The sequence below is a fragment of the Serratia sp. szju genome, assembly GCF_044594185.1.
Classification (GTDB): Bacteria; Pseudomonadota; Gammaproteobacteria; order Enterobacterales; family Enterobacteriaceae; genus Serratia; species Serratia bockelmannii.
In genome coordinates this window covers 4,228,526-4,341,713 of sequence record NZ_CP172576.1, presented here as the reverse complement: position 1 = coordinate 4,341,713, position 113,188 = coordinate 4,228,526, and the positions used below count along the sequence as shown (strand labels likewise).

Annotated in this window: 109 protein-coding genes and 1 other annotated feature (2 of these 110 cut by a window edge); of the genes, 58 read left to right on the top strand and 51 right to left on the bottom strand. The window is 59.9% G+C overall.

Features of this window, described 5'->3' with window-relative positions:
- The 4 genes from RE418_RS20485 to RE418_RS20470 form a co-directional block, all read left to right on the top strand.
- On the top strand, nt 1-852 hold the 3' portion of the coding sequence (locus RE418_RS20485; protein WP_025302553.1) for a glutamine synthetase family protein. It extends 567 nt beyond the left edge of the window; the window shows 852 of its 1,419 coding nt (coding positions 568-1,419); its start codon lies beyond the left edge, outside the window; the stop codon is at nt 850-852.
- A gap of 308 nt (nt 853-1,160) precedes the next feature.
- Complete coding sequence (locus RE418_RS20480) at nt 1,161-2,531, top strand: APC family permease (RefSeq protein WP_089180816.1); 1,371 nt, start codon at nt 1,161-1,163, stop codon at nt 2,529-2,531.
- 91 nt (nt 2,532-2,622) lie between these two features.
- Nucleotides 2,623-3,516 carry an aromatic amino acid DMT transporter YddG gene (gene yddG, locus RE418_RS20475; RefSeq protein WP_025302555.1) on the top strand — a complete coding sequence of 298 codons (894 nt, stop codon included), beginning with the start codon at nt 2,623-2,625 and terminating at the stop codon, nt 3,514-3,516.
- A 73-nt stretch (nt 3,517-3,589) separates the two neighbouring features.
- Nucleotides 3,590-3,862: a hypothetical protein gene (locus RE418_RS20470; RefSeq protein ID WP_025302556.1), complete on the top strand. Its 273-nt coding sequence runs from the start codon at nt 3,590-3,592 to the stop codon at nt 3,860-3,862.
- Nucleotides 3,863-3,864: 2 nt separating this feature from the next.
- On the opposite strand, the gene RE418_RS20465 is transcribed toward RE418_RS20470, so the two are convergent.
- The gene (locus RE418_RS20465) at nt 3,865-4,845 is read right to left on the bottom strand and encodes a GlxA family transcriptional regulator (protein WP_089180817.1); all 981 of its coding nucleotides are present in this window, start codon (nt 4,843-4,845) and stop codon (nt 3,865-3,867) included.
- A gap of 115 nt (nt 4,846-4,960) precedes the next feature.
- Between RE418_RS20465 and RE418_RS20460 the strand changes: the two genes are divergently transcribed.
- Together RE418_RS20460 and RE418_RS20455 are read left to right on the top strand one after the other, a co-directional pair.
- A complete protein-coding gene (locus RE418_RS20460) occupies nt 4,961-5,602 on the top strand; it encodes an HD domain-containing protein (protein ID WP_089180818.1) in 642 nt (213 codons plus the stop codon).
- Between the two features lie 356 nt (nt 5,603-5,958).
- Nucleotides 5,959-6,840 carry a nucleoside-specific channel-forming protein Tsx gene (locus RE418_RS20455; protein WP_004941293.1) on the top strand — a complete coding sequence of 294 codons (882 nt, stop codon included), beginning with the start codon at nt 5,959-5,961 and terminating at the stop codon, nt 6,838-6,840.
- Nucleotides 6,841-6,892: 52 nt separating this feature from the next.
- On the opposite strand, the gene RE418_RS20450 is transcribed toward RE418_RS20455, so the two are convergent.
- Entirely contained in the window at nt 6,893-7,072 is a 180-nt protein-coding gene (locus RE418_RS20450) for a hypothetical protein (RefSeq protein WP_025160261.1), read from the bottom strand.
- Between the two features lie 442 nt (nt 7,073-7,514).
- On the opposite strand from RE418_RS20450, the gene RE418_RS20445 reads away from it, so the two are divergent.
- Together RE418_RS20445 and RE418_RS20440 are read left to right on the top strand one after the other, a co-directional pair.
- Nucleotides 7,515-8,000 carry an anti-virulence regulator CigR family protein gene (locus RE418_RS20445; RefSeq protein ID WP_025302560.1) on the top strand — a complete coding sequence of 162 codons (486 nt, stop codon included), beginning with the start codon at nt 7,515-7,517 and terminating at the stop codon, nt 7,998-8,000.
- 115 nt (nt 8,001-8,115) lie between these two features.
- On the top strand, nt 8,116-8,646 hold the full coding sequence (locus RE418_RS20440; protein WP_043141419.1) for a chorismate mutase: 531 nt from the start codon (nt 8,116-8,118) through the stop codon (nt 8,644-8,646).
- 3 nt (nt 8,647-8,649) lie between these two features.
- Here the strand turns inward: RE418_RS20440 and RE418_RS20435 are convergent, their stop codons facing one another.
- From RE418_RS20435 to hutC, 4 genes are all read right to left on the bottom strand, one after another.
- Nucleotides 8,650-10,185 carry a serine hydrolase gene (locus RE418_RS20435; RefSeq protein WP_089180819.1) on the bottom strand — a complete coding sequence of 512 codons (1,536 nt, stop codon included), beginning with the start codon at nt 10,183-10,185 and terminating at the stop codon, nt 8,650-8,652.
- 245 nt (nt 10,186-10,430) lie between these two features.
- Nucleotides 10,431-11,234: an N-formylglutamate deformylase gene (gene hutG, locus RE418_RS20430; RefSeq protein ID WP_025302562.1), complete on the bottom strand. Its 804-nt coding sequence runs from the start codon at nt 11,232-11,234 to the stop codon at nt 10,431-10,433.
- Nucleotides 11,231-12,454 carry an imidazolonepropionase gene (gene hutI / locus RE418_RS20425; protein WP_025302563.1) on the bottom strand — a complete coding sequence of 408 codons (1,224 nt, stop codon included), beginning with the start codon at nt 12,452-12,454 and terminating at the stop codon, nt 11,231-11,233. Before hutI ends, hutG begins: the two co-directional genes overlap by 4 nt.
- Before the next feature lie 157 nt (nt 12,455-12,611).
- Complete coding sequence (gene hutC / locus RE418_RS20420) at nt 12,612-13,367, bottom strand: histidine utilization repressor (protein ID WP_025302564.1); 756 nt, start codon at nt 13,365-13,367, stop codon at nt 12,612-12,614.
- Between the two features lie 180 nt (nt 13,368-13,547).
- Here hutC and RE418_RS20415 point away from each other — a divergent pair, with 180 nt between their 5' ends.
- The 3 genes from RE418_RS20415 to RE418_RS20405 all read left to right on the top strand — a co-directional run bounded on the left by RE418_RS20415 (nt 13,548) and on the right by RE418_RS20405 (nt 16,546).
- Complete coding sequence (locus tag RE418_RS20415) at nt 13,548-14,918, top strand: formimidoylglutamate deiminase (protein ID WP_089180820.1); 1,371 nt, start codon at nt 13,548-13,550, stop codon at nt 14,916-14,918.
- Nucleotides 14,918-15,475, top strand: a complete 558-nt coding sequence (locus tag RE418_RS20410) for a HutD family protein (protein ID WP_025302566.1) — start codon at nt 14,918-14,920, stop codon at nt 15,473-15,475. Before RE418_RS20415 ends, RE418_RS20410 begins: the two co-directional genes overlap by 1 nt.
- Before the next feature lie 69 nt (nt 15,476-15,544).
- Complete coding sequence (locus RE418_RS20405) at nt 15,545-16,546, top strand: LacI family DNA-binding transcriptional regulator (protein ID WP_049204079.1); 1,002 nt, start codon at nt 15,545-15,547, stop codon at nt 16,544-16,546.
- A gap of 41 nt (nt 16,547-16,587) precedes the next feature.
- Here RE418_RS20405 and RE418_RS20400 read toward each other — a convergent pair whose 3' ends face one another.
- The 5 genes from RE418_RS20400 to RE418_RS20380 form a co-directional block, all read right to left on the bottom strand.
- A complete protein-coding gene (locus RE418_RS20400) occupies nt 16,588-18,030 on the bottom strand; it encodes a glycoside hydrolase family 32 protein (RefSeq protein ID WP_089180821.1) in 1,443 nt (480 codons plus the stop codon).
- Nucleotides 18,027-19,286, bottom strand: a complete 1,260-nt coding sequence (locus RE418_RS20395; protein WP_025302569.1) for an MFS transporter — start codon at nt 19,284-19,286, stop codon at nt 18,027-18,029. Before RE418_RS20395 ends, RE418_RS20400 begins: the two co-directional genes overlap by 4 nt.
- A gap of 168 nt (nt 19,287-19,454) precedes the next feature.
- Nucleotides 19,455-20,759 (bottom strand): MFS transporter, encoded by a 1,305-nt coding sequence (locus RE418_RS20390; RefSeq protein ID WP_089180822.1) that lies wholly within the window; start codon nt 20,757-20,759, stop codon nt 19,455-19,457.
- Nucleotides 20,760-20,849: 90 nt separating this feature from the next.
- Nucleotides 20,850-21,236, bottom strand: a complete 387-nt coding sequence (locus RE418_RS20385; RefSeq protein WP_025302571.1) for a GFA family protein — start codon at nt 21,234-21,236, stop codon at nt 20,850-20,852.
- A gap of 82 nt (nt 21,237-21,318) precedes the next feature.
- Nucleotides 21,319-22,017, bottom strand: coding sequence for a DAPG hydrolase family protein (locus RE418_RS20380; RefSeq protein WP_046898545.1), 699 nt, complete (start codon nt 22,015-22,017; stop codon nt 21,319-21,321).
- Nucleotides 22,018-22,110: 93 nt separating this feature from the next.
- Between RE418_RS20380 and RE418_RS20375 the strand changes: the two genes are divergently transcribed.
- Nucleotides 22,111-22,755 carry a TetR/AcrR family transcriptional regulator gene (locus RE418_RS20375; protein WP_089180823.1) on the top strand — a complete coding sequence of 215 codons (645 nt, stop codon included), beginning with the start codon at nt 22,111-22,113 and terminating at the stop codon, nt 22,753-22,755.
- 56 nt (nt 22,756-22,811) lie between these two features.
- On the opposite strand, the gene pckA is transcribed toward RE418_RS20375, so the two are convergent.
- Complete coding sequence (pckA, locus tag RE418_RS20370; protein WP_049295451.1) at nt 22,812-24,431, bottom strand: phosphoenolpyruvate carboxykinase (ATP); 1,620 nt, start codon at nt 24,429-24,431, stop codon at nt 22,812-22,814.
- A gap of 431 nt (nt 24,432-24,862) precedes the next feature.
- Here pckA and RE418_RS20365 point away from each other — a divergent pair, with 431 nt between their 5' ends.
- Together RE418_RS20365 and RE418_RS20360 are read left to right on the top strand one after the other, a co-directional pair.
- The gene (locus tag RE418_RS20365; protein WP_016928018.1) at nt 24,863-26,206 is read left to right on the top strand and encodes a 2-hydroxycarboxylate transporter family protein; all 1,344 of its coding nucleotides are present in this window, start codon (nt 24,863-24,865) and stop codon (nt 26,204-26,206) included.
- A gap of 332 nt (nt 26,207-26,538) precedes the next feature.
- Nucleotides 26,539-27,957 carry a serralysin family metalloprotease gene (locus RE418_RS20360; protein ID WP_025302576.1) on the top strand — a complete coding sequence of 473 codons (1,419 nt, stop codon included), beginning with the start codon at nt 26,539-26,541 and terminating at the stop codon, nt 27,955-27,957.
- Nucleotides 27,958-28,103: 146 nt separating this feature from the next.
- Here RE418_RS20360 and RE418_RS20355 read toward each other — a convergent pair whose 3' ends face one another.
- Complete coding sequence (locus RE418_RS20355; protein WP_004931526.1) at nt 28,104-28,313, bottom strand: hypothetical protein; 210 nt, start codon at nt 28,311-28,313, stop codon at nt 28,104-28,106.
- Nucleotides 28,314-28,472: 159 nt separating this feature from the next.
- Between RE418_RS20355 and RE418_RS20350 the strand changes: the two genes are divergently transcribed.
- Nucleotides 28,473-28,625 (top strand): hypothetical protein, encoded by a 153-nt coding sequence (locus tag RE418_RS20350; protein WP_162837925.1) that lies wholly within the window; start codon nt 28,473-28,475, stop codon nt 28,623-28,625.
- A gap of 38 nt (nt 28,626-28,663) precedes the next feature.
- Here the strand turns inward: RE418_RS20350 and yniD are convergent, their stop codons facing one another.
- Entirely contained in the window at nt 28,664-28,756 is a 93-nt protein-coding gene (gene yniD / locus RE418_RS20345; protein WP_016928013.1) for a small membrane protein YniD, read from the bottom strand.
- A gap of 338 nt (nt 28,757-29,094) precedes the next feature.
- On the opposite strand from yniD, the gene RE418_RS20340 reads away from it, so the two are divergent.
- Together RE418_RS20340 and RE418_RS20335 are read left to right on the top strand one after the other, a co-directional pair.
- Nucleotides 29,095-29,487 carry an ASCH domain-containing protein gene (locus RE418_RS20340; protein ID WP_004931522.1) on the top strand — a complete coding sequence of 131 codons (393 nt, stop codon included), beginning with the start codon at nt 29,095-29,097 and terminating at the stop codon, nt 29,485-29,487.
- Nucleotides 29,488-29,491: 4 nt separating this feature from the next.
- A complete protein-coding gene (locus RE418_RS20335) occupies nt 29,492-30,091 on the top strand; it encodes a C39 family peptidase (RefSeq protein ID WP_025302577.1) in 600 nt (199 codons plus the stop codon).
- Nucleotides 30,092-30,146: 55 nt separating this feature from the next.
- Here RE418_RS20335 and RE418_RS20330 read toward each other — a convergent pair whose 3' ends face one another.
- The 10 genes from RE418_RS20330 to yebS all read right to left on the bottom strand — a co-directional run bounded on the left by RE418_RS20330 (nt 30,147) and on the right by yebS (nt 42,011).
- Nucleotides 30,147-30,386, bottom strand: a complete 240-nt coding sequence (locus RE418_RS20330; protein WP_025302578.1) for a DUF1480 family protein — start codon at nt 30,384-30,386, stop codon at nt 30,147-30,149.
- A gap of 135 nt (nt 30,387-30,521) precedes the next feature.
- Nucleotides 30,522-31,454, bottom strand: a complete 933-nt coding sequence (locus tag RE418_RS20325; protein WP_025302579.1) for a spore coat protein U domain-containing protein — start codon at nt 31,452-31,454, stop codon at nt 30,522-30,524.
- A 20-nt stretch (nt 31,455-31,474) separates the two neighbouring features.
- Nucleotides 31,475-33,895: a fimbria/pilus outer membrane usher protein gene (locus RE418_RS20320; RefSeq protein ID WP_227255594.1), complete on the bottom strand. Its 2,421-nt coding sequence runs from the start codon at nt 33,893-33,895 to the stop codon at nt 31,475-31,477.
- 67 nt (nt 33,896-33,962) lie between these two features.
- The gene (locus RE418_RS20315; RefSeq protein WP_025302581.1) at nt 33,963-34,727 is read right to left on the bottom strand and encodes a molecular chaperone; all 765 of its coding nucleotides are present in this window, start codon (nt 34,725-34,727) and stop codon (nt 33,963-33,965) included.
- A gap of 24 nt (nt 34,728-34,751) precedes the next feature.
- Nucleotides 34,752-35,306 (bottom strand): spore coat U domain-containing protein, encoded by a 555-nt coding sequence (locus RE418_RS20310; RefSeq protein WP_016928007.1) that lies wholly within the window; start codon nt 35,304-35,306, stop codon nt 34,752-34,754.
- Nucleotides 35,306-35,809, bottom strand: coding sequence for a spore coat U domain-containing protein (locus RE418_RS20305; RefSeq protein ID WP_025302583.1), 504 nt, complete (start codon nt 35,807-35,809; stop codon nt 35,306-35,308). The genes RE418_RS20310 and RE418_RS20305 overlap by 1 nt, the downstream gene beginning before the upstream one ends.
- Nucleotides 35,810-35,811: 2 nt before the next feature.
- Nucleotides 35,812-36,351, bottom strand: coding sequence for a spore coat U domain-containing protein (locus tag RE418_RS20300; RefSeq protein WP_016928005.1), 540 nt, complete (start codon nt 36,349-36,351; stop codon nt 35,812-35,814).
- 274 nt (nt 36,352-36,625) lie between these two features.
- The gene (rsmF, locus tag RE418_RS20295) at nt 36,626-38,062 is read right to left on the bottom strand and encodes a 16S rRNA (cytosine(1407)-C(5))-methyltransferase RsmF (protein ID WP_025302584.1); all 1,437 of its coding nucleotides are present in this window, start codon (nt 38,060-38,062) and stop codon (nt 36,626-36,628) included.
- 102 nt (nt 38,063-38,164) lie between these two features.
- Nucleotides 38,165-40,795 carry a PqiB family protein gene (locus tag RE418_RS20290; protein WP_025302585.1) on the bottom strand — a complete coding sequence of 877 codons (2,631 nt, stop codon included), beginning with the start codon at nt 40,793-40,795 and terminating at the stop codon, nt 38,165-38,167.
- Nucleotides 40,764-42,011 (bottom strand): membrane integrity lipid transport subunit YebS, encoded by a 1,248-nt coding sequence (gene yebS / locus RE418_RS20285; protein WP_025302586.1) that lies wholly within the window; start codon nt 42,009-42,011, stop codon nt 40,764-40,766. The genes RE418_RS20290 and yebS overlap by 32 nt, the downstream gene beginning before the upstream one ends.
- A 255-nt stretch (nt 42,012-42,266) precedes the next feature.
- Between yebS and RE418_RS20280 the strand changes: the two genes are divergently transcribed.
- The 5 genes from RE418_RS20280 (at nt 42,267) to RE418_RS20260 (ending at nt 47,877) form a co-directional block, all read left to right on the top strand.
- A complete protein-coding gene (locus RE418_RS20280) occupies nt 42,267-42,764 on the top strand; it encodes a GAF domain-containing protein (RefSeq protein ID WP_025302587.1) in 498 nt (165 codons plus the stop codon).
- Nucleotides 42,765-42,860: 96 nt separating this feature from the next.
- A complete protein-coding gene (gene proQ / locus RE418_RS20275; RefSeq protein WP_004931497.1) occupies nt 42,861-43,571 on the top strand; it encodes an RNA chaperone ProQ in 711 nt (236 codons plus the stop codon).
- Nucleotides 43,572-43,590: 19 nt separating this feature from the next.
- A complete protein-coding gene (gene prc, locus RE418_RS20270) occupies nt 43,591-45,639 on the top strand; it encodes a carboxy terminal-processing peptidase (RefSeq protein ID WP_016927999.1) in 2,049 nt (682 codons plus the stop codon).
- A gap of 309 nt (nt 45,640-45,948) precedes the next feature.
- A complete protein-coding gene (gene htpX, locus RE418_RS20265; protein WP_016927998.1) occupies nt 45,949-46,833 on the top strand; it encodes a protease HtpX in 885 nt (294 codons plus the stop codon).
- A 336-nt stretch (nt 46,834-47,169) separates the two neighbouring features.
- On the top strand, nt 47,170-47,877 hold the full coding sequence (locus tag RE418_RS20260) for a hypothetical protein (RefSeq protein ID WP_399675499.1): 708 nt from the start codon (nt 47,170-47,172) through the stop codon (nt 47,875-47,877).
- A gap of 114 nt (nt 47,878-47,991) precedes the next feature.
- On the opposite strand, the gene RE418_RS20255 is transcribed toward RE418_RS20260, so the two are convergent.
- Nucleotides 47,992-49,386 (bottom strand): MFS transporter, encoded by a 1,395-nt coding sequence (locus RE418_RS20255; protein WP_025302590.1) that lies wholly within the window; start codon nt 49,384-49,386, stop codon nt 47,992-47,994.
- A gap of 231 nt (nt 49,387-49,617) precedes the next feature.
- Between RE418_RS20255 and kdgR the strand changes: the two genes are divergently transcribed.
- Complete coding sequence (gene kdgR / locus RE418_RS20250; RefSeq protein WP_060432940.1) at nt 49,618-50,409, top strand: DNA-binding transcriptional regulator KdgR; 792 nt, start codon at nt 49,618-49,620, stop codon at nt 50,407-50,409.
- A gap of 46 nt (nt 50,410-50,455) precedes the next feature.
- Here the strand turns inward: kdgR and RE418_RS20245 are convergent, their stop codons facing one another.
- The 5 genes from RE418_RS20245 to phnR all read right to left on the bottom strand — a co-directional run bounded on the left by RE418_RS20245 (nt 50,456) and on the right by phnR (nt 55,164).
- Complete coding sequence (locus RE418_RS20245; RefSeq protein WP_025302592.1) at nt 50,456-51,259, bottom strand: ABC transporter permease; 804 nt, start codon at nt 51,257-51,259, stop codon at nt 50,456-50,458.
- A gap of 2 nt (nt 51,260-51,261) precedes the next feature.
- Complete coding sequence (phnU, locus tag RE418_RS20240) at nt 51,262-52,125, bottom strand: 2-aminoethylphosphonate ABC transporter permease subunit (protein WP_049205186.1); 864 nt, start codon at nt 52,123-52,125, stop codon at nt 51,262-51,264.
- A gap of 1 nt (nt 52,126) precedes the next feature.
- Entirely contained in the window at nt 52,127-53,257 is a 1,131-nt protein-coding gene (gene phnT / locus RE418_RS20235; RefSeq protein WP_375547451.1) for a 2-aminoethylphosphonate ABC transport system ATP-binding subunit PhnT, read from the bottom strand.
- A gap of 2 nt (nt 53,258-53,259) precedes the next feature.
- Nucleotides 53,260-54,270 carry a 2-aminoethylphosphonate ABC transporter substrate-binding protein gene (locus RE418_RS20230; protein WP_145956979.1) on the bottom strand — a complete coding sequence of 337 codons (1,011 nt, stop codon included), beginning with the start codon at nt 54,268-54,270 and terminating at the stop codon, nt 53,260-53,262.
- A 174-nt stretch (nt 54,271-54,444) separates the two neighbouring features.
- The gene (phnR, locus tag RE418_RS20225) at nt 54,445-55,164 is read right to left on the bottom strand and encodes a phosphonate utilization transcriptional regulator PhnR (protein ID WP_033633223.1); all 720 of its coding nucleotides are present in this window, start codon (nt 55,162-55,164) and stop codon (nt 54,445-54,447) included.
- 155 nt (nt 55,165-55,319) lie between these two features.
- Between phnR and phnW the strand changes: the two genes are divergently transcribed.
- Nucleotides 55,320-56,423, top strand: a complete 1,104-nt coding sequence (gene phnW / locus RE418_RS20220) for a 2-aminoethylphosphonate--pyruvate transaminase (RefSeq protein ID WP_060447254.1) — start codon at nt 55,320-55,322, stop codon at nt 56,421-56,423.
- 9 nt (nt 56,424-56,432) lie between these two features.
- Complete coding sequence (gene phnX / locus RE418_RS20215) at nt 56,433-57,242, top strand: phosphonoacetaldehyde hydrolase (RefSeq protein ID WP_089180826.1); 810 nt, start codon at nt 56,433-56,435, stop codon at nt 57,240-57,242.
- Nucleotides 57,243-57,305: 63 nt separating this feature from the next.
- Here the strand turns inward: phnX and RE418_RS20210 are convergent, their stop codons facing one another.
- The 4 genes from RE418_RS20210 to RE418_RS20195 all read right to left on the bottom strand — a co-directional run bounded on the left by RE418_RS20210 (nt 57,306) and on the right by RE418_RS20195 (nt 61,859).
- On the bottom strand, nt 57,306-58,697 hold the full coding sequence (locus RE418_RS20210; RefSeq protein ID WP_043143361.1) for an L-cystine transporter: 1,392 nt from the start codon (nt 58,695-58,697) through the stop codon (nt 57,306-57,308).
- A gap of 181 nt (nt 58,698-58,878) precedes the next feature.
- Entirely contained in the window at nt 58,879-59,427 is a 549-nt protein-coding gene (locus tag RE418_RS20205; protein WP_004931456.1) for a metal-dependent hydrolase, read from the bottom strand.
- A gap of 421 nt (nt 59,428-59,848) precedes the next feature.
- Nucleotides 59,849-60,514: a hexitol phosphatase HxpB gene (gene hxpB / locus RE418_RS20200; RefSeq protein WP_089180828.1), complete on the bottom strand. Its 666-nt coding sequence runs from the start codon at nt 60,512-60,514 to the stop codon at nt 59,849-59,851.
- A gap of 64 nt (nt 60,515-60,578) precedes the next feature.
- Nucleotides 60,579-61,859 (bottom strand): HdeD family acid-resistance protein, encoded by a 1,281-nt coding sequence (locus RE418_RS20195; RefSeq protein ID WP_025302600.1) that lies wholly within the window; start codon nt 61,857-61,859, stop codon nt 60,579-60,581.
- A gap of 185 nt (nt 61,860-62,044) precedes the next feature.
- On the opposite strand from RE418_RS20195, the gene RE418_RS20190 reads away from it, so the two are divergent.
- Nucleotides 62,045-62,605: a YniB family protein gene (locus tag RE418_RS20190; protein ID WP_025302601.1), complete on the top strand. Its 561-nt coding sequence runs from the start codon at nt 62,045-62,047 to the stop codon at nt 62,603-62,605.
- Nucleotides 62,606-62,640: 35 nt separating this feature from the next.
- On the opposite strand, the gene RE418_RS20185 is transcribed toward RE418_RS20190, so the two are convergent.
- The 6 genes from RE418_RS20185 to ghoS form a co-directional block, all read right to left on the bottom strand.
- Entirely contained in the window at nt 62,641-63,510 is an 870-nt protein-coding gene (locus RE418_RS20185; protein ID WP_089180829.1) for a fructosamine kinase family protein, read from the bottom strand.
- Nucleotides 63,511-63,747: 237 nt separating this feature from the next.
- Complete coding sequence (locus tag RE418_RS20180; protein ID WP_025302603.1) at nt 63,748-64,602, bottom strand: metal ABC transporter permease; 855 nt, start codon at nt 64,600-64,602, stop codon at nt 63,748-63,750.
- On the bottom strand, nt 64,602-65,462 hold the full coding sequence (gene yfeC / locus RE418_RS20175) for an iron/manganese ABC transporter permease subunit YfeC (protein ID WP_015377686.1): 861 nt from the start codon (nt 65,460-65,462) through the stop codon (nt 64,602-64,604). Before yfeC ends, RE418_RS20180 begins: the two co-directional genes overlap by 1 nt.
- Nucleotides 65,462-66,352 carry a manganese/iron ABC transporter ATP-binding protein gene (locus RE418_RS20170; RefSeq protein ID WP_043143367.1) on the bottom strand — a complete coding sequence of 297 codons (891 nt, stop codon included), beginning with the start codon at nt 66,350-66,352 and terminating at the stop codon, nt 65,462-65,464. Before RE418_RS20170 ends, yfeC begins: the two co-directional genes overlap by 1 nt.
- On the bottom strand, nt 66,349-67,293 hold the full coding sequence (locus RE418_RS20165; RefSeq protein ID WP_025302605.1) for a metal ABC transporter substrate-binding protein: 945 nt from the start codon (nt 67,291-67,293) through the stop codon (nt 66,349-66,351). The genes RE418_RS20170 and RE418_RS20165 overlap by 4 nt, the downstream gene beginning before the upstream one ends.
- A 131-nt stretch (nt 67,294-67,424) precedes the next feature.
- On the bottom strand, nt 67,425-67,724 hold the full coding sequence (gene ghoS, locus RE418_RS20160) for a type V toxin-antitoxin system endoribonuclease antitoxin GhoS (protein ID WP_025302606.1): 300 nt from the start codon (nt 67,722-67,724) through the stop codon (nt 67,425-67,427).
- Between the two features lie 109 nt (nt 67,725-67,833).
- Between ghoS and RE418_RS20155 the strand changes: the two genes are divergently transcribed.
- The 6 genes from RE418_RS20155 to RE418_RS20130 all read left to right on the top strand — a co-directional run bounded on the left by RE418_RS20155 (nt 67,834) and on the right by RE418_RS20130 (nt 75,491).
- Nucleotides 67,834-68,499 carry a transglycosylase SLT domain-containing protein gene (locus tag RE418_RS20155; protein ID WP_025302607.1) on the top strand — a complete coding sequence of 222 codons (666 nt, stop codon included), beginning with the start codon at nt 67,834-67,836 and terminating at the stop codon, nt 68,497-68,499.
- Nucleotides 68,500-68,806: 307 nt separating this feature from the next.
- Nucleotides 68,807-69,532, top strand: a complete 726-nt coding sequence (locus RE418_RS20150; protein ID WP_025302608.1) for a gluconate 2-dehydrogenase subunit 3 family protein — start codon at nt 68,807-68,809, stop codon at nt 69,530-69,532.
- Nucleotides 69,533-69,534: 2 nt separating this feature from the next.
- Complete coding sequence (locus RE418_RS20145; protein ID WP_025302609.1) at nt 69,535-71,316, top strand: GMC family oxidoreductase; 1,782 nt, start codon at nt 69,535-69,537, stop codon at nt 71,314-71,316.
- Nucleotides 71,317-71,328: 12 nt separating this feature from the next.
- Nucleotides 71,329-72,666 (top strand): cytochrome c, encoded by a 1,338-nt coding sequence (locus tag RE418_RS20140; RefSeq protein ID WP_043143369.1) that lies wholly within the window; start codon nt 71,329-71,331, stop codon nt 72,664-72,666.
- A gap of 257 nt (nt 72,667-72,923) precedes the next feature.
- Nucleotides 72,924-74,207 (top strand): serine/threonine protein kinase, encoded by a 1,284-nt coding sequence (locus tag RE418_RS20135; protein WP_043143391.1) that lies wholly within the window; start codon nt 72,924-72,926, stop codon nt 74,205-74,207.
- A 150-nt stretch (nt 74,208-74,357) separates the two neighbouring features.
- The gene (locus RE418_RS20130) at nt 74,358-75,491 is read left to right on the top strand and encodes an ABC transporter substrate-binding protein (RefSeq protein WP_060447251.1); all 1,134 of its coding nucleotides are present in this window, start codon (nt 74,358-74,360) and stop codon (nt 75,489-75,491) included.
- A gap of 36 nt (nt 75,492-75,527) precedes the next feature.
- Here RE418_RS20130 and RE418_RS20125 read toward each other — a convergent pair whose 3' ends face one another.
- A complete protein-coding gene (locus RE418_RS20125; protein WP_025302613.1) occupies nt 75,528-76,214 on the bottom strand; it encodes a MarC family NAAT transporter in 687 nt (228 codons plus the stop codon).
- 107 nt (nt 76,215-76,321) lie between these two features.
- Nucleotides 76,322-76,549, bottom strand: a complete 228-nt coding sequence (locus RE418_RS20120) for a hypothetical protein (protein ID WP_025302614.1) — start codon at nt 76,547-76,549, stop codon at nt 76,322-76,324.
- A gap of 223 nt (nt 76,550-76,772) precedes the next feature.
- On the opposite strand from RE418_RS20120, the gene RE418_RS20115 reads away from it, so the two are divergent.
- The 25 genes from RE418_RS20115 to RE418_RS19995 all read left to right on the top strand — a co-directional run bounded on the left by RE418_RS20115 (nt 76,773) and on the right by RE418_RS19995 (nt 102,158).
- The gene (locus RE418_RS20115) at nt 76,773-77,822 is read left to right on the top strand and encodes a YrzE family protein (protein WP_043143370.1); all 1,050 of its coding nucleotides are present in this window, start codon (nt 76,773-76,775) and stop codon (nt 77,820-77,822) included.
- 239 nt (nt 77,823-78,061) lie between these two features.
- Nucleotides 78,062-78,685 (top strand): hypothetical protein, encoded by a 624-nt coding sequence (locus RE418_RS20110; RefSeq protein ID WP_399675491.1) that lies wholly within the window; start codon nt 78,062-78,064, stop codon nt 78,683-78,685.
- 218 nt (nt 78,686-78,903) lie between these two features.
- Nucleotides 78,904-80,832, top strand: coding sequence for a threonine--tRNA ligase (thrS, locus tag RE418_RS20105; RefSeq protein ID WP_025159696.1), 1,929 nt, complete (start codon nt 78,904-78,906; stop codon nt 80,830-80,832).
- Nucleotides 80,833-80,835: 3 nt separating this feature from the next.
- Nucleotides 80,836-81,387, top strand: coding sequence for a translation initiation factor IF-3 (gene infC, locus RE418_RS20100; protein ID WP_048233542.1), 552 nt, complete (start codon nt 80,836-80,838; stop codon nt 81,385-81,387).
- 98 nt (nt 81,388-81,485) lie between these two features.
- Complete coding sequence (gene rpmI / locus RE418_RS20095; protein ID WP_004931418.1) at nt 81,486-81,683, top strand: 50S ribosomal protein L35; 198 nt, start codon at nt 81,486-81,488, stop codon at nt 81,681-81,683.
- 43 nt (nt 81,684-81,726) lie between these two features.
- Nucleotides 81,727-82,083 (top strand): 50S ribosomal protein L20, encoded by a 357-nt coding sequence (gene rplT, locus RE418_RS20090; protein WP_004931417.1) that lies wholly within the window; start codon nt 81,727-81,729, stop codon nt 82,081-82,083.
- A gap of 113 nt (nt 82,084-82,196) precedes the next feature.
- Nucleotides 82,197-82,319, top strand: a sequence feature (Phe leader region).
- Nucleotides 82,201-82,245: a pheST operon leader peptide PheM gene (gene pheM, locus RE418_RS20085; RefSeq protein ID WP_121626058.1), complete on the top strand. Its 45-nt coding sequence runs from the start codon at nt 82,201-82,203 to the stop codon at nt 82,243-82,245. Its footprint overlaps the feature before it by 45 nt.
- 187 nt (nt 82,320-82,506) lie before the next feature.
- Complete coding sequence (gene pheS / locus RE418_RS20080; protein WP_043143373.1) at nt 82,507-83,490, top strand: phenylalanine--tRNA ligase subunit alpha; 984 nt, start codon at nt 82,507-82,509, stop codon at nt 83,488-83,490.
- Nucleotides 83,491-83,504: 14 nt separating this feature from the next.
- Nucleotides 83,505-85,892, top strand: a complete 2,388-nt coding sequence (gene pheT / locus RE418_RS20075; RefSeq protein ID WP_025302618.1) for a phenylalanine--tRNA ligase subunit beta — start codon at nt 83,505-83,507, stop codon at nt 85,890-85,892.
- 4 nt (nt 85,893-85,896) lie between these two features.
- A complete protein-coding gene (ihfA, locus tag RE418_RS20070) occupies nt 85,897-86,193 on the top strand; it encodes an integration host factor subunit alpha (protein WP_004931414.1) in 297 nt (98 codons plus the stop codon).
- 553 nt (nt 86,194-86,746) lie between these two features.
- Nucleotides 86,747-87,163: a DUF2502 domain-containing protein gene (locus RE418_RS20065; protein WP_025302619.1), complete on the top strand. Its 417-nt coding sequence runs from the start codon at nt 86,747-86,749 to the stop codon at nt 87,161-87,163.
- Nucleotides 87,164-87,342: 179 nt separating this feature from the next.
- On the top strand, nt 87,343-88,350 hold the full coding sequence (btuC, locus tag RE418_RS20060) for a vitamin B12 ABC transporter permease BtuC (protein ID WP_025302620.1): 1,008 nt from the start codon (nt 87,343-87,345) through the stop codon (nt 88,348-88,350).
- Nucleotides 88,351-88,395: 45 nt separating this feature from the next.
- Complete coding sequence (locus RE418_RS20055) at nt 88,396-88,947, top strand: glutathione peroxidase (protein ID WP_025302621.1); 552 nt, start codon at nt 88,396-88,398, stop codon at nt 88,945-88,947.
- 5 nt (nt 88,948-88,952) lie between these two features.
- Nucleotides 88,953-89,708 carry a vitamin B12 ABC transporter ATP-binding protein BtuD gene (gene btuD / locus RE418_RS20050; protein ID WP_049205168.1) on the top strand — a complete coding sequence of 252 codons (756 nt, stop codon included), beginning with the start codon at nt 88,953-88,955 and terminating at the stop codon, nt 89,706-89,708.
- A 397-nt stretch (nt 89,709-90,105) separates the two neighbouring features.
- Nucleotides 90,106-91,260, top strand: coding sequence for a UDP-4-amino-4-deoxy-L-arabinose aminotransferase (gene arnB, locus RE418_RS20045; protein WP_025302623.1), 1,155 nt, complete (start codon nt 90,106-90,108; stop codon nt 91,258-91,260).
- Nucleotides 91,247-92,227 carry an undecaprenyl-phosphate 4-deoxy-4-formamido-L-arabinose transferase gene (arnC, locus tag RE418_RS20040; RefSeq protein WP_025302624.1) on the top strand — a complete coding sequence of 327 codons (981 nt, stop codon included), beginning with the start codon at nt 91,247-91,249 and terminating at the stop codon, nt 92,225-92,227. The genes arnB and arnC overlap by 14 nt, the downstream gene beginning before the upstream one ends.
- Entirely contained in the window at nt 92,227-94,209 is a 1,983-nt protein-coding gene (arnA, locus tag RE418_RS20035; protein ID WP_049210229.1) for a bifunctional UDP-4-amino-4-deoxy-L-arabinose formyltransferase/UDP-glucuronic acid oxidase ArnA, read from the top strand. Before arnC ends, arnA begins: the two co-directional genes overlap by 1 nt.
- Nucleotides 94,206-95,111, top strand: a complete 906-nt coding sequence (arnD, locus tag RE418_RS20030) for a 4-deoxy-4-formamido-L-arabinose-phosphoundecaprenol deformylase (RefSeq protein ID WP_043143382.1) — start codon at nt 94,206-94,208, stop codon at nt 95,109-95,111. Before arnA ends, arnD begins: the two co-directional genes overlap by 4 nt.
- Nucleotides 95,108-96,772 (top strand): lipid IV(A) 4-amino-4-deoxy-L-arabinosyltransferase, encoded by a 1,665-nt coding sequence (gene arnT / locus RE418_RS20025; RefSeq protein ID WP_025302627.1) that lies wholly within the window; start codon nt 95,108-95,110, stop codon nt 96,770-96,772. The genes arnD and arnT overlap by 4 nt, the downstream gene beginning before the upstream one ends.
- Nucleotides 96,769-97,113: a 4-amino-4-deoxy-L-arabinose-phosphoundecaprenol flippase subunit ArnE gene (arnE, locus tag RE418_RS20020; protein WP_025302628.1), complete on the top strand. Its 345-nt coding sequence runs from the start codon at nt 96,769-96,771 to the stop codon at nt 97,111-97,113. The genes arnT and arnE overlap by 4 nt, the downstream gene beginning before the upstream one ends.
- Nucleotides 97,110-97,502: a 4-amino-4-deoxy-L-arabinose-phosphoundecaprenol flippase subunit ArnF gene (arnF, locus tag RE418_RS20015; RefSeq protein ID WP_025302629.1), complete on the top strand. Its 393-nt coding sequence runs from the start codon at nt 97,110-97,112 to the stop codon at nt 97,500-97,502. Before arnE ends, arnF begins: the two co-directional genes overlap by 4 nt.
- A gap of 174 nt (nt 97,503-97,676) precedes the next feature.
- Entirely contained in the window at nt 97,677-98,141 is a 465-nt protein-coding gene (locus tag RE418_RS20010; protein ID WP_016927954.1) for an NlpC/P60 family protein, read from the top strand.
- A gap of 59 nt (nt 98,142-98,200) precedes the next feature.
- On the top strand, nt 98,201-99,214 hold the full coding sequence (locus RE418_RS20005) for a lipoate--protein ligase A (RefSeq protein WP_025302630.1): 1,014 nt from the start codon (nt 98,201-98,203) through the stop codon (nt 99,212-99,214).
- Nucleotides 99,215-99,726: 512 nt separating this feature from the next.
- On the top strand, nt 99,727-100,458 hold the full coding sequence (locus tag RE418_RS20000) for an EAL domain-containing protein (RefSeq protein WP_025302631.1): 732 nt from the start codon (nt 99,727-99,729) through the stop codon (nt 100,456-100,458).
- A 257-nt stretch (nt 100,459-100,715) separates the two neighbouring features.
- Nucleotides 100,716-102,158 (top strand): YdiU family protein, encoded by a 1,443-nt coding sequence (locus RE418_RS19995; RefSeq protein WP_025302632.1) that lies wholly within the window; start codon nt 100,716-100,718, stop codon nt 102,156-102,158.
- Between the two features lie 33 nt (nt 102,159-102,191).
- Here the strand turns inward: RE418_RS19995 and RE418_RS19990 are convergent, their stop codons facing one another.
- From RE418_RS19990 to RE418_RS19950, 9 genes are all read right to left on the bottom strand, one after another.
- Nucleotides 102,192-102,977 (bottom strand): heme ABC transporter ATP-binding protein, encoded by a 786-nt coding sequence (locus RE418_RS19990; RefSeq protein WP_025302633.1) that lies wholly within the window; start codon nt 102,975-102,977, stop codon nt 102,192-102,194.
- Nucleotides 102,970-103,974, bottom strand: coding sequence for an iron ABC transporter permease (locus RE418_RS19985; RefSeq protein ID WP_089180832.1), 1,005 nt, complete (start codon nt 103,972-103,974; stop codon nt 102,970-102,972). The genes RE418_RS19990 and RE418_RS19985 overlap by 8 nt, the downstream gene beginning before the upstream one ends.
- Nucleotides 103,974-104,804, bottom strand: a complete 831-nt coding sequence (locus RE418_RS19980; RefSeq protein ID WP_089180833.1) for a hemin ABC transporter substrate-binding protein — start codon at nt 104,802-104,804, stop codon at nt 103,974-103,976. The genes RE418_RS19985 and RE418_RS19980 overlap by 1 nt, the downstream gene beginning before the upstream one ends.
- On the bottom strand, nt 104,801-105,838 hold the full coding sequence (locus tag RE418_RS19975; protein WP_025302636.1) for a hemin-degrading factor: 1,038 nt from the start codon (nt 105,836-105,838) through the stop codon (nt 104,801-104,803). The genes RE418_RS19980 and RE418_RS19975 overlap by 4 nt, the downstream gene beginning before the upstream one ends.
- A gap of 66 nt (nt 105,839-105,904) precedes the next feature.
- The gene (locus tag RE418_RS19970; RefSeq protein WP_089180834.1) at nt 105,905-107,947 is read right to left on the bottom strand and encodes a TonB-dependent hemoglobin/transferrin/lactoferrin family receptor; all 2,043 of its coding nucleotides are present in this window, start codon (nt 107,945-107,947) and stop codon (nt 105,905-105,907) included.
- 94 nt (nt 107,948-108,041) lie between these two features.
- Nucleotides 108,042-108,224, bottom strand: a complete 183-nt coding sequence (hemP, locus tag RE418_RS19965; protein ID WP_043141213.1) for a hemin uptake protein HemP — start codon at nt 108,222-108,224, stop codon at nt 108,042-108,044.
- A gap of 171 nt (nt 108,225-108,395) precedes the next feature.
- Nucleotides 108,396-108,881, bottom strand: coding sequence for a glutathione peroxidase (locus tag RE418_RS19960; protein ID WP_089180835.1), 486 nt, complete (start codon nt 108,879-108,881; stop codon nt 108,396-108,398).
- Nucleotides 108,882-108,987: 106 nt separating this feature from the next.
- Nucleotides 108,988-110,034 carry a 3-deoxy-7-phosphoheptulonate synthase gene (locus tag RE418_RS19955; protein ID WP_004931381.1) on the bottom strand — a complete coding sequence of 349 codons (1,047 nt, stop codon included), beginning with the start codon at nt 110,032-110,034 and terminating at the stop codon, nt 108,988-108,990.
- A gap of 197 nt (nt 110,035-110,231) precedes the next feature.
- Entirely contained in the window at nt 110,232-111,092 is an 861-nt protein-coding gene (locus RE418_RS19950) for a pyruvate, water dikinase regulatory protein (RefSeq protein ID WP_161781785.1), read from the bottom strand.
- A gap of 459 nt (nt 111,093-111,551) precedes the next feature.
- Here RE418_RS19950 and ppsA point away from each other — a divergent pair, with 459 nt between their 5' ends.
- Nucleotides 111,552-113,188, top strand: the 5' portion of a protein-coding gene (gene ppsA, locus RE418_RS19945) for a phosphoenolpyruvate synthase (protein WP_049209411.1). The gene runs 742 nt beyond the window's last position; 1,637 of the gene's 2,379 nt are visible here — the first part of the coding sequence; the start codon lies at nt 111,552-111,554; its stop codon lies beyond the right edge, outside the window.

Here is a 113,188-nt window from a genome sequence, read left to right as displayed (position 1 = left end):
AGCCAGGTGTACTCCGTCGATAACCTGAACCATTTCGCCGATGTGCTGAGCGAGATCGACGAACTGGCGCGTTTGCAGGGCATTCCGGCGGACGGCGCGGTGGCGGAGGCGTCGCCGGGGCAGTTCGAGGTCAACCTGCATCATACTGATGATGTGCTGCAGGCCTGCGATCACGCGCTGGCGCTGAAGCGGCTGGTGCGCATGGTGGCCGAGAACCACAATATGCAGGCGACTTTTATGGCCAAACCGTATGAGGAGCACGCCGGCAGCGGCATGCACGTGCACATCAGCATGCTGAACGCGCAGGGCAACAACGTGTTCGCCGACGATGACGGCGAAGATTCGGCGCTGCTGAAACAGGCGCTGGCGGGCATGATCGCCCTGATGCCGTCTTCGATGGCGCTGCTGGCGCCGAACGTCAACGCCTACCGCCGCTTCCAGCCTGGCATGTATGTGCCGACCCAGGCTTCCTGGGGGCATAACAACCGCACCGTGGCGCTGCGCATTCCCTGCGGCGATCGCGACAACCACCGCGTGGAGTATCGCGTGGCGGGCGCCGACGCCAATCCTTATCTGGTGATGGCGACCATTCTGGCCGGCATCGTTTATGGCCTGGAAACCGCATTGCCGCTGCCTGAGCCGGTGACCGGCAACGGTCTGGAGCAGGACGGGCTGCCGTTCCCGATCCGCCAGAGCGACGCGCTGTACGAGTTCGAACATCAGCCGGTGCTCAATGCATTGTTGGGCGAACGCTTCAGCCACGTCTATCTGGCCTGCAAAACTGATGAGCTGGTGCAGTTCGAGCGCCTGATCACCGAAACCGAAATCGAGTGGATGTTGAAAAACGCCTGATCCCGCTCACCCTGCGACTACCGCGCGCGTCCGGCGCATTTCATCGGCTCTCCTGTGGCCGGCGAGGCTGCGCGCTGCGGTACAGAATTTCTTCTATCACGGCGTACAGGACGCCGACGAGGAAATAACCATGACTCAGTCAGCCCCCTGCGCAGACGTTTGTCTGTGCCGCAGTGCCTACGGGCCGGTCGCCGGCCGCCCGACAGCGATACCAACCCGTTTTTACCGCCGCCTGAGCAGCAGTTTCCCTGCGGCCTCTCTGAATGACGTTGCACGGTTGACAGCAGAGGACCAAGAGGGGAAATGCCATGACGATTAAAGCCATCGACGGCGGCCCGGCGGGCAAACCGCAGCTGCGCAAATCCCTCAAGCTGTGGCAGGTGGTGATGATGGGCCTGGCCTATCTGACGCCGATGACGGTGTTTGACACCTTCGGCATCGTCTCCGGCCTCACCGACGGCCATGTGCCGACCTCCTATCTGCTGGCGCTGGCCGGCGTGCTGTTCACCGCCATCAGCTATGGCAAACTGGTGCGCCAGTTTCCCACCGCCGGCTCTGCCTATACCTATGCGCAGAAGGCGATCAACCCGCACGTCGGTTTTCTGGTGGGGTGGTCATCGCTGCTTGATTATCTGTTCCTGCCGATGATCAATACGCTGCTGGCGAAGATTTACCTGACCGCGCTGTTCCCGGAAGTGCCGCCCTGGGTGTGGGTCGTGGGCTTCGTTATCCTTATCACCGCCATCAACCTGAAAAGCGTCAATCTGGTGGCCAACTTCAATACCCTGTTCGTATTGGCGCAGGTGGCGATCATTCTGGTGTTCATCTATCTGGTGGTGCGCGGCCTGCACAACGGCGAGGGGATAGGCACGGTGTGGAGCCTGCGGCCGTTCCTCAGCGAGAATGCGCATCTGCTGCCGATCATTACCGGCGCGACTATTCTGTGCTTCTCGTTCCTCGGTTTTGACGCGGTCACCACGCTGTGTGAAGAGACGCCCGACGCCGCCAAGGTGATCCCGCGCGCCATCTTCCTGACCGCGCTGTACGGCGGGGTGATCTTTATCAGCGTGTCGTTCTTCATTCAGCTGTTTTTCCCGTCCATTCAACGCTTTCACCAGCCCGACGCCGCGCTGCCGGAGATCGCGCTGTACGTCGGCGGCAAGCTGTTCCAGTCGATCTTCCTGTGCGTGACCTTCATCAACACGCTGGCCTCCGGCCTGGCGTCGCACGCCAGCGTATCGCGCCTGCTGTACGTGATGGGGCGTGACAACGTGTTCCCGGAGAAATTCTTCGGCTATATCCACCCCAAATGGCGCACCCCGGCGCTGAACGTGCTGATGGTCGGGCTGGTGGCGCTGTCAGCGCTGTCGTTCGATCTGGTGACCGCCACGGCGCTGATCAACTTTGGTGCGCTGGTAGCCTTTACCTTCGTTAACCTGTCGGTGATCAGCCACTTCTTCATTCGCGAAGGGCGCAACAAAAGCTGGAAGGATCGGTTCAATTTCCTGTTCCTGCCGTTGGTGGGGGCGCTGACGGTGGGGGTGCTGTGGCTGAACCTGGAGAAAAGCTCGCTGACCATGGGGCTGATCTGGGCGACACTGGGCTTCGGCTATTTGGCCTGGCTGACCCGACGCTTTCGCCAGCCGCCGCCGCAGTTGGAGCGGCAACCGCAGCAATAAATTCACAGGCGGGAGTATCCCGCCTTTCTTTTTGGCACGTGCGGCAGTAGAGTGAAAAACCTGATAAAAAATAACCCATTGGACCTGTCTTATGCCCGCTTTGCCCTCGCGTACCCGCGCCACGTTGTTCGGTTTGTTGGCCATTGTGCTGTGGAGCAGCGTGGTTGGCCTTATTCGCAGCGTCAGCGAAGGGCTGGGGCCGATCGGCGGCGCGGCGATGATCTACAGCGTCAGCGCGGTGTTTTTGCTGGTGGCGCTCGGCGTGCCGAAATGGCGCAGCTTTCCGCGACCTTATCTCATCGTCGGCAGCCTGCTGTTCGTCAGCTACGAGATCTGCCTGTCGCTGTCGCTCGGCTACGCCAATACCCGCCTGCAGGCGATAGAAGTGGGCATGATCAACTACCTGTGGCCCTGTTTCACCGTGCTGATGGCGCTGGCGCTCAACGGCCAAAAGGCGAAATGGTGGCTGCTGCCGGGACTGCTGCTGTCGCTGTTCGGCATCGGCTGGATCATGAGCGGCGAGGGCGGCTGGTCACCGGCGCAGATGCTGGCCAACGTGCGCAGCAATCCGCTCAGCTATACGCTGGCGTTCAGTGGCGCAGTGATCTGGGCGCTGTATTGCAACCTGACCAAGAAGATCGCCCAGGGCAGCAACGGTGTGGTGCTGTTCATCGTGCTGACCGCGCTGGCGCTGTGGTTGAAGTATGCCTTCAGCGCAGAAAGCGGCATGCAGTTCAGCGCTGGCGTGACCGTAACGCTGCTGTGCGCCGGAGTGGCGATGGGGGCGGGGTATGCCGCCTGGAACGTTGGCATTTTGCACGGCAACATGACGCTGCTGGCCACCGTCTCTTATTTCACCCCGGTGCTGTCGGCGGTGTTCGCCGCGCTGGTGTTGCATACCTCGCTGACCGCCAATTTCTGGCAGGGCGTAGCGATGGTCACGCTTGGCTCGCTGATCTGTTGGCGGGCAACTCGCGGAAATTAACGGAAATTATCCGCCGTCGGCGCAATGTTGAACTAGAATTTAACTAGCCATGTTGCCTGAAGGAACGACGACGATGAGAAGCGACATTCAATTTATTCAACAGCCTGAAATCGACGTGCATCACTATGAGCGCGGCGATACCGTGCGCCTGACCACGGCGAATCTGCGGCACGAATATCAGCTCGACGTTTATATTTTGCGCCGCGACGACAAGCTGATTTACGGTTCGGTCGTCGCGGCGGCGCCCAAGACCGACATTCCGGTTGCCAACTGGGAGGTGAAAAACGGCGAAGAGGTGGCGTTCCGCCAGGAAAACATCGCCAAGGCGGTGCCGGCGGTAAACTGATCTCAGCTTTCGCGCCGCAGTTGTTTACCGAGAAACATTTTTCGATAGTCCGCCGGCGTTACCCCCAGCCGGCGGATAAATGCCCGCCGCATCAGCTCTGCACTGGAAAAACCGCAATGCGCCGCCACCTGTTTTGGCGCCAATACGCCGAGCTCCAATAACCTGCGCGCTTCGGCGATGCGGGCTTCCTCGAGCCATTTAGCGGGAGAGGTGCCGACCTCGTTGCCGAACAGCCTGCTGAAATGCCGCGGGGTGACGCCGGCGCGTTCCGCCAGGCTGGCTACGTTGTGCGGTAACCCGATATTGTCTATCGCCCAGCGTTGCACTTCCTGCAGCATTGAGCGCCCGGCCAGGGTCGCCTGTTCCCGATAGCTGAATTGCATCTGCCCGCCGGGACGGCGGAAAAACATCACCAGCTGGGCCGCGACCCGCTGCGCGATCTCACGCCCTAAATCGTCTTCCACCATTATCAGCGCCAGATCCAGCCCTGAGGTCACGCCAGCGGCAGTCTGCAGGCGCCCGTCACGCACATAAATGGCGTCTTTATCCACCGTGACCTGAGGATAGCGGCGACACAATTGATCGGCTACCGCCCAGTGGGTGGTGATTTGCCGCCCATCCAACAGGCCGGCCTCCGCCAGCAGAAAAGCGCCGCTGCACACCGAGCCGTAGCGGCGAGTGCGGGGTACCACTCTGCGTAGCCAGTCCAGCGTGCGTGTTTCGCTTTCGCCGTCGGCGATACCCGGTGCACCGGCGATGAGCAACGTGTCGAGCGCCTGTTCACGCCATTGGGTGATGGCGAGATCCGGCACGAGTTTGACGCCGGATGAGGACACGATCGGCGCCAGCGTCTTTCCGACTACCTGCAGATGATAGGCGGCATAGCCGGCTTGCAGATTGGCCTCGGCGAAAACATCCAGCGGACCGGAAACGTCCAGCAGCTGCACCTGTGGCACGGCGAGAATAGCGATGGTTTTACTCATGGCATGCGATATCCCGATGGATGGGGGATGTCCCTAATCGTTGATTAATGGCAATTGAGGACATTCAGTGTAACGCCTAATCTAACCGGGTTCCAGACAACGGGAGAATCAAGTTATGAGTTTAACCATCAACGGCATCAGCGTGCCGGATAGCGCGATGGCGCGTCAGGCGACCGAGTTAGTGCGCGACACCGAATCAGATCTGCTGTTTCACCACTCCAGCCGGGTGTATTACTGGGCGGCGCTGGCGGGGCAGCAGCGCAAGCTGGCTTACGATCCTGAACTGCTGTACGTCGGCTGCCTGTTTCACGATATGGGACTGACGCACGATCACTGCAGCTGCGACAAACGTTTCGAAGTGGATGGCGCCGATGCGGCGGCCGAGTTTTTACGCGGGCACGGGGTCAGCCGTCAGGATATCGATCGGGTATGGACGGCGATCGCGTTACACACCACGCCGGGGATCCCGGAATACATGCACCCGCTGATTGCGCTGGTGACCGCGGGGGTAGAGATGGATGTGTTAGGGATCAATTACCAGGGCTATGACGCGACGCTGCGAGAGCGGGTAGTGGAGTTGCATCCCCGCGGGGCAAACTTCAAGGAAGCGATTATTCAGGCGTTTTACGACGGGATTCGACATAAGCCGGACAGCACCTTCGGCAACGTCAAAGCGGACGTGCTGGCGGATAAGGAACCGAGCTTTGTTCGCGGTAATTTTTGCAGCCTCATTCGTCGTTCGATGTGGCCAGCGTGATCGGCTGCCGCTTCTCTCTCGCCGGCGAGTTTTCGCCGGCATTTCCCGCTTGAATGCCGTACTCCTCTTCATTGCCGGTTGATGACAGTTGGCTCAAAAACTGCGCTAAAAATCGATGTGCATGACAAAAATCACAGCGAATGTGAATTTGAATGAAACATAATTTGACAAATGTGAACGCAATCGATTACCTATTCGCGAAATGCGTAACTGGATCACAGATTCTTACAGTCAGTGGTTTCTATAATGCGCGCGTCATCCGAGTTTCTGTGTGAAGACAACGCCAGGTGTCGGCAGACTCATTGTCATCTTTTCTAAACGGGCAGGAAATGGCCCTTTAAGCATGTGGTAATAAAATGAAAAAAATAGCTCTCGCAGCAGGTGTACTGCTCGCAGCGTCTTACAGTGCATCATCAATGGCTGATAGCAAAGACAGTCAATATGTCTCCGACTGGTGGCACCAGAGCGTTAACGTGGTGGGCAGCTACCACACCCGTTTCGGACCGCAGCTGAATAACGACGTGTATCTCGAATACGAAGCCTTCGCCAAGAAAGACTGGTTCGACTTCTACGGTTACGTTGACGTGCCGAAGTTCTTCGGCGTGGGCAATACCCCGGATCGCGGCATCTGGGATAAAGGCTCCCCGCTGTTTATGGAGATTGAACCGCGCTTCTCCATCGACAAGCTGACCGGCACCGATCTGAGCTTCGGTCCGTTCAAAGAGTGGTACTTCGCCAACAACTACATCTATGACCTGGGCCACAACGCCGACGGTCGTCAAAACACCTGGTACATGGGTCTGGGCACCGATATCGACACCGGCCTGCCGATGAGCCTGTCGATGAACATCTATGCCAAATACCAGTGGGAAAACTACCAGGCTGCCAACGAGAACAGCTGGGACGGTTACCGCTTCAAGGTGAAATACTTCGTGCCGCTGACCCAGGTGTGGGGCGGCAACCTGAGCTATATCGGCTTCACCAACTTCGATTTCGGTTCCGATTTGGGCAAGGACAGCCATTGGGTTGACGGCACCGGCAAACAGGTGCGCACCAGCAACTCTATCGCCTCCAGCCACATTTTGGCGCTGAACTACGATCACTGGCACTATTCTTTCGTGGCGCGTTATTTCCATAACGGCGGCCAGTGGCAGGATGGCGCGGATATCGGTACCCCGCAGGGCCCGATCAAGTCTACCGGTTGGGGTTATTACCTCGTGGTCGGCTATAACTTCTGATTTTCCGTGCTATCAGAAACAGAAAACCCCGCCTGGCGGGGTTTTTTTGTCATCATTGTGCTTGTTCAACCGGGAGATGCTTCACCGGCATAAACAGCCTGCCTTTGATCACGTGACATTCATTATTTATCCAACTAATGATTTGTTCACGGCTGACGCCTTCCGACTGCGCGTAACGATGAAGATCGCCGTTAAAGTGTCGAGTGATGTATTCCATGAGGGTCATTTGCACGTCTTTTGCTCCTGAACGCCCACCCGTTGCCAGCCTGGCCACCGCGGGAGGTTGAGGTTTCTCAGACAGCGAATGTAAATTATCGGCAACCAAATCTCAACATAAAGCACCAGATTGGGGCGACGGCGGCGGGAAAAAGAATCCCGCACGGAGAGGCGGGAAGTGTTCGCTATTATCATTATGGATGATAAGAATAAGATTTGAGGTGCGACGAAAAAGAGCACGCTAACTCTTTTTTGTTACCTTCCCACGCTAGCGTAAGGCTTATTTTTCTTCAAGAAAAATCTGAGACAAGCATCGGCATTTTCGAGGCGTTTTGCGTTGAGACAAGGTTTGAAAGCGAATGCCGTAAAAGCGCGCCGTTATCTCGGAGTTTTCCTTATACTTTGTCTGGAAAAGGCTAGCTATAGTCAACAGAGTTACCCACGCAGGAATACACAACATGAACAAACGTCGTACGACTCTCACGGTGTTAGCGCTGATTGCATCGCTGGGGTTGTCATCCGCCCCGGCCTTGGCCGACAAAGGCGGCAATGGTAACGGCAACGGGAACGGCCATGGCAACAGCGGCAATAACGGTAACCATGGCAACAACGGTAATCACGGCAACAAAGGCAATAAAGATAAAGGCGGCTATAGGAACGACGATAATCTGGTCTCCGTCAGCCTTTCGCGCGACCGCGCCCGTTCGCTGGCGCACAACTACGGCCTGACAGGCTATAGCTCGCTGCCACCGGGCATCGCCAAGAATCTGGCGCGTGGTAAACCGCTGCCGCCGGGCATCGCCAAAAAAGTGGTGCCTTACTCGATGCTGCGTGAGTTGCCGCAGTACCCGGGTTATGAGTGGCGTATCGCCGGCGACGATCTGGTGCTGGTCGCACTCAGCACCGCGATTGTGGCCTCCGTCATCAACGGCGTGTTCGACTAACGCCGGTTGGGTCTCATCGGGCCTCGCTGCGGCGGGGCCTTTTTTATTTGCCGGCGCGGGGCTGACGTGGTGAACTTGGCGCCTGACCTTTTCACTGCATCATAAGGGAGGCGCCATGTTCAGGGCGTTATTGATAGCCTGCTGTTTGACCAGTTTTCCAGCGTTGGCAGACGGCGCTGCCGCCATCGGCGAACTGGTGAACCAACGGCTGTCGTTGATGAAAGACGTTGCCGGTTACAAGGCGCAGCAGCATTTGCCGATCGAAGACCTGGCGCAGGAGGCGAAGGTGTTGGCCAGCGCGCAGGCGGAGGCGGGGCGTTTGGGGCTGGAGCCGGCGTCGGTGCGGCCTTTTATCGCCGCGCAGATGGACGCCGCCAAGGCGATTCAGTACCGCTATCGCGCCGACTGGCTGGCGAGCCCGGAGCCCGGCTGGCAGCCGCGCCCGTTGGCGCAGGTGCGCCCACAGATCGCGCAGCTGAGCAGCCAGATATTGCAACGGCTGGCGGAGCGACTGCGTACCGGCCCGCTCGGCGAGGCGGATCGGGCGGCGTTTATGGCGTCTGTGGATCAGGTGAATCTCAGCGCCGCCGACAAGCGGCGGCTGGCGGATGCGCTGCTGGCGGTCAGAACCGGCAGCGCACGCTGAGCGTCAGTCGCGGCCGACGGTGCTGCGGCGGAAGGTCAGCATCCGGCTGCGGTTGGCGATGAGATCCACGTTGTAACCGCGGAAATAGAGGCAAAAGCGTTTCAACCATGGGCCGTCCTGGCACTCCACCAGCATGCGGCCCTGGCCGAGCGGGCTGAGCGTGCCGGTCTGCGCCGCCGGGCCGACGCCAATATGCACCCGATTGCCGCGAATTTCAAAGGCGGTGCGATAGTGCGGGTGATACCACAACCCCTGCACATGCTTCAGGCAGTCGCCGTTGGCCGTGACCGGCAGGAAACGGCGCGCCACATGCCCGACTTCGCCCTCGACCGCTTCGCCGGTCCACTTCAATTTGATTGGCATATGGGCGGACAGCGACACCGCGTAGCCGTCTTCGCCCTGATACAGCGGTTCATCGCTGCCCAGATAGGCCAGGTTGCCGTCTTTGACCTCCAGCCAGTGCGGCTCCGCCAGCGTGGCGTAGAGACCGTCGGGGATCGCCGTGCTGCGCTGCGGCAAAGGTTCGCCCAGCAGCGCTGCCATCACCTGCAAAGCCATCCCGAAACTGTCGCAGTCTTCGCGGTTGGCCACCAGCGCAACGCCGACCTGGCGATCGGGCGCCAGCAGGAAATAGGTTTTGTAACCGGCGTGGGAACCACCGTGGCCGAGCAAGCGGCGGCGGCCTAGCGGCGTCTGCGCCAGCCCCAGTCCATAGGCGCTGAGCTGACCCTGATTGAGGCGGCGCGGTGCGCCGAGTTGCGCCAGCACGCCCTGGCCGGGGCCCTGGTCGGCCAGCAGCGTTTGCAGCCAGCGGGTGAGGGCGTTGAGGCTGCCGGTCAGGCTGCCGGAGGCGGAAAGGTGCAGACCGGCGCTGGCGTGTTGCCAGCCCCGCGCCGCACGCCAGTAACCCGGCACCAACCCTGGCACCACGTCGAACCAGCTTTCCGGCGCTTGCATCTGCACCTGCAGCGGCCGGGCGATGTGCTGTTGCACCAGTTGATCGAAATCATACCCTTTGCTGCGCAGCGCGGCCTCCAGCAGCCGATAGCCGGTATTGCTGTAGGCGATCTCGCTGCCGGCTTCATAGTTCAATCTTTCCAGCCCCTCGACAAACTGCATCACCGGCTGCGCCTCGCTGACGGCATGCAGCGATATGCCCAGCAGACCGAGCGTCTCGCGCACGTCAGGCAGACCGCCGGTCATGTCCAGCGCCTGGCCGACGGTAACGTCCGCCAACGCGGGCTGCAGGGTGGGCAGCAGTTCGCCCAGGCGCTGATCGAGCCGAATGGCGCGGCCGGTGGCGTTCAGCGCCAGCGCGGCGAAGATGTGCTTGGTCACTGAGGCGTAGCGCACCACGCTGTCGGCGGTGAAGGGGGTATTCTGCGCCAGATCGGCCAAGCCGGCACTGGCGGTGGCGCGGAGTTGTTCGGCGTCAAACAGGGTGATGGCGCCGCCGGGTTCGCCACGCCGTTGCCAGCCGGCCAGCAATTGTTCGGCGAGGGCGCCGGCAGCGCGCCAGTTTAACGGTGTTACAGACATAGGGCCTCCAGAGTGATGGTTCGAAACGGGCCAGCTCGGCCACACGCCGCCCGGCGCTGACGATGAGCGCGGGCTTTTCGGCTGATTGTGGCGCAGCGCGTTTTTCGTCGGCCGCTGTTTTGTGCGCTGTTTAGACCAGTCAGTAGGGAATCACGCGAAACTTTGATATAGCGCGCAGATTGCGGCTGACGTTACGGTTAAGGACAGGGAGAGGAACAGGCGCCCGGCGGCGCCTGTAAAGGGGATCAGTTCAGTCTGGCGGCGCTGTCCAACAGGCCTTCAATCATCTGCTTGAGCAGGCGCTGCAGCGAGGCGGCGCGCTGCGGTTCGAACGCGAAAGGATACTGTTCGGACATGTAGTTGACCTGCGCCAGCTCGAGCTGGATCGCATGCTGTTGCTGCTGCGGTTGGCCGTAGGCGCGGGTGATGTAACCGCCCTTGAAGCGGCCGTTCAGCACGTGGGTGTACTGCTGTTGCTGCTCGCAGCAGGCGACCAGCCGATCGCTCAGCGCCTGGGCGCAGCTTTCACCGCCGTTGGTGCCGAGGTTGAGATCCGGCAGTTTGCCGTCGAACAGCCGCGGGATCACCGAGGCGATGGAGTGCGCGTCGAACAGCAGCGCATAGCCGTGCCGCGCTTTGAGGCGTGCCAACTCGTCCTGCAGCTGCTGATGATAAGGTTGCCAAATTTGCTGCAGATAGCCGGCGCGTTCTTCGTCCGTCGGCGCTTTGCCCGGCAGGAAGCTTGGGCGGCCGTCGAACAGCACATCGGGATACAGACCGGTGGTGGCGGTGGTGTACAGCGGCTTGTCGTCCGCCGGGCGATTCAGGTCGATGACGAAGCGCGAATAGTTGCCGACCAGTACGCTGGCGCCCATCGCCCGGGCGAAGTCGTACAGCTGTGGAATGTGCCAGTCGGTATCGGGCAGCGGGCGGGCATCGTCGGTCAGCCCGGCCTCGACCGCCGGCGTCAGTTGCGTGCCGGCGTGTGGGATGCTGATCAGCAGCGGCAGGCTGCCGGTCTGGAAGCTAAAAGGATCGCGAATGGTCATTGACGTACTTCTCCTCGGAAAATCACCGTACAGGGCAGCTGGCCGCCCAACCAATAAGCCAGTTCCGCCGGCCGCGACAGCGGCCAGTGAACAAAGTCCGCCACCTTGCCGGTTTCCAGCGTGCCGTGGCTGTGTTGCAGCCCCAGCGCTTTGGCGGCGTGGGTGGTAACGCCCGCCAGCGCTTCTTCCGGCGTCAGGCGGAACAGCGTGCAGGCCATGTTGATCATCAGACGCAGCGACAGCGCCGGCGACGTGCCAGGGTTGGCGTCGCTGGCGATCGCCATCGCCACGTGGTGCTTGCGGAACAGCTCTACCGGCGGGCACTGGGTTTCGCGCAGCAGGTAGTAGGCGCCCGGCAGCAGCACCGCCACGGTGCCGGCGTCGCCCATGGCGCGGGCATCTTGCTCGGTGGCGTATTCGAGATGGTCGGCGGAGAGCGCGTGATGGCGAGCCGCCAGCGTGCTGCCGCCGAGGGCGGAGAGTTGCTCGGCGTGCAGTTTGACCGGCAAACCGGCGGCTTCGGCGGCGGCGAAGACTCGCTCCACCTGCGCCGGTGAGAACGCCAGGTGTTCGCAGAAGGCGTCAACCGCATCCGCCAGGCCGGCGGCGGCGGCCTGAGGGATGATGGTATCGCAGACCAGATTGATGTAGTCGTCGGCGCGGTTTGCGTATTCCGGCGGCAGCGCATGGGCCGCCAGACAGGTGGTTTTCACCTCGACCGGCAGCCGCTCGCCCAACTTGCGCGCCACCCGCAGCATTTTCAGCTCGCTTTCCGGGCTGAGGCCATAGCCGGATTTGATCTCCACGCAGGTGACGCCTTCCGCCAGCAGCGGACGCAGGCGGAACAGCGCCTGCTCCAGCAGCAGCGCTTCGTCGGCCTCGCGGGTGGCTTTCACGGTGGAGATAATGCCGCCGCCCTGCGCGGCGATGTCGGCATAGCTCACGCCGTTCAGCCGCTGTTCGAACTCGCCGCTGCGGTTGCCGCCGAACACCAGGTGAGTGTGGCAGTCAACAAAGCCGGGGGTGATGATGCCGCCGTTGAATTTCACCGTTTCGTCCGCGATCAGGCCGGGCGGCAGCGCCGCATGTTCGCCAATCCAGACGATCTTGCCGTCGCGTACGGCGATCGCGCCGTCGGTCAGGGTGTGATAGTTGCCGTCGCGCATGGTGACGATATCGGCGCCGTGCCACAGGCTGTCACAGTGAATCTCAGACGTCATTGCTTTCCTCCGCCGGAGCCGCAGCTCCCACATGGTTGTATATACAATTAAAAACAACCTAACGCATTCACCGGGATGTCACAAGAGGCGGGAGAGATTTTGTTATCAGGATGTGATCGACAGCGGAGATGCGGGCGCAGGGCGCGCCCGCCGGGGATCAGACTTCGCTGGTGAAGCGGCCGAACAGTTGATAACGGCTGCCGGGGTACAGCAGCCTGGCCGAGGTCACTACGGTTTTGCCGGACCAGGTGCGGCGGTGGATCAGCAGGCCGGGTTCGTGGTCTTCCAGCTGCAGCAGCTCGCTTTCGCGCCGGGTGGGGATCACCGCTTCGACGATGTGTTCGCCGGCGGTCAGCGGCGCGGCCTGCGTCAGATAGGTGTAAGGCGTGACGCGGTCGAAATCCTGCTTCAGGTAATCCGGCGCCACCAGCGGGTTGACGCAGCGGTCTTCCACCTGCACCGGCACGTCATTTTCGTAATGCACGATCTGCGAGTAGAACAGCCGTTGGCCGGGTTGAATGCCCAGCGCCGTCGCCTCTTCCTCGCTGGCCGGGCGGGCCTTCAGCTCGAGGATCTTGCTGCTGTGGCGATGACCGCGCGCGGCGATCTCATCGGCGATGTTGTGCACTTCCAGCAGCGCGGTATGCGCCTTGGCTTCGGCGACGAAGGTGCCGACGCCCTGCATGCGGATCAAAAAACCTTCGCTGGTCAGCTCGCGCAACGCGCGGTTGATGGTCATGCGGCTGACGCCCAGTTCCGCCACCAGTTCACTTTCGGAGGGCACGCGCTGGTGCGGTTGCCAATGTCCCGCACGAATTTGATTCACGATCGCCTGTTTGACCCGTTGGTAGATCGGGGCGGGGGCATCGCTCATTGCAGCCGCCAGTTGTAACACGGTCTGTTGTTCAGCCACGACGTTAACCTCGTCAAATAAAAAAATAATAACACCAGTTTACTGTTGATGTCGGCGTATGTATATGTATATACAACTAGTGGCCGTCGCGCCAGAAACTTGCCGGCGACCGCCAAAAATTCCTGAATGCGCGCCATCGCCGCGCCTCATTCGCCGTTACATCAACCGTGGAATACTGCCATGCCTGCTTATTTTGCCCCACGCGCTTTGCTCCCTGAGGGCTGGGCGCATAACGTCCGGCTGGACGTCGATGCGCAAGGTTATCTGACTCAAGTTACCGCCAACGCTGAGCCGCAAGGCTGCATCCGGCTGCACGGCGACGCGGTGCCGGGCATGCCGAACCTGCACTCCCACGCTTTCCAGCGCGCGATGGCCGGGCTGGCGGAAGTGGCGGGTAATCCGCAGGACAGCTTCTGGACCTGGCGCGATCTGATGTACCGCCTGGTGCAGCGCCTGACGCCGGAGCAGGTGGAGGTAGTCGCCCGTCAACTGTATATCGAAATGCTCAAGGGCGGATACACCCAGGTGGCCGAATTCCACTACCTGCATCACGACGCCGACGGCAAGCCTTACGCCGATCGCGGCGAGATGACCGGCCGCCTCAGCGAGGCCGCGCATCAGGCCGGCATCGGCATGACTATGCTGCCGGTGCTGTACAGCTACGCCGGTTTTGGCGCCCAGCCGGCCCAGCCGGGGCAGAAACGGTTTATCCAGGATGCCGAAAGCTATCTGCATCAGCAGCAGGTGATTGCCCGTCAGCTGGCGGATCGCCCGTTGCAGAACCAGGGGCTGTGCTTCCACTCGCTGCGTGCGGTGGAGCTGGGGCAGATGCAGCAGATTTTGGCCGCGTCGGATCGCACCTTGCCGGTGCATATTCATATCGCCGAGCAGCAAAAAGAGGTGAACGACTGTCTGGCGTGGAGCGGACAGCGCCCGGTGGCCTGGCTGTATGACCACCTGCCGGTAGATCAGCGCTGGTGTCTGGTGCACGCCACCCATCTGGATCGCGACGAGCTGGAAGCGCTGGCGCGCAGCCGCGCGGTGGCCGGCCTGTGCCTGACCACCGAAGCCAACCTCGGCGACGGCATTTTCCCTGGCGACGCTTACCTGCAGCAGCAGGGGCGCTGGGGCATCGGTTCCGACAGCCACGTTTCGCTCAACGTGGTGGAAGAGCTGCGCTGGTTTGAATACGGCCAGCGGCTGCGCGATCAGCGTCGCAATCGCCTGACGACACCGGAACAGTCGGCGGTGGGCGATGTGCTGTACCTGCAGGCGCTGCAGGGTGGCGCGCAGGCGTGCGGCGCGCCGATCGGCCGGTTGCAGAGCGGCTATCGCGCCGACTGGCTGGTGCTGGACGGCGACGATCCGTATTTGGCGGCGGCGCCGGATGCCTCGATCCTCAATCGCTGGCTGTTCGCCGGCGGCAAGGAGCAAATTCGCGACGTGTTCGTCGGTGGCCGGCAGGTGATCGATCAGGGGCGGCACGCGCTGCAACAGCAGAGCAGCGCAGAGTTCCTGCAGGTGCTGAAAACCTTTCAGCAGGAGGCGTAATGAGCCTGACCCGTTTTAACTTCGCCGCGCTGCCGGTCAGCCCGTGGCGCAACGGCGGTGGGGAAACCCGTGAAATCGTCAGCTGGCCGCCGGGCGAGCCGGATTTCGACTGGCGCGCCAGTATCGCCACCATCGCGCAGGACGGGCCGTTTTCCGCCTTTGCGGGCATCGATCGCTCGATAACGTTGCTGGAAGGCGACGGCGTGCGGCTGTTCAGCGCCGGGCATATCGACCATCAGTTGGCGCGTATCGGGGAGCCGTTCGCCTTTTCCGGCGATGTGGCGCTGGAAGCGACGCTGCTGGGCGGCGCCAGTCAGGATTTCAACATCATGACACGCCGCGGCCGGCAGGCGGCCGAGGTGCTGCGCAGCACGGTGCCCGTCACCCTGTCACCCAACCGGGCGGGCGTGCTGTATGTGCTGAGCGGTGTTTGGTCGCTGCCGGAGGGCGGAGAACTGCGGGCGCGCGAGGGTGTCTGGTGGACGGCGGCGGGCGGCGAAGTGGCGCCGCTGACGGCCGACGGCGCGATCCTGTGGGCGAACATCACAGCCTGCTAACGCAGAGTAGAGTCCTGCGCCCGGTTATGGGATTATTCACTTTTCCCCATTAATCATAAAGAAGGGCGCATGGCTTCGCTGAAAGACGTCGCAAAACTTGCCGGAGTCTCGTTGATGACGGTGTCCCGCGCCATCAATGAACCCGGCAAGCTGCGGCCGGAAACTTATCACCGCGTCAAACAGGCGATCGACCAGTTGGACTACGTGCCGGATCTGTCGGCGCGACGTATTCGCGGTGACGGAAATCGTGTACAGACGCTCGGCGTGCTGGCGCTGGACACCGCCACGACGCCGTTCTCGGTGGAAATGATCCTGTCGATTGAGAAAACCGCGCGCGAGCGCGGCTGGAACAGCTTCGTCGTCAACCTGTTTGCCGACGACAACGCCGAACAGACCGTCGATCTGCTGTTGGCGCATCGACCGGATGGGGTGATATTCACCACGATGGGGCTGCGTGAGGTGACGCTACCGGCCAAACTGCTGGACAAAAAGCTGGTGTTGGCCAACTGCGTCAGCCCGGCGCATTCGATCGCCAGCTACATTCCTGATGATGAGCAAGGGCAGTATGACGCCACGCGCACGCTGATCGCCAAAGGCTATCGCGCGCCATTGTGCATTCATTTACCGGCGGATACGCTGGCGGCGGGCCTGCGCCGCCGCGGTCTGGAACGCGCCTGGCGCGAAGCGGGGCGCGATGTTGAACAGCTGCAGCAGTATCATCTCGATCTGAGCGGCGGCGATCAAAGCTATCGCGACTGCGTCGCGTTGCTGGAGCGGCATTTCTCTGCAGGACGGCGCGATTGCGATGTCGTGGTGTGCGGAAACGATCGGATAGCGTTTCTGGTGTATCAGGTATTGCTGGCGCAAGGATGGCGGATACCGCAACAGGTGGCGGTGCTGGGCTACGACAATATGGTCGGCACCGGTGAGCTGTTCCTGCCGGCATTGACGACGGTGCAGCTGCCGCATTACGAGTTGGGCCGTCTTGCGGCGCTGCATGTGATTGAGCGGCGGGAACAGCGTGATACGGTGAAAGTGCCTTGCCCGCTGTTGGAGCGTGGTTCGCTGTAGCCACACCGGGCGCGCCGCTGCGCGCCCGGCGCTCATTCCCATTACCCCCAGATGCTCGCCAACTGCCATCCCGTGATGGGCTCGAACTGGGCCCGGCCGCCTTCGGCGAACAGGCGGAGACGGCGATCGCCCGCCGTCGGATAGAAGCGGCTGGTCAGGCAGGCCTCTCCCTGATTCACGAAGATTTCCAGCGATGAGCGATCGATAAAGATCCGCAGCGACAGGATGTCACCCTCCGGCAGCGGCACACTGCGGCAGGTGCACAGGGCGGGGTTTTCATGAAAACGCTCCAGCACCAGTCGGTGCGCCTGATTGTCGACAAACAGGCGCGCCGCACTCCCGATAGCCAGCCCGTAACGCTCGGCGTCGTTGTCGGCCGGCTTCAACGTCAGGGTGAGTTCCTGCACGTCGTTCGTCAGCGGCAGATGCTGATTGGTCAGCGTCTGCGCCAAAAACGTGTGTGGCTCTCGGCGCAGCGCCGCCAGTTCACGCGCCGGGTTCATGCGGACGCTGCCGTCGGCGGCCAGCGTCAGTTCGCGCGGCAGGGTGAGGGCGCCGGCCCAGCGATGCGCTTTGCTGGGCATTGGGGATTCCCACATATCCATCCAGGCAAACAGCAGCCGACGGCCGTCGGCGGCGGTGAAGGTTTGCGGCGCATAGAAATCGTGGCCGGCATCCAGCTCACAGAAGGGCTGGGTCACCGTAAAGTCGCCGTCCGGCCGCCAGTGGCCGAGCAGATAGCCGCTCTGGAAGCGATTGCGATAGCGGTAGCCCTGCGCCGCCACCCCCTGCGGCGAAAACAGCAGCAGGTGTTGCTCCCCCAGCGGGAAGAAATCCGGGCATTCCCACATATAACCCTGATGCGCCGTTTGCGCGCCGGCCAGCACCCGATCGAAGCGCCAGGCGCGCAGGTCGGCAGAGCGGTACAGGCGCACCTGGCCCAGGCCGTTCTCTTTGGCGCCGACCACCAGCCACCATTCGCCGTTTTCGCACCAGACTTTCGGATCGCGAAAATGCTGAATGCCGTCCGGCGGGGCCAGTACCGGCCCGTGTTTGATGAAGCGTATGCCGTCTTCGCTGGTGGCCAGACATTGCACTTCCCGCACCTGGCTGTCGTCACCGGGTTCGCCCAGCCACACGTGGCCGGTGTAAATCAGCGTCAGCACACCGTTGTCATCTACGGCGCAGCCGGAAAAGCAACCGTCTTTGTCATAGGGCGCATCGGGTGCCAGGGCGATGGGCTGATGCTGCCAGCGTATCAGGTCGCGGCTGGTCGCGTGCCCCCAGTGCATGGGGCCCCAGTGTTCGCTATAGGGGTGATGCTGGAAGAAGGCATGATAGACGCCGTCAATACAGATCAGGCCGTTGGGATCGTTGATCCAGCCGGCGGGCGGCGCGAGATGGAACTGCGGGTAGTAATCGTCTCGGCGCTCTGCACGCAGGGCTTCGACCGCATGGTCGGCTTGAGCTAAGGCAGTGTTCATTGGACAGACTCACTTGATTTAATGGCGGATTGAAAGGGGGCTACGCTGGCGGAACGTTCGCCGCGCAGCAGGAAACAGGAGACAAGCGTCGTGGCGGCGACCGCGCAGCCCATCAGCAGATAGGTGTCGGCAAAGCCGATGCGGTCATAACCGTAGCCCGCCAGCGGCGACAGGAAGCTGGCCATCACCTGGGTGATGAACTGGAAGCCTACCAGGTACAGTGTGGAGGAGAGTCGGCTGTCAAAGCGGCTCGCGATGTATTTGAAGATAGCGATCAGCAGGATTGGCAATTCTACGGCGTGCAGCAGTTTCATGGCGGAGATCATCAGGGCGCCGCTGACTAAGCCGGAACCGAACATGCGCAGCGCCATCACGCCACCGGCCAGCAACAGCCCCTGTTTGGCGCCGATGCGGTTCACCAGCAGCGGCGCCAGGAACATGCCGCCGGCCTCGAGGAAGACCTGCAGCGAGTTGAGAAAACCGTACATCTCGTTGCCCTGTGCGCGAGAAGCGAACTGTGAAGCGAAGTAGACCGAAAATTGCTGATCGAAAACGTTGTATACGCTGATCCCCAGCACAAACACCACCAGTGCCCAGAAGCCGGGCATGCGCAGCAGCGCCAGCGCGTCCTGCAGCCGCAGGTTTTCCGGTTTGCCGAACGCCAGGCCGGCCATGGCGTTCGGCTTCAGCTCGCGTACCTGGCTGAGCAGCACCAGGAACACCACGGCGGCGGCGGAGGCCAGCCAGAAATTGATGTTCGGATTGATATTGAAGATAAAACCGGCCACAAAGGTGGCGCTGGCCCAGCCGAGCGAGCCCCACATGCGGGCGCGGCCGAATTCGAAACCGCTGATGCGGCTGACTCGCTCGGTATAAGATTCCAGCGCGCCGATACCGGCGAAGAAGGTCGCGCCGATGAACACCCCGCCGACCAAAGCGCCGAGCGGCAGGCTGCTCGCCAGCAGCGGGGCGTAAACGTAGATAAAGAACGGGCCGGTCAGCAGCAGCATCACGCCGAGAAACTGCAGCAGGTGTTTGCGCAGCCCAAGTTTATCCTGAATAAACCCGTACAGCGGCTGGGCGCACAGCGCCACCAACGAGATAGCGGAGAAGATCAGGCCGGTCTCGGCGCCTTTCAGGCCGATCTTCTGATTCAGCCACAGCGAGATCAGCGAAAAGCTGGAAGACCAGGTGAAGAAAAAGAAGAACAGCAGGCCGCTGAGCAGCACGTAATATTTTTTAGTTTCGCGGTTCATGGGTAGGGCCCCGGTGAGTGAAGTTAGCTCTATTGTTAACGTTAACTCGCGAAGGGATGAAGCGGCCAGATATCACGCATGAGATGTTAATCACAAAAGTTAACGTTAACATTTTTGCCTTGTGATCGAGGTCACGAGTTGGCAAGGGGGCGATGTGCCCCCGGAGGATTAACGTTCGTTAAGCGAGCGCAGATGATCGTCGCGGCGCAGCGTCATCAGCGCAAACAGGCTGACCACCGAGGTGGCGACCACGTAGTAGGCGGGAATGTCGATATTGCCGGTCTGTTTGATGAGGCCGGTGATAATCAGCCCGGCCGAGCCGGAAAACACCGCATTGGACAGCGAGTAAGCCAGCCCCAAACCGGTATAGCGCACCCGGGTCGGGAACATCTCCGCCAGCATCGCCGGGCCGGGGCCGGCCAGCAGGCCGACTACGGCGCCGGCGATCATCACTACCAGCCCTTTGGCCCACAGTGAACTCTGCGCATCCTGCAACAGGTGCAGCAGCGGGAAGGTGAACAGTATCACCGCCGCCACCGCCGTCAGCATCACCGTTTTACGCCCCAGTTTGTCGCTGATGATGCCCGCCGGCAGAATGGTCAGGGCGAAGCCGACGTTGGCCAGCACCGTCGCCACCAGCGCCTGCTGGAAGGTGGCGTGCAACGAGGTTTGCAAATAGGAAGGCATCACCACCAGGAAGGTATAGCCGGCGGCCGACCAGCCCATCATGCGGCCGATGCCGATCAATATGGTTTTCGCCACGCCGCCCAAGCTCGCCTCCTGCGGTGCGGCGCTGTGTTCCGCGGCCTGTTGCGCCTGGGTAAACGTGGGCGTCTCTTCGAGCTTGAGCCGCAGCCACAGCGCCACAGCGCCCATCGGCAGCGCCAGCAGGAAGGGAATGCGCCAGCCCCAGTCATGCAGCTGCTGCACGCTGAGCAGCGCGGCCAGCAGCGCCACCAGCCCGGCCCCGGCCAGCAGGCCGAGCGCGACGGTCAACGATTGCCAGGCGCCGAACAGCCCGCGTTTGCCCTTCGGGGCGAATTCGGTCATCAGTGATACGGCGCCGCCGAATTCGCCGCCGGCGAACAGCCCCTGAAACATGCGCAGCAGCGTCAGCAGCAGCGGGGCGGCGACGCCGATCGAGGCATAGGTCGGCATGACGCCGATCAGTGCGGTGGCCAGCGTCATCAACAACAGAACCGCAATCAGCGTCGGGCGACGGCCGATGCGATCGCCGATGCGGCCGAAGATCACCGCGCCGATCGGCCGGCAGAAAAACGCCAGCGCGAAGGCGGCGTAGGTGAGGATCAGGCTGGTGACTTCATTTTCACCCTGCAGCGTGAAAAAATTGGCGGCGATGACGGTAGCCAGGAACCCGTACACCCCGAACTCATACCATTCGATAAAGTTGCCAACCGAGCCGGCCAGCAACGCTTGACGCGAACGGCGCGCGTCGAGAGTCTGTTGATTCATCCCCGTTCCCATACATTTGAATTATTGTTCGTCAGTTCTAAATTTATACGACAAAACAATCAATTGATTTCAGCGGGAACTGTGAGGCGCTCAGCGCATGCCGTCGATATGCCACCATTCGGGGCAAACATCGGCGAACGCGTGCGAGACCGGGCGCAGCTCCGGCAGATCGGCCCGATCGAAGCTGCCGGTGCTCAACGCCACCGTCGGCTCGTCGTCGATCGCCCCCAGCGTGCTGCCGCAGCGCGGGCAAAAGGCGCGGCTGGAATAGGGGGAAGAGCGGTAGAGCGTGGGCATGCCGCCCGGGCCGTTCCACTCGACGGCCTGACGCGGAAATTCGACCCAGCAGAGCGTCGGTGCACCGGAGTGGCGCCGGCAAAATTCGCAGGAACAGCTGTGTGGGTTACCGGGCAGGCCGTGCACCTGAAAGCGAATATGTCCGCACAGGCAGCCGCCGCTATAGCCTGGATTTTCCATGAGTTCTCCGTCATAAACGCGGGAATGGCGATGAAAATCACTATAGCGGCATCGCGAAAAAATAACAGGCCCCGCCGGTGGCTTACCAGAGTAACGGCGCCGGCTCGCGGCCGTTTTCGGCGTAGTACAGCGACGGCAGGAACTGTGCTAGATAGCTGAACTCGTTGTAGCAGTGGCGCATCAGGTTAAACCCGATGTCGTCCGAGAGTTCGTCGTGGGCGTTGGCGCAGGCTTTACCCAGCAGGAAACGGCTGCGCAGCACGCACCCGTACGGCGTATCGCGCGCCAGATGCAGCATCTCGCCGTCGCAGGGATCGCCGTTGTCATCCAACGCCACCTGATCGCCGAAGCCGATGCGCGCACACACGGCGGCGGAGAGCGCCTGCGCATCACGCGCCTGGCGCAGCGGCTGCGGCGCGAAGAAGTCCTCGGCGGCGTGAAACTTGAGGCGTGCCGCGATCGGCGGCAGTTCCGCCAGCCATTCGACCGCTTCGATGCTGGCGCCGACGTAGCTTTCCCCTTTTTTCCAATGGCGGTCCCAGCCGCGATGTTCGACGTGATCGTGTGGGTGCCACCAGTTGATGTGCTGCGTGTTCTCAAAGAAGGTGAACCACCAGTCCAGCATGCGCCCCTTGCAGCCGTGCAGATCGGTACGGACCGCGACGGTCAGCAAACCGTCAGCGCTGCGACTCAGCCCCATCTCCAGCCGCAGCGGTTCAGGTTTGAGCAACTCGTTGATATCGTTAACGCCCCAGGGCGCCAGCAAGGAGGGATGTGTCATAATGGGTTCCTGTTTTATTTTGGAAACGAATTGTGTTTCCAAAATAAAACTATGCCGCTATGCTGAGTCTGTCAATGCTTGTGAGGAATAAATATGGCGAACCCGAATGAAGAACCGCCGCGCGCTCGCGGCCGGCCGGCCACGCCGGAAACGGCGCTGCGCGCCGCGCTGGCGCAAGCGACGCTGGCGTTGCTGCTCGACGGCGGCTATGCCGCAGCAACGGTGGACGCGGTGGCGAAACGCGCCGGGGTGGCTAAAAAAACCCTGTATCGCTTTGCGGCCAATCGCGACGAACTGGTCGCGCAGGCGGTGAGCGGCTGGACCGAGGCGTTTCAGCCGGCCTTCGCCCAGGATGCCGGGCGGTGGGAGGCGGTGGCGCCGCTGTTGGAAAAGGGGCTGAAGGCGGTGGCGCAGCAGGTATTGAGCGCCGAAGCGGTGGGGATGTTTCGGCTGCTGCAAAGCGAGTTTCCGGGGCGCGAGGCGCTGCTGGACAGCTATCAGCGCAACGGCATTCAGCGCGGCCGGGCGACGGTGGCGGACTGGCTGCGGCGCCAGCAGCAGTGCGGGTGGCTGCGTGAGCGCGACTGGGCGCAAACCAGCGACCTGCTGTTGGCGATGGCCATCGCCGAACCGCTGCGGCAGATGACGCTGGGGCTGTTGCCGCCGGGCAGCGCGATCGACGAGCGCATCGCGGCGGCGGTAGCGCTGGTGATGCCGGGTTTGCTGGCGGAAGGATGAAAACAAGAAAGGGCCGAAAGTTCGGCCCTTAAACAGCAGGATGCAAAACGTCTGCGTTACAGCTTCGGCCCGGCGTTCACCAGCTTTTCGCCCGCCGGGGTGACGGTATATTTGGCGAAGTTATCGATAAAGCGCTGGGCCAGATCCTGCGCTTTCTCCTGCCACAGCGATTCGTCGGCGTAGGTTTTGCGCGGATCGAGAATCGACGGATCGACGCCCGGCAGCGCGGTCGGCACTGCCAGCCCGAAGATCGGCAGCGTGAAGGTCTCGGCCTGCTCAATGTCGCCATTCAGAATAGCGTCGATAATGCCGCGCGTATCTTTGATAGAAATACGTTTGCCGCTGCCGTTCCAGCCGGTGTTGACCAGGTAAGCCTGGGCGCCGGCGGCCTCCATGCGTTTCACCAGCACTTCGGCGTATTGCGTCGGGTGCAGCGTCAGGAAAGCGGCGCCGAAGCAGGCGGAGAAGGTCGGCGTCGGGGCGGTGATGCCGCGCTCGGTGCCGGCCAGCTTGGCGGTGAAGCCGGACAGGAAGTGGTACTGGGTTTGCTCAGGCGTCAGGCGCGATACCGGCGGCAGTACGCCAAAGGCGTCGGCGGTCAGGAAGATGATCTTGCGCGCATGGCCGGCTTTGGACACCGGTTTGACGATGTTCTCGATGTGATAAATCGGATAGGAGACGCGGGTGTTCTCGGTTTTGCTGGCATCGTCGAAGTCGATGCTGCCGTCGGCCAGCACGGTGACGTTTTCCAGCAGCGCATCGCGGCGGATCGCCTGATAGATTTCCGGCTCCGCCTGCGGCGACAGCTTGATGGTCTTGGCGTAGCAGCCGCCTTCGAAGTTGAACACGCCGTCGTCGTCCCAGCCGTGCTCGTCATCGCCGATAAGCTGGCGTTTCGGATCGGTGGAGAGGGTGGTTTTGCCGGTGCCGGACAGGCCGAAGAACACCGCCACGTCGCCTTTCTCGCCCACGTTGGCCGAGCAGTGCATCGAGGCGATGCCCTTCAGCGGCAGCAGGTAGTTCATGATCGAGAACAGGCCTTTTTTCATTTCGCCGCCGTACCAGGTGCCGCCGATCAGCTGCATGCGTTCCGTCAGGTTGAAGGCGACGAAGTTCTCCGAATGCAGCCCTTGCTGCTGCCAGTCCGGGTTGGTGCATTTGGCGCCGTTCATTACCACGAAGTCCGGCTCGAAGTCCGCCAGTTCGGCGTCGCTCGGGCGAATAAACATGTTTTTCACGAAGTGCGCCTGCCAGGCCACTTCGGTAATGAAGCGCACCTTCAGGCGCGTGTCGGCGTTGGCGCCGCAGAACGCGTCCACCACGAACAAACGCTTGCCGGAGAGCTGGTTGCCCACCAGCGTCTTCAGATGCTGCCAGACTTCCGGCGAGAGCGGCTGGTTGTCGTTCTTGCCGGTGCCGTTGTCCGACCACCAGACGGTATCGCGCGTGGTGTCGTCGCGCACGATGTATTTGTCCTTCGGCGAACGGCCGGTGAACTCACCGGTCGCGACGTTGACCGCACCCAGTTGGGTGAGGGTGCCGCGTTCCAGCGGCGGCAGGTCGGCGCGGGTCTCTTCGGCGAACAGCAATTCATAGCTAGGGTTATAGACGATATCGGCGGCCTGATGGATGCCGTAGCGAGCGAGAGTTTGTGGGGTAACAGCGCGTGAAGACATATTCTACTTCCTTATGAGTCATATTATGCCTCTTTCCCGAGCGGTGCCGCGCGCAGGATTAAGGTTCGGATCAAGCTGACCGGATTCAGCTACTGCGTTTCCGGTTCTTTATTAATAAATCAGGGGGCTTTTTCGCCCTCCTATAGCATAGCAGCGAATTTAAACCTGCTTACTTTAATTACAAAATGCTGACGATAATTAATTAAAACCAACCTTGGCGGAGGGTCACAATATTGAATTCCGTCGGTGTAATTTAGTTTTGCATTTTTATTTTTTATCATATCGTCAGGGCTGTCTACTGTTTTATTTCTTATTAGAAAAAGCGAAATCCACAATAGGATTTTTCGTAATCATTTGTTTTGCTTGGCTATGGCAGGATTGTTGCGCCAGGTGAATCTAACCGTACTGTACGCTTGTCAGCAGGGTGAATAATGAAACAGATAAATGCAGAACTGGCCTGTGATAAAAATACGGCATCGTCCGAATCATCAGGGTTAATTAACCAACTTCGTCAAATAGATATCGGTGCGGTACCGATCGCGTTGTTTATCACGATTTGCGCCATCGTGGCGATTTCCGCCTATGCCAACTTCCTGCCGAAAAATATGATCGGCGGCCTGGCAGTGATAATGACGCTGGGCTTTGCGCTGGCTCAGTTGGGAAAAAGCATTCCCGTGCTGCGCGATATCGGCGGGCCGGCCATTCTGTGTTTGATGGTGCCCTCGGTGCTGGTCTATTTCAATGTCTTCCAGCCCAACGTTATGGGCACCGTCCATCTGCTGATGAAAGACGCCAACCTGCTTTATTTCGTCATCGCCAGTCTGGTGGTCGGCAGCATTCTCGGCATGAACCGGGTGATCCTGATCCAGGGGATGATTCGCATGTTCGTGCCGCTGGTGGTGGGTACGATCACGGCGGTGATCACCGGGCTGCTGGTGGGCAAGCTGTTCGGCTTTACCTTCTATCACACCTTCTTCTTCATCATCGTGCCAATCATCGGTGGCGGCATCGGCGAGGGGATTTTACCGCTGTCGCTGGCCTATTCGGCGATCCTGGGCTCGACGCCGGACGTCTACGTCGCGCAGCTGGCGCCGGCGGCGGTGCTGGGTAACATCTTCGCCATCGTGACCGCCGGGGTGTTGGCGCGTATCGGCATGCAGCGCAAGGCGCTGAGCGGCGACGGCATGCTGATCCGTTCGGCGCAGGAGAACGCGATGTTCGCCATCAAGGAGCAAAGCGGCAACGTCGATTTCCAACTGATGGGCGGCGGGCTGCTGGTGATCTGCGCCTTCTTTATCGTCGGCGGCCTGTTCGAACACATCGTGCATATTCCCGGCCCGGTGCTGATGATCCTGTTCGCGGTGCTGTGCAAGTACTGCCGGGTGATCCCGGCCTCGATGGAAACCGGCGCGCACAGTTTCTACAAGTTCGTCTCCACGGCGCTGGTGTGGCCGCTGATGATCGGTCTGGGTATGCTGTACGTGCCGCTGGAAAGCGTGGTGGCAGTGTTCTCGGTCGGTTATGTGGTGGTCTGCGGCTCGGTGGTGCTGTCGATGGGGCTGGTCAGTTTCCTGATTGCGCCTTACCTGAAGATGTTCCCGGTGGAGGCGGCAATCGTCACCTGTTGTCACAGTGGCCTGGGCGGCACCGGCGATGTGGCGATCCTGTCGGCGTCGAACCGTATGGGGCTGATGCCATTCGCCCAAATCGCCACGCGCATTGGCGGCGCTTCCACGGTCATTGGCGCGACGCTGCTGCTCGGTTGGTTAGTCTGAGTCCAGAGTTTCTTATGGATAACCGGGGTTGGATTGCCCCGGTTTTTTTATGCGTTTTTTCCGCTCATCGTGATAATGCTGATGATTATCTTGAAAATCATTCGTATGGCGCAAATGCATAGTCGGACTTTATCTGAGAAAATTCTGTACTCGACGAAAATGTGTCTATTCTTTTCTCTTAAGGGATTATCGTTCTCATTCAGAGTGCCGAGGGAAGGCGCCACCGCATTACCGATATCCCCGTATTGATTCAACACCGGGCCGCTGCCGTTCAGGCAATCCGCCAGTTGGGGCATCCCCCCGATTGAATTGACGAATATGGAGATAAGGTTATGTCATCAAGCAATGCTTCCGTTAAGGCCGAAGGCGTATTAGCCCTGTTGGGCGCTTATAAACCCGATGAAGACGACACCATTACCGTGCTTCATCCGTCGAAAACGTTCGAAAACGCCGGCCTGGAGCTGGTGCGCGGCGATCGCAGTTGGCACGACAAGGGCGTGACCGACACGCCGGTCTCTCTGACCTACAGCTTCTGGGAAAAGGCGCCGGGCAACATGTCGAGCATGGGCATCAGCGGCTTCAGCAGCTTTAATGCCGAACAGCGCGAGCAGGCTAAACTGTCGCTGCAGTCATGGTCAGACGTGGCTAACATCACCTTCACCGAAACCAGCAACACCGCCGCTGCCAACATCAAATTCGGCCTGTTCGACTACAGCTCGCGCGGCTCCTATGCCTTTGCGTATAACCCGGACACCTCGCCTTCGGTTGCCGGGCAAACCTGGTATAACGCCAAGAACCATACCTTCGTCAACAACCAGATCCATGAGAACGAGTACGGTCGCCAGACCTTCACCCATGAAATCGGCCATGCGCTGGGGTTGCAGCATCCGGGCGACTATAACGCCGCGCCGGGCGTCAGCATCACCTACGCTAAAGACGCGACCTACTTCGAAGACAGCCGTGCCCACAGCCTGATGAGCTATTTCAGCGAAAGCAACACAGGGCAGGACTTTAAAGGCGCGTACTCTTCCGGGCCGTTGCTCAACGACATCACGGCGATCCAGCATTTCTACGGCGCCAACATGAACACCCGCACCGGCGATACGGTTTACGGATTCAATTCCAACACCGATCGCGACTTCCTCACCGCCACCGGCGCGCAGGACAAGATAATTTTCACCGCTTGGGATGCCGGCGGCAACGACACCTTCGACTTCTCCGGCTTCGGTCAAAATCAGCGCATCAACCTGAATGAAAAGGCGTTCTCGGACGTTGGTGGCCTGAAAGGCAATGTGTCTATCGCCGCAGGCGTGACGATTGAAAATGCCATCGGCGGGTCGGGTAACGATGTGCTGGTCGGGAACGCCGCCGATAACGTGCTCAAGGGCGGCGCGGGTGATGACGTGCTGTACGGCGGCAAAGGGGCGGATCAGCTGTGGGGCGGCGCCGGCAAGGACACCTTCGTCTACTTTGCGGCGGATGAGTCGACGGCGGCGGCGCCGGATTGGATCCGCGACTTCGTGCGCGGCGAGGACAAGATCGATCTGACGCTGTTCAACACCGGCAGCGCCGACGGCATCCGCTTCGTCGATCAGTTCAGCGGCAAGGCGGGCGAGGCGAAGCTGAGCTACGATGAGCAAAATCACGTCAGCGATGTGGCGATCAACCTGGGCGGCGCCTTTGACGGCAACGATTTCCTGGTGAAAGTGGTGGGGCAGCCGCTGGATGCCGGCGATTTCGTGTTGGCGTAATGCAGGCAACAAAAATAGGGCGTTTTGGGCAAAAACCCGACAATTCCTATTAATTACGTCATATTAGCGTGACATAGTAGCGCGCAGAAGGCCGGGCTTGCATACCTCGGGCTTCTGTCGAATCGCCAACCTTTTCGGTTGGCGATTCATTTTCCGCCTTTCAGCATGTTGATGGCGGCGCCGAGTAGGATGCGCCGTTCGATATCGTTGCTGTCCGCCAACTGCCGCGCCAGATGTTTTTCCAGCGTTTCCACCGACAGCGCTTCACCGCGATGGCGCAGCTGCATCACGCCGTCGCCGATCAGGCGTGCGACCTCATCCCATACGGGTTTAATCTCCTGTTCCGAGAACGTCATGGTCTACACCTCGGTGGGTTGATTTTTGCCCAATGTAACAGCTGAACTGCGGCTTCGCTACCCGCCGCCTAAAACAGGAAGCATAAAAAACAAGCCATCAGTATTTCTTCTGGTTTTTACGCTCAATACTGACGGTGTCGAAAAGCAGGAGAAAACATCATGAACTGGGTCGAAACCTTGGCGGAGTACTACCGCCTGAGCCGCACGGGTGAAACGCAGCATTGGCTGTGTCGCCGCTGGTTGCTTCAGGGGGAGGCGCGTTTGGCCTATTTGCAGGAGTTGCTGGAGCCGACCGCGCCACGGCGGCGATGAACAGGGCGCCGGCGTTCGGCCGGCGTCGTCTCGCGGCATTAACCGAAGGCGATCGCCGCCCAACGCAACAGCAGCAACGCCAGGCAGATCAGCAGCAGCACCACGACCATTTTACTGAGCTTGTTGCCCATGCGTTTTGTTGCCACGTTGCGCCCCTTTTAGCCGAAATACCACCCGCCGGCGAGGGTGATGAGGACAAGCGTCACTAACGCGACGCCGTTGAGTAAATCGCTGAAGGTATCGTCAGCATCGATGTCATTTTGCTGCATGTTACCGCCTGGCAGTCGCCATTGGGTGAATAATGTTCACAGTATGCGCCCGGCAGCGCGGCAGGCACAGCGAAGAAAGGTAAAAACGCGTAAAAGTGGCGCTGGCAAAACGCGCAGTCGCGCTTGCGACGGATGCAGACGGCCGGCAATACGTTGTACTATCCTGTCTGCATTGATGCATTTTTCCTAAAGGTATAATCATGGCGACGGCAATTCCACAGAAATACGAGCACCTTGAGCGCTGGGCGTTCGGCGATACCGAGCAGCAGGCCGATGAAGTCGTGCAATTGATCCTCAATGGCACCAAAACGGCCACCTGTTCTAACCTGGACGGCGAAGGGATCCCACAGGCCGGCGATCTGTTCCTGGTGGTGGACGGCAAGGGTGAGCCGGTTTGCGCAGTCGAGTTGACCGCGGTGGAAATGAAAACTTACGATCAGGTTGATGAAGCGCACGCCTTTGCCGAAGGCGAGGGCGATCGCTCGCTGGCGCACTGGCGCAAAGAGCTGCAGCGCTTCTTCGAAGAGTATGACCTGTTCTCGCCGGACATGACGCTGGTGCTGATGAATTTCAAAGTCGTCGACAAATTTTAATCTTATGCGCGCCGTTCCCTACGAGTGCCAGTGGGCGAGCCCGGAGCTGGCCGCCGATCTGATCGCCGGCCGCGCGACGCTGGCGCAAGACGAAAATTGGGCGCGCAGCGGCGCCCGCGATCGGGCAGAGTACGTCGAGTGGGCCAACCACGTGTGCGGCATGGCCTGCCTGAAAATGGTGCTGGGCCACCGCGACGGCGAAGCGCCGCCGCTGCTGGAGCTGGCGCGCCGCAGCCTGCCCTACGGCGCCTATGTACGCGAAGGTGAGCGGATAAAGGGGCTGATTTATGCGCCGTTCGTCGAGTATGTGCGCGAGCAGTTCGCGCTGCAAGCGGAGGTGAAGGTGGGGCTAGAGGCCGCCGAGGTGCCGGCGCTGCTTCATGAATGCCGCTACTTTATCGCCTCGGTGCATCCCTCCATTCGCCGGCCGGAGAGTACGCCGCCGCAGCGGGGCGGGCATCTGGTGCTGATCACCGCCGCCGATGCGCAAAGCGTGATCTTCCACAATCCTTCGGGCGACAGCCCGGCGACGCGGGAGCGGGTGCACCTGCCGCTCAGCCGTTTCGCCCCTTTCTTTGCCGGCCGCGGCATCGCCATCGCATAAAAAAACGCGCTGTTTCCGATGAAAACAGCGCGTCGTCAGCAGTTCTGATGCATTTTCATGCCAGCCGCATCACCCAGGCGTCCGCTTGCCGATCGTAGTGTTGCTTGTACAGCAGCGACTGTTTGCCGTCGAGGATGGCCGGGATGCTGGTATGTTCATCCCAGCCGTCCAGCTGCATGCACAGATCCGGATCGGACTTGCAGGGAATGCTCAGGGTGCCGGTGCGGTCGGCGCCGGCGTGAAGATGCGCGTCATCGACCTCGAAGCTGCCAATTTTTACGACGGTTTTGCTCATGGGAACTCCTTGCTCAATGGTGTGGTAGGAGGTTAGACCAGTTTGGCCATTGATAAGAGCATAGCCAAATGAGCAAAAAATGCCACATAAAAATTACATTTTGGAAACAATTTCCACGCCGGCAAAACACAACGCCTAGTACTCCACCACAAAACTGAGCGTGTCCTGATAGCTGCCGACCGCCACTTCCGTCTGCGCCGCATTGACCGCCGCCTTATACGGGATGCTTTGCGCCAGGCCGGTGCCGGCGCCGCTCTGTTTGTTGGTGCTATCCCAAACGGTCGTCGTATTAGGCAAGTAAATCTGGTACTGCATGAAATTACTGGTACCGCTTTTCATGCGTCGCCAACCGGAAACCGGGTTATTGCCGTTGGTGAAATAGGTGTTGTATCCCTCGGTTTTGGTGCAGGTAAGGGTGATGCTCTGATTGACAGGATTGAACTGCCCGACCAACGCCATGCTGCCGAAGTTGACGTTGGGCGCGGTGCCGATCAGGCAGTCTTTGGTGATGGTGACGCTGACGCTGACCGTGCTGGGTTTGTCGACGCCGTCCCACCAAACGCACAGGCCGAGCACGCCCAGGCCGCAAATATGGTAATTCCAGATCAGGTTGATGCTGTCTGTATAGGTGCCTGCGCGCACGTTGGCGCCGGCGGTGGTTTTGATATACAGCGGAAAGTTGACGTTGGAGGAAATCAGGATCAGCGACAGCAGGTTCAGCGAGCTGTAGTCGATGGTTTGGCCGATGCTGTAAGGATATTGGTAGTTGGCGTCGGGGTAGATCAGGTAAGCGATTTTATCGCCGGAACCGTCGGTGTTGGCAACCGCCATATTGTTGGTGGTGGAGGCGATCTTGACCGTGACGGTGTTTTGCGTGAGCAAATTGAGGCCGAGGCCGGTGCAGTTGAGGCCGGCGGTGCCCTGGGCGTTGATCTGCCCATTGTAGACCACGAAAGAGCTGCTCCCCGGTAAGGTGACGGTGCCGTTGGTGGTGGCGCAGTCGGCGAATGCGCGCTGACAGAGCAGCAGCGAAAGGGTTAACAATAAGGCTTTCAATCCCCGAAACATAGTGACTCTCCGTCGTTGAATTAGCGGCAGACAACCGGGCCGACGCGCTGGATGCCCTGAGGCTTCGCCAGACTGAATTCCGCCTGGCACGGCGGGCCGCCGTCGGCCGGGATCACGCTCAGGCGATTGTGTTGTTGCACCGGGTCGATATAGGTCATGCCATCCCAACCGACATAGCTTTGCTGATGGCCGCCAACCACCGCCACCTGGCTGCCGTTGGCCAGCGGTTTGCCTTGCTCGTCAACCAGTTCGACGTCGGCGGCGGAGATGGGTTGGATGGGGAACTCGACCAGAAAACCGCTGTGATCGCGAATGGCGACGGTTTTTTCCACCGTCGGCAGCGCGACGTCGGCGGGCAGGCTGAGCGGATCAATCTGGAATTTCGCATGGTAGTAAGAGGTGACGGTCGGCACCAGTAAATAGCCCTGGGCATCGGTCTTGCCGATCGGCTGGTTCTCATAGCTCACCGGAATGTCGGCGTATCCTTGCGTGGACACCAGCGCAAAGGCATCGTTGATGGTGTTGGTGGCATACACGCCGCCGTTCATCGCGACCAGCGAACCGCTGATTTCTCCCCAGTGGTTGGTTTCATCACGGGTACCGTATACGCCCGCTCGGGCTTCGAGCCTGCGGGTGCGCCAGGTCAGATCCGCCTGGCGGTAATCGCCGCCGCTCGGGTTATTGGCGTAGGCCAGATTCCAACCGAAACCGCCATCAGTCGGCGCGGCGCGGCTGTAGCTGACGCGTTCGCTCCAGCGGTTGTTGTTGTCGCGCGCGGCGCTGAAGCTGGCGGTACCCCAACTGTCGAACGGAATGGAGAGCTGCAGTTGGGCACTGTAACCGCTGCTGCCGATTTCCCGGTTCAGCGAGGCGTACAGGCTGCTGTTGCGCCAAAGCGACACACTGTAGGACAGGTTCATCAGGCGAGTTCGTTGGGCGATGGCGTCGCGTACGTCAAAATAACCGGCGCCGAGGCTGCCGAGCCGGCCCAGGCTGACGCTGCCGGTCAATTGATCGGTGCGGCGGCTCAGACGGTAGTCGCTTTTATACACGGAAATGTCGCCAAAATCGGCGCTGCGCAGGATACGTTGCGCGTTGAGGCTGAAGCGTGAGTTGCTGTAGGTGTAGCCAAAACTGCTCTGATCGCCGTGGTTGCCGGTGTAGCGATAGACGGGCTGGGGATCCGGCTGTTGCAACGGCCTGCCGGTCAGCGGGTCATAATACGTGGGGGATTGTATCGGCCGGCCACCGTTAAACGCTTCGTCGCCGGCCTGGCTGACGCTGTAGGACGCGTTGAAAACCCCCCATTGCCCAACGCGAATGTCGGCGCCGCCGCCGCCGACCGCCAATTCGGCTGCGCCTTCGGCGCGTCCTTCCAGGGTTAACCAATCAGTGACGCCGTAACGTAAACTGGCGCTACCAACCCATTGCCCGTAATCGGCAGAATTCAACCCGTAGTTGCGCCGCAGCAAACCGGTGGAAACGCTGAAATCGCTCATGCCGGTCTGCAGCAGGTTGCTGGCCACGTAGAACGGTACCGTGGTGCTGACCTGACGGCCGAGGGCGTCGGTGGTGACGACCGTGGCCTGACCCGCACCGTTAATGTAGGGCACGCTGTTGAGGGTGAACGGCCCGGGATTGATGTTGGTGGTGCTGTTTTTATAGCTGTTGATGTATAAATCGACGCTGCTGGGCAATGCTGCCTGGCCGGAAAATTGCGGTAGCGGATAGGTGATAAGATCCGGGCGTACCGCGAAATTGCGCGCCAATTGCAAGCCGCCGATGCGCACGGCGCTGCTCCAGGGGAGCGAGCCGGTGGTTAGGTCACCGGCGATCACACTCAGCATCCGCTGGTCATCGTTGAAGCGCCAGTAGCTGTCGTATCGAATATAGCGGCCGCCATCGTCGTTTGGCCCGCCGTTAAACCCGCTGCGGTAGATGCCGGTGTTGGCGATGACGCCGAAACCGTCGAACAGCCGCTGTTCGCTCCACGCCGACAGGTAGCCTGGTCGGCCATTGCCGTTGCTTTGGCTGGCATAGATGTCGTAGTTAAACAGCAAACCCAGGCTGCTTTGCGCCGGCAAGCGTTGCAGCGGTGAATGGGCGCCGATGGTTTGCTGCGGCAACCAGTCGTTGGGCACGTTGATCAGCAACTGCTGGCTCTCGCCGCTGTAGCTGACATCCACCTTCTCCAGCCGATCGACGGCGATGTCTTTCGCCTGTTTATCCGCTACCGGCAGCCCGGCGTCGAGCAGTTGCTGGGGCGTCATGTAGTAATGGCCGCCGCGATAGTTGACTGGCACGACGTTGCCGGTTTGGCGCCCGTTGACGACCGGCTCCAGATACAGCGTGGTGTCCGGCATGCTGACGGCACTGGGCGGTGGGGGCAGATCGTCGCCGAACGCAAACGGCAGCCAGCCGCCGGCCGCCATGCTCAGCATGGCAAACGCCAGCGGCTTGAGGTTGAAACGCCGCGTCGATAGCCTCTCTATCGGCTGCACCTGGGCCTCAATAAGACGGAATGGCTACGGGCTGTTTGTTGTCATTGACCGTGGCCATCAGCTTGCCGCTGCTGAAACCGCCGGCGGGCGGCAAAGCGAAGCGCATCTGTGAACCGGGCAGCACGTATCCCATCAGGCCGGGATTTAGGCTGCGCCCTTGCAGCGTCACTTTCGAGATTCGGGCATGCACTGCGCCTTGATTTCGCACCTCCAGCCAGCGTTCGCTGCTTTGCTGCTGTAAACGATAGCTGAGCTTGGGTTGGCTGGCGGTCGCGTAATCGCGCGGTTTTTCGCTGTCCTGTTTGGTCCAAATCCCCTTGCCGCTGACGAACAGCGGCACCGAGTAGCGCATCTGGAATTTCAGCCCCATCTCTGCACCGCCGGGGGCGGCATCCGATGATTGTTCTTTCACCGGCACTTCATCGACCAAAATGCGATAGGCGCGTTCCTGTCCCGCCGCCGGCGCCGACTGTTTGATCAGGCGTATCAGCTGGCGTTTGCCTGGCGCGATCGACGCCACCGGCGGACTGGCGATCACGTCGCTTTGGTTGCTGTAATCGTCCTTGCCGGCGGTTTGCTTCCAACCCAACACGCGAATTTGCATATAGACCGGTTTGCTGTCGCGATTTTCAAGCCACAGCGCGGTGGCCTGTTGTTGATCTTCAATCACCGGATCGATCGGCCAAATGAGAATGGAAGCCGCGGCCAGGGCGTGCTGCTGGCTTGCCAGGAGCAAGGCTGCCGTTAACGGCAGACGGAAGGGTATGCGCATAACTCAATCCTTATTGCAAAAAACTTAATAAGTGACCGTCAACAAGACCGTATCGCTGTAAACGCCACTGGTGGGCAGGGTACTGGTCGAAAACAGACGGGCGTAAACCTTGATTTCTTGCGTGCTGCCGGTGGCGGCGACGGTCTGCGCCGCGCCGCCGTTAGCGCCATCGCCCCAAAGGGTGGCGTAGTTGCTGTCTTGATAAAGTTGATACAGCAGCGTTTCCGACGTGACGGCGTTTTGTAATTTTCTGCCGCCGGCGATGGATCCGGTCACGTGATTGCCGACGCCGAGGGCCAGCGTGACGCTCAGCCCCGGGTTGCAGCGAAACAGCACCGAACCGGCGCCGCTGCTGGAGACGACGCTGACTGCGTTGCTCAGTGAGGACAACTGGCCGAAGTTCAGGGTGCCGAAGGTGGTCACGTCACTGACGCCGCTGCCCAATACGCAGCCTTTAACCACGGTTGCATTGACGGTGAACGGCTGGCTTTTGGTCAAGTCGTTGACGCCGGTATCGCTTTGGGCCGGGGAAAGCGGCAGGCAGAACAGCAAACCGCAAATTGAAGCGCGCATCGTCATTACCAATTGATCGTGACCTGTACCGTATCGGTGTAGCTGCCTGTCGGAGGTGTGGATTGCGCCGGAATCATGCCATAGACCGGCAGCCAGTTGTCCGAACCGTTGGCGGTTTGTGACACGCCCGTCAGATTATCCCAAATGGTGCTGTGGGCGGCGTTGGTATACAGGTTGTAATTCACCCGTTGGCCGGCCGCGCTTTGCAGGTAGCGGGCAGCGGTATTGCCGCTTTGCCCGCCGCCAAGCAGAACGCTGTAGCTGGTGCCGTTGGTGCATTTCACCCGAATGGCGCCGGCGTTTTGTTGCCCGGCGACGCTGGTTGCGGTGCTGAGAAAATACAGCGTGCCGAAATTCAGCGTGCCGAAGCTGACATTGCCGCCTGAGCTGCTGCCGGCCTCACAGGCGCTGAGCAAGGTCGCGCTGACGCCGAGGGTCGCGGTTTTACTGTCGGCCTGCGCCAACAGGCTGCACGCCCATAATCCGCAGCAGCAAAGCGCGCGCCGCACCGTTACCAGGTGACCGTCATCGTGACGGTGTCGTTATAGGTGTCTGCCGCCGGGGTAGAACCGGCCGCCGGGACGCGGCCATACACGATCAGCGGAACGGCGGCGCCGGTGCCGGTGCCGGTCCGCGCGTTGGCGCCGCTGCCCCAGGCGGTAGTGCGTGCGGCATCCTGGTACAGGTTATAGCTGATGAAGGCGCCTGCCGTGCTGGCCATGCGGCGTTGGGTGCCTGAAGTGACATGGAGCCCGTTGTCCAGCGCCACCGTGTAGTCTGTGCCGGTAGTGCAGGTCAATGACAGCGTACCGGCCCCCCCTGCGCCGGTGGCGCTGGCGTCGATGATGTTGGCCAGTGAAGAGTAAGTACCGAAGCTGATGGAGCCGAAGTCGTTGACGGAACCGCTGCTGCTGCCGCCCCCCACGACGCAACCGGCGCCGATGGTCAGCGTCACGCCTAACGTGCCTTGAATGGTGCCTGCTGCGTTAGCCGCGCCGTTGGCGCACAGCAGGGTTGCTACCGAGGTCAATGCCATCAGAGTTTTTTTCATCTTAATTCCTTGCCGTATGAGAGAAAGCCCGCAAAGACGCCACCCAGAGGTGAGTTGAACGTATTCATTTAGCTGCACTTTAATTAATAGAATAAGAATCGGGAATTGTCTTGATGAAAACGAGAAACTTTTTATTCTCATTCCCCCGGTTGACGGGGCTTGTAGGCGAGGTATACCGATAAAGTGAAATGATTAGAATAATAACGAACGGCGATGGGAATATTATTAGCGTTATTTTATTGCCGGGGAATTTCATTCCCCGGCGCGGTATCGTTTACAGGTGGAAATCCAGCGCGCCGTCGCGCACCAGTTCGCGCGGCAGGTTATTCTTTATGCGGCTGCCGATGCGTTTGGCGATGCCCAGCGGTTGCCCCTGATAGGTGACGATGCACTCGTCGCCCGCCGGCGGCTGCTCAGGGTAGAGATCGCGGCCGTGATACCACTCCTGGGCCAGCGCGGCGTCCAGCTCGAAATGCTGTTTGCCGCCGGCACCCGCGAGGGCGATCGCCGCTTCGTGCTGCCAACGGAAACCTTTCGGGAAGCGCTCCGCCAGCTTGAGGCCGATACGCGAGAAGCGCACTTTGCCAAACAGCGGCTCCAGCTCGGCCGGGAAGAGCCAGATTTCCTTGTCGCGCTCCCACAGCCGGCTGTCATCGCCCCAGGTTAAGCCGGATGCGGCGGCGGCTTGGGCGACCAGCGCCGCCTCTTTGCCGGATAGCGGGCTGAACGGGAATTTACCGACTTTATAGGTCGGCTTCACCAACGGCGCCACGGCGTGTTTTTTACGCAGGCGGGCGACGAAAAACCCTTCGCTGTCGTAAATCTGCGGGAAGACGTGCAGGAATCCTTCGGCGGTCAACGCCTTGTCGGCGCCGGGGAACAGCTCACCCAGCGGCTCGACGCTGACTGCGTCGCCATAGGTATCCAGCAGCCAGCGCACCACCTGCTGATTTTCCTGCGCATTGAGCGTGCAGGTGGAATAAACCATCACGCCGCTCGGTGCCAGCGCATGAAACGCGCTGTCGATCAGCTCGCGCTGGGTGGCGGCGATCTCGGCGACGCTGTCCGGCGACCAGTTGCTCATGGCGTCCGGATCCTTGCGCACCACACCTTCGCCGGAACAGGGGGCGTCGAGCAGAATGGCGTCGAAACTCTCCGGCAATGCAGCGCCGAACACCCGGCCATCGAAGTGGGTCAGCGCGGTGTTCTTCACGCCGCAGCGGCTGATATTGGCGTGCAGCACTTTCACCCGGCTGGCGGAGTATTCGTTGGCGACGATGCCGCCCTGGTTGCCCATCAACGCGGCGATCTGGGTGGTTTTGGAGCCCGGCGCCGCCGCCACGTCCAGCACTCGAGTAGGCGCCGCGTCGCCCGAGAACAGCGCGCTGACCGGCAACATCGAGCTGGCCTCCTGAATATAGAACAGACCGCTCAGGTGTTCGGCGGCGCTGCCTAATCGCAGCTCTTCATCGTCGCGCTCGATCCAGAACCCTTCCGCGCACCAGGGAATGGGCTCCAATCGCCAGTCGTAATCCTGCACCAGCGCCAGGAAGTCGGCGACGCTGATTTTCAGCGTGTTGACGCGCAGACTGCGGCGCAGGGGGCGCTGGCAAGCGGCGATAAAATCGTCCATCGCCAGCTCGGCGGGCATGATGGCGCGGGTGGCGTCGAGGAAAGCGGGGGGCAGAAAAACGGCGGTGGATTTGGCCACGGGGCGAACTCTCAGGGTGCAATAAAGACAAGGGCGAGAGTTTATCACAAAGCGGAAAAAAACAGGGCCCGGCATTGCCGGGCCCTGAGGAAAACGCGAAAGTTAATCGCGCGGAATGGCGGTGCCCCAGGTTTTCCAGTCCTTCGGCTCTTCCGGATTCAGCAGGAAGTGCTTGTTCGGCGTCGCTTTCGGCGCCAGCGGAATAGTCGGCGGGGTGGCGAAGGCGATACCGCCGCGAATGAACTGCTGGAAGGTGCCGCTCTTGATCACGCCGCCGGTCAGGCCGAACTGCAGGTTGTAACCCGACGCCAGCCAGAACACGCTGTTGTTGCGCACCAGATGTTGATACTTCTTGCTGATGCGCAGCGCAACGTGCACCCGGTCGGACATGGCGCCAAGGTAGAAACCGGTGATGGTGCCGACCTCTACGCCGCGGAACAGCACCGGCGTGCCGATCTGCAGCGAGCCGGTTTCGGCGGCGTCGAGCACGACGCTCAGGCCGTCGAGATAGCGCGAGTCGGTGATGCTGGCCTGCTGCAGTTCGAAAGTGCGCAGCTCGCGGCCGCGCCCCGGCTCCACGTTGATATAAGGCTGGAGCAGGGTATCGAGGTTGCTGACGCCGGCGGCGGAGATCTCCGGCGACACGATCGAGAAGCGGCTGCCGAGGCGCGCGAAGGTCTGCACGTATTCCGGATACAGCACCGCTTTAGCCAACACTTCGTTGCGCTCCGGCGCCAGCTGCAGCGACTCCACCTGGCCGACGTCGATGCCGAGGTAACGCAGCGGCATGCCCGCCGACAGCTTGCTGGCGTCGTAGGTTTTCAGCGTGATTTGGCTGCCCACCGCGCGAGCGGCGGTTTCGCTGGCGTAGAGCACGCGGTTGGCGCCTTTGTTCAGCGTCACGCCCTGCAGGTTGTCGAAGCTGATGGCGCCTTTCAGCGCGCGGTTGAGCGGGGAGGCCTGCACCGTCAGGCCGCTGCCGTTGAGCTGCACTTTGGCGCCGCCTTCGGCCCAGAAGATGCTTTCGCGAGTCAGCAACTTGCGGTATTCCGGGCTGATGTAGACGTCCACCTCAAACTCGTTGGCCTTCGGCCGGACGTTGACGATCTCGCCCACCTGGAATTTGCGGTACAGCACCACCGAGCCGGCCTGCACGTCCGGCAGGCTGGTGGCGCTGAGGGTCAGGGTGGTAGAAGGGGCGTTGCCGACGATGCCTTCCTCGGCTTTTTCGCTGTTGGCGTATAGCGGGTACTGGCCGCCTGGTTCCCCTTTGCTGCCGGGGATAATGCGCACGCCGCCGTCCACCCATTCCTGGGCGCTGGCGCCGAGCACTTCCATACCGTCAATGCCCAGCTTGACGTCGAGACGGCTGTTGACCACGAATTTGCTGTCTTTATGCAGCAGGCCGCGGTACTGCGCGTCGATGGCGGCGGTGAACACCACGCCGCCGGCGGTCAAGGTGCGGCTCAGGATTTGGCCGACTTTCACGCCGTGCACCACCAGCGGCTGCCCGACGTCGATGCCGTAGCTTTGCGGCGCATTCAGCGTGACGGTCAGCACACCCGGCTGTTGCAACAGCGTTTCGCTGCTGTCCAGCACGTTGAAGCGCTGCTGCGGTTCGCCTTCACCCGGCACCAGTTCCAGCGTGGTGCCGGTCAGCAGTTGGCTGAGCTTGGCGTCGTTGAGGCTGATGCGCGGGCTGCGCATCACGATGCGGGTGCCGCTGCGCATCAGATCGACCACCGAAGGATCGATGGTCAGTTCACCGATGACTTTGCTGTCCTGTTGCAACGTCAGCTTGGTCAGGGTGCCGACCTGCAGTCCCTGGTACATCAGCGGCGTGCGGTTTTCACTCAGGCTGTTGCCGCTCGGCAGATCCAGCAAAATATTGACGCCGCGCTGGCTGTGGGCCAGATCCGGATACAGGGTATAGCTTTGATCGCCCTTGGCCTGCTGGCCATCGGCCGGCGAATCGAAGGCGATGGCGCCGTTGACCAGCGCCGCCAGGCTCTCCATTTGCACCGTGGCGCCGGACAGGCTGAAATCGCCCTTGAAGCCGGAGACATTCCAGAAGCGGCTGTTGCTCTTCACCAGGTTGGCGAAGCGGCGGTCGATCAGCACGTCGATGGTCACGCCCTTGTTGCCTTCGCTGATGGTGTAGTCATACACCTTGCCGACCGGGATTTTACGGTAATAGACCAGCGAGCCGCTGTTGAGCGAACCCAGGTCGTCGGCATGCAGGTGAATCATCAGTTCGCCGGTGTTTAGGCGGTACTTCGGCTGGGTATCGAGCGCGGTGAAGTGGGTTTGCTCCTTGCCGCTGCCGGGCATCATGCCGATATAGTTACCGCCGACCAGCGCATCGAGCCCGGATACCCCGGCCAGCGAGGCCTTGGGCGTCACTAGCCAGAACTGGGTGCCTTCGCGCAGCGAGTCTTCCAGATCGCTTTTGATGCTGGCTTCCACCACGATGCTGCGTAAATCTTTGCTCAGGCTGATTTTTTGCACCGTGCCGACCTCAACGCCCTGGTAGCGCACCGGCGTGCGGCCGGCGACGATGCCTGCCGCTGATTGGAAATCGATGGTGACGGTGGTGCCGCGCTCCTGGAAATTGTTATAGACCAGCCACCCGGCGATCAGCAGGGCGATGAACGGCAGTAACCAGAACGGTGAAATGCGGCGTTTGTTCTTGACCCGCGCTTCAGTCGGTGTAGTCGGCGTTTCCTGTTGCATGTGCATCCCAAATCAATCGGCTATCGAGCCATTCAACGGCAAGAATAGTCAAAATGACCGCCGAGCCAAAGTAAAACGCGGCCGGTCCCATAGTAAAAGATAACAGTTGATCGCGATTTACCAGCGACATCATCAAGGCGATAACGAACAGATCGAGCATCGACCAACGGCCGATCCAGGTGACCAGGCGCAGCAGACGAATGCGCGTTTTCAGGCTGTGCGAGGTTTTGAAGTGGATGCTCAGCAACAGCATGATCAGCACGATCACCTTGGTGAAGGGCACCAGCACGCTGGCGATGAACACGATAGCGGCGATCGGCACGTTGCCGGAGGTGGCCAATGAGACCACGCCGGAGAAAATGGTGTCTTCCAGCCGCGTGCCGTTGGCGTAAATGATGGAAATCGGCAGCAGGTTGGCCGGTATCAGCAGGATCATCGCGGCGATCAGCGCCGCCCAGGTTTTCTGCAGGCTGTAGGGCTGGCGATGGCACATCGGCACATGGCAACGCGGGCAGCGGCCGCGCGCGTCGGGATAGCCGGTATAGTGGCAGGACAGACAGATGTGCAGCGCCGTCGGCGGGCCTTCCGGCTGTTCCTGCGGATAGTAGCGCTCCCACAGCTGCTCCAGGTTGACGTGGATCAGCGTCAGGATGCTCAGCACCGTGAGCGACAGGTAAGCGATCAGCGCGCTGCCGGGCTGGATGTCGGCGTAATCCTGCACTTTGATCGCCGCCACCGCCATGCCGATCAGATAAATGTCCAGCATTACCCACTCTTTGAGCCGCTCCAGCATCAGCAGCACCGGGCGCAGGTTCATGCCGAGCGCATGGCCGACGCGCAGGTACAGCAGCGACAGCACCAGCGTCAGCGGGGCGCCGAGGGTGCAAAACGCCACCATGCTGGCGGTGAGCGGATCGCCCTGGCGGCTCATCTGCCAGATGCCCTCCAGCAAACTGGCGTCGATGCGCGTGCCGAGCAGACGAATGCTGATCAGCGGTTCGGTGAAGGCGAACGGCATCAGCAGCAGCATGGCGATCGCCATGGCGGTCAGACGCGTCATCGACCAGTCGCGGCCGTTCACCACCTTGGCGTTGCAGCGCGGGCAATAGGCGGCTTGATTGCCGCTGAGCGGCGGCAGCACGAACAGCAGGTCGCACTCGCAGCAGCGCTGGTGACGCGCTTTGGAAAGGGGAGCGGTGATCGCGTGTATTTTCATTTTTGACAAGTAGCTGCCCTTGAGCCCGCCGGAAGTGTCAGCGTAGCTGAAAAATAAACCGGCCGCGTCACCGGCGATCGGGCGCCGGACGGTAAAACGAGGTAAACCGGGATTCTGAGCGGCAAACATACCCCGAGCGACGGGGTTTTGTGAAGCAACAGATGATTAACCTTGTGGCTATACGCATTTAATGCTTATTTTATAGGGCCTAAGCTTTGGGCTTCTGGCCATCTTCACTGTTTCAATGGTTAACACATGACAAAAGAACAATTCTACGCGGAATTAAAACGTGACCTGAGCGCGTTGCTCGGCGGGGAAACCAACTTTATCGCGGCGCTGTCCAACGCCAGCGCGTTGCTCAACGAGCGTCTGGATGACGTGAACTGGGTCGGTTTCTATCTGATGGAGGGCGACCAGCTGGTGCTGGGGCCGTTCCAGGGCAAGATTGCCTGCGTGCGCATTCCGGTGGGCAAGGGCGTGTGCGGCACGGCGGTGGCGGAAAATCGCGTGCAGCGCGTCGGTGACGTGCATGCGTTTCCGGGCCATATCGCCTGCGATGCGGCCAGCAACGCGGAAATCGTGCTGCCGCTGGCGGTTGGCGGCCGAGCGATCGGCGTTTTGGATATCGACAGCACGGTTTATCAACGCTTCGACGAACAGGATGAAGTGGGCCTGAAAGCAGTGGTGGCGGGGCTTTGTGAGCAACTGGAACAGTGTGACAGTGCGAAATATGTGACTGTAGCGGCAAGTTGATCGACGGTTAACGTGGCAATTACCGATGGCGTCATTATAATGACGCCTGTTCATGCCTGTGGCTTGTTGGCAATACCGTTGTAATCAGGAAATTTCATGGAAAATCAACCTAAGTTGAACTCTAGTAAAGAAGTCATTGCTTTTCTTGCCGAGCGTTTTCCGCTCTGCTTTAGCGCCGAAGGCGAAGCTCGTCCGCTGAAAATCGGTATTTTTCAGGATTTGGTAGAGCGCGTGCAGGGGGAAGAAAATCTCAGCAAAACGCAATTGCGTTCTGCCCTGCGCCTATATACCTCAAGCTGGCGTTATCTGTACGGTGTCAAGGTTGGCGCACAGCGCGTCGATCTGGACGGCAATCCGTGCGGTGAACTTGAGCAGCAGCATGTCGATCATGCTCGCCAGCAGCTTGAAGAAGCCAAAGCGCGCGTTCAGGCACAGCGTGCCGAACAAAACGCCAAAAAACGTGAAGCCGCCGGCGAATCCGCCGATGCCGCTCCGCGCCGTCCGCGTCCAGCCGGTAAAAAGCCTGCTGCACGTCGCGAAGGCGGAGCCGCGCCGGAAAACCGCAAGCCGCGCCCACAAACTCGCCCACAGCCCGCTCGCCAACCTCGTGCAGCCAAAGAGGAAAGCCAGCCGCGTTATGCGCCAGTCACGGATATCTCTAAACTGCAAATTGGCCAGGAAATCAAAGTCAGAGCAGGCAAGAGCGCGATGGATGCTACCGTACTCGAAATCGCTAAAGATGGCGTACGTGTGCAGCTCTCTTCCGGTCTGGCGATGATTGTGCGCGCAGAACACTTGCAGTTCTGATACGGAGGCCAACCCAGGCATGAACAAATTCGTCAGATTAACAGCGATTGCAGGGCTGCTGTGGGCGGGTGTCAGTTACGGCGCGGAAACAGCCAACATCCGCATCGGCCAACTGCCCCAACTGCAACAGGAACCCCAGCACGCTACGGTGAGTGAGCGCGTCACCTCGCGCTTCACTCGCTCTCATTACCGCCAGTTCGCCCTCGATGCGGAGTTTTCAGGCAAGATCTTCGATCGCTACCTGAACATGCTGGACTACAACCATAACGTGCTGCTGGCCTCCGACGTGGCGCAGTTCGCCGGCAAACGCAATCAGGTTGGCGAAGAGCTGAAAACCGGCAAGCTGGACACCTTCTACGCGCTGTTCAATCTGGCGCAGAAACGCCGCTTTGAGCGTTACACCTATGCGTTGTCGTTGCTGGACAAGCCGATGAACTTCACCGGCAACGGCACTATCGATCTCGACCGCAGCAAAGCGCCGTGGCCGAAAGACAAGGCCGAGCTGGATAGCCTGTGGGATGCGAAAGTCACGTATGACGAGCTGAACCTCAAGCTGACCGGCAAGACCGACAAAGAAATCCGCGACACGCTGACCAAGCGTTATCAGTTCGCCATCAAGCGCCTGACGCAAAGCAACAGCGAAGACGTCTTCCAACTGGCGATGAATGCCTTTGCGCATGAAATCGACCCGCACACCAACTATCTGTCTCCGCGCAACACCGAGCAGTTCAACACCGAGATGAGCCTGTCGCTGGAAGGCATCGGCGCAGTGCTGCAGATGGATGACGACTACACCCTGATCAACTCGATGGTGCCGGGCGGACCGGCGGCGAAGAGCAAGGCGATCACCGTAGGCGATCGCATCGTCGGCGTCGGCCAGGCCGGCAAACCGATGGTGGACGTGATCGGTTGGCGTCTGGACGACGTGGTGTCGTTGATCAAAGGGCCGAAAGGCAGCAAGGTGCGTCTGGAAGTCCTGCCGGCCGGCAAGGGCACCAAAACCCGCGTGGTCACCTTGACCCGCGAGCGTATTCGCCTGGAAGACCGCGCGGTGAAAATGACCATCAAGACCGTCGGCAAAGAGAAGGTGGCGGTGTTCGACATCCCTGGCTTCTACGTCGGTCTGACCGATGACGTGAAAGTGCAGCTGCAGAAGATGGCCAAGCAGAACGTCAAGAGCGTGATCATCGATCTGCGCACCAACGGCGGCGGCGCGCTGACTGAAGCGGTGTCGCTGTCCGGCCTGTTCATTCCGAGCGGCCCGGTGGTGCAGGTGCGCGACAACAACGGCAAAGTGCGTGAAGACGCCGACACCGACGGCGTGACCTACTACAAAGGCCCGCTGGTGGTGCTGGTCGATCGCTTCAGCGCCTCCGCCTCCGAGATCTTCGCGGCGGCAATGCAGGATTACGGCCGTGCGCTGATCGTCGGCGAACCGACCTTCGGTAAAGGCACCGTGCAGCAGTACCGTTCTCTGAACCGCATCTACGACCAGATGCTGCGCCCTGAGTGGCCAGCGCTTGGCTCGGTGCAGTACACCATTCAGAAGTTCTACCGCGTCAATGGCGGCAGTACCCAGCGCAAGGGCGTGACGCCGGACATTCTGATGCCGACCGGCGTCGATCCGGCGGAAACCGGCGAAGCGTTTGAAGACAACGCTATGCCGTGGGACAGCATCAATGCGGCGACCTACAGCAAGACAGGCGATATGACGCCGTTCGAGCCGGAGCTGCTGAAAGATCACCAGCAGCGCATTGCGCAAAATCCAGAGTTCCAGTACATCGCGCAGGATATCGCGCATTACAAGGCGCTGAAGGATAAACGCAACATCGTGTCCCTCAATCTGGCGGTGCGCGAGAAAGAGAACCACGATGACGACGCGACCCGTCTGAAACGCATCAACGAGCGTCTGGAACGCGCGGGCAAGAAGCCGCTGAAATCGCTCGACGATCTGCCTAAGGATTACCAGGAGCCGGATCCGTACCTGGATGAATCCGTGCATATCGCGCTGGACCTGGCTCATCTGGAAAAAGATCAGCCCGCTCAGCAGCCAACGCCGGCCAAATAAGGCCGCGTACGGCAGGATGAAAAACGCACCCTCGGGTGCGTTTTTTTATGGCGACGCGAAAGCCGGCTTCCCAGCAGGGTGAAGGGAGGTGGGCTGATGCATCGCCTGACAAATTTAGGGTAAAAAACCCTACGCCTTACGCAACAATCGTTTACAATTTGCCAAATCCCGGTCGCGCGCCGTTTTTGTAAAGTTTCGTATTTTTAGTAGGTTAATGACGCGCGACTCTTGAAACTGTGACGGATGCCCATACGATCTAGGGTATCTTAGACAGCGTTTTGTTAACATTTATGAGGAAGTAAACAATTTATGATGCGTATAGCTCTGTTCCTGCTCACCAACCTGGCGGTGATGTTGGTTTTCGGGCTGGTGCTCAGCCTGACAGGAATCCAATCCAGTAGCGTTCAGGGCCTGATGATCATGGCCGGTCTGTTCGGCTTCGGCGGCGCTTTCGTGTCGTTGCTGATGTCCAAGTGGATGGCGCTGCGCTCTGTCGGCGGGGAAGTGATTGAACAACCGCGTAACGAAACAGAAAACTGGCTGCTGGAAACGGTACGCCGTCAGTCGCAGCAGGCGGGCATCGCCATGCCGCAGGTCGCTATCTACCACGCGCCGGACATCAACGCCTTCGCTACCGGCGCACGCCGCGACGCCTCGCTGGTCGCCGTCAGCACCGGCCTGCTGCAGAGCATGAGCCGCGACGAAGCGGAAGCGGTCATCGCGCACGAAATCAGCCACGTCGCCAACGGCGATATGGTGACCATGACCCTGATTCAGGGCATCGTGAACACCTTTGTCATCTTCATTTCACGCCTGATCGCGCAGGTCGCCGCCGGTTTCCTCGGCAACCGCGACGGTGATGGCGAAGGGGAAGGCAACGGCAACCCGATGATTTACTTCGCCGTGTCGATGGTGCTGGAACTGGTGTTCGGCATCCTGGCGAGCATCATCACCATGTGGTTCTCGCGTCACCGCGAGTTTTATGCCGACGCAGGCTCTGCCAAACTGGTAGGCCGCGAGAAGATGATCGCCGCCTTGCAGCGCCTGAAAACCAGCTACGAACCGCAGGAAGCGGGCAGCATGATGGCGTTCTGCATCAACGGCAAATCCAAGTCGTTCAGCGAGCTGTTCATGTCGCACCCGCCGCTCGACAAGCGTATCGAAGCGCTGCGTTCCGGCCAGTACCTGAAGTAATCGGCTGAATGAAAGGAAAAACCCCGGCTTGCCGGGGTTTTTTTATGGCATGCCTGAACCGCTTTTTCAGCGGCGGCGGATTCAGCAATGAAATTCGGCGATGAATGGGGTAAAGCGCTTTACCAGAATTTACGGGCGTTAACGCGGTGCAGCAGCGTCCGAAGTCCCTGAAGCCCACCTGCAAACAGCGTCTTTCGGCCTCTCGGTCTGGGCCGGCACGGTGCCAGTCCATCCGGTGAGAGGGCAAGCCGCATCGGGCTCGGTCACGACCGCCTGTTTGGCTTTGGATGCGCATGTTATATGCTTTGGCGCAATGACATTTGTCCCTGAGGCCCTATGAAAATCAACCACCTTCCCTTACTCAACGGTGATGAGGTACCGGCGCGCCTGGCCGCATTGGCTGGCGGTGTCGCCTATGCGGTTGCGGAATTGTTGAACCGGCATGATGACGATGATGAACCGCCGGCTATTCGCTGGCATTCAGGCGATCTGCGCCTGCCGGCGTTTTTCCCCGACGAGCACGACGGCCACGATTACGATTACCTGATCGTGGACGGCGATGTGATCGTGGAGGGATGCCTGGCGGTGTCACCGCAGCGAGAGGACGGCGGCATTGTCGTGCTGGGGCGGCTGCAGGCGGATACGCTGATTTGCTGGGGCGGACTGGTCGTGCGTGACGATGTCCGCATACGCCATGCCTATTGCAGCTCAGGAAACGACAGCGCGTTCGTGGTGGGGGGAGACCTGACCGCGCTCACCCTGGTAGAAACGGGGGAGTTTATCCATGTCCATGGCGACCTCGACGCGCGATGTCTCGCTTCGTTGCAGAACTTCGTTCAGGTTGACGGAGAGACGCGCTGTGACTGTCGAATCGACAGCGCGCAGTCCGAAGATCTGATAAAGCGCATGTTCACCCCCGGCCTACTGAAAGCCTTCGAGGGGATGGATCACGACGGCCAACGCATTGTTGGCTGGTATCCGGATGACGACGCCTATTTAGCCTGTTTACGACAAGGCCGAAGCCCCTTGAGGCACGGAGACTAACGCCTGGCCTACAATGCTCACGGCATTGCGTCCGACGCGGTCCGGCTCAGGCCGGCCGTCAGTGCTGGCCCCGTCGGTTTTACAATCGATGGGAGCCCGGCTCGTTTATGCCCGCTATTTCACCTCGCGGCTCGGCTGCGCCGCTTGCGCCGTCGATTGGGTGATGCGCAGGCTGCTGACGGCCGCCGCCAGGGTGGCGAACACCCCAGCCAGGATCAGTGAAGCGTGGGTGCCGGATGTGGGGAACAGGTTGAACATCAGCGCCACCAGCGCAGCCCCCGAGGTTTGCCCCAGCAGGCGCGCGGTGCCCAGCATGCCGCTGGCGCCGCCGCTGCGGTTGCGCGGCGCGGCGGAGATGATGGTGTGGTTGTTGGGCGACTGGAACAGGCCGAAACCGGCGCCGCACAGTATCATGCGCCAGATGATGTCCATATTCGACGGCGCCGCCGGCAGCAGCGCCAGAGAGAACAGTCCGAGCGCGAACACCGCCAGCCCAATGCAGCCCAGCAGGCCGGCGTGCACGCGCTCCACCAGCCGGCCGGCGATCGGCGCCATCACCACGATCGCCAGCGGCCACGGCGTCAGCAGTAGCCCGGTCGCCACCTCGTCGCGGCCCAATGCACTTTGCAGGAAGAACGGCAACGACACCATCGCCAGCATTTGCGCGGCGAACGAACAGATTGAGGTGCCCATCGACAGGGCGAAGATCGGGATGCGCAGCAGGTCGACGGGCAGCAGAGGGAATTCCTGGCGTAACTGACGGCGCACGAACACCGCGCCAATCGCCAGCAGCGCGGCGATCTCGCTGAAGATCAGCGTCAGGCTCTGGCCCTGGGCGAAGCCGCTGATGGCGGTGATCAGCAGGCCGAAGGTCAGCGCGTTCAGCACGGCGCTGGTGGGATCGAAACGGCGGTTATCGCTTTTTTGGCCGTTGGCCGGCAGGAATTTCATCCCCAGCAGCAGCGCGACGATGCCGATCGGCAGGTTGATGGCGAATAGCCATTGCCAGGATGCGACCGACAGGATCGCCGCCGCCACCGTCGGCCCGGCCGCCGAGGAGCAGGCGACGATCAGCGAGTTGATGCCCATGCCGCGGCCGAGAAAACGCTGCGGGTAGATGATGCGGATCAGCGCGGTGTTGACGCTCATGATAGCGGCGGCGCCAAAGCCTTGCAGCACGCGGGCGATGGTCAGCGTGAGCAGCGAGTCGGACAGGGCGCAGAACAGTGAGGTGATGCTGAACACCAGCAACCCGGCCTGGTAGATACGGCGGTAGCCGACCAGATCGCCGAGCGACGCCAGCGACAGCAGAGAGACGGTGATCGCCAACTGATAGGCGTTGACCACCCAGATGGAACTGGCCGGGCTGGCGTTGAGATCGCGAGCGATGGTGGGCAGCGCCACGTTGGCTATCGCGCCGTCGAGCACGGATACGGTAATGCCGAGGGCGATGGCGAGGATCGCCCCATAGCGTTGCGGGACGGGGAGGCCGTCGGAACAAGGACGCATGTTGGTCTCAGCGGTATTTATTCAGGGGAGTATTATCATGCTAATCATATTCGCCTGTGATTGCATGCCCCTTGTCCGCTTAATTGTAAACGGCGGTGAGCGGGCCAACGGTTATCCATTTGGCTTCAATTGCTTAGCGCTCAGCTGCGTTGCGCGCTGCGATCTGTTCCGATTATACTGAAACCCTTGTTTAAATTTCCTGAAACAAAACCGTTAAGTAGGGTATGCACCATGGCTAACGCAGATTCAGACAAGCAACCGGATGCCGTCTCATCCGTGATGAAAGTGTTCGGCATTTTGCAGGCGCTCGGCGATGAGCGCGAGATTGGCATTACCGAACTGTCCCAGCGGGTGATGATGTCTAAAAGCACTGTCTACCGTTTTCTGCAGACCATGAAAGCGCTGGGCTACGTTTCACAGGAGAGCGAGACGGAAAAGTATGCGCTGACGCTCAAGCTGTTCGAGCTGGGCGCCAAATCGTTGCAGAACGTCGATCTGATCCGCAGCGCCGACGTGCAGATGCGCGAATTGTCGAATCTTACCCGCGAGACCATCCACCTCGGCGCTCTGGACGAAGATGGCATCGTCTACATCCACAAGATCGACGCGATGTATAACCTGCGTATGTATTCGCGCATCGGTCGCCGCAACCCGCTGCACAGCACCGCCATCGGTAAAGTGCTGCTGGCCTGGCGCGAGCGGGATGAGGTGGCGCAGATCCTGTCGCAGATTGAGTTTACCCGCAGCACCGAACATACGTTGGCCAGCGCCGCCGAACTGTTGCCGGTGCTGGATCGGGTTCGAGCGCAGGGATACGGCGAAGATGCCGAAGAGCAAGAAGCGGGGATCCGCTGCATCGCGGTACCGGTCTTTGACAGGTTCGGGGTAGCGATCGCCGGGCTGAGCATCTCTTTCCCGACGCTGCGCTTTTCCGAAGCGGCGCGGGAGGAGTATGTGGCGTTGCTGCACGTCGCCGCCCGACGCATTTCCGAACAGCAGGGCTATCACGACTACCCGTTCTGACCCTTCGCTTCGAAGAACAAGGTGCCGCCATGGCAGCGCCTTGTTGCTATTTTGCGCCCGGCGTCAGCCGCTGAGCAATCCGCTCCAGTACTAACATCAGCAACAGCGTGGCCGCCACCAGGATCATGGTCAGCGTCGCGCCGTTGGCGATGCTGCCGCGATCGGTCAGGCTAAAAATGGTGACCGGCAGCGTCGCCCAACTCGGCGGGTAGATCATCATGGTCGCGCCCAGCTCCCCCATCGACAGCGACAGGCTGAGCGCGAAGGCGGAGATCATATAGGGGGCGATCATCGGCAGGGTGACGTGGCGCAGGCGAAACAGCGGCGACGCGCCCAGGCTGGCGGCGACGTTCTCGTAGTCGCCAGGTAGCCGGGTCAACCCGGCCATCACGTTGCCGAAGGTAAAGGCGGAAATCAGCACGAAGTGAGCGGCGGGCACGATCAGGAAGGTGCCGTTCATCTGCAGCGGCCCCTGGCTGAACGCCACCAGCATCCCCAAACCGATAGAGACCGAAGGCACCGCGCTGGGAATGAAAAACAGCGTGCCCAGCAGCTGTCGGCCGCGTTCAGGCACGTGGCGCAGCGCCAACGCCGCCCAGGTACCGCACAGCAGCGCGAACAGGCTGGCGCTGAAACCGATAGCCAGGCTGGCGACCAGCGCGTCCCAGGAGGCGCCGCTGAACGCTTGGCGGAAGTGGTTGAGGGTGAAACCGCTCGGCAGCACGCCGTTCCACTGCTCACTGAGGCTGGACATCAGGATCACCGCCAGCGGCAGGCAGAAGAACAGGGCGAACAGCGTGATCGTCAACGTGCAGGTCAGGGTGCGTCCGGTGCGGGACCAAATCAACATTGTCAGTTCCTCAGCCCGGCGCGCGCCGCGGCGTAGCGGTAAAGGGAGAACAGCCCGAGCGACAGCGCGATATTCACGACGGCGATCGTGCAGGCGACGGCGTAATCCGACTCCAGAATCGCTTTGGAGTAGACCATCATCGGCAGCGTGGTGACGCCCTTGGCGCCGATAAACAGCACGATGCCGAACTCATTGGTGGTCAACAACAGGCACAGGCTGCCGCCGGCCAGCAAGGCCGGCAGCGCGGCCGGCAAAATCACCTGGCGCACCACGCGCCCCGGCCGGGCGCCGAGGATGCTGGCGGCCTCGAGCTGGCTGCGATCGATCTGCGACAATGCCGCCATCAGCGGGCGCATCACCAGCGGCGTAAACACGGTGATTTCCGCCAGGATCACCCCCCAGATGGAGTAAAGAAAGTCTACCGGCGGCAGGGTGAAACCGAAGGTCGCCATCAGCGTGCCGTTCAGCAGGCCGGCGGAGCCGTAGATAAAGGTGAAGGCCAGCGTGATCAGGAAGGTCGGCATGGCGATAAAGGTATCGATCACCCGGGCGATCGGTCGGCTGCCGGGGAACGGCGTGAACACCAGCAGCAGCGACAGCAGGGTGCCGAGCACCAGGCAGCCCAGCGTCGCCAGCAGCGCAATCTGCAGCGTGTTGATCAGGGCGCCGACAAAGCGTCGGGATTCGAACACCTGCTGCAGCGCGTCGGCGCTGAATAGCCCCTGATCGTCGGTAAATGCCTGTTTGACGATCAGCGCCAACGGGTAGAAAAACAGCGTCGCCAGCACCAGCAGCGGCAGCAGGATCCACAGGCGGCGCGGGAAACGCAGCCGCAGGGCCGGGCGAATAAGCGTAGAGTCGATCATGTCAGTCCTCGATCAGTACCGCATCGTCGGGGGCGAAATAGAGCGGCACGCGTTCGCCGATCTGCGGCATCCGGCTGCGATGGGTGGTGACCACGCGCAGAGGATGGCCTTGAACGTCGAACTGCAGGTGCGTCAGTTCCCCCTGCCAGTGAATATCGCGCAGCGTGCCGATGAGGCTGTTGCTGCGCTGGGCGTCGGCATCGAGCGCAATATGCTGCGGCCGGATGCACAGCAGCTTGTCGAAGCCGCGTTGTGCGCCGTAGGTGAAACAGCCGATCACTTTGCCGGCGCAGCTGACGGTGGTCATGCCTTGCCCGGTAGTGGTCTCCAGCGCGGTGGCCGGCAGCAGGTTGGCGCGGCCGAGGAACTCGGCGGCGAAGCGGTTCGTGGGATGATGGTAAAGCGCGCGGGTCTCGCCGTGGGCGATCAGGTGGCCGTCGCGCATGATGCCGATCTTGTCCGCCAGCGTCAGCGCTTCGCCCTGATCGTGGGTGACGTACAGGATGGTCAGCTCTGGGAGCTCGCGGTGCAGGCGGGCGATCTCTTCCACCATGCTGTGGCGAATTTGCGCGTCCAACGCCGACAGCGGCTCATCCAGTAACAGCACTTTGGGGCGCACCGCGATGGCGCGAGCGATTGCCACCCGCTGCTGCTGGCCGCCGGAAAGCTGGCTGGGATAGCGCTTGGCGTAGGCGGACATGCCGACGATGGCCAGCGCTTCTTCGACGCGCTCGGCGGTGAGGCCGCGCGGCTTGCCTTGCGCGCGCAGGCCGAACGCCACATTGTCTTCGACGCGCATATGCGGAAACAGCGCGTAGTTCTGTACCACCATGCCCAGGCCGCGCTCATAAGGCGGCACGTCGGTGACATCGACGTCACCGATGGCAATACGCCCGGCGGACGGCTGCACGAATCCGGCAATGGCCCGCAGCACGGTGGTTTTGCCCGAGCCTGAGGGGCCGATCAGCGCCAGCACTTCGCCGGGGGCGATGGTGAGCGTCAGGGGTTTCAGCACCTCGGTGCCGCGATACGACACGCTGACGCGGTCGAGCTGAATGCCCGACGGCCCGGCGATGTCCTGGCTGCGATCCCGCGCCTCGGCGCGGGAAGAGAGGGTAGAAGGCATCGTCAGCGTCATTCGGTCACCTGGTGCCAGCGGGAGATATCGGCGGACAGGCTGCTCACCACCTGATTCCAGTCCGGCGCCCAGATGTCCACGCCTTTCAGCGCCGCCTGCGACTGCTTGAAGTTATCGTCGGTCGGGGTGACGTCCTTACGCACCGGCATACCGTAGGAAATGGCGCTGACGCTGCTCTGCGCTTCTTTGCTCAGCAGGAAGTCGATCAGTTTTTTGCCGTTGGCGCTTTGCGGCGCGCCTTGCACCAGGCCGACATAGTAAGGCAGCACCAGCGTGCTGCGCTTGCCGTCCGGCCCGGCCGGCCAGAACACCTTCACGTTCGGGTTGCTGCGCATCTGCGCCAGGTTCATCTGCAGATCGCCGTTGGCCACCAGCAGCTCCCCTTTATTGACCAGCGCGGTCAGCTTGCCGGTGGAGGCCGAAGGGCCGACGTTGTTGCTTTGCAGCTTGCCGAGGTAGTCGAAACCGGCGTCTTTGCTGCCGAAGCTGTGGAACGCCTGCAGCATCACCGCGGTGCCGTCACCCGCCTGGCCCGGCGTGGAGTACTGCAGCTTGTTGCGGAACTGCGCGTCCAGCAGCTGTTGGTAGCTGGCGGGCGCCTGCGGCAGCAGTTTGGCGTTATAGATGAAGCTCAGGTAGTTGTTCACCAGCGGCACGAACTGCGGCTGGGCGTTGGCGATCTGCGCCGCATCCTGCGGGATGAAGTCCTGCAGCAGTTTTTCCGCGGCGGCGCGCTGGATGAACGGTGGCAGCGTCACCAGCACGTCGGCCTGCGGGTTGCTGCGCTCTTTCGACAGCCGCTCGACGATGGCGCCGGAACCGCCTTCGACGTACTGCACCTTGACCCCGGTTGCCTGAGTGAAGGCGTCAAACTGGGTTTGATACCAGCTGTGTTCGCCGTCGTGCAGGCCATCGGCGGAGTAGACGGTCACCACCGCATCGGCGGCCCAGGCCGGCGCGGAGCCGAGTACGATGGCGGTCATCACGACCAGACGAGAAAGTTTCATAGCTTCAGCCTCACTGTTGCGGGTTAATGCGAAACTGGTATACACCAGATATGCGGCCAAGCTAATCGGCGAATATGACAAACAAATGAAAGCGGCAAAATATATTTACCGGCAACGGGGATTGGGCGTGGGAGAGAAAAGGGGGCGGCAGGCGCAGCCCCGATATTCAGGAGATTAAAGCGTATCGACCTCGATGCGCAGGCTGTCGTGGCGCCAGTATTCGATATCGAAATCGAGAATGCGGCCGTGCTGATCGTAATTCAAGCGGCGCAGCAATAAGGCGGGCAGGCCGACCATGGCGCCGAGCGCGTTGGCGGCGCGGTAAGGCAGGGCGGTCGGGTAGAACGACAGGTGCATGTTGCTGTAAATCAAATCGTAATGCTGCTGATAAACCTCGGTCAAGCTGCCGTTGAGATCGTGGCGGAGCAGTTCCGGCACCCGCTGCGGCAGGCAGTGGTTCTCGCAATAGCAGATGGCGCGGCCGTCGGCATAGCGCACGCGGCGCAGCAGATACACCTGATCGAACGGCTCGAGCGCCAGCGGCTGCATCACGTCGAGCGGCACCGTGGTTTTTTCGCCGGACAGCAGCGCGGTACGCGGCGTGCGCCCTTGCTCCTGGCAGAGGCGGTGGAAGTTGGTGTTCTGCGTCGGATCCAGCCACAGCCGTTCCGGCGTGACGAACCAGCCGCGGCGATCGGCGCGGTAGATGGCGCCGGTGGCTTCCAGCTGCGCCAGGCTCTCGCGAATGGTAACGCGGGTGGTAGAGAAGATGGCGCACAGCTCGCGCTCCGAAGGCAGCTTGTCGCCCGCCTGCAGCGCGCCGCGGGTGATGCGCGCCTGAAGCTGATCCTTGATCTGCAGGTAATGGGGCATATCGCCCTGATGTTCTTTCATTTCATCTCGCTATGGCATCGGCCCGACATTCCGGCACGCGCTTATTATACATAGCCAGATGAATTTTTTGTTTCACCGCGCTTTGTCGTTTGACCGGGGAAGGAATTTGCCGCCACAATGCCCGCAATCTGGTATAGACCAAATAGGTGAATGACATGTCCGATCGTAACTACCTGCTGTTGACCCCCGGTCCGCTGACCACATCGAAAACGGTGAAAGAGGCGATGCTGTATGACAGCTGCACCTGGGATGAAGATTACAACCTGGGCGTGGTGCAGCGCATCCGCCAACGGTTGGTGGCGCTGGCGACGCCGTCCGCCGGTTACACCGCGGTGCTGCTGCAGGGCAGCGGCAGTTTTGCGGTGGAAGGCGTGTTGGGCACGGTCATCGGCCCGCAGGACAAGCTGCTGATCGTCAACAACGGCGCCTATGGGGCGCGAATGATCGAAATGGCGCGGCTGATGGATATTGACCACCACGCTTTCGACTGCGGCGAGATCAATGAGCCGGACGTGGCGGCGATGGAGGCGGTGCTGAAAAGCGATGCGCGCATCAGCCATATCGCCATGGTGCACTGTGAAACCACCACCGGCATGCTCAACCCGCTGCAGAAGGTCGCCGGTCTGGCGGCGCGCAACGGTAAAACCTTTATCGTTGACGCCATGAGCAGCTTCGGCGGCATTCCGTTGGATGTGGACGCGCTGGGCATCGATTTTCTGATCAGCTCCGCCAACAAATGCATTCAGGGCGTGCCGGGCTTCGCTTTCGTCATCGCCCGCCGCAGCGAGCTGGAGAAATGCGCCGGCCGTTCGCGCTCGCTGTCGCTGGATCTGTATGCCCAGTGGCGCTGTATGGAAGACCAGGCCGGCAAATGGCGCTTTACGTCGCCGACCCACACCGTGCTGGCCTTCGCGCAGGCGCTGAAAGAGCTGGAACACGAGGGCGGTATTGCCGCGCGCCACCACCGCTATCAGACCAATCAGCGTCGGCTGGTGGCGGGCATGCGTGAACTGGGCTTTGAGACCCTGCTGGACGATGCGCTGCACTCGCCGATCATCACCGCGTTCTATTCGCCGAAGGCCGACACTTACCGCTTCGCCGAGTTTTATCAGCGCCTGAAGCAGCAAGGCTTCGTGATTTATCCCGGCAAAGTGTCGCAGAGCGACTGTTTCCGCATCGGCAACATCGGGGAAATTTATCCGCAGGATATCGAACGCTTGCTGGCGGCCGTCGGGCAGGCGATGTACTGGAATCAATAAGGATTGACCATGAAACAGATCAACGCAGTGATCCTCGACTGGGCCGGCACCACGGTGGACTTCGGCTCCTTTGCGCCAACGCAGATTTTTGTCGAGGCGTTCAAGCAAACCTTCGATATCGACATCAGCCTGGCGGAGGCGCGCATTCCGATGGGGCTCGGCAAATGGCAGCACATCGAGGCGCTGGGCAAACTGCCGGCGGTTGACGCGCGCTGGCGGCAGAAGCTGGGCCGCTCGATGAGCCACCAGGATATCGACGCGCTGTATCAGGCGTTTATGCCGCTGCAAATCGCCAAAGTGATCGACTTTGCCGATCCCATCGAGGGCGTGCCGCAGGTGATTGCCGGGCTGCGCGAACAGGGCATCAAAATCGGTTCCTGCTCCGGTTATCCGCGCGCGGTGATGGAGGTGCTGGCGCCGGCCGCCGCGCAGCGCGGCTATGCGCCGGATTATTGGGTCGCCACCGACGATCTTGCGGCCGGCGGCCGACCGGGGCCGTGGATGGCGTTGCAGAACGTCATCGCGCTGGGCATCGATGCGGTGGCGCACTGCGTGAAGGTCGATGACGCGGTGCCGGGCATTGCCGAAGGGCTGAACGCCGGGATGTGGAGCGTCGGGCTGGCGCTGTCCGGCAACGAGTTCGGCGCTACCTGGTCGGAGTACCGTCAAATGGCGGCAGGGGAAATAGAGCAGCGCCGCACGGCGGCCGCCGATAAGCTGTACGCGGCGGGCGCGCATTATGTGATAGACACGCTGGCGCAATTACCGGATGTGATCGCCGATATCAAACGGCGGCTGGCGAACGGCGAGCGGCCGTAACGACCGAACGCGGGGCATAAAAAAACCGGGGATAATCCCCGGTTTTTTCGATCTGAGAGGGCGTTAGCTGTGAGCCAATTCGACTTCGTCTTCGCTGTCCATCACGGCTTTGTCGGTTTGCTTCATCAGCTGGCTGGTGATGGTGCCTGCCGCCATGGAGCCGTTGACGTTTAGCGCGGTACGGCCCATGTCGATCAGTGGTTCGACCGAGATCAGCAGCGCGACCAGCGTCACCGGCAGGCCCATCGCCGGCAGTACGATCAGCGCGGCGAAGGTGGCGCCGCCGCCCACGCCCGCCACACCGGCGGAGCTGATGGTGACGATGCCAACCAGGGTGGCGATCCACACCGGATCCAGCGGGTTGATGCCGACGGTCGGCGCAACCATTACCGCCAGCATCGCCGGGTAGAGACCCGCACAGCCGTTCTGGCCGATGGTGGCGCCGAACGACGCCGAGAAGCTGGCGATGGATTCCGGCACGCCCAGACGACGGGTCTGCGCTTCCACGTTCAATGGAATGCTGGCGGCGCTGGAGCGGCTGGTGAAGGCGAAGGTGATCACCGGCCACACCTTGCGGAAGAACTTCATCGGGTTAACGCCGGTGAAGGCCAGCAGGACAGCGTGCACCACGAACATGATGGCCAGGCCGATGTACGAGGCCACCACGAAGCTGCCGAGCTTGACGATGTCGTGAATGTTGGAACCGGCGACCACTTTGGTCATCAGCGCCAGCACGCCGTACGGCGTCAGCTTCATGACCAGACGCACCAGCTTCATCACCCAGGCCTGCAAGGTGTCGATAGCCACCAGCACGCGCTCGCCTTTCGGCTTGTCGTCTTTCAGCAGCTGCAGCGACGCCACGCCGAGGAAGGTGGCGAAAATCACCACGCTAATGATCGACGTCGGGCTGGCGCCGGTCAGATCGGCGAACGGGTTTTTCGGGATGAACGACAGCACCATCTGCGGCACGGTCAGATCGGCCAGTTTACCCACGTAATTGGTCTGGATCGCCGTCAGGCGCGCGCTTTCCTGCGCGCCCTGCACCAGGCCTTCGGCGGTCAGGCCGAACAGGTTGGTGACCAGCACGCCCACCAGCGCCGAGATCAGCGTGGTGAACAGCAGCGTGCCGATAGTCAGGACGCTGATTTTGCCCAGAGAAGAGGCGTTATGCAGTTTGGCGACCGCGCTCAGGATTGAGGCGAACACCAGCGGCATGACGATCATTTGCAGCAGTTGCACATAGCCGTTGCCGACGATGTTGAACCAGCTGATGGATTCTTTCAGTACCGGGTTGTCGGCGCCGTACACCAGCTGCAGGCCCAGACCGAATACTACGCCGACCACCAGGCCGACCAGCACTTTTTTCGCCAGGCTCCATTGCTTGTGGCGGGTTTGCGCCAGCAGCAAAAGAAGCGCGACAAACACCAGCACGTTAATCACGAGCGGAAGATTCATCCCCAATGTCTCCAATAATCTTTCTTATAAAAACGACTACGCATCACGTATGTCGCGATGTAAATATCGTAACAGTTTGCTGAGTGGCCTACTTATATCCAAATGGAATTTGATATAGCTTTTTGTGTGTTTTTGTTTGTTTTATATACATCAAGATGATGGGTTGGGCGTATTTTTGTGATCAGAGTCTGATATTTCTGATTTGCTCGACATAGGATTGCACCGGCAGGGTGAAATCGCCTTGCCAGCAGATGGCAAACGCCACCAGGCACAGACACAGTACGCGCTCCAGCTGGTTGCCTTTTTGCGAGTTGAGCAGGGGCAGGCGAAAACGCCAGCGGCACGGCCACAGCAGCGGCACGCCGGCGGGCGTGAGCATGTCGGCCAGCAGATGGCTGAAGTAACCGATGATCATGGCGTGCAGCGCGTCGGCCGGGATCGGCCAGCTACGCGGCACGTCCAGCTGAAACAGCGCCATGCCGCCGGCGATCGCCAGCAGGCTGTGGGTGAAACCGCGGTGGCCGAAGGCGCGGGCGATGGGCAGGGCGATCCAGCGCAGGCGCTGGCCCAGTACCGACTTGGGGTGATCGATGTCCGGCAGCAGCGAGGTGAGCAGCGCGGCGGGTATGATGTGCCACCAGTCGCCGGTAGCCAGCTCTGGCGTCACTTCCGCCTTCTTGGCGAAGATCGCGCAAGCGACAGAGAAAATGAGATGTCCTTCCGCGGTCATGCTGTTGCGATTCCGGCTGGTAAACTGTTAATTTATCCAGTATATGGGAAAATTCCCAATAGTGGAAGCAGTTACCCTGTAACCAATTGTTTATTTTTCCCTGTTTTACAACGGCTTGTTACGGTGCTGCGTAACAAATCATCGATTTTGACTGGCGAGAACAAAAAGCGGGCGATGGGCGATGCATGAAGATGAGAAAAAAGACGGTGGCTTGGCGTGTGGCGGGAGGAAGCGGCGGCCTTGAACCGCGCTGCGTGGCAGTGACAACGCGCCGTGGGCCGTCGCTTTCCCTGCCACCCAGCATAATAACAACAGCATGCCGATTCAATAATAATGAAACGATGTTTCGTTTGTTTTGCGGCACGGATCCCTTTTATGGCGCAGAGCGGAAAGCCAGGGCGCCGATGGCCGGCGCCGCAGGTCAGGCAAAGTGGGCGGGAGTGAGCTGTTCCAGGGTCTCCAGCTTGTGGTCCGCCAGCGCCCAGCGCGGATCGTGACGGTATTCGGCCGCCGGGATGACGATGGAACGCATGCGTGCGGCCTTGGTGGCGATCATGCCGTTAAAGGAGTCTTCCAGCGTGATGCAGCGCAGCGGATCGCTGCCCAGGCGCTCGGCGGCGATCAGGTAGACCTCAGGGTGTGGTTTGCTGTACGGCAGGTATTCGGCGGAAACCAGCTGATCGAAGTAACCTTCAAGATCGAACATCTTCAGCACCTGCTGTTGCATGTGCAGCGGCGAGGCGGAGGCGAGGCCAATGTTCAGCCCCTGGCTGCGGCACAGCTCCAGCGCCTGCTGAACGCCCGGCAGCAGCGGGCGCGCCTCGTGCACCAGCTCGATGGCGCGCTCGATAATCCGCGCCGACACCTCATCGAGCGAAACCCCTTGCCACGGCATCGCCTGGTACCACATCTTCACCACCAGATCGATGCGCAACCCCAGCGTGTCCGGCAGCTTGTGACGGTCGGACAGATCCAAACCCAGCGCGCCGAAGATATCCAGCTCGGCCTGCAGCCATAGCGGTTCCGAGTCGATCAACAAGCCGTCCATATCAAAAATTGCGGTTTCAATGCGTTGCGAATAAGCCATTAACGGTTAACTCCTGCCGGCGCGGGTGAATGTGCCCGACACTTTATCATCGCCTGTGACGAGACTAAAACCTTTGCCTGCGCGTTTGGCTTTTGCCAAAACGCAGGATATTCCACGCCTCGCGCAATTTTAGCCACCAGCGCTGATGTTGACGCTCGGTGACCTGTTGCAACATGCGTGCGTAGTCCAGCACCAAACCCGGCGTCCAGGTCATGCTTTCGCCGCGGCTGCGCAGTACCGCCAGCATCCACAGATTGGGATCCAACACCAGCAACAGAAAGCGGCGCCACAGGTGTTTATCGCCCAGCACGCCTTCCAACGCGCTGTCGAGCGCGCCGATGACCGTGGTGGAGCAGTTGCGTCGGGTCAGATTGTAGGTGGCGTCTTGCCGATAACGCAGCCAGAATGCGCGCAGCGCCGCCGGGTTATAGCGGTAGAATTGAATTTTCTTGTCCGGTGGGCACCAGGCGGCGATCTCACCCGGCAGGTCGGGCAGGAAACGCCCGTCGACGTTGTTCTGCTCGCCGGCATGCAACAACTGGCGGAAATCCTGAACGGAATGGCTGATGTCGTTGAGCGGGTAGTGACTGATATACACATCCGGCGCGAGCGCCAGGGCGGCATGACCGGTGGAGATATTGCCGCCGCCGTCGACCGCTGCGATGTATCGGTCGACGATGTAACGCCGGCGCGGATCTTTAGCCGCACCAATCGGTGTCCAGACGTACACCGTGAGTGGCGCAGTCTCATCCTCCGGGTGCGGTGGCTGCCGCGCGGGGTGCTGATTCAGAGAGAAGCTTGTCAGTCTCCGGGCGATACGCAATAAGGCCCAGCCGGAAAGCACCATCATCACGCCGAGGCAAAAGGGCACCGTCATCCGATGCGGCGCCGGCCAGCCGACAAAAATCATCAACGAAAGCAGGATCTCGCCGCCGCCCGCCAGCGCCACGCCTTTCCATCGACTGTGTTGAATCACCGTGGAGGAGGCGATGCGCACGGCGCCGTCAAGCAGCAGCGCGCTGCCAAACACCACGGTGGCGACGATGTTATCGTCTGCGGGCACGTCCAGCATTAAAAAGGCCATAAACACGAAACCCAATCCCTTCAGCAACACCGGCCTGCTGGCCGAAGAGCCGATCACCAGCGCAGCGGATATCGCCACCAGCCCCTCCAGCGCCAGGATGACCGCCAGCGCATCCAGCGCCAGCACCGACCGGCCATCCTGCAGTATGTCGAACAACATCAGCGCCCCTGCGGCTATCCACAGCCAACCGAACAGCACCAGCAGGCGGCGCTGGCCGTGCAGCGCCTGGGCGCCCAGCAATAAGATAATCAGTCGAATCATGGCGGCCTCTGTCCGAATGGATAACGTTACCCCTTCAATGATAGTGTGCCGGCGCCGTTAAGTTTTTGATTTCGACGAATTCGGCTAAGCTTGTAGCACAGAGGGAGTGAAGAAAACGGTGGGCGAGTTTCGCCAACTGCAGGTAGACTTAGCCGATTCGGTTACGTCGCTAACAAGGGGAACACATGACGTATCAACAGGCCGGGCGTCTCGCCATTTTGAAACGCATTCTCGGATGGGTGGTTTTTATCCCGGCGTTGCTGTCGACGCTGATTTCCGTGCTGGGTTTTATCTATCAGCACAGTGAAAAAACCAAGGGCATCAACGCAGTGATGCTGGATTTTGTCCACGTGATGGTGGACATGGTGCGTTTCAACACGCCGTTCCTGAACCTTTTCTGGTACAACTCACCGGTGCCTGACGTGGATAAAAGCCTGTTCAGCGGCGCCAATCTGATGTTCATCATCATCTATATTCTGATCTTCGTCGGGCTGGCGCTGCAGGCCTCCGGCGCGCGCATGTCGCGTCAGGTCAAGTTCATCCGCGAAGGGTTGGAAGACCAGATGATCCTGGAGCAGGCCAAGGGCAGCGAAGGGCACACGCGCCAACAGCTTGAGGAGCGCATTACGCTGCCGCACCATACCATCTTCCTGCAATACTTCCCGCTGTACATCCTGCCTATCGTGATTGCGGTGATCGCCTGGTTCGTGATCCGCCTGTTGGGGCAGTTGGCCGGCGCGGCCTGAACCATGATCGGGGCGCCGCACGGCGCCCCGGTACGTTATGACGCCTCCGGCTGCAGCAGCGTCTCCACCGCGCGTTGGGCAGCCACCAAATGCTGGCCGCCGAACAGATTGCTGCGGTTGAGCAGGTAGTACAGCTGATACAGCGGCTGGCGTTCGATAAATCCGGCCCCCAGCGGCCACACGCTCTGATAGCCGTCGTAGATCTGCGGCGGCAGCTCCGGATACAGCGGTAGCATCGCCAAGTCGCACTCTCGGTCGCCCCAGTAGCTGGCCGGATCGAACAGGATCGGCCCGTTGGCGGTCATCGCGCAGTTGCCCGGCCACAGGTTGCCATGCAGCAGCGAAGGCTGCGGCTGGTGGTGCTGCAAGCGCAGATACACCCGATCGACAATGTCGTCGATGTCGCCGAAGGTCATGCCTTTTTCCGCCGCCAGCTGCAGCTGCCAGCCGATGCGCTGTTCGGCGAAGAATTCCGACCAGCGGCGCTGCCAGGCGTTGGGTTGCGGGGTAGTGGTCAGATCGCTGTCGAAGTCGAGACCGAACTGCGGTTGCTCGCTCCACTGATGCAGGTGCGCCAACTGCTGGCCCAGACAGTAGGCGCCGTGGGCGTCGAGGGGTTTCAACTGCTGATACTCCAGCAGCAGGAAGCTGTAGTCGCGATCGCTGCCGACGCCATACACTTCCGGTACCCGCACGCTTTTGCTGCGCGCCAGCAACGCCAGCTGATCGGCCTCGGCGGTGAATATCGGCAGTTGTTCACGGGCGTCGCATTTCACGAACACCTCGTTGTCACCGTAACTCACGCGCCACGCCGGGTGAATGTCGCCCCCGGGTAGTTCAATCCTTTCGCGTATCTCTGCGCTGCCAAGATGTTCACTTAACAGACGGCTAACGGCTTGCCACATGGTATTTCCCCCTCTGTGCTGCCTGATAATTCATTAGGTTAGCGTCTTTCCCGTGGTGAAAACACGACGCGGCGCACAGCCGGCGTCAAAGGCGGCGATTTTTTCAGCGCCTCGCCAGCTCAAAGTATATACCCTATTGATTAATTTAAGCGCAATACCGATTGCAACTTGATGACAACGAATAAGCCAGCGGAGGAATAGGATGCGGCGGGGCACACCGCCGCATCAGAGGGGCGTTTAACTGCCCATCGGGGCGTTTTGGTTACCCTGTAACGGGCGCAGCTTGCTGTACAACAAGGCGACAACGAACAGCACGGCCTGCACGATGACGATACAGGGCCCGGTGGCGCCGTCGATGTGGAAGCTGATCAGGGTGCCGAGCACGCAAGAGAACACCGACACCACCGTTGCCACCATCAGCATGCGATCAAACCGGCGGCACAGCATAAAGGCGATGATGCCGGGGGCGATCAGCATGGCGATCACCAGGATCACCCCCACGGCCTGCAGCGAGGCGACGATGGTCATCGCCAGCAGGCAAAGCAGCCCGTAGTGCAGCAGCTTGACCGGCAGGCCAATCACCCGGGCGTGGTGCGGGTCGAAACAGTACAGCATGAAGTCTTTGCGCTTGAGCAACACCACCGCCAGGGTGATGCCGGCAATCAGCAGGGTTTGCTTCAGCTCGCCGTCGGTGATGCCCAGCATGTTGCCGAACAGAATGTGGCTTAGGTGTTGGTCGGTGTCGATGCGCGAGAACAGCACCAGGCCGAAGGCGAACATGCCGGAAAAGACGATGCCCATCACCGTGTCTTCTTTCACCCGGCTGTTCTCTTTCAGGTAGCCGGTGGCTACCGCGCAAAAGATGCCGGAGAGGAAGGCGCCGATCGCCAGCGGGATGCCGACCACGAACGCCACCACGATGCCGGGCAGCACCGCGTGCGAGATGGCGTCGCCCATCAGCGACCAGCCTTTGAGCACCAGATAGCAGGAGAGCACGGCGCACACTACGCCGGTGACGATGGCGGCGACGATCGCCCGCTGCATGAACGGGTAGGCGAAGGGTTCGCTGAGCAGTTGATACAGGGTGTCCATCAGCGGCCTCCGGTTTGCGAATGCGCCACACGGCGCCGGGACGCCAACAGGCCGTGTTTCGGCGCGAAGAAGAACGCCGCCAGGAACACCAGCGTTTGCAGGGTGACGATCACCCCGCCGGTGGCACCGTCGAGGAAGAAACTCAGGTAGGCGCCGATGCCGCTGGTCAATGCGCCGATGATGATGGCGATGATCACCAGCCGGCTGAAGCGGTCGGTCAGCAGATAGGCGGTGGCGCCCGGCGTGATCACCATGGCGATCACCAAAATGGCGCCGACGGTTTGCAGCGCGGCGACGGTGCAGGCGCTGAGCAGGGTGAAGAACAGGATCTTCAGCTTCAGCGGCGACAGGCCGATCGATACCGCGTGGCTTTCGTCGAAGAACACCGCCAGCAGGTCTTTCCACACCAGACACAGGATCAGCAGCGAAACGCCGATGATGATTTCCACCTGCAGCACGTCTTCGTCGGCGATGCCGAGGATATTGCCGAAGATGATCGACTGTACGTTGACTGAGGTGGGGTTGAGCGACACGATCAGCAGGCCGACGGCGAAGAAGGTGGAGAAGATGAAGCCGATGATGGCGTCTTCGCGCAGGCGGGTGATGTGGCGCACCAGCGTCATCGCCAGCGCCGCCAGCATGCCGGTAAAGAAGGCGCCAGCGGCGTAGGGCAGGCCAAGGGCGTAGGCGCCGGCCACGCCGGGCACCACCGAGTGCGACAGCGCATCGCCCATCAACGACCATCCTTTCAGCATCAGATAGGCGGACAGGAACGCGCAGGCGGCGCCGACGATGGCGCTGACCCAGATGGCTTTCACCATGTAGTTATAACTGAAAGGTTGCAGCAGAAGGTCCAGCATCAGGATTGTTTCTCCCTGGCCTGGCTGTTGGCCGGCGGATCGCTCTTGGTGTGGCCGTAGAACACCGCCGGGCGCTCATCGTCGGTCAATACCGTAACGGTGCGCGGATCGTTGTCGTCGTGCAGATCCGGGCCTGAGAGGTTGATATGGCGCAGCACGCCGCCGAATGCCTGCTCCAGGTTGCTCTGCGTGAAGGTGGTTTCGGTTGGGCCGGCGGCCAGCACCGTGCGGTTGATGAGGATCACCCGATCGCAAAACTCCGGCACGCTGCCGAGGTTGTGGGTGGAGACCAGGATCAGATGCCCCTCGTCGCGCAATGCGCGCAGCAGCTCGATAATGGCATTCTCGGTTTTCACATCCACGCCGGTGAACGGTTCATCCAGCAGCAGCACCGTGCCCTGTTGCGCCAGCGCGCGCGCCAGAAACACGCGCTTTTTCTGGCCGCCGGACAGCTCGCCGATCTGCCGACCGCGCAGCTCGCTGAGGCCGACCCGCTCCAGCGCCTTGTCAACCCGCAACCGGTCCTCTCGCGACGGAATGCGCAGGAAATTCATCTTGCCGTAGCGGCCCATCATCACCACGTCTTCCACCAGCACCGGGAAGTTCCAGTCGACGTCCTCGGTCTGCGGCACGTAGGCGATCAGGTTCTTTTTCAGCGCGTCCGCTACCGGTTTGTCGCTGAGCGACACCCGGCCGCTGGTGGGCCTGACCAGGCCCATGATGCTTTTGAACAACGTCGATTTACCGCTGCCGTTGACGCCGACCAGTGCGCAGATCGAACCGCCGCTCAGGGTAAAGCTGGCGTTGTGAATGGCGGTGTGTCCGTTGTTGTAGGTCACGGTGACGTCGTCCACGTTCAATTCAGGGCGGACAAACGGTTCATGGGTCATTGATCGAATCCTTTGGCGATGGTTTGCACGGTGGTGTTAAGCAGGTCGATATAGGTCGGCACCGGGCCGTCGCGGGTGGACAGCGAATCCACGTACAGCACGCCGCCGTATTTGGCGCCGGTTTCTTTCGCTACCTGCTTGGCCGGCTTGTCGGAAATGGTGCTCTCGCTGAACACCACCGGAATATGGTGGGCGCGCACCGCGTCGATTACCCGGCGCACCTGCTGCGGCGAACCTTGCTCATCGGCGTTGATCGGCCACAGATAGACTTCTTTCAGCTGATAGTCCTGCGCCAGGTAGCTGAAAGCGCCTTCGCTGGTCACCAGCCAACGCTGTGCGGTCGGAATGCGCGCCAGGCGTTCGCGCAGTGGGGCGTCCAGTGCGCCGATTTTCTCTGCGTAGGCTTTGGCGTTGCGGTTATAGGTTTCCGCATGTGCCGGATCGTGCTCCACCAGCGCTTTGCGAATGTTCTCGATGTACACCAGCGCGTTGCTTGGCGACATCCAGGCATGCGGGTTCGGGTTGCCGTTATACGGCCCTTCGCGGATCGGCAGCGGGGTGATGCCTTCGGTCACAACCGCCGCCGGCACCTGTTTGATGTTTTCGAAGAAGCGCTGGAACCAACGTTCCAGGTTCATGCCGTTCCACAGGATCAGGTCGGCGTGCTGCGCTTTGACGATGTCGCGCGGGGTCGGTTGATAGTCGTGGATCTCGGCGCCCGGCTTGGTGATGGATTCCACCACGGCGGCGTCACCGGCCACGTTCTGGGCAATGTCCTGAATGATGGTAAAGGTCGTCACCACGCGCAGCTTTTTATCCGCCAGCGCGTGTTGACTGACCAAGGCGGTGCCGAGCAGCAGGCAGGCGAGCGTAAAAGGGCGTAACAGTGCGGCAGCGCGGGAAGGGCGACTGCGACGAAAAGCGCAACTTATCAATGGCATGATGACGTCTCCTGGTTCAAATGAAAATGATTATCAATATCAATTGAAGCGAAGTCAAGCGTCACTTGCCCACCGCCGGCGGGGTATTTCTCCAACTGAAAAAATAATACCGTCCGGGGAGTTATAGCATTTTATGTATCAGTATGTAACCGCTGAAGGTAGTCCTCACAGGCGCATATCGTCACCTCCGGCTGTTTTCCCAATGCCAACTGCCCGAACCCCTGCGCCAGGCGCAGTACATCCTCTTGATCCAGCACGGTTATGAACGCGAAACTGTTGCTGCCGAGCTCATGGTGAACGCCATTTTCGTCTGTCACCGACGTGACAAAACCTTCGCGCGTCAATTGCCCGGTCAGCTTCGCCAGGTCGGTTAATCCCGCTTCCTGATAGCGAAAAGTCACCACAAAGCAGTTTGTTGCAGATTGACTCATAAATCACCTCTTGGTATATGGATAGCTTGAGATTAGCCCAAAAAATTACTGCAGGTGTCCTTACAAGTTGTATATGCTACGCAACTCATTGAAAGGAGTGAGGGATTCTGTGAAAACAAAAATAGGTTGCCTTACGGCAATTTTGCTTTTGTCGGGGTGCGCCAAAGACCCGCAAACGGCAAGCAATATTTCAGGCAGTGGCACAACGCGCGGCGGTTGGTTAAAACCCCCTCCGCAGGCACCGGTAAACCGCACAGGCACCCCGGTTGCTTATAACGATTACATTCGTCAGGCCGCCAGCAACTACGGCGTTGACGAAACGCTGATTAAAGCGATTATTCAGGTGGAGTCCGGGTTTAACCCGAACGTGGTCAGCACCTCGAACGCAGTGGGATTGATGCAGCTTAAGGCTTCTACCGCCGGCCGCGACGCCTATCGCATGAAAGGACGAAACGGGCAACCCAGCTCGCGTGAGCTGAAAGATCCGGCGGTCAATATTGATCTGGGAACGGCCTATATCAATATTCTTCAAAGCCAGCAGCTAGCCGGGATCAACAACCCTCAGACTCTGCGTTATGCCACCATCGTTTCGTACGTGAACGGGGCGGGTGCCATGTTACGCACCTTCTCCTCGGACAAGCGTGTGGCGGTGAATCGCATCAATCAGATGAGTCCGGACGAGTTTTATCAGCACATCCAGAAAAAGCACCCGGCACCGCAGGCGCCGCGCTATTTGTGGAAGGTGACCACCGCCTACCAGGCGATGTCGCAGTAACCCTCTCTTTTGTCGAATCGGCCGCTGAACGCGGCCGATTTTGTTTATGGCGCCGCTTAAGAGCACGACGCACCTCTCATTTTTCGTTATTTCCTCACCGGTTATCAGAAAAACCGCACAAAAAGTTAAATTTACGTTAGCAGATAAATCTTTACGTTCATTCAATAAGTTACCGGTAACATTTTTGCATTTGCTCGCATTCTGACCTTCAATAAATAGACAAATAAGTAACAAATTATTTTAAAAACCCGTATCGACCGCAAGGTTGCGGTTAAATAGTTGTGACTATCTTTGGATGGAATGTGACATGTCGAATCATAAAACCAACAATTCGCGGCGCGATTTCTTGTTGAAATCGATGACCTTAATTCCTGCGGCGGTAATTGGTGGCAGTGGCGTTGGCGCGCTGACGGCACCGGCACCAGCGGTCGCGGCCCCGAACACTTCAACGCAGAACGATTACCAACCGACCTTTTTCACCCCGGAAGAGTGGGCCTTCATCAGGGCCGCCGTCGCGCGCCTGATCCCGGCCGACGAACGCGGCCCTGGCGCACTGGAAGCCGGCGTACCGGAGTTTATCGATCGCCAGATGAATACCCCATACGCCACCGGCTCCATCTGGTACATGCAGGGGCCATTCAACCCCGATGTGCCGAAGGAGATGGGTTATCAGCTGCCGCTGGTGCCCAAGCAAATCTACAACCTCGGCATCAGTGACGCCGACGCCTACAGCAAGAAAACCGCCGGCAAGCCCTTCGCCGAACTGGATGGCGCGCAGCAAGACGCCATGTTGCAAAAGTTCGAGTCCGGCGAGGCGGAGTTCCAGCAGCTGCCGTCGAAACTGTTCTTCTCCTATCTGTTGCAAAACACCCGCGAAGGTTTCTTCAGCGATCCTATCCATGGCGGCAACAAAGACATGGTGGGCTGGAAGCTGATTAATTTTCCGGGCGCGCGCGCCGATTTTATGGACTGGGTTGAGCGAGGGGAGCGTTATCCCTTCCCGCCGGTCTCGATTCGTGGGGAGAGGGGCTGATCATGGCAACGGTAATGAAAAAAGTAGATGCGGTGATCGTCGGTTTCGGCTGGGTGGGCGCGATCATGGCCAAAGAGCTGACCGAGGCCGGCCTCAACGTGGTGGCGTTGGAGCGTGGCCCGATGCGCGACACCTATCCGGACGGTTCTTATCCGCAGGTGATCGACGAGCTGACCTATAACATCCGCCGCAAACTGTTCCAGGATCTGTCGAAAAGCACCGTCACCATTCGCCACAACAGCAGCCAGACCGCGGTGCCTTACCGCCAGCTGGCGGCGTTCCTGCCGGGCACCGGCGTTGGCGGTGCCGGCCTGCACTGGTCGGGCGTGCATTTTCGCGTCGATCCGATCGAACTGCGCATGCGCAGCCACTATGAAGAGCGCTACGGCAAAAACTTCATTCCGAAGGACATGACCATCCAGGACTTCGGCGTGACCTACGACGAGCTGGAACCGTTCTTCGATAAAGCGGAGAAAGTGTTCGGCACCTCCGGCACCGCCTGGACCATCAAAGGGCAGAAAGTGGCGCAGAAGGGCGGCAACCGCTTTGCGGCGGATCGTTCCAGCGACTTCCCGCTGCCGGCGCAGAAAAATACCTACTCCGCCCAGCTGTTCGAGAAAGCGGCGCTGGAGGTGGGTTATCACCCTTACAACCTGCCGTCCGCCAACACCTCGGACTCTTACACCAACCCGTACGGCGCGCAGATGGGCCCGTGCAACTTCTGCGGTTTCTGCAGCGGCTACGCCTGCTACATGTATTCCAAGGCCTCGCCGAACGTCAACATTTTGCCGGCGCTGCGCATGGAGAAACGTTTCGAGCTGCGCACCAACGCCAACGTGCTGAAGGTCAACCTGACCGACGACAAATCCCGCGCCACCGGCGTGAACTACGTCGATGCGCAGGGCCGCGAGATTGAACAGCCGGCCGATCTGGTGATCCTGGGCGCGTTCCAGTTCCACAACGTGCACCTGATGCTGCTGTCCGGCATCGGCAAGCCTTACGATCCGGTGACCGGCGAAGGCGTGGTCGGGCGCAACTTCGCCTACCAGAACATGACCACCATCAAGGCGTTCTTCGATAAAGACGTGTTCACCAACCCGTTCATCGGCGCCGGCGGCAACGGCGTGGGCGTGGACGACTTCAACGCCGATAACTTCGACCACGCCAAAGAAGGCTTCGTCGGCGGTTCGCCGTTCTGGGTCAACCAGGCAGGCACCAAGCCGATCTCCGGCCTGCCGACGCCTCCGGGTACCCCGGCCTGGGGCAGCAAATGGAAAGCGGCGGTGGCGGATGCCTACACCCATCACGTCTCGATGGACGCCCACGGCGCGCACCAGTCGTACCGCAACAACTATCTGGATCTGGATCCCAACTACAAGAACGTCTTTGGCCAGCCGCTGCTGCGCATGACGTTCGACTGGCAGGAAAACGACATCAAGATGGCGCAGTTCATGTACGACAAGATGGCGCCGATCGCCAAGGCGATGAACCCGAAACTGATCGCCGGCAGCCCGAAAAACGCCAACAGCCACTTCGACACCACCAGCTACCAAACCACCCATATGAACGGCGGCGCGGTGATGGGCGAGGATCCGAAGACCAGCGCGGTCAACCGCTATCTGCAGAGCTGGGACGTGCACAACGTGTTCTCGATCGGCGCATCGGCCTTCCCGCAAGGGCTGGGCTACAACCCGACCGGCACCGTGGCGGCGCTGGCTTACTGGTCTGCCCGCGCCATTCGCGAGCAGTATCTGAAAAACCCAGGCCCATTGGTGCAGGCATAAGGACGGCGAACGATGAAAGCATTTGTACCGGCACTGGTTCTCAGTGCAGTGAGTTTTTCCGTTTGGGCGCAGGACGCCACCGTCAGCAGCGAGCTGATCAAGCGCGGTGAATACCTGGCGCGCGCCGGCGACTGCGTGGCTTGCCACACCGACGGCAAGAGCGGCAAAACCTTCGCCGGCGGTCTGGCGATGGAGACGCCGATCGGCACCATCTACTCGACCAACATTACGCCGGACAAGAAAACCGGCATCGGCGATTACAGCTTCGAGGATTTCGACAACGCGGTGCGTAAGGGCGTAGCCAAAAACGGCAGCACCCTGTACCCAGCGATGCCGTACCCGTCGTTCGCGCTGGTGAAAGAGGACGACATGCGCGCCATGTATGCCTATTTCATGCACGGCGTGCAGCCGGTGGAGCAGGCCAACAAGGACTCCGACATCCCGTGGCCGCTGTCGATGCGCTGGCCGCTGAGCATCTGGCGCGGCATGTTCGCGCCGTCGCCGGCGGATTTCGTCGCTGACGCCAAGGCCGATCCGGTGATTGAGCGCGGCCGCTACCTGGTGGAAGGCCTGGGCCACTGCGGTGCCTGCCATACCCCGCGCAGCATCACCATGCAGGAAAAAGCGCTGAGCAACAGCGAAAGCGACGACTACCTGTCCGGCAGCAACGCGCCGATCGACGGCTGGGTGGCTTCCAGCTTGCGCAGCGACCGTAAGGATGGCCTGGGCAGCTGGAGCGAAGCCGAGCTGACCGAGTTCCTGAAAACCGGCCGTAACGACAAGGCGATCGTGTTTGGCGGCATGAGCGACGTGGTGGAGCACAGCCTGCAATACCTGAGCGACGACGATCTGACCGCCATCGCACGCTACCTGAAATCGCTGCCGCCGAAAGACGGCAAGCAGCAGGCGGCACCGGTCGAAGACAGCGTGGCCAAGGATCTGTGGCGCGGTGACGACAGCAAGCCCGGCGCGGCGCTGTATGTCGATAACTGCGCGGCCTGCCACCGCACCGACGGCGTGGGCTATAAGCGCGCCTTCCCGTCGCTGAAGGGCAACCCGGTGGTGCAGACCGAGGACGCGACCTCGCTGATCCACATCGTGCTGACCGGCAACACCACGCCGGCGGTGCAGGGGGCGGTATCCAATATCACCATGCCGCCGTTTGGCTGGCGTCTGAACGATCAGCAGGTGGCGGACGTGGTGAACTTCATCCGTACCAGCTGGGGCAACAGCGCCAAACCGGTGAGCGCCTCCGACGTGGCCGACGTGCGTAAAGACCGCTCGATGATCCGCGACGAGAAGGAGATGGGCAGCGCCGAGGTGCCGGACCATCCGGACGCGAAGAAGTAAACCGCTTAAGGGCTCCGCAAGGAGCCCTTAGTTTTTCCTGCCCGTGCCGGTTTTTTCAGCATTTTCTGTTCGCAAATCATCCGTTCAGCCGATAAAACATAGACCCGCAGCGGATTTTTCATTATCCTTTGCCGTCCTTTCATCAGGCGTAAGTATGAAATATCGCTTTAATTCACTGATTACTATTAAAAAATTCGCGGAGAAGGATATCCCGTTAGGCGCAATCGTTGGCGCTGCAGATTAAGGTAGACTGTCTCATGAGTACGATTTCTCCCGATTCAGGCACGCTGACGGCCGCTCAGCCTGCCAAATGGAACAAAACCGACACCGTCTGGATGTTCGGTCTCTATGCCACCGCGGTGGGCGCCGGCACATTGTTCTTGCCGATCAACGCCGGTTTGAACGGCCCGCTGGTGCTGCTGTTGATGGCGCTGTTCGCTTTCCCGTTGACCTATTTGCCGCACCGCGCGCTCAGCCGCTTCGTGCTTTCTGGCTCCAGCCGCGACGGCAATATTCACGATGTGGTGGTGGAACACTTCGGCGTGCTGGCCGGAAAAATCATCATGATGCTGTATCTGATGGCGTTCTTCCCGATCGTGCTGGTGTACAGCATTTCGATCACCAACGCGCTGGACAGCTTCCTGATCCACCAGTTCCACGTGGCGCCGCTGCCGCGTATCTGGCTGAGTCTGGCGGTGGTCGTAGTGCTCAATCTGGTGCTGCTGCGTGGCAAAGACAGCATCGTGGCGGCGATGGGCATGCTGGTGTTCCCGCTGCTGGTGTTCCTGATGGGTATTTCGCTGTACCTGATGCCGAGCTGGAATACCGCCAACTTCGTGCACGGCCTGGCCACCACCCGCTTCGACACGCCGGGGCTGTGGCATTCACTGTGGCTGGCGGTGCCGGTGATGGTGTTTTCCTTCAGCCATGCGCCGATCATCTCCTCCTTCGCCTCGACGCAGAAGAGCCTGTATGGCGACAAGGCGGAGCGCCGCTGCGCGCGCATCATGCGCTACAGCTATGTGCTGATCTGCGTTACCGTGCTGTTTTTCGTGTTCAGCTGCGTGCTGAGCCTGTCCCATGAAGACATGCAGCAGGCGAAAGATCAGAACATCACGGTGCTGACCACGCTGGCCAACAAGTTTTCCAACCCGCTGATCGCCTATCTCGGCCCGGTGATGGCAATGCTGGCAATGGCTAAATCCTATCTCGGCACCTCGCTGGGGGTGACGGAAGGGGCGACCAGCCTGATCGATGGCGTCACGCGCGCGGTCGGCAAGCCGCTCAGCTCGCGCATGACGCACCGCATCTCGGCGGTGGCACTGTTCCTGCTCACCTGGGCGGCGACGGTGTGGAACCCCAGCGCGCTGCACATCATCGAAACCATCAGCGGCCCGCTGATTGCGGCGATCCTGTTCATCCTGCCGATGTACGCGGTGCGTGCGGTGCCGGCCATGCGCCAATATCGCGCGGCGAGCAACGTCTTCGTGCTGGTGATGGGCTTGATTGCGCTGTCGGCGCTGATCTACGGCCTGATGTGATCCCCTGGGCGCGCCGGCTCCGGCGCGCCTCTTATCCTTCCTTTACACATCCCTTTGCAATTAATCGCCGGCATGCTGGGCGTTATCTTTGATAATGCAAGCCATTCTCATTAGTATTTCCTGAATGTATTCATGACTAAGGAGTCTTTCGTGCACCGTCGAATCACTTTGCCGGCGCTGGTCTGCGCCGCCTTACTCGCCTCTCCGGCGATGGCCACTACCTATCCGTTGACCCTGACCGACACCTCCGGCCAGACGGTCACCCTCCCGCAGGAGCCGAAACGCATCGTGGTGCAGGACGGGCGCGACATTCTCACGCTGGCGCTGCTCGATCGCGCCAACCCGTTCGGCCGGCTGGTGGCCTGGAATAACCTGCTGAAGAAAAGCGACGCGGCGACCTGGGAAATCTTGCAGAGCAAATGGCCGGCGGCGAAAAACATCATCGACATGGGATTCAGCGATAAAGGCGAGGTGAATCTGGAGAGCGTGATCGCCAAGCGCCCCGATCTGATGATCGCCCAGCTGCGCTCCAAGCCTTCGCTGAGCCAAACCGGCGTGCTGGATAAGCTGAAGGCGCTGAACGTGCCGGTGCTGTTTATCGATACCATGCTCAAGCCGGTGGAAAACACGCCGAAAAGCGTGACGCTGTTGGGGGAAACCCTCAACCGTGAAAGCGAAGCCAAGCAATATACCGATTATTATCAGCAGCATTATCAGGCCATTCTGGCCAAAACGCAGTCGGTGGAACCCAAACCGTTGGTGTTCTTCGAAGCCAAGGCCGGCCTGAATGGCCTGGAATCTTGCTGCTTCACCCATGCGCACGTCGGCTGGGGGGCACTGGTCGAGGCGGTCGGCGCGCGTAACATCGGTTCTGCGCTGCTGCCGGGTGCGACCGGCGACGTGGCGCTGGAAAAAGTGATCAGTATGAAACCGGATGCGTATATCGTTTCCGGCTCGCAGTGGGCCAGCAAGACCAATGCCGCGGTGCCGTTCGGCTATGGCGTGACGCAGCAGCAGGTGGATGAGGCCTTCAACCGCATGAAGCAGCGCCCAGGGTTCTCGCAGGTGTCGGCGGTGAAGGAAGGGCGGTTCTACGGCATCTACCATAACTTCTACAACCACCCGTACAACATCGTCGGGCTGGAGTATCTGGCGAAGTTTATCTATCCGGCGCAGTTCCCGGATTTGGATCCGGCCAAGACCTACAGCGAGATCCTCAGTCGCTTTACCGAAGTGCCGGAAGGCAAGGGCATTTTGGGCGCGCAGGCGCCGGCGGGGAAATAACGGCAACGGGCGCGATGTCGCGCCCGTTTTGTATGATCAGGCGGTCGGTGTATAGGTGGAGATGATCTCCAGCACGCCGTTGATGATGAACTGAACGCCCATGCACACCAGCAGGAACCCCATCAGGCGCGAGATCGCCTCGATGCCGCTTTTCCCCACCAACCGCATGATGGCGCCGGAACTGAGCAGGCAGGCCCACAGGATCACCGCGACCGTCAGGAAGATGGCGACCGGCGCCACGGCCAACACCCAGGGTTCAAAGCCCAGCGAGTTCGCTTTGACGCTCGATGCCGAGCTGATGATCATCGCGATGGTGCCCGGCCCGGCGGTGCTCGGCATGGCCAGCGGCACGAAGGCGATGTTGGCCGACGTCTTGTGGCGCAGCTCGTGCGACTTGCTCTCCACCTCCGGCGCGTCTTCGGGGCTCTGCTGCGGGAACAGCATGCGAAAACCGATGAAGGCGACGATCAGGCCGCCGGCGATGCGCAGGCCGGGGATCGAAATGCCGAAGGTGTTCATCACCACCTGCCCGGCGTAAAACGCCACCGTCATGATGCAGAACACATAAACCGAGGCCATCAGCGACTGCTGATTACGCTCTTCGCGCGTCATATTGCCGGACAACCCGAGCAGCAACGCCACCGTGGTCAGCGGGTTGGCCAGCGGCAACAGCAGCACCAAACCCAGTCCGATGGCCTGGAATAACTGCAAAATACCCGTCATAAAATAGACTCCCTGTGCAACGTTCAAGCCGCCAAACGGCGGCCCATGAGCTGAACAGCCTAGCCTGCCGTACGCCTGGCGGCAATGGGGATAGCTCGTAACGTTAATTAACCGTCGGCCCGGGCGTTCAGTGTCGCCGGCCGGCGAAATTCGTCGGCGGGAGCCTCATCGTCATCGCCGCACTCGCCGGCGAGCTCAGGTTCATCCTCACACCCCAGCGGCGCCTCGTTGACCGCAATCGCGCGCGGCACCGAACGTGCGCCAAAATGCACCAGCCCATATAACGTCGCCAATGCCGCGCACGCCACGATGAGGGCTGCGAGTAACCGGTTCATGTTTTGCGCTAAGACCCTGTTCACTGGTGGATAGCGTAAGAATAGTGATGCTAAGACGGTCTGTCAGCGTATCGCCGCTGAGAGTAGACGCACTCTTGATGTTATTATCATTAATTATTTTTAACTGTTTTCACCCTTTAACCGCCTGATTGATGAAGCGAGTCTATAATGGTAAGGCTTTCTGGCATTTCTTTATAATCGAAAACTTAAAAGGAGTTTTACTATGGAAGTGGCAAAAGAATGGGTAGCGGCGAAAAAAATCTCCTGGGGCAGCGTCATCGGCGGCGTGATCACCGTATTGGCTGTTTCACTGCTGCTGTCGACGTTAGGCACCAGTCTTGGATTCTCCATCGTGGATCCGACATCAGACGATCCGATAAACGGCGCCGGTACCACCGTAGTGATTTGGTCCGCTGTTTCAATCATTATTAGTTTGGCCGCCGGCGCTTTTATTGCTGGGCGTTTGGCTGCTAATGACGGACTTATTCATGGCTTCCTGGTCTGGGCTACGTCACTGATTGTGGCGGCGGTGCTGGGTGGGATGCTGGTCGGGTCTGCAGTGAAGGCGACCGGCAATGCGCTGGGCGCTATCGCTTCGACCTCCGGCAGCTTGCTCTCCGGCGCCGGTTCAGCGATTGGCAAAGGGGCATCCGGATTGGCGGACGCCGGCGGTAAAGTGTTTGACAAGTTGGGCATTGACACAACCTTGGAACCTGAACAGCTGCAAGGCGATGTGGTTACGGCGCTTAAAAAAAGCGGTATCCCGTCATTGCAGCCTGAATTCATGCAACAGCAGTTGAATGCGGCCAAAACTGATTTGGCGGACGCAGTAAAAGCCCTGGCACTTCAGCCTGACAATAGCGACGCCATTATTAATCAACTGGTCGCCAAGCTTAAAAAACAGGGTGAGGCCATCTCGCAAGATGTGGATCAAGACGCCCTGAAAAAGGCCTTGGCAGAAAATACCGATATGACGCCGCAGGAAGTGGACCAGACGGTGAAGAATTTGGTCGAAGCCAAAAATAAAACTGCGCAGCTGGTTAATCAGCGTTTGGATGACGCCGAAGCAAAAATCAATCAGGCAAAACAGGAGTATGTGGAGCTGAAACAGAAGGCGCGCGAACAGGCTGCCGCTGCTGCAGACGAATTGTCGCGGGCTGCATTATGGTCATTCTTTGCGCTGTTGATTGGCGCAGTGGTCAGTGCGTTGGCAGGCTTGTGGGGCGTTAACACCAATGCCCGCCGTATCGCGGTATCACCTGCGCAGGCGTAATCTTCGGGCTCCTTTGCGCGTCTCGATGATAGAGGGATGAGAGCCTGGAATACTGACGACGATGAAGTGACTGCCAGGAAAGACTGGCCTTACCCCGGCCCAGGTGCCGGGGTTTTTTATTGTTTCGGCGTAATTAACGACCACCTTTCGCGCGGCGCAGGGCATTAGGCATCAATTGCCACGATCCCTGAGAACAGGTGGATACCATAGATGCGCTGTAAATAATAATGAGTGTGATTATGAAACAAGAACTGCATATTTTATTGGGGAAAATCGGCGCATTCGCGCTTTCCGCCGCCTTCGTGGGGGCATTGGTCGGCCTGGTGTTTATCGATGTGCACTGGCTGCATAACTTCGTGCATGAAACCTCGTTGACCGAAGCGGCGCAGGAACTGTTGCTGCTCGCCATCTCCGGCGGTTTCTTCGCCGCAGCTCGGCGACAGGTCGAGCGTCGTTCCGCCTGGCTGCTGGTTGGCGGCTTCTTTCTCTGCATGCTGATCCGCGAGATGGACTTCGCGTTCGATGCGTTGTGGCACGGCGCCTGGGTGTGGTTCGCGCTGGCGGTCGCCTTGGCCTGTCTGTGGCATGCCGCAAGGCATATTGCGGCTACGGCGCGCGGTCTGGTCTATGTCGTGTCGCACCCTGGCTACGGCATGATGTGCGCCGGCCTGCTGTGCATCCTGGTGTTTTCACGCCTGTTCGGCATGAGCGCGCTGTGGCAAACGCTGATGCTGGACGGCTACAACCGAGAGGTGAAAAACATGGTGGAAGAGGGGTGCGAACTGTTGGGCTACGGCCTGTGTCTGTTGGCTACCCTCAGCTATCTGAAAGGCGTTTTTGCGGCGAATGAGGCGAAAGTGTGAGGGCGGTGGCACTTTATTTATCCGGAACAATTTTAGTGATACTATTCGCTTAGCCGAATGCGGCTGAGAAGGTATGCGTTCCATTCTGTATACCCAGTGAGGTTTCAATCTGGCAATTGTGGGCGAGATCTGAAACCTGGCTGACCAAACCCAAAATCCAATTTTCGTACTGCATGTGATCTGTCGTGTGGGTCACCACTGTAGATAAGGAATTATTAATGCCTGTTATTACCCTTCCTGACGGAAGTCAGCGTCATTTCGACCACCCCGTTTCCCCGATGGATGTCGCGCGCGATATCGGCCCTGGCCTGGCGAAAGCCTGTATCGCCGGCCGCGTCAACGGCGAGCTGGTTGACGCCGGCGATCTGATCGAATCGGATGCGCAGCTGGCCATCATCACCATCAAAGATGAAGACGGTCTGGAAATCATGCGCCACTCCTGCGCGCACCTGCTGGGTCATGCGATCAAGCAGCTGTGGCCGGATACCAAAATGGCGATCGGTCCGGTGATCGACAACGGTTTTTATTATGACGTGGACATCGACCGCACCCTGACGCAGGAAGACCTGGATCTGCTGGAAAAGCGGATGCACGAGTTGGCCGATAAGGATTACGACGTCATCAAGAAGAAGGTCAGCTGGCAAGAAGCCCGTGACACCTTCGCTGAGCGCGGCGAAATCTATAAAGTGGCGATCCTGGATGAGAACATCAGCCATGACGATCGTCCGGGTCTGTATCACCACGAAGAATACGTCGACATGTGCCGCGGCCCGCACGTGCCGAACATGCGTTTCTGCCACCATTTCAAACTGCAGAAAACCTCCGGCGCTTACTGGCGCGGCGACAGCAAAAACAAAATGCTGCAGCGTATCTACGGTACCGCCTGGGCAGACAAGAAGCAGCTGAACGCCTACCTGCAGCGTCTGGAAGAAGCGGCCAAGCGCGATCACCGCAAGATCGGCAAACAGCTCGACCTGTATCACATGCAGGAAGAAGCGCCGGGTATGGTGTTCTGGCACAACGACGGTTGGACTATCTTCCGCGAGCTGGAAGCCTTCGTGCGCATGAAGCTCAAAGAGTATCAGTACCAGGAAGTGAAAGGTCCGTTCATGATGGACCGCGTGCTGTGGGAAAAAACCGGCCACTGGGAAAACTACAAAGACGCCATGTTCACCACCGCGTCGGAAAACCGCGAATACTGCATCAAGCCGATGAACTGCCCGGGTCACGTGCAGATCTTCAACCAGGGCCTGAAGTCGTACCGTGATTTGCCGCTGCGCATGGGGGAATTCGGCAGCTGCCACCGCAACGAGCCTTCGGGTTCCCTGCACGGCCTGATGCGCGTGCGCGGCTTCACGCAGGATGACGCCCACATCTTCTGTACCGAAGAGCAGGTGCGCGCCGAAGTGAACGAATGTATCCGCATGGTGTATGACGTGTACGGCACTTTCGGCTTCGACAAGATCGCCGTCAAGCTGTCCACGCGTCCGGAAAAACGCATCGGCACCGACGACATGTGGACCCGTGCGGAAGAAGACCTGGCCGCCGCGCTGACCGAGAACGGCATTCCGTTTGAATATCAGCCGGGTGAGGGCGCCTTCTACGGACCGAAAATTGAATTTACCCTGCATGATTGTTTGGATCGCGCATGGCAATGTGGTACCGTGCAGCTCGATTTCTTCTTGCCGGGCCGTTTGGGCGCATCGTACGTTGGCGAAAACAACGATCGCGTCGTGCCGGTAATGATTCACCGCGCCATTTTGGGCTCCATGGAACGCTTCATCGGTATCCTTACCGAAGAATATGCCGGGTTCTACCCGACCTGGATCGCTCCGGTGCAGGTGGTGGTGATGAATATCACCGATAGCCAGTCTGATTACGTCCAGCAATTGACCAAAAAACTGCAGGATGCAGGTATTCGCGTGAAAGCGGACTTGAGAAATGAGAAGATTGGCTTTAAAATTCGCGAACATACTTTACGTCGAGTCCCTTACATGTTGGTGTGCGGTGACAAAGAGGTCGAAGCAGGCAAAGTTGCCGTTCGTACCCGCCGTGGCAAAGACTTGGGAAGCCTGGACGTAAACGAAGTCGTAGACAAGCTGCTGAAAGAGATTCGCAGCCGTAGTCTTCATCAACTGGAGGAATAAAGTATTAAAGGCGGAAAACGAGTTCAACCGGCGCGTCCTAATCGCATTAACAGAGAAATTCGCGCGCAAGAAGTTCGCCTAACCGGCGTCGATGGCGAGCAGATTGGTATTGTCAGTCTGAATGAAGCTCTTGAAAAAGCTGAGGAAGCGGGCGTTGATTTAGTAGAAATCAGCCCAAATGCCGAACCGCCAGTTTGCCGAATCATGGATTACGGCAAATTCCTCTACGAGAAGAGCAAGTCGACGAAAGAACAGAAGAAGAAGCAAAAAGTTATCCAGGTTAAGGAAATCAAATTCCGTCCTGGCACCGATGATGGCGACTATCAGGTCAAACTACGCAACCTGATTCGCTTTCTGGAAGATGGCGATAAAGCCAAAATCACCCTGCGTTTCCGCGGGCGTGAGATGGCGCACCAGCAGATCGGTATGGAAGTGCTTAACCGCGTCCGTAAAGACCTGTGTGAAGATATGGATCTGGCAGTGGTCGAATCCTTCCCTACGAAGATCGAAGGCCGCCAGATGATTATGGTGCTCGCTCCTAAGAAGAAACAGTAAGGCTTACAAGTAATGGAACCCGCGCGGCGCTTGCGCTGTGTGGGTTTTATTCGCCCAACTGATTCGTTGTTTAACAATGCGAAGTGGATTTAATTAAAATGCCAAAGATTAAAACTGTACGTGGTGCAGCCAAGCGCTTCAAAAAAACCGGCAGCGGTGGTTTTAAGCGTAAACATGCCAACCTGCGTCATATTCTGACCAAAAAAGCAACCAAGCGTAAACGTCACCTGCGTCCGAAAGGCATGGTGTCTAAAAACGATCTGGTCCTGGTTACCGCGTGCCTGCCGTACGCATAAGCCATTTTTTTTGAATTTAGAATAAGACTTTAGGAGAGAGCATATGGCTCGCGTAAAACGTGGTGTAATTGCACGCGCACGTCACAAGAAAATTATGAAGCAGGCGAAAGGTTACTACGGTGCCCGTTCGCGCGTATATCGTGTTGCCTTCCAGGCAGTAATCAAAGCAGGCCAGTATGCTTACCGTGACCGTCGTCAACGTAAGCGTCAGTTCCGTCAGCTGTGGATTGCACGTATCAACGCAGCTGCTCGTCAGAACGGTCTGTCTTACAGCAAGTTCATCAACGGCTTGAAAAAAGCGTCGATCGAAATTGACCGTAAGATCCTGGCTGACATCGCAGTCTTCGACAAAGTGGCCTTCGGCGCACTGGTTGAGAAAGCGAAAGCAGCTCTGGCGTAAGTCAGTAGAAGAGGGAGCTTGCTCCCTCTTTTAATCTTTGTTTTCAGCGACAAATATTGACTTTCATTGCCCGCCGCTATATCACTGGTGGTCAATCATCGACAAGGTACCGCAATCATGCACGCAGCTATTTTTCGTTTCTTTTTTTACTTTAGCGCCTGATTTCAGGAGGCTTTGCGCGTAAGAAAAGAAACGAAAAGTAGCGCCTAAGCCTCCCTCGTGGAGGCTTTTTTGTTTTTGGCCATCGGCTCGCCTTGCAAAGCGTTGCGGTGAGAACGGCGGGTACTCAGCCGGCCCTGTGCCGCGCAGGTGAGCCATCCGGCCGACAACGCATTGAAAAGTCTTTGAAGATTGCTCAAAGGCGTGTTCGAATAATAGATAACAATTACTTAGGGCCATCCCGGCCAGAGGAAGAGGAAAGCAATGCCACATCTCGCAGAGCTGGTTGCCAGTGCCAAGGCAGCCGTAGAAGATGCCCAGGATGTTGCCGCGTTAGATTTGGTACGCGTCGAATATTTTGGCAAGAAAGGTCATTTCACCTTGCAGATGCAGTCTCTGCGCGACGTACCGGCGGAAGACCGCCCGGCGGCCGGCGCGGTGATCAACCAGGCCAAGCAAGAGGTGCAAGACGCCCTGAACGCGCGCAAGAACGCGCTGGAAAGCGCCGCGCTGAACGCGCGCCTGGCGGCTGAAACCATCGACGTCTCCCTGCCGGGCCGTCGTATGGAAAACGGCGGCCTGCACCCGGTGACCCGCACCATCGACCGTATCGAAACCTTCTTCGGCGAGCTGGGCTTCTCCGTCGCTACCGGCCCGGAGATTGAAGACGATTACCATAACTTCGACGCGCTGAATATTCCAGGGCATCACCCGGCGCGCGCCGACCACGATACCTTCTGGTTCGACGCCACGCGCCTGCTGCGCACTCAGACCTCCGGCGTGCAGATCCGCACCATGAAGAACCAGCAGCCGCCGATCCGCATCATTGCGCCGGGCCGCGTTTATCGTAATGACTACGATCAGACCCACACCCCGATGTTCCACCAGATGGAAGGGCTGATCGTCGATAAAGACATCAGCTTCACCAACCTGAAGGGCACGCTGCACGATTTCCTGAACAACTTCTTTGAAGAAGATCTGCAGGTTCGTTTCCGTCCGTCCTACTTCCCGTTCACCGAACCGTCCGCTGAAGTGGACGTGATGGGCAAGAACGGCAAATGGCTGGAAGTGCTGGGCTGCGGCATGGTGCATCCGAACGTGCTGCGCAACGTGGGCATCGATCCGGAAGTTTACTCCGGCTTCGCCTTCGGTATGGGCATGGAGCGCCTGACGATGCTGCGTTACGGCGTCACCGACCTGCGCGCATTCTTCGAAAACGATCTGCGTTTCCTCAAACAGTTTAAGTAAGGCGGGAATATCACATGAAATTCAGTGAACTCTGGTTGCGCGAGTGGGTAAACCCGGCCATCAGCAGCGAAGCATTATCCGATCAAATCACCATGGCCGGTTTGGAAGTGGACGGCGTGGATCCGGTTGCCGGCGCGTTTAACGGCGTCGTGGTGGGTGAAGTGGTCGAGTGCGGTCAGCACCCGAACGCCGATAAACTGCGCGTCACTAAAGTTAACGTGGGCGGCGATCGCTTGCTCGACATCGTCTGCGGTGCGCCGAACTGCCGTACCGGCCTGAAAGTGGCGGTTGCCACCGTGGGCGCGGTGCTGCCGGGCGACTTCAAAATCAAGGCCGCCAAGCTGCGCGGCGAGCCTTCGGAAGGCATGCTGTGCTCATTCTCCGAGCTGGGCATTTCCGACGATCATGACGGCATCATTGAGCTGCCGCTGGATGCGCCGATCGGCACCGACATCCGCGACTATCTGAAACTGAACGACAGCACCATCGAGATCAGCGTCACGCCGAACCGCGCCGACTGCCTGGGCATCATCGGCGTTGCGCGTGACGTGGGCGTACTGAACCAGGTTGCGCTGACCGAGCCGGATATGAGCCCGGTGGCTGCCACTATCGACGCCACGCTGCCGATCCGCGTTGACGCGCCGCAGGCGTGCCCGCGTTATCTGGGCCGCGTGGTGAAAGGCATCGACGTCAAGGCGCCAAGCCCGCTGTGGATGCGTGAAAAACTGCGTCGTTGCGGTATCCGTTCTATCGATGCCGTCGTCGACGTCACCAACTATGTGCTGTTGGAACTTGGCCAGCCGATGCACGCCTTCGATCTGAGCCGCATCGACGGCGGCATCGTGGTGCGCATGGCGGAAGAAGGGGAAACCTTGACGCTGCTGGACGGTAACGAAGCCAAACTGAACGCCGACACCTTAGTGATCGCCGATCATCAAAAAGCGTTGGCGATGGGCGGCATCTTCGGCGGCGAGCATTCCGGCGTCAACGGGGAAACCCAGGACGTGCTGCTGGAGTGCGCTTTCTTCAGCCCGCTATCGATCACCGGTCGCGCGCGCCGTCACGGCCTGCACACCGATGCTTCTCATCGCTATGAGCGCGGTGTCGATCCGGCGCTGCAGTACAAAGCGATGGAGCGCGCCACGCGCCTGCTGCTCGACATCTGTGGCGGCCAGGCCGGTCCGATTATTGACGTGACCGATGAAAACGAATTGCCAAAGCGCGCCACCATCACGCTGCGCCGCGAGAAGTTGGATCGCCTGATCGGCCACGTGGTGCCGAGCGAGCAGGTCAGCGACATTCTGCGCCGCCTGGGTTGTCAGGTGACCGAGCAGGGCGACAGCTGGCAAGCGATCGCGCCGAGCTGGCGTTTCGATATGGAGATCGAAGAGGATCTGGTGGAAGAAGTGGCGCGTGTTTACGGCTACGACAACATCCCGGATGTGCCGGTGCGTGCCGATCTGGTGATGACCCAGCATCGCGAAGCCGATCTGACGCTCAAGCGCGTGAAGACCATGCTGGTCGATCACGGTTATCAGGAAGCGATCACCTATAGCTTCGTCGATCCGAAAGTGCAGGCGTTGCTGCATCCGAATGAAGAAGCGCTGATCCTGCCGAGCCCGATTTCGGTCGAAATGTCGGCCATGCGCCTGTCGCTGTGGACCGGCCTGCTGTCCGCGGTAGTGTACAACCAGAACCGCCAGCAGACGCGTCTGCGCCTGTTCGAAAGCGGCCTGCGCTTTGTGCCTGATAGTGCGGCAAATCTGGGTATCCGTCAGGACGTCATGCTGGCAGGCGTGATCGCCGGCCATACGCACGATGAACATTGGGATCTGGCGCGCAAGCCCGTCGACTTCTATGATTTAAAAGGGGATCTGGAGTCTGTCCTCGAGCTGACCGGTAAATTATCCGAAATTCAGTTCCGGGCGGAAGCCAATCCGGCCCTGCATCCAGGGCAAAGTGCGGCGATTTATTTGCACGGCGAACGCGTTGGTTTCATCGGTGTGGTTCACCCGGAACTTGAACGTAAACTGGATCTTAACGGCCGCACCGTGGTGTTTGAACTGGAGTGGAACAAGCTTGCGAGCCGCGCCGTGCCTCAGGCGCGGGAGATTTCGCGCTTCCCGGCAAACCGCCGTGATATCGCTGTTGTGGTGGCTGAAAACGTCCCCGCAGAAGATATTTTGGCCGAGTGTAAGAAAGTTGGCGCAAATCAGGTAGTTGGCGTAAACTTGTTTGACGTGTACCGTGGCAAGGGCGTGGCAGAAGGTGACAAGAGCCTGGCTATCAGTCTGGTATTGCAGGATACCGCTCGTACACTGGAAGAAGAGGAGATAGCCGCTACCGTTGCAAAATGCGTAGAGGCTCTAAAACAGCGATTCCAAGCATCCTTGAGGGATTGAACCTATGGCGCTTACTAAAGCTGAAATGTCAGAACACCTGTTTGAGAAGCTTGGGCTTAGCAAACGGGACGCCAAAGACCTGGTGGAACTGTTCTTTGAAGAGGTCCGTCGGGCCCTTGAGAATGGCGAACAGGTAAAACTGTCGGGTTTTGGCAACTTTGATCTGCGTGACAAGAACCAACGTCCGGGGCGTAACCCGAAGACCGGCGAAGACATTCCGATTACGGCGCGCCGCGTGGTGACCTTCCGTCCGGGGCAGAAGCTGAAAAGCCGGGTAGAAAACGCCAGCCCGAAAGGGTGAGTGACGTGACATCAAAAAAGGCCGCTTGCGCGGCCTTTTTCTTTTCTGGGACAAAATTCAGTTTATTCCTAATTCTCAAGGCGACTATTAAATTTGTTCGTTAAGTCGGTATGGAGGGATTAATTTAACCTCAGTTGCGGAATATTCTTATATCTTATTATTGTTGATGAGTGAATCTATTTTCTCTCCTCAGTAACGGCCGTAATAATGGCCAGGGCCATCGCCGCGGTGGCCGCCGCCCCAGTGAGGGCCCCAGCAGCAGGCGCTGAGGCTTGAGGCCAAGGCTACAACGGCTAACAACCTACCTATACGTTTAATCATTTTATTATCCTCCGATGGGAATCCGGTTAATTATAATTGTCGCGTCGCTTAAGCGATGTCAGCAATTCGTTAAGCCTTGTCAGTGGCTATGATAATTAAAGGCGGCGGCAAACAGTGTAGGGATTGTGTAAGGCCGTCGAAAACGATCTGAAAATAGGTATCGATGAGATAGTCGTTAAATAAATGCGCTGATATAACCACTGCAGCAAGAAAAATAGAGTGAGAAGGTAAAATGAAAAAAATCCTGTTGCTGGTGTGTATCCCGCTGTTGCTGCCGCTGGCGGCGCAGGCCGATGTGTCCGTCGATATCAACGTGCCGGGCGTTTCTCTGCACCTGGGGGATCAGGACCGCCGCGGCTACTACTGGGATGGCTACGACTGGCGCCCACCGCAGTGGTGGCATGCGCACCAGGGCCGAGGTCTGGGGGAGCGCAATGCGCGCGGTCTGTACTGGGACGGCGGACGCTGGCAACCTTCGCCGCCGCGTGGCTATGAACATCGCCAGCCGGCACGCAGCGGCAATCCGTTCCACGGCGATCGCGATAATCGCGACCACGACCGCCGTCATGACGATCGTGGTGACCATGACCGCCGTGATGACGCCCGCGGTCAGCCTTATCCACCGGGCAACGCCGGCCCGCATCGTTAATCCCTGAGTTTATCGGCGGCTGGTTTTGCCATCATCGTTGCGATGACGGGCAGGACCAGCCGCTGCTTTCCTGCGCCATCGCCTACGCAAGGCTTCCCCTTGCGGCGTTAACCCCCTAATATTCGACTCAGACGTCAATTATCCGGCCACGACAGCGGCCGGCAGGGAATCGCCGCGCCATGCCAACCAGCCGTACCTTCACCTTACTGTTGCAACATCAACGTTACTGCGATAAACGCCAGGTCAGTCTGTTGGCGCTGGGCGTGGCGGTGGCTTTACTGTTCAGCCTTTGCGCCGGCGACCAATGGATATGGCCGTCAGAATGGTTCAGCGAACGGGCGCAACTGTTCGTTTGGCAACTGCGTTTGCCGCGCGCGCTGGCGGTGATGCTGGTCGGCGCGGCCCTGGCGGTGGCGGGCGCGGTGATGCAGGCGCTGTTTGAAAACCCGCTGGCGGAGCCCGGTCTGCTGGGCGTCGCTAACGGCGCCGGTGTCGCGCTGGTGCTGACGGTGTTGTTGGGGCACGGTTTGTTGCCGGTGGCGCTGATGAGCGCCGCCGCGATAGTCGGTGCGCTGGCGATGACTTTCTTGCTGTTGGGCTTTGCTCGCCGGCGACGCTTGACCAATGCGCGGTTGTTGCTGGTCGGCGTGGCGCTGGGCATCGTGTGTAGCGCGCTGATGACCTGGGCCGTTTATTTCAGTACCAGTCTCGATCTGCGGCAGCTGATGTACTGGATGATGGGCGGCTTCGGCGGCGTAGACTGGCGCCAAAAGTGGCTGGTGCTGGCGCTGCTGCCGGTGTTGCTGTGGCTGTGTGGCCAGGGGCGGGTGCTCAATCTGATGGCGCTGGGCGAGGTGCAGGCGCGACAGCTCGGGCTGTCGCTGCATCTGTGGCGCAATCTGCTGGTGCTGGCGATCGGCTGGCTGGTCGGTGTCAGCGTGGCGCTGGCCGGGGTGATCGGCTTCGTCGGCCTGGTGATCCCGCATATTTTGCGGCTCACGGGCCTGACTGACCAACGCTATCTGTTGCCGGCCTGCGCGCTGGCGGGGGCCGGCGTGTTGCTGGTGGCCGATGTGGTGGCCCGCGTTGCGCTGCTGGCGGCCGAGCTGCCGATCGGCGTGGTGACCGCCACGCTGGGGGCGCCGCTATTTATCTGGTTACTGACCCGGACAAAGGGCGTAAGGTAGTTTTCTTTATTCACCTGCCATTAAAAAACCAAAGGATGACAACCGATGAGTAAGCCAATCTACAATCTGCCGTTACAGACTATCGAGAATCAGGCCACCACGCTGGGGAGCTATCAGGACAAGGTGCTGCTGGTGGTCAACGTAGCCTCGGAGTGCGGCCTGACCAAGCAGTACGAAGGGCTGGAAGCGCTGTACGAAACCTATCGCGATCGGGGGCTGGAAGTTCTGGGGTTCCCGTCCAATGAATTTCTGGGTCAGGAGCCGGGCAGCAACGAAGAGATCCTGGCGTTTTGCCGCGGAACCTTCGGCGTGCAATTCCCGATGTTCGCCAAGATTGAGGTGAACGGCGAAGGCCGTCATCCGCTGTATCAGGCGTTGATTGCCGCCCAGCCGGAAGCTGTCGCCCCGGAAGGCAGCGAGTTCCTGGCGCGGATGACCAGCAAAGGGCGTGCGCCGAAGCACACCGGCGATATTCTGTGGAACTTCGAGAAATTCCTTATCGCACGCGACGGCACGGTGATCCAGCGCTTCTCGCCTGACACCACGCCAGAGGATCCGGCGCTGGTGGCGGCGGTGAAACAAGCGCTGGCGGGATAATACGGATGCTGCAACTCGTTGAGGTTGGGGTGGCGGGGCGCCTGGCGCCTTTTACGGCACAGATTGACGGTGGGTTGCAGGTTCACCTGATCGGCCCAAATGGCGCAGGGAAGAGCACCTTGCTGGCCCGGGCGGCGGGCATGCTGCCGGGGCAGGGCGAAGTCTGCCTGGACGGACGCGCGCTGTCCGGTTATTCGGGCGACGAGCTGGCGCACCGACGCGGTTATCTCAGCCAGCAACAGCCGCCGGTGTCGCTCATGCCGGTGTTTCAGTATTTGGCGTTGCACCGGCCTGCCGGCGCGGCGCAAACCGAGGTGGAGCAAGCCATCCTCTATCTGTGCCAGCGGTTGAAGCTGGTGGATAAACTGTCACGCATGCTGGCGCAGCTTTCCGGCGGAGAATGGCAACGGGTGCGACTGGCGGCGGTATTGCTGCAGGTGTGGCCCAGCGTCAACCCGCATAGCCGATTGTTGTTGCTGGATGAACCGACCAATAGCCTGGATGTGGCGCAAAAGGTTGCGTTGGATCGCCTGCTGCGCGAATTCTGCCAAAGTGGGCGCAGCGCGCTAGTGTGTGCGCACGATCTGAATCATACCCTGCAGCAGGCCGATCGGGTTTGGTTGTTGCACGCTGGGCAGTTGGTCGCGCAGGGCATCACCCGTGAGGTGATGGTGCCCGCACTGTTGTCGCAGATCTATGAAGTGGATTTCCACCTGCAATGGGTGGGGAACCAGCGTTGGATCATGACCCGCACGGCTTAATTCGCCCCGGCGGCATAAATGTAAACGAAAACTAAACGTAGTGAATATAAATAGCCGGGTAATCATCGGCTATTATTGTGCTGCCTCTCATTTTCTCGTGGATTTTCTTGAAAAACGTCGATGACGTGCTACGCTTGATTCGGAAAAAATAAAATAAGTAAATAATTATTAATAAATATAAGAAATTGATTTTAATAATAAATTTAAATTAATGATGACGGCACCTTCCTATCAGTTCTCCCACTGATGACGAGTCTCGTCTTAAGGTTTAGTTAAGCTTGCGGCCTTACATTGTCAGTTAATCCACGGAAACGATTCTTCTCTGGCGTTTAATATTCGTTAAACGAAAGGGATTTACAGTGTCATCAAAAGCAGCTCGATACGTTTGGGGTTAACTATGGATCAATTTTTGCCTTTCTCTCGTCCGGCCATCGGCGATGAAGAAATCGCCGCGGTAGAGAAAGTGTTGCGCTCCGGTTGGATCACCACCGGGCCGCAAAACCAGCAACTGGAAAGCGACTTCTGTTCCACCTTCGGCTGTAAGCACGCCATCGCGGTCAGTTCCGCCACGGCGGGCATGCACATCACGTTAATGGCGCTTGGCGTCGGCCCTGGCGACGAAGTCATCACCCCTTCGCAAACCTGGGTCTCCACCCTCAACATGATCGAGCTGCTGGGCGCCACGCCGGTGATGATCGATGTTGACCGCGATACGTTGATGGTCAGCGCCGCCGACGTCGAGGCTGCCATCACCCCGAATACCAAAGCGATTGTTCCGGTGCATTACGCCGGTGCCCCCCTGCAGATGGATGCGCTGCGCGCCGTGGCCGAACGCCATGGTCTGCCGCTGATCGAAGACGCCGCCCACGCGGTCGGCACGCGCTACAACGGCGAATGGGTCGGCGCGCGCGGCACGGCGATTTTCTCTTTCCATGCGATCAAAAACGTGACCTGCGCCGAAGGCGGCCTGATCGCCACCGACGACGATGCGCTGGCGGATCGCCTGCGTTGCCTGAAGTTCCACGGTCTGGCCGTCGATGCCTTCGATCGCCAGCAGCTTGGCCGCAAACCGCAGGCCGAAGTGGTGGAACCGGGGTACAAATACAATCTGTCCGACATTCACGCGGCGATCGCCGTGGTGCAACTTTCGCGCTTCGCCGAGCTGAACGCGCGTCGCAAGGCGCTGGCGCAGCGCTACCTGAGCGCGCTGGAAGGCTCGCCGTTCCAACCGTTGGGCGTGCCGGATTATCCGCATGACCACGCCTGGCACCTGTTTATGGTGCGCGTCGATCCCGAGCGCTGCGGCCTCGATCGCGACCAACTGATGGAGCGCCTGAAAGAGGTTGGCATCGGCACCGGGCTGCATTTCCGTGCCGCGCACACCCAGAAATTCTACCGTGAGCGCTATCCGCAGCTTTCTTTGCCGAATACCGAGTGGAACTCGGCGCGGCTGTGCACCTTACCGCTATTCCCTGATATGACCGACGCCGACGTGGATCGCGTGGTCAATGCCTTGTCTTCTGTTGTGGAGTCTTTACGTGTCTCGCGTTGAACCGATTAAAAAAGTGTCGATAGTCATCCCGGTATACAACGAGCAGGAAAGCCTGCCGGCGTTGCTGGAACGCACTACTGCCGCCTGTAAGCAGTTATCTCAACCCTATGAAATCATCCTCGTCGACGATGGCAGCAGCGACAATTCCGCCGACATGCTGACTGCGGCGGCGGAAAAGCCGGACAGCAACGTGGTCGCTGTCTTGCTGAACCGCAACTATGGCCAGCACTCGGCCATTATGGCCGGTTTCAATCAGGTGACCGGCGATTTGGTGATTACGCTGGACGCCGATCTGCAGAACCCGCCGGAGGAGATCCCTCGTCTGGTCAGCGTGGCGGAAGAGGGCTATGACGTGGTGGGCACCGTGCGCGCCAACCGTCAAGACTCCTGGTTCCGCAAAAGCGCCTCGCGCGTGATCAATATGATGATTCAACGCGCCACCGGCAAGTCGATGGGGGACTATGGCTGCATGCTGCGTGCCTACCGTCGTCATATCGTTGAGGCGATGCTGCACTGCCATGAGCGCAGTACCTTTATCCCGATTCTGGCGAACACCTTCGCCCGTCGCACGACCGAGATCGACGTGCGTCACGCCGAACGTGAGTTTGGCGACTCCAAGTACAGCCTGATGAAGCTGATCAACCTGATGTACGACCTGATCACCTGCCTGACCACTACGCCGCTGCGTTTGCTCAGCGTGGTCGGCAGCATCGTGGCGCTGTCCGGGTTTGTATTGGCACTGGTGCTGATTGCGCTGCGTCTGCTGCTCGGCCCTGAATGGGCCGCCGGCGGCGTGTTCACCCTCTTCGCCGTGCTGTTCACCTTTATCGGCGCCCAGTTTGTTGGCATGGGGCTACTGGGTGAATACATCGGCCGCATCTATACCGACGTGCGTGCGCGTCCTCGCTATTTTGTTCAGAAAGTGGTCGGTGCACAGCAGGACCACAATACTCAGGAAGAAGAATGATGAAAGCTATTGTATTTGCTTACCACGATATTGGCTGCGCAGGTCTGAAAGCGCTGACTGAGGCGGGTTATGACGTGCAGGCCGTATTCACGCACACCGACGACCCTGGTGAGAACAATTTCTTCTCCTCCGTGGCCCGTTTGGGCGCCGAATTGGATCTGCCGGTCTATGCGCCGGAAGACGTAAATCACCCGCTATGGGTTGACCGCATCCGCGCACTGCAGCCGGACGTGATCTTCTCGTTCTACTACCGCCACATGCTGAGCGACGAGATCTTGTCGCTGGCGCCGCAGGGCGGTTTCAACCTGCACGGTTCGTTGCTGCCGCACTACCGTGGCCGCGCCCCGGTGAACTGGGCGCTGGTGAATGGCGAAACCGAAACCGGCGCCACGCTGCACAAGATGGTGAAACGCCCGGATGCCGGCGACATCGTCGGTCAGCAGAAAGTGACCATCGCAGACAACGACACCGCGCTGACGCTGCACAAAAAAGTGCTGGAAGCCGCGCAGGTCGTGTTGCAAGAGCAGCTGCCGAAGCTGAAGAACGGCACCGCCACCTTCACCAAGCAGGATGAGTCTCAGGCCAGCTACTTCGGCCGCCGCACCGCAGCGGACGGCGAGATCCTGTGGCACAAGTCCGCCAAAGAGATCAACAACCTGGTACGCGCCGTCACCGAACCGTACCCGGGCGCATTCAGCTACCTCGGCCAGCGCAAGCTGATCGTCTGGCGCTCCCGCGTGCTGGATACCCAACATGATAAACAACCGGGCACCGTGCTGAGCACCTCGCCGCTGGTCATCGCCTGTGGCGAAGGCGCGCTGGAGATCGTCGCCGGCCAGAACGACAGCGGTCTGTACGTGCAGGGCAGCCGCCTGGCGCAAGAAATGGGCATCGTCACCGACGTGCGCCTGGCCGCCAAGCCGAATGCCGTTATGAAACGCCGCACTCGCGTGCTGATCCTCGGGGTTAACGGCTTCATCGGTAACCACCTGACCGAACGCCTGCTGCGTGACGATCGCTACGACATCTACGGCCTGGATATCGGCTCTGACGCCATCAGCCGCTTCCTCGACAACCCGCGTTTCCACTTCGTGGAAGGCGACATCAGCATCCACTCCGAGTGGATCGAGTATCACATCAAGAAATGCGACGTGGTGCTGCCGCTGGTGGCGATCGCGACGCCGATCGAATACACCCGTAACCCGCTGCGCGTGTTCGAGCTTGACTTCGAAGAGAACCTGAAGATCGTTCGCGACTGCGTGAAATACAACAAGCGCATCATCTTCCCGTCCACCTCAGAAGTGTACGGCATGTGCGACGACAAAGAGTTCGACGAAGACCATTCGCGTCTGATCGTCGGGCCAATCAACAAACAACGCTGGATCTACTCGGTCTCCAAACAGCTGCTGGATCGGGTGATCTGGGCTTACGGCGCCAAAGAAGGCCTGAAGTTCACGCTGTTCCGTCCGTTCAACTGGATGGGGCCGCGTCTGGATAACCTGGACGCCGCGCGCATCGGGTCTTCCCGCGCCATCACCCAACTGATCCTCAACCTGGTGGAAGGTTCGCCGATCAAACTGATGGACGGCGGTGCACAGAAACGTTGCTTCACCGACATCAACGACGGCATCGAAGCGCTGTTCCGCATCATCGAGAACCGTGATGGCCTGTGCGATGGCCAGATCGTCAACATCGGCAACCCGACCAACGAAGCGAGCATTCGCGAGCTGGCGGAAATGCTGCTGGAAAGCTTCAACAACCACCCGCTGCGCGACCGCTTCCCGCCGTTTGCCGGCTTCAAGGACGTGGAGAGCAGCAGCTACTACGGTAAAGGTTACCAGGACGTCGAGCACCGCACGCCGAGCATCAAGAACGCTCACCGCCTGCTGGGCTGGCAGCCAACCATCGAGATGAAGCAAACCGTCGCCGATACGCTGGACTACTTCTTGCGCACTACCGTTCAGGAAGGGAACGGTGCATGAAGAAAGTCGGTCTGCGGGTTGATGTAGATACCTTCAGCGGCACCCGTGAAGGGGTGCCGCAGTTGCTGGACCTGTTCGACAAGTACGACATTCAGGCCAGCTTCTTCTTCAGCGTGGGACCGGACAACATGGGGCGCCATCTTTGGCGCCTTTTGCGTCCGAAATTTCTGTGGAAAATGCTGCGTTCGAACGCCGCCTCGCTGTATGGGCTGGATATTCTGCTGGCTGGTACCGCCTGGCCGGGGCGCAACATTTCACGCGCGCTGGGGCCGCTGATGAAGCGCACCGCCGAAGCCGGCCATGAAGTCGGGCTGCACGCCTGGGATCACCAAGGGTGGCAGGCCAAGGTTGGCAAGTGGAGCGAAGCGCAGCTGACCGAACAGGTGCAGCGGGGCGTCGACGCACTGAGCGCCAGCACCGGCCAGCCGGTGAAATGCTCCGCCGTGGCGGGCTGGCGTGCCGATACGCGCGTGCTGGAGGTCAAGCAGCGCTTCGGCTTTCATTACAACAGCGATTGCCGCGGCACCCATCCGTTCCGTCCGGTGCTGAGCGACGGGCGCCACGGCACGGTGCAGATCCCGGTGACGTTGCCGACCTTCGACGAAGTGATCGGCAGCGAAGTCAGCATGGCCGACTTCAACGACTACATTCTGCGCGCCATCGAGAACGATCGCGGCGTGCCGGTGTACACCATTCACACCGAAGTGGAAGGCATGTCGCAAGCGGCGATGTTCGAACAGTTATTGCAACGCGCACGGCAGCAGGGCATCGAATTCTGTCCGCTTAGCGCGCTGTTACCACAAGATTTGGCGTCACTGCCGTTGGGCCGCATCAAGCGTGCTCCTTTCCCCGGCCGCGAAGGTTGGCTGGGCTGTCAAACCGATGTGAAGGACGTTACATGAAGGCGCTAAAAGGATCCTGGGCCATTCTGCTGGCCGTTTTTTTTGCTCTGGTTTACCTGATCCCGCTTAACGGCCGCCTGCTGTGGCAGCCGGATGAGACGCGTTATGCCGAGATCAGTCGTGAAATGCTGCAGCGCGGCGATTGGGTGGTGCCACACCTGCTGGGGCTGCGTTATTTCGAAAAGCCGGTAGCGGGTTACTGGTTCAATAACATCAGCCAGTGGCTGTTTGGCGAAAACAACTTTGCGGTGCGTTTCGGCTCGGTGTTCAGCACCGGCATGACCGCGCTGCTGGTGTTCGCGCTGGCGATGCTGATGTGGCGCAATGCGCGCCGCGCCAGCCTGGCGGCGCTGATGTTCCTGTCGATGGTGCTGGTGTTCAGCATCGGCACCTACAGCGTGCTGGATCCGATGATCTCGCTGTGGCTGGCGGCGGCGATGGTCAGTTATTACCTGACGCTGAAGGCCTCCTCGGTCAAGGGAAAACTGGGCGCTTACGCACTGCTGGGCTTGGCCTGCGGCATGGGCTTTATGACCAAGGGCTTCCTGGCACTGGCGGTGCCGGTGATCGCGGTGATCCCGATCGTTATCCAGCAACGCCGCATCAAGGATCTGCTGTGCTATGGCCCGGTGGCGATCGTGACCGCGACGCTGCTCAGCCTGCCGTGGGCGCTGGCGATCGCGCAACGCGAACCCGACTTCTGGAATTATTTCTTCTGGGTCGAGCATATTCAGCGTTTCGCCGAAGATAATGCTCAACACAAGGCGCCGTTCTGGTATTACCTGCCGGTTCTGCTGGCGGCGGTGCTGCCTTGGCTGGCGCTGCTGCCCGGCGCGCTGCTCAAAGGTTGGCGCGAGCGCGTGCAGCGCCCGGAGCTGTTCTTCCTGCTGAGTTGGGCGATGATGCCGTTGATCTTCTTCAGCATCGCCAAAGGCAAGCTGCCGACCTACATTCTGCCGTGCATGGCGCCGCTGGCGCTGCTGATGACCGCCTATGCGGAAGACTATGCCGCCACGCTGCGCGCCAAGCTGTTCAAGGCCAATGCCTGGTTGAACGGCCTGTTCGGGCTGATTGGCATCGTGGCGCTGGTGGTGTTGAGCTCCGGTCTGCTGCCGAAAGCGCATCTGTTTACTCCCCAAGAGTGGCCGAAAGTGGTGCTCGGCCTGATCGCCTTCGGTGGTTGGCTGCTGTTCGCATTGGTTTCCGCACGCGATAACGGCCGCCAATGGCGCTGGGCGGCGGCTTGCCCGGTGCTGCTGTGCCTGGTGATCGGTTACGCCATTCCGCAACAGGTGACCGATTCCAAACTGCCGCAAAACTTCGCCCGCGCCACGATGGCCGAGCTGGGCGACAGTCGTTACGTGCTAAGCGACAGCGTTGGGCTGGCGGCCGGCCTGGCCTGGGAGCTGAAGCGCAGCGACGTGCTGATGTACAGCCAGAAAGGCGAGGTGGCCTATGGTCTGGAGTATCCGGACGCCAAAGGCCACCTGATCAGCGATGCCGATTTCCCGCAGTGGCTGGCGCAGGCACGTAAGCAGGGGAACGTATCGTTGGTGCTGCAACTGTCACGTGGCGAAGCGCTGCCGCAGGAACTGCCTGCCGCAGACAAGGTGGATCGCATGAACCGCCTGGTGCTGATGTGGTATAAACAGCAACCATGATCGGTTTTCTGTTGGTGATAGTGGTCAGTCTGCTCACCTGTGGTGGGCAGCTGTGCCAGAAACAGGCGGCGCACTGTTGGGAACGGGCGGGCGAGGCGCGGCTGAAACAGACGCTGCGCTGGCTGGCGCTGGCGGTGCTGCTGCTGGGGCTGGGCATGGCGGTGTGGCTCAATGTGCTGCAACGTCTGCCGCTCAGCCTGGCTTACCCGATGCTCAGCCTTAACTTCGTGATGGTGACGCTGGCGGCGCGCTGGCTGTTTCATGAGCCGACGACCGCTCGCCACTGGTGCGGCGTGGCGTCGATTATGCTGGGGATCCTGCTGATGAGCGTGCATTCATGAGGGGCTATGCCTGGGGCGCCGCCAGCGTGTTGCTGGTGACGCTGGCGCAGTTGCTGATGAAGTGGGGCATGGTGCAAATCCCGCTGATGTCGTTCGCCGACGTCTCGTTGGCGTTGATCGGCGACTACTGGCTGCCGCTGTTGGCGGTGGGCGGCGGCATCTTCGGTTATGCGCTGTCGATGCTGTGTTGGTTCTTTGCGCTGCGCTACCTGCCGTTAAACCGCGCTTATCCTCTGCTGAGCGTCAGCTACGCGCTGGTCTATCTGGCGGCGGTGATCCTGCCGTGGTTTAACGAATCCGCTACGCTGCTGAAAACGTTGGGCACGCTGTTTATTCTGTTCGGCGTCGGGCTGATTAACAGCAAATCCGAGACAAAATCGCCGGAATAGGGTCAAAACCGGCGATCCTGCTATTATCTCCCTCATGGCGCTTGCCTTTTTCCCCGTGCGGGAGATAAATTAACGCCAAATAGCGCTCTCCTTACGTGGTGCCGGCTTTGCCTCGCAGGCGGTGGTGGTGTGCCGATTGGCATAATGCGGCAGCGTGTTCAATGAAGGAATATTATGCGGATGCGTGTGTGGTTTTTATTAGCCAGTTTGATCCTCGCCGGCTGCAGCAGCCATGCGCCGCCGCCGAGCGGCCGCCTGGCGGACTCTATCGTGGTGGTGGCCCAGCTCAACGAGCAACTGCGTCAGTGGTACGGCACGCCGTACCGTTACGGCGGCTTGGATCGCGGCGGCGTGGATTGTTCCGGCTTTGTTTACCGCACGTTCCGCGATCGTTTCGACATGCAGCTGCCGCGTTCGACCGAAGAACAAACCTCGCTGGGTACCAAGGTTTCGCGTGATGAGTTGATGCCGGGCGACCTGGTGTTTTTCAAAACCGGCGGCGGTGAGAACGGCCTGCACGTCGGCATATACGATACCAACGACCAATTTATCCACGCCTCGACCAGTCGCGGGGTGATCCGCTCCTCGCTCGATAACGTCTATTGGAAGCGTGTGTACTGGCAGGCGCGACGCATTTAACCTTAACCCGTTGATTTGGTGTATCATGGCGGCATCTCGTGTTTTGAACGGTGCCTGCCATGAACAGCCTGCGTTTACTGATCTCCGACTCCTACGATCCCTGGTTCAACCTGGCAGTGGAAGAGTGCATCTTCCGCGAAATGACCACGCAAAAAATTCTCTTCCTGTGGCGCAATGCCGAAACGGTGGTGATTGGTCAGTCGCAGAACCCCTGGAAAGAGTGCAATACCCGGCGCATGGAGCAGGATGGCATTCGGCTGGCGCGGCGCAGCAGCGGCGGCGGGGCGGTATTTCACGACCTGGGCAATACCTGCTTCACCTTTATGGCCGGCAAGCCGGGCTACGACAAGAGCGTCTCGACCGACATCATTCTGCAAGCGCTGCGGGAGCTGGGCGTGGCGGCCAGCGCATCGGGGCGTAACGATCTGGTGATGGAAACCGCCGACGGGCCGCGCAAAATATCCGGCTCGGCCTATCGAGAAACGCAGGATCGCGGTTTCCATCACGGTACGCTGCTGCTGAATGCCGATCTGGAACGGTTGGCGGACTATCTCAATCCGGATCCCAAAAAGCTGCAGGCCAAGGGGATTACCTCGGTGCGTTCGCGCGTCGCGAATCTGGCGGAGTTTTTGCCGGATATCAGCCATGCGCAGGTATGCGACGCCATCGTACAGGCCTTCTTCGCCCACTATGGCGAGACGGTCGAGCCGGAGATTATTTCGCCGGACGTGTTCCCCGATCTGCCCGATTTTGCCGCGCAGTTCGCCAAACAGAGCAGTTGGGAATGGAATTTTGGCAAGGCGCCGGCGTTCAGCCACTTGCTTAACGAGCGTTTCGTCTGGGGCGGCGTAGACTTGTTCTTCGATGTGGAGAAGGGGGCGATTGTTCGCGCGCAGGTGTTCACCGATAGCCTGAATCCCGCTCCGCTGCAGCGGTTGGCGGACATGCTGGTGGGCTGCGCGTACCGCAGTGAGCCCGTCGCCGCCTGCTGTGACCGACTGATGGCGGAGTATCCTCAACAGGCGGCCGAATTAGCCGAGTTGCGGCAATGGCTGAGCGAAACGATCCGTTAGCCGGAGTGGGAATGGTGAAGGGGATGAGCGTGCTCATCCCTTTTTTTATCGCTGAAATCGGCGTTTAGCAGGGGCGTAGCGCAGATTTTCTGAAAATCAAGATGGGCACTTTTTTACATTTTCAATGCCGAGAATAACGGGCGGAATTGATGCGTTATTAAATTTAATCAGTCGTCGTTAACGGTAGGAAAAATCCGCGTTAAGGAGGAAAGATTATTTTACTTTATTTAAGATTTTTCTTAAATAAAACAAGGGAGATAAGTCAAATTTAGCCGCCAATCCATTCAACTTAAGCCAAATACCTTTCCACATAACGCGTTTGGCGGTCGCTATGGCATAAGTCAGGCTGCTTTTCTTTGCGCCTTTCACGATTGTCGTATAGCTTTAATCTATCAATTAAATGATATTTCATGGGTATTTACATTGATATTTCCGATTAATCCCAGAGGGATTGATCGATAAAATATATTGATATACGATGATACGCTAGCCATTCATCCTGTGGCATTAAAATGAACATCCAACTCGAAGCTGACTTTATTAGTAGCTATGTTTTGCAACCTGTTTACTCAATGGAGGGCGGGCTGTTGGCGGTTGAAATGTTGAGCCGTTTCAACAGTCTCGACGGTGATTTAGCCATGCCGGCCGAAATTGGGATTAATTTATTGACGTCTGAACAAAGGATTGAGTTATTTAATGAGCAATTGAAACTTGCGGAGCAGCATTCGGCTTGGTTTACCGGTAACAACGTGCAGTTGACCATCAATATCGAAGAAACCATCGTCGAACTTATTCTTTCTGATTCGGCGTTATGTCAACGGATCGGGCAATATCCTTTTATTGCATTTGAAATCAGTGAGAGTTTTCCGAATCTTTCGGCCGGGAAGAACAACCCGAGCGTGCGGCGATTAAGCGAAATGTTTTCGCTGTGGCTCGATGATTTCGGTTCCGGTAAAGCCACGTTGACCGCGCTGTACGATGGTTTGTTTGACTATGTAAAGATAGACAAGCGTTTTTACTGGCAGCTGTTTACCCATCAGGGATATGACGTGGTCATCGACTCGTTGTTAAAGAATATCAACCTGTTATGTAAAGGCGTAATCGTCGGAGGAATAGAGAAAAAAGAGTACTTTAATAAACTCAGATACGCCGGTGTTTTAGGCCTGCAAGGTTTTTTATGGCCCAGCGTTGGTGTGGATAATCTGCAAGCTTTGCTGGCGAGGCCCAGCGAGTTCAATAATTAAGAAGTGATATAAAAAACTACACACAATGAGGTAAATAATGCACGGGGTGAGGTTACTGTGATCCCGTCGCCGTTATTCGCCATCGCTTTATGCTGATAACTGCGTTTGTCAGCCGACGTTAAAGCGCGTTTCCTCAGCTGAGGGGCAACGCCAAACTCCCCGCATCCGCCCTGGTGACAGGCGGATGCGTTCTCCCTGCATTCCTTCGGTGTTAATCCGCCCGTTCAGGCTCTACACTACGCTGAAACGGAGGGCCTATGCCGCAGTTCGATAACGCTTACTACCAACAGTTACCCGGTTTCTACACCGCCCTGAACCCGACACCGCTCAAGGATGCACGCCTGCTGTACCACAGCGAGCCGCTGGCACGCGAGCTGGGGCTGGATGAAAGCTGGTTTACCCAGGATAAAACCCCCATTTGGGCGGGAGAATCGCTGCTGCCCGGCATGCAGCCGCTGGCACAGGTGTACAGCGGCCACCAGTTCGGCGTATGGGCCGGGCAACTGGGTGATGGCCGCGGCATTTTGCTGGGCGAACAGGTCATGGCGGATGGCAGCCACCGCGATTGGCACTTGAAGGGGGCCGGGCTAACGCCATATTCACGCATGGGGGATGGCCGCGCGGTGCTGCGTTCGGTTATCCGCGAGTTTCTTGCCTCTGAGGCGCTGCACCATCTGGGGATCCCCACCACCCGAGCGTTGACTATCGTCACCAGCCAGCAACCGGTATATCGCGAGCAGCCAGAACGCGGCGCCATGCTGATGCGAGTGGCGGAAAGCCATGTGCGCTTCGGCCACTTCGAACACTTTTATTACCGTAAACAGCCGGAGCAAGTGCGGCAGCTGGCGGATTTCGTCATCGCCCGTCACTGGCCACAGTTGCAGGATCTGGCTGAGCGTTACCTGCTGTGGTTTACCGACGTGGTCGAACGCACGGCGCGTTTGATCGCCCATTGGCAAACCGTCGGTTTCGCCCACGGCGTGATGAACACCGACAATATGTCGATTCTCGGTATCACCATCGATTACGGCCCTTATGGCTTCCTGGACGACTACCAGCCCGGCTATATCTGCAACCACTCCGATCACCAGGGGCGTTACGCCTTCGACAATCAGCCGGCGGTGGCGCTGTGGAACCTGCATCGCCTGGCACAAACCCTGTCTGGGTTGATGACCACCGAGCAGCTGCAGCAGGCGCTGTCGGCATATGAGCCGGCGCTGATGCGCGCCTACGGTGAACAGATGCGCGCCAAACTCGGCTTCTTCACGCCGACGGCGCAGGATAATGACGTGCTCACCGGTCTGTTGAGCCTGATGGCGCAGGAAGGGCGGGACTATACCCGCACGTTCCGCTTGTTGAGCGAGACCGAACAGCAGCAGGCGCAGTCGCCGCTGCGCGACGAGTTTATCGACCGTGCGGCGTTCGACGCCTGGTATCAGCAGTATCGTCAGCGCTTGCAACAGGAACAGGTCAGCGATGCGGAACGGCAACGGGCGATGAAGGCGGTGAACCCGCGCCTGATCCTGCGCAACTATCTGGCGCAGCAGGCGATTGAGGATGCGGAGAAAGACGACGTGGGCCGTTTGCAGCGGTTGCATCAGGCTCTGCTGAGACCGTTCGACGATGCGCCGGAGTATGACGATCTTGCTGCGCTGCCGCCGGATTGGGGCAAACATCTGGAGATTTCCTGCTCCAGTTGAGATGAAAAAGGGCGCCTCATGGCGCCCTTGATGTTATTGACGTAGATAGACCTGCGGCAGAGACACTTCGGGATGATGCACCACGCCGAGATCGGCCTGATACCAGCGGGTGAGGATCTCCGTCTGCAGGACCTCTTGCGGCGTGCCGCTCGCCACCAGGCGGCCCTGATGCAACAGCAGGATCCTATCGGCGTACAGCGCCGCCAGATTGAGATCGTGCAGCACGCAGCAGACGCCCAGCGGCTGTTGACGTGTCAGCGAGCGCAGCAGGCGCAGGGTGTGCTGCTGGTGATACAGATCCAGCGCCGAGGTCGGCTCGTCGAGAAACAGCCAGGCGGGAGACGGTTGCGGTTGCCACAGCTGCGCCAACACCCGCGCCAACTGCACCCGCTGCTGTTCGCCACCGGACAACCGGCGGTAATCGCGCTGCGCCAGCGCCAGGCAGTCGGTTTGTTCCATCACCTGTTGGATCGCCTGATGCTCGTCGCGTTTGCCGTGCGGCGATCGCCCCATGCTGACCACTTCTTCCACGCTGAAGGGAAACGCCAGATCGCTGTATTGGCGCATCACGGCTCGGACTTTGGCCAACTGCTGCGGCGCCCAGTGTTCCAGCGGGCGGTCGAGCAGCCGGCATTCGCCGCAGTCCGGCGTCAGATAGCCGGTCAGCAAGCGCAGCAGCGTCGATTTGCCGGCGCCGTTAGGGCCGATAATCGCCACCATCTCACCGCTGGCGAGGCTGAGCGAAACGTCGTTGATCAAGCGGCGCGTACCGAGGCTGTAACGCAGCTCTCGGGCTGTCAGGCAGGCGGCGTTATCCACCGGTTCGCTCCCGCTGGCGCATCACCAGCCATAAGAAGTAAGGACCGCCGATCAGGCTGGTCATCAAGCCTACCGGCATTTCGGCCGGCGCCACCAGTGTGCGCGCCAGCGTATCGCTGACCAGCAGCAGGCAGGCGCCGCCCAGCGCGGAGCAGGGCAGTAGCCAGCGGTGATCGCCGCCAAGGCGCATGCGCACCAGATGTGGCACCACCAGACCGACGAAGCCGATCACGCCGCTCATCGCTACCGCCGCGCCGATCAGCAGGGCGCTCAGCAACAGCAGCTGCAGCTTGGCGCGCTGGACGTTCACCCCGAGGTAGTGGGCCTCTTCGTCCCCCAGCTGCAACAGATTCAGCCGGCGCGCCTGCAACAGCGTCAGCAGCGCCGTAGGCAGGATCAGCGAGGCGGAAACGGCCAGCGTCGGCCACTGCGACTGGCTGAGGCTGCCCATCATCCACAGCGAGAACTGGCGCAGCTGTTGATCGCTGCTGATGTAGGAGAGCACGCCGATGGCCGCCATGCACAGGGCGTTGATGGCGATGCCCGCCAGCAGCAGCCGCGACAGATTGCCGTGCCCGCTGCGGCTGATGCCGTAGATCAAAAGCGATACCAGCAGGCTGCCGAGGAACGCCGCCAGCATATGGCCGTATAGCGCGATCGTCACCGGCAACGCCAGCGGCATCACGATGAACAGGGCGACAAACAGCGCGCCGCCGCTGCTGATGCCCAGAAGGCTCGGATCCGCCAGCGGGTTGCGGAACAGCCCCTGCATCACCGCGCCGGACACTGCCAATGCGCAGCCGATCACTACTGCCAGCAGCACGCGCGGCAGACGAATGTTCAGCCAGATGTGCCAGGCGGCGTCGCTGAAGGGTTCGCGCCACAGGGTGCGAAACGACAGCGTCAGCGCGCCCAGGTTGGCGGCGACCAGCGCCAGCAACGTCAGCAGCACCAGCAGGCCGATGATGGCCAACTGAGGCGAGGTGCGACTGCGCATTACTTTTGCTCCGCCGCGTGGCGCAGTTTGGCCAGCGCCGCCGGCGTTTCCAGACCGAAGCCCAGCAGCGCCATGTCATCGACGATCAGTACGCGGCGCTGCTTGCCCGCCGGCGTCAACGCCAGGCCCGGCAGCGTCCACAGCTGCTGTTCGCCGCCGAGGGTGCGCACGCCGTCGGTGGTGACCAGCAACAGATCCGGCGCGCTGGCGATGACGCCTTCCTGCGACAGCGGACGGTAGCGGTCAAAGCCCTGCATGGCGTTTTTCAGTCCGGCGGCGGCGATCACCGCGTCGGCGGCGGTGTGTTGCCCGGCAGCCATCGGCGTAATGCCGCCGTGGCTCATCACGAACAGCACCTTGACCGGCAGCGGAGAGGTATCGACCGCCGCCAGCTGCTGTTGATAGCGCTCGCTCAGCTGTTTGCCTTGCTCAACGCGTTGCAACGCGGCGGCGATCGTAGCGATTTTCTGCGGCACCGCCTGCAGGGTGGTGTCACCCGGCACGCTGACCACTTTGACGCCGCTGTCCGCCAACTGTTTGAGCACCAGCGCCGGCTGCGCCAGCTCGGTCGTCAGCACCAGCGTCGGTTTCAGCGCCAAAATGCCTTCGGCGTTCAGTTGGCGCATGTAGCCGACGTCCGGCAGCTTTTTCACCGCCTCCGGATGCAGACTGGTGCTGTCACGGGCGATCACGTCGTCGCCGGCGCCGAGCGCGAAGGCGATTTCCGTCACGTCGCCGCCGATCGAGACGATGCGCTGCGCCGCCGCCGCGGTGAGCGGCAGCGCCAGCGTCATCATCAGCGTCAGGCGGCGGATCAAGGAAGATTTCATGCGGCGATGTCCTTGGCGGCGAGCGCGGCAACCTGCTCGCGCCACTGGGTTTGTTCCGGCTGCCCTTCGGTACGCTGGCCATACAGCTGCGCAATCTGCGTGCCATCGGCGGCGAACAGCTCCAGGCTGGTGACGATGCCGTCCTTGGTCGGTTTGCGGGTGATCCAGCTTTCGGCGATGGCGCCTTCAATCAGGTGCAGCGTGAAGCGGCGGTTGAACACGTTGATCCAGCCTTCCTGCGGCATCAAACGTTCGATCTGGCCGGTGAAGATCTGCACGCAGCCGCGGTTGCCGACGAAGATCATGATCTCGTTTTGCTGCTGCTGCGCCGCTTGCAGCAGCTGCGAGAGCGCGCTGTTGTCTACCTGATAGGCCAGATCGTCGCCGACGGCGCGGAACGCCTGCTGACGCGTGAGCTTATTGCGGCTCAGCAGCTGGAAGAACTGGTGAACGTCGGTCATCGCGCGCCATTCACCGTCGATTTTGGCATGATCCTGCGTCGTTTCATCCGCGGTGCTCACCTCGGCGGGTTGCAGCGCCAGCGCCGGGTTTTCTTCGCTCAGGTGGCGCTCCACCAGCGCCATCCAGGCCGGCAGATCGGTCTCTTCGGTGGTGTAGACCTTGTGCAGCGCATCGCCCTGTTGGTCGAAGAACTGGATGCTGTGGCGCACGCCGCGTTTGTTGGTTTCGCTCATAGCGAAAACGCTGGTCCAGTGGTTGAGGAACAGGCGCAGATCCAGCTCGCGCGGGTTGAGGATCAGCCCGGCGTGGCCGTTGAGGTGCTGGTTGCGGTAGCGGCCCATCTGCTCATGCACCGCATAGCTGTTGCGGGTGATGGACTTGGTGACGCCGACCTGCTCAAGCTCGGTCAGCAGGGTGCGCGCGTCGGCCTGCAGGCGGCGCGTGTCGTGGCCGACGCGGGCGTGCGTCAGCTCCGCTTCGCTGACGCCAAGGATCGCCGCCAGATCGCGGGCGTATTTGCCGGGGTGGTCGATTTTGGCCTGTTGGTAGCGTTCGTATAGGGTGTTGCTCATGCGGGATTCTCCTGCGCTGTAATGCGAACGGCGGACAACCGGGTTGTCCGCCAGATAGTCAAATGATTACCACTGGTAGCTGACCAGCAGTTTGGCGTTGCGGCCATCCTGCGGGACGCCCTGCGGCGAGTAATATTCTTTGTCGAAGGCGTTGCCCAGTACCACGGTGGTGGTCATGCCCTGCAGCCGATCGCGGCCCTTGTAGCTCAGATAGAAGTCGTTGACGCCATAGCCGCCTTGCTCCGGCGTCCCCGTTTGTACGCGGGTGGCGCGTTCGGCGAAGGTGGCGACCCAGCCGGCGGACAAACCGGTTTCGCCCAGCGGCACGTCCAGCGAACTGGTGACGGTATCCGGGCTGATGTCGGCCAGCCAATCGCCGCTTTTCGCGTTCAATTCGCCATTGCGAGACTTGTCCTTGCCGCGTGTGCGGTTGTAAGCCAGATCCCAGTTAAACCACTTGGTCTGGTAGTTCAGCGAGGTGTCCCAACCCCAAATCTTGGCGCGAGAGATATTCGCTGAGGCGGTCTGCGTGCGAGTGACATACATGAAGATGTAGTCTTTGGCGTCGGTATCGAAGTAACTGGCCTTGAATTGCAGGCTGTCATCCGCCAGCAGCAGATCGTCGAAGCGCAAGCCGAAACCGGCTTCGGTGGTGCTGGTGGTTTCCGGCCGCAGATTCGGATTAGGCACCCAATAGTTGCCGGGGAAGTGACGCGAATCGTTGTACATCTCGCCCATGGTCGGGGCGCGGAAGGCCTGGGAATAGGAGCCGAACAGCATCAGCCAGTCGGTCGGCGAGTAGCTCAGGGCCCCGCGGGACGACCATTTGTCGGCCTTGACGTCTTCGTGGCCCTGGCTGCTGCCTTTGTAATCGTCGTAGCGCGTGCCGGCCAGCACGGTGATCGGAATGTCGCGCAGCGTGATTTCATCCTGCAGCCAGCCGGAGGCGAAGTTGATCTTGGCCTGCGGGAAACTGGTAGTGGCGCCGCCCGGCTGCTGTTTCTGTTCATACACTTCGGAGCCGTAGGTCAGCAGGTGTGACGCAAAGCTGTCGGCGAACAGACGTGTGCGGTTTTCCAGCTTGCCGCCGTTGGTGGTCTGCTTGCGGAATTCGTCGGCCGCACCGGCGTTGTGCGCATTGATTTTGACTTCCGAGGTGTACAGTTTCGCGGTGGCGTCCAGCCAATCCTGGCCGACCGGCTTGAGCTTATAGCTCAGAGCGGCATCACGCTGGATGGTGGAGCGGTTGGTCATCGGGTTGCCGCTCGAGCTGCCCGGCGTCTGCGGGTTTTTCGGCTCCTGGGCGCTGTTGTTGTAGTAGCGCAGATCGCCGCTCAATGACTGATTGTCGTCGATTTTCCAGGTGCCTTTTGCCAGCACGTTGCTGATGGTTTCGTCGTTAGGCGCATCGAAGCCGTTGCCCTGACGCAGATTACCGACGTCGCGGGTACCGAACGACAGCAAACCGTCGAGGTTATCGGTCTTGCCGTAGGCGCTGGCGCCCATGCCCAGGCTGTGATCGCCGCTGCCGGCGGTGCCGTAGACGCGGAACCCGGTATCGTGGCCCGGCAGCAGCAGATCGGCGGCATCGACGGTCTCGTAGGCGATGACGCCGCCCAGCGCGCCGCTGCCATACAGCAACGCAGAGGGACCGCGCACGATTTCAATGCGCTTGACCAGCGCCGGATCGAGGAAGGTGCCGCCGATGTGGCCGGTATCGGTCCCCTGGCGGATGCCGTCGACCAGCGTCAGCACGCCGTTTTTGCCGTAGCCGCGCATCGTTACGTCCTGACCGTTGCTGCGCCCGGTGCCGTTCACGGTGATGCCCGGCACGCGGCGCAGCATATCGGCGGCCGAGGTGGCGGTCTGGCTTTCTGGCGAGTTGCCTTCGATGACCGTGACCATCATCGGCGCTTCAAAGCTGCTGCGTTGGTTACCGGTGGCGACCACCGTCATGGTCTCGTCGGCGGCTTTGGCTTTTTTAGCCGGCGCCGCGTTGGAAGAGGATGTTGTGCTGGTGTTTTGTGCCAAGGCCACCGTAGGCAGAGCGCAGGCAATCGCCAGACTCAAAGCGGAAAAACGCAGCCGGGTGGAAAATGTCAGAGGCATGGTGCAACTCTCCGTATGTAATAAAACATATCAATAGATTTGCTGGCTGCCTGGATCAACCGATCGGGGTGGCTGGCGTTTGAGGGTTCTATGGTTATTTGGTCAGGATCAATTTCCCGGCTTTGGTCTGCCGCAGCTGATAGCGCTGGCCCTGATGGGTAATGAACGCGATGCCGTCGGTGCCGAGCAGCTGTGCGCTGTCGTAGCTGGGCGGCGCGTTTGCGCTGTGCTCGGTCGGGGCCGCGGCGGCGGGGGTAGGCGTGTTGGCAGTATCCATCATCATTGTGCTTATAAAACAGACCATTAAATGGTAATTAATATCAAACTGAGAATCATTATCATGTGAAGGAAAGGTTACATCAAGGAAAATTTTCTTACCGATGGAACCTTTTTGTCGAACGGACATCCGGCGGCGGGCCGAGCGCACTCGGCCCGTAAAAAAGGGGCGTTATTTCAGCAGGGTTTCGATGCGGTCAAACAAACGCTCGGGCTTAGTGAACGGCGCAAAGCGCGTGATACGCTGGCCGTCGGCGGTGAGCAGGAATTTGGTGAAATTCCACTTGATGCGGCGGCTGCCCAGAATGCCGGGTGCCAGGCGTTTCAGCTCATTGAACAGCGGGTGCGCGCCGGGACCGTTAACGTCTATCTTGCTGAACAGCGGGAAACTGACGCCGTAGTTGAGGCTGCAAAAGTTGGCGATCTCCAGCGGACTGCCCGGCTCCTGAGAACCAAACTGGTTGCAGGGGAAGCCGAGCACCACCAGGCCGCGTTCGCGATAGTATTGCCACAAATTTTCCAGCCCACGGTATTGCGGGGTGAAGCCGCACTTGCTGGCGGTGTTGACCACCAGGTAAGCGCGCGCCGGGAAATCGCCCAGCGTTTTTTGCTCGCCCTGCAGCGTGACGCAGGGGATGGATAACAGAGAGTGAATCATGCCGGGGCTCCCAGTGCGTTTCGGCGGGCGCTAAAGCGTTGCAATCAGTATAGATGAGCGGGGCAGAAGGAATAAAGCCGGGGGCGTGGCCCCGGCCTCTACTGGGTTAGAAACGGCTATCAACCGCATCCGCCAGCATCGCCAGCAACTGCTCGCTGTCGGACCAGCTCAGGCAAGGATCGGTGATCGACTGGCCATAGGTCAGCGGCTGGCCGGCGACGATTTTCTGCGTGCCTTCCACCAGGAAGCTTTCCGCCATCACGCCGGTGATGGCGGCGGAGCCGGCGCGGATCTGCTGGCAGACGTTGTCGGCCACTTCCAGCTGGCGACGGTGCATTTTCTGGCAGTTGCCGTGGCTGAAGTCGATCACCAGGTGTTCAGGCAGATCGAACTCGCGCAGGCTGTCACAGGCGGCGGCGATGTCGCTGGCGTGGTAGTTCGGCGTCTTTCCGCCGCGCATGATGATGTGGCCGTACGGGTTGCCGCTGGTCTGGTAGATGGTCATCTGGCCATGTTTGTCCGGCGACAGGAACATGTGCCCGGCGCGCGCCGCGCGAATGGCGTCGATGGCGATGCGGGTGTTGCCGTCGGTGCCGTTTTTGAAACCGACCGGGCAGGAGAGCGCCGAGGCCATTTCACGGTGGATCTGGCTTTCGGTGGTGCGCGCACCGATGGCGCCCCAGCTGATGAGATCGGCGATGTATTGGCCGACGACCATGTCCAGGAATTCGGTGGCGGTCGGCAGGCCGAGCTGGTTCACTTCCAGCAGCAGGCGGCGCGCCATTTCGATGCCGCGGTTGACCTGGAAGGTGCCGTCCAGCGCCGGATCGGAGATCAGGCCTTTCCAGCCGACGACGGTACGCGGTTTTTCGAAGTAGGTACGCATCACGATTTCCAGACGATCCTGGTAGCGTTCGCGCAGGGCGTTCAACCGGCCAGCGTAATCGACGGCGGCGTCGAGATCGTGGATGGAGCAGGGGCCGATCACCACCAGCAGGCGGCGGTCTTCACCGGTGAGGATTTTTTCAATGCGTTTTCGTGACGCTGTCACGTTGTCGGCGACGGCCGCCGAGATCGGCAGCTTGTCTGCCAACGCTTGCGGCGTGACGAGGCTGTCGATGCGCGCGGTCCGCAGTTCATCTGTTTTGTGCATGTTGTTCCCTGGAAACTGTTCTTCTCTGCGGCAGGAGTGCCGGGAAGTGATGGCGATCACAATAACGCAAAAAGCGCTGAATTCAACCGTAGAGATTGTGTTCTGTTGATCAAAACCGCGAAAAAAAGCACAAAAAAATCAGCTGCTGTTGAAATAAACGGCAGGCGGCGGGGCACGGCGGCCCCGCGAGAAAATGATCAGAACATGCGGCGACTCATACCGAGGATGTCGAGGATTTTGGTGGAAATCTCTTCGACCGAATAATTGGTGGTATTGAGGTAGCGGATCTGATTTTTGCGGAACAGCGCCTCGACCTCGGCGATCTCCATGCGGCACTGGCGTAATGAAGCGTAACGGCTGTTTTCACGCCGCTCTTCACGGATCGCCGCCAGGCGTTCCGGATCGATGGTCAGGCCGAATAATTTATGCTGAAACGGTTTCAGCGAGGCCGGCAGGTGCAAATTATCCATATCGTCGGCGATAAACGGATAGTTGGCGGCGCGAATGCCGAACTGCATCGCCAGATAAAGGCTGGTGGGGGTTTTGCCGCAGCGCGACACGCCGAGCAGGATCACCTGCGCCTGATCGAGGTTGCGCAGCGAAATGCCGTCGTCATGCGCCAGGGTATAGTCGATGGCGGCAATGCGCGCGTCGTACTTGCCGAGGTTGCTGGCGGTCAGGCCGTGGGTGCGGTTCGGCACCGGCGTCGGTTCCACTTCCAGCTCGCCCTGCAGCGGGCCGACCAGCGCCTGCACGATATCCTGGCAGAAGCCCTGGCTCTGCACGATCACATCGCGCACTTCCGGCGAGATGATGGAGTAAAACACCAGTGGCCGCACGCCGGTTTGATTATAAATATCATCGATTTGCTGGCGAACTGCGCGCGCGCGCGCCTCGGTTTCGACGAACGGCAGGGTAAAGGTGGTCGCCGTGACCGGAAACTGCGACAGCACCGCGTGCCCCAACACTTCGGCGGTGATCGCCGTACCATCCGAAATATAAAAAACGCTTCTTTCCACCCGAGGCTCCTTACCTGAAAACGGTGTTCCTGCTGTCATCACTGTCAATATCATGGGCCGCGGACGATCCGTCGGTAAAGGGGGGAGGGAAAAAATTGTGACGGCGGGACGGTAAAGCGCTTTGCGCCGGCGCGTGAAGAAAAGCGCGTTTTGCCGGCGGTAAAAATTGTGGCGCAACGAGGTTTTTCGACCCGAAACGTAAATTTGCCGTTATTTTCACCAAAAACGGTAGCGTTTGCGCGGTCATTAAAACAGAAGTTTAAAAAGAACGTAATTTGTTGAGAACTAAGCTTTTCGTGCGATTGGGAACGGTTCCCTGCCAAATCAGCCGGTTAGGACATTCTCTTAAAAACCACTTTCTTCAGTGGGTTGATCGATTCACCTTTCCATTTTCCCCAGATCAGTGTGCTAGTCTGATTCGGCTCCGTGTTAGCGGCGCCGTAAAGCAAGCGAATTAAATCCGTCTTTACCCTACTGATAGCAATAAGGATTGTCTCGATGTCCAACAATGGCCCAGACTTGCGTAATGTGCTTTGGTACAACCAGCTTGGCATGCACGACGTTGACCGTGTCGGCGGCAAAAACGCCTCCCTCGGTGAAATGATCACCAATCTTTCCGATTTGGGCGTGGCCGTGCCGAACGGTTTTGCCACCACCGCACAGGCGTTTAACGATTTCCTCGAACAAAGCGGTGTTAACCAGCGCATCTATCAGCTACTGGATCAGACCGACGTTGACGACGTTGCCCAACTGGCCAAGGCCGGCGCCCAGATCCGCCAATGGGTGATCGACACGCCGTTCCACGCCGAGTTCGAGCGTGAAATTCATCAGGCTTACCAACAGCTCGCCGACGGCGAACCGGAAGCTTCCTTTGCGGTGCGCTCCTCCGCCACGGCGGAAGACATGCCGGACGCGTCCTTCGCCGGCCAGCAGGAAACCTTCCTCAACGTGCAGGGCATCGACGCCGTAATGGTGGCGATCAAGCACGTGTTCGCCTCGCTGTTCAACGACCGCGCCATCTCTTATCGCGTGCACCAGGGCTATGACCACCGCGGCGTGGCGCTGTCGGCGGGCGTACAGCGCATGGTGCGCTCGGATCTGGCCTCCTCGGGCGTGATGTTCACCATCGATACCGAGTCTGGCTTTGATCAGGTGGTGTTCATCACCTCCGCCTTCGGTCTGGGTGAAATGGTGGTGCAGGGCGCGGTGAACCCGGATGAGTTCTACGTGCACAAACCGACGCTGCAAAAAGGCAAGCCGGCGATCGTGCGCCGCAACCTGGGCTCGAAAAAGATCCGCATGGTGTACGCACCGTCGCAGGATCACGGCAAGCAGGTGCGCATCGAAGACGTGCCGGAAGCGCAGCGCAGCCGTTTCTCGCTGACGGATGACGAAGTGCAGGCGCTGGCGCAGCAGGCGATCCTGATCGAAAAACATTACGGCCGCCCGATGGATATCGAATGGGCGAAAGACGGCCATACCGGCAAGCTGCTGATCGTGCAGGCGCGTCCGGAAACCGTTCGCTCCAACGAACAAACCATGGAGCGCTACCAGCTGAATGGCACTAGCCCGGTGCTGGTGGAAGGCCGCGCCATCGGTCATCGCATCGGCGCCGGTCCGGTGAAAGTGATCCACGACATCAGCGAAATGGATCGCATCCTGCCGGGCGACGTGCTGGTGACCGACATGACCGACCCGGACTGGGAGCCGATCATGAAGAAGGCCGCCGCGATCGTCACCAACCGCGGCGGGCGCACCTGTCACGCGGCGATCATCGCCCGTGAGTTGGGCATCCCGGCGGTGGTGGGCTGCGGCCACGCCACCGATGTGCTGAAAGACGGCCAGAAAGTCACCGTTTCCTGTGCGGAAGGCGACACCGGCTTCGTTTACAGCGACATGCTGGATTTCAGCGTGCAGAGCTCCGAAGTGACCGAGCTGCCGGATCTGCCGCTGAAGATCATGATGAACGTCGGCAACCCGGATCGCGCTTTCGACTTTGCGCGTTTGCCAAATGAAGGCGTGGGCCTGGCGCGGCTGGAATTTATCATCAACCGCATGATCGGTGTGCACCCGCGCGCGCTGCTGGAGTTCGATCAGCAGACGCCGGCGCTGCAAAACGAAATTCGCGCGTTAAT

Excerpts from the sequence above, each read along its gene's own strand:
- RE418_RS20480 (WP_089180816.1), top strand. The coding sequence starts at position 1,161 with ATGACGATTAAAGCCATCGACGGCGGCCCGGCGGGCAAACCGCAGCTG.
- yddG (WP_025302555.1), top strand. The coding sequence starts at position 2,623 with ATGCCCGCTTTGCCCTCGCGTACCCGCGCCACGTTGTTCGGTTTGTTG.
- RE418_RS20470 (WP_025302556.1), top strand. The coding sequence starts at position 3,590 with ATGAGAAGCGACATTCAATTTATTCAACAGCCTGAAATCGACGTGCAT.
- RE418_RS20465 (WP_089180817.1), bottom strand. The coding sequence starts at position 4,845 with ATGAGTAAAACCATCGCTATTCTCGCCGTGCCACAGGTGCAGCTGCTG.
- RE418_RS20460 (WP_089180818.1), top strand. The coding sequence starts at position 4,961 with ATGAGTTTAACCATCAACGGCATCAGCGTGCCGGATAGCGCGATGGCG.
- RE418_RS20455 (WP_004941293.1), top strand. The coding sequence starts at position 5,959 with ATGAAAAAAATAGCTCTCGCAGCAGGTGTACTGCTCGCAGCGTCTTAC.
- RE418_RS20445 (WP_025302560.1), top strand. The coding sequence starts at position 7,515 with ATGAACAAACGTCGTACGACTCTCACGGTGTTAGCGCTGATTGCATCG.
- RE418_RS20440 (WP_043141419.1), top strand. The coding sequence starts at position 8,116 with ATGTTCAGGGCGTTATTGATAGCCTGCTGTTTGACCAGTTTTCCAGCG.
- RE418_RS20435 (WP_089180819.1), bottom strand. The coding sequence starts at position 10,185 with ATGTCTGTAACACCGTTAAACTGGCGCGCTGCCGGCGCCCTCGCCGAA.
- hutG (WP_025302562.1), bottom strand. The coding sequence starts at position 11,234 with ATGACCATTCGCGATCCTTTTAGCTTCCAGACCGGCAGCCTGCCGCTG.
- hutI (WP_025302563.1), bottom strand. The coding sequence starts at position 12,454 with ATGACGTCTGAGATTCACTGTGACAGCCTGTGGCACGGCGCCGATATC.
- RE418_RS20415 (WP_089180820.1), top strand. The coding sequence starts at position 13,548 with ATGCCTGCTTATTTTGCCCCACGCGCTTTGCTCCCTGAGGGCTGGGCG.
- RE418_RS20410 (WP_025302566.1), top strand. The coding sequence starts at position 14,918 with ATGAGCCTGACCCGTTTTAACTTCGCCGCGCTGCCGGTCAGCCCGTGG.
- RE418_RS20405 (WP_049204079.1), top strand. The coding sequence starts at position 15,545 with ATGGCTTCGCTGAAAGACGTCGCAAAACTTGCCGGAGTCTCGTTGATG.
- RE418_RS20400 (WP_089180821.1), bottom strand. The coding sequence starts at position 18,030 with ATGAACACTGCCTTAGCTCAAGCCGACCATGCGGTCGAAGCCCTGCGT.
- RE418_RS20395 (WP_025302569.1), bottom strand. The coding sequence starts at position 19,286 with ATGAACCGCGAAACTAAAAAATATTACGTGCTGCTCAGCGGCCTGCTG.
- RE418_RS20390 (WP_089180822.1), bottom strand. The coding sequence starts at position 20,759 with ATGAATCAACAGACTCTCGACGCGCGCCGTTCGCGTCAAGCGTTGCTG.
- RE418_RS20385 (WP_025302571.1), bottom strand. The coding sequence starts at position 21,236 with ATGGAAAATCCAGGCTATAGCGGCGGCTGCCTGTGCGGACATATTCGC.
- RE418_RS20380 (WP_046898545.1), bottom strand. The coding sequence starts at position 22,017 with ATGACACATCCCTCCTTGCTGGCGCCCTGGGGCGTTAACGATATCAAC.
- RE418_RS20375 (WP_089180823.1), top strand. The coding sequence starts at position 22,111 with ATGGCGAACCCGAATGAAGAACCGCCGCGCGCTCGCGGCCGGCCGGCC.
- pckA (WP_049295451.1), bottom strand. The coding sequence starts at position 24,431 with ATGTCTTCACGCGCTGTTACCCCACAAACTCTCGCTCGCTACGGCATC.
- RE418_RS20365 (WP_016928018.1), top strand. The coding sequence starts at position 24,863 with ATGAAACAGATAAATGCAGAACTGGCCTGTGATAAAAATACGGCATCG.
- RE418_RS20360 (WP_025302576.1), top strand. The coding sequence starts at position 26,539 with ATGTCATCAAGCAATGCTTCCGTTAAGGCCGAAGGCGTATTAGCCCTG.
- RE418_RS20355 (WP_004931526.1), bottom strand. The coding sequence starts at position 28,313 with ATGACGTTCTCGGAACAGGAGATTAAACCCGTATGGGATGAGGTCGCA.
- RE418_RS20350 (WP_162837925.1), top strand. The coding sequence starts at position 28,473 with ATGAACTGGGTCGAAACCTTGGCGGAGTACTACCGCCTGAGCCGCACG.
- yniD (WP_016928013.1), bottom strand. The coding sequence starts at position 28,756 with ATGGGCAACAAGCTCAGTAAAATGGTCGTGGTGCTGCTGCTGATCTGC.
- RE418_RS20340 (WP_004931522.1), top strand. The coding sequence starts at position 29,095 with ATGGCGACGGCAATTCCACAGAAATACGAGCACCTTGAGCGCTGGGCG.
- RE418_RS20335 (WP_025302577.1), top strand. The coding sequence starts at position 29,492 with ATGCGCGCCGTTCCCTACGAGTGCCAGTGGGCGAGCCCGGAGCTGGCC.
- RE418_RS20330 (WP_025302578.1), bottom strand. The coding sequence starts at position 30,386 with ATGAGCAAAACCGTCGTAAAAATTGGCAGCTTCGAGGTCGATGACGCG.
- RE418_RS20325 (WP_025302579.1), bottom strand. The coding sequence starts at position 31,454 with ATGTTTCGGGGATTGAAAGCCTTATTGTTAACCCTTTCGCTGCTGCTC.
- RE418_RS20320 (WP_227255594.1), bottom strand. The coding sequence starts at position 33,895 with ATGCTGAGCATGGCGGCCGGCGGCTGGCTGCCGTTTGCGTTCGGCGAC.
- RE418_RS20315 (WP_025302581.1), bottom strand. The coding sequence starts at position 34,727 with ATGCGCATACCCTTCCGTCTGCCGTTAACGGCAGCCTTGCTCCTGGCA.
- RE418_RS20310 (WP_016928007.1), bottom strand. The coding sequence starts at position 35,306 with ATGACGATGCGCGCTTCAATTTGCGGTTTGCTGTTCTGCCTGCCGCTT.
- RE418_RS20300 (WP_016928005.1), bottom strand. The coding sequence starts at position 36,351 with ATGAAAAAAACTCTGATGGCATTGACCTCGGTAGCAACCCTGCTGTGC.
- RE418_RS20290 (WP_025302585.1), bottom strand. The coding sequence starts at position 40,795 with ATGCAACAGGAAACGCCGACTACACCGACTGAAGCGCGGGTCAAGAAC.
- yebS (WP_025302586.1), bottom strand. The coding sequence starts at position 42,011 with ATGAAAATACACGCGATCACCGCTCCCCTTTCCAAAGCGCGTCACCAG.
- RE418_RS20280 (WP_025302587.1), top strand. The coding sequence starts at position 42,267 with ATGACAAAAGAACAATTCTACGCGGAATTAAAACGTGACCTGAGCGCG.
- proQ (WP_004931497.1), top strand. The coding sequence starts at position 42,861 with ATGGAAAATCAACCTAAGTTGAACTCTAGTAAAGAAGTCATTGCTTTT.
- prc (WP_016927999.1), top strand. The coding sequence starts at position 43,591 with ATGAACAAATTCGTCAGATTAACAGCGATTGCAGGGCTGCTGTGGGCG.
- htpX (WP_016927998.1), top strand. The coding sequence starts at position 45,949 with ATGATGCGTATAGCTCTGTTCCTGCTCACCAACCTGGCGGTGATGTTG.
- RE418_RS20260 (WP_399675499.1), top strand. The coding sequence starts at position 47,170 with ATGAAAATCAACCACCTTCCCTTACTCAACGGTGATGAGGTACCGGCG.
- RE418_RS20255 (WP_025302590.1), bottom strand. The coding sequence starts at position 49,386 with ATGCGTCCTTGTTCCGACGGCCTCCCCGTCCCGCAACGCTATGGGGCG.
- kdgR (WP_060432940.1), top strand. The coding sequence starts at position 49,618 with ATGGCTAACGCAGATTCAGACAAGCAACCGGATGCCGTCTCATCCGTG.
- RE418_RS20245 (WP_025302592.1), bottom strand. The coding sequence starts at position 51,259 with ATGTTGATTTGGTCCCGCACCGGACGCACCCTGACCTGCACGTTGACG.
- phnU (WP_049205186.1), bottom strand. The coding sequence starts at position 52,125 with ATGATCGACTCTACGCTTATTCGCCCGGCCCTGCGGCTGCGTTTCCCG.
- RE418_RS20230 (WP_145956979.1), bottom strand. The coding sequence starts at position 54,270 with ATGAAACTTTCTCGTCTGGTCGTGATGACCGCCATCGTACTCGGCTCC.
- phnR (WP_033633223.1), bottom strand. The coding sequence starts at position 55,164 with ATGAAAGAACATCAGGGCGATATGCCCCATTACCTGCAGATCAAGGAT.
- phnW (WP_060447254.1), top strand. The coding sequence starts at position 55,320 with ATGTCCGATCGTAACTACCTGCTGTTGACCCCCGGTCCGCTGACCACA.
- phnX (WP_089180826.1), top strand. The coding sequence starts at position 56,433 with ATGAAACAGATCAACGCAGTGATCCTCGACTGGGCCGGCACCACGGTG.
- RE418_RS20210 (WP_043143361.1), bottom strand. The coding sequence starts at position 58,697 with ATGAATCTTCCGCTCGTGATTAACGTGCTGGTGTTTGTCGCGCTTCTT.
- RE418_RS20205 (WP_004931456.1), bottom strand. The coding sequence starts at position 59,427 with ATGACCGCGGAAGGACATCTCATTTTCTCTGTCGCTTGCGCGATCTTC.
- hxpB (WP_089180828.1), bottom strand. The coding sequence starts at position 60,514 with ATGGCTTATTCGCAACGCATTGAAACCGCAATTTTTGATATGGACGGC.
- RE418_RS20195 (WP_025302600.1), bottom strand. The coding sequence starts at position 61,859 with ATGATTCGACTGATTATCTTATTGCTGGGCGCCCAGGCGCTGCACGGC.
- RE418_RS20190 (WP_025302601.1), top strand. The coding sequence starts at position 62,045 with ATGACGTATCAACAGGCCGGGCGTCTCGCCATTTTGAAACGCATTCTC.
- RE418_RS20185 (WP_089180829.1), bottom strand. The coding sequence starts at position 63,510 with ATGTGGCAAGCCGTTAGCCGTCTGTTAAGTGAACATCTTGGCAGCGCA.
- RE418_RS20180 (WP_025302603.1), bottom strand. The coding sequence starts at position 64,602 with ATGGACACCCTGTATCAACTGCTCAGCGAACCCTTCGCCTACCCGTTC.
- yfeC (WP_015377686.1), bottom strand. The coding sequence starts at position 65,462 with ATGCTGGACCTTCTGCTGCAACCTTTCAGTTATAACTACATGGTGAAA.
- RE418_RS20170 (WP_043143367.1), bottom strand. The coding sequence starts at position 66,352 with ATGACCCATGAACCGTTTGTCCGCCCTGAATTGAACGTGGACGACGTC.
- RE418_RS20165 (WP_025302605.1), bottom strand. The coding sequence starts at position 67,293 with ATGCCATTGATAAGTTGCGCTTTTCGTCGCAGTCGCCCTTCCCGCGCT.
- ghoS (WP_025302606.1), bottom strand. The coding sequence starts at position 67,724 with ATGAGTCAATCTGCAACAAACTGCTTTGTGGTGACTTTTCGCTATCAG.
- RE418_RS20150 (WP_025302608.1), top strand. The coding sequence starts at position 68,807 with ATGTCGAATCATAAAACCAACAATTCGCGGCGCGATTTCTTGTTGAAA.
- RE418_RS20145 (WP_025302609.1), top strand. The coding sequence starts at position 69,535 with ATGGCAACGGTAATGAAAAAAGTAGATGCGGTGATCGTCGGTTTCGGC.
- RE418_RS20140 (WP_043143369.1), top strand. The coding sequence starts at position 71,329 with ATGAAAGCATTTGTACCGGCACTGGTTCTCAGTGCAGTGAGTTTTTCC.
- RE418_RS20135 (WP_043143391.1), top strand. The coding sequence starts at position 72,924 with ATGAGTACGATTTCTCCCGATTCAGGCACGCTGACGGCCGCTCAGCCT.
- RE418_RS20125 (WP_025302613.1), bottom strand. The coding sequence starts at position 76,214 with ATGACGGGTATTTTGCAGTTATTCCAGGCCATCGGACTGGGTTTGGTG.
- RE418_RS20120 (WP_025302614.1), bottom strand. The coding sequence starts at position 76,549 with ATGAACCGGTTACTCGCAGCCCTCATCGTGGCGTGCGCGGCATTGGCG.
- RE418_RS20115 (WP_043143370.1), top strand. The coding sequence starts at position 76,773 with ATGGAAGTGGCAAAAGAATGGGTAGCGGCGAAAAAAATCTCCTGGGGC.
- RE418_RS20110 (WP_399675491.1), top strand. The coding sequence starts at position 78,062 with ATGAAACAAGAACTGCATATTTTATTGGGGAAAATCGGCGCATTCGCG.
- thrS (WP_025159696.1), top strand. The coding sequence starts at position 78,904 with ATGCCTGTTATTACCCTTCCTGACGGAAGTCAGCGTCATTTCGACCAC.
- rpmI (WP_004931418.1), top strand. The coding sequence starts at position 81,486 with ATGCCAAAGATTAAAACTGTACGTGGTGCAGCCAAGCGCTTCAAAAAA.
- rplT (WP_004931417.1), top strand. The coding sequence starts at position 81,727 with ATGGCTCGCGTAAAACGTGGTGTAATTGCACGCGCACGTCACAAGAAA.
- pheS (WP_043143373.1), top strand. The coding sequence starts at position 82,507 with ATGCCACATCTCGCAGAGCTGGTTGCCAGTGCCAAGGCAGCCGTAGAA.
- pheT (WP_025302618.1), top strand. The coding sequence starts at position 83,505 with ATGAAATTCAGTGAACTCTGGTTGCGCGAGTGGGTAAACCCGGCCATC.
- ihfA (WP_004931414.1), top strand. The coding sequence starts at position 85,897 with ATGGCGCTTACTAAAGCTGAAATGTCAGAACACCTGTTTGAGAAGCTT.
- RE418_RS20065 (WP_025302619.1), top strand. The coding sequence starts at position 86,747 with ATGAAAAAAATCCTGTTGCTGGTGTGTATCCCGCTGTTGCTGCCGCTG.
- btuC (WP_025302620.1), top strand. The coding sequence starts at position 87,343 with ATGCCAACCAGCCGTACCTTCACCTTACTGTTGCAACATCAACGTTAC.
- RE418_RS20055 (WP_025302621.1), top strand. The coding sequence starts at position 88,396 with ATGAGTAAGCCAATCTACAATCTGCCGTTACAGACTATCGAGAATCAG.
- btuD (WP_049205168.1), top strand. The coding sequence starts at position 88,953 with ATGCTGCAACTCGTTGAGGTTGGGGTGGCGGGGCGCCTGGCGCCTTTT.
- arnB (WP_025302623.1), top strand. The coding sequence starts at position 90,106 with ATGGATCAATTTTTGCCTTTCTCTCGTCCGGCCATCGGCGATGAAGAA.
- arnA (WP_049210229.1), top strand. The coding sequence starts at position 92,227 with ATGAAAGCTATTGTATTTGCTTACCACGATATTGGCTGCGCAGGTCTG.
- arnD (WP_043143382.1), top strand. The coding sequence starts at position 94,206 with ATGAAGAAAGTCGGTCTGCGGGTTGATGTAGATACCTTCAGCGGCACC.
- arnT (WP_025302627.1), top strand. The coding sequence starts at position 95,108 with ATGAAGGCGCTAAAAGGATCCTGGGCCATTCTGCTGGCCGTTTTTTTT.
- arnE (WP_025302628.1), top strand. The coding sequence starts at position 96,769 with ATGATCGGTTTTCTGTTGGTGATAGTGGTCAGTCTGCTCACCTGTGGT.
- arnF (WP_025302629.1), top strand. The coding sequence starts at position 97,110 with ATGAGGGGCTATGCCTGGGGCGCCGCCAGCGTGTTGCTGGTGACGCTG.
- RE418_RS20010 (WP_016927954.1), top strand. The coding sequence starts at position 97,677 with ATGCGGATGCGTGTGTGGTTTTTATTAGCCAGTTTGATCCTCGCCGGC.
- RE418_RS20005 (WP_025302630.1), top strand. The coding sequence starts at position 98,201 with ATGAACAGCCTGCGTTTACTGATCTCCGACTCCTACGATCCCTGGTTC.
- RE418_RS20000 (WP_025302631.1), top strand. The coding sequence starts at position 99,727 with ATGAACATCCAACTCGAAGCTGACTTTATTAGTAGCTATGTTTTGCAA.
- RE418_RS19995 (WP_025302632.1), top strand. The coding sequence starts at position 100,716 with ATGCCGCAGTTCGATAACGCTTACTACCAACAGTTACCCGGTTTCTAC.
- RE418_RS19985 (WP_089180832.1), bottom strand. The coding sequence starts at position 103,974 with ATGCGCAGTCGCACCTCGCCTCAGTTGGCCATCATCGGCCTGCTGGTG.
- RE418_RS19980 (WP_089180833.1), bottom strand. The coding sequence starts at position 104,804 with ATGAAATCTTCCTTGATCCGCCGCCTGACGCTGATGATGACGCTGGCG.
- RE418_RS19975 (WP_025302636.1), bottom strand. The coding sequence starts at position 105,838 with ATGAGCAACACCCTATACGAACGCTACCAACAGGCCAAAATCGACCAC.
- RE418_RS19970 (WP_089180834.1), bottom strand. The coding sequence starts at position 107,947 with ATGCCTCTGACATTTTCCACCCGGCTGCGTTTTTCCGCTTTGAGTCTG.
- hemP (WP_043141213.1), bottom strand. The coding sequence starts at position 108,224 with ATGGATACTGCCAACACGCCTACCCCCGCCGCCGCGGCCCCGACCGAG.
- RE418_RS19960 (WP_089180835.1), bottom strand. The coding sequence starts at position 108,881 with ATGATTCACTCTCTGTTATCCATCCCCTGCGTCACGCTGCAGGGCGAG.
- RE418_RS19955 (WP_004931381.1), bottom strand. The coding sequence starts at position 110,034 with ATGCACAAAACAGATGAACTGCGGACCGCGCGCATCGACAGCCTCGTC.
- RE418_RS19950 (WP_161781785.1), bottom strand. The coding sequence starts at position 111,092 with ATGACAGCAGGAACACCGTTTTCAGGTAAGGAGCCTCGGGTGGAAAGA.